Origin of the sequence: Wolbachia endosymbiont of Laodelphax striatellus (assembly GCF_007115015.1) — a bacterium.
Classification (GTDB): Bacteria; Pseudomonadota; Alphaproteobacteria; order Rickettsiales; family Anaplasmataceae; genus Wolbachia.
This window is the reverse complement of sequence record NZ_MUIX01000002.1, coordinates 21090-136432: the sequence shown is the minus strand read 5'-3', so window position 1 is coordinate 136432 and position 115343 is coordinate 21090. Positions and strand designations below refer to the sequence as shown.

Sequence of the window (115343 nt, the reverse complement as noted above, 5' to 3'; positions counted from 1 at the left end):
CCTTGTCAAAGACGTTTATTTTAGAATAAAACAGCTACTTTTATGCTTGCCACCTCAGTGCACTTACTTGCAGTCAAATTTCTGGATTCCAGTGTCAAGTACTGCAGAAATTGATTTACTCTACTGTCATGCAGTTTAACTTCAAAAGTAAGCTATTTGCTGAGATGACAGGAGGTAATGCAAGAAATCTAATGAAGCTATTCGTTCAACTGGTGTTATTTATTTCGTTATTTATTCCTTATTCCACAAAAGCTGTTTTATATGTTGATATAAAAAAAAGCAATATTGGTAATATTGATCTTGTTGTATCTAAATGTGCATGCAAGACAGAAGTGGAAAGTGAGCTAAGTGAAAGCATCACAAAAGTAATTGAAACAAATCTATCTAATTGTGGCTTATTTAATGTGAAACGTGACGCGAAAGTTGAGTCTTGGAAAAGCGATACTGTAGTCACAGTAAGTTTAAGTGAAGTATCAAACAGAAATTTAGAGCTATCTTTTCGTTTATCTGACAGCTTTACAAACAGAGAATTGCTTACTCAGTCGGTTGTTTTTCTAGCAAAAGACTGGAGGAAAATTAGTCATCTTGTTTCAGATCTGATACATGATAGATTGATTGGTGAGAAAGGGCATTTCAATACAAAAATTACATATATCGCTGAAGAAAAAGATAGCAATTACAAATCCGTCCGTAAAATTGCTGTGATGAATCAAGATGGAAGTAATATAAAGTACTTAACAAATGGTGAGAAATTTGTGTCAACACCAAGATTTTCACCAAATGGAAAGGGTATTGTTTATATCTCATACACAAATGGTAAAAGTTATATAATATTAAAAAATTTAAAAGATAACACTGAATCAATAATCAGCGCATTTGAAGGAGTTATTTCTGCACCAAGATTTTCTCCTGATGGTAAATCTCTTTTTATTTCCCACTCATTGAGTGGTGAAACAAATATATTATCTCTAGACTTAAACAGTAAACGAACAAAAAAAATTACTAAAGGTTCAGCTATAAGTACTTCTCCCTCTTTGTCTCCAGATCAAAAGTACATGGTTTTTAGTTCTGATATAAGTGGAAGTCAGCAACTATATATCATAGATTTCACTAAAAAAAGCAAAAAACCCAAGAGAATTAGTTTTGGAAATGGAAGATATGCTACACCTGTTTGGTCGCCAAAAGGAGATCTGATAGCTTTTACAAAAATTCAGTCAGGAAAATTTTACATAGGAGTTATGAAGCCAGATGGCAAAGAAGAGCGCTTGCTTTCAGAGGGACATAAAATTGAATCTCCGGCATGGCTACCAAACGGCAGAGAAATTATCTTCACTAACGCAGAATCACCAAGCAACTCTAAATTATATTTGGTAGATTTAGTAAAGAAAAATCAAAAAATGGTTTTTACTCCAACGAATGCTTCTTTACCAGATTGGTCTTATTTTTGAAAGTAGATCTATAAAATCGTTATAAATCTTGCTTTATCTTAATCGTTTATAACCTTCGGTACTACGAAATACCCATGCTCCGATTTTGTATTGGATAATATTTCTTCTTTAATGTTTTGAGAATTTATAATATCATCGCGTACATGAATATCCTTATCTATAGTTCCATAACGCATAGGAGAAACACCTTCAGTATTAACTTTCAACAAAGTATCATGTATCCAATCCAGCATTGTCAGTTCTTTTGAGTAGTATTGAATCTCATCATCGGATAACTTAATCCTCACAAGCTGTGCAGTTTTAAGCATTTCTTCTTTAGTAATTGTTATTTTTCTCTTATTTGCAAATTCTATTAACGAAGTGATAAGATCTTCTGTTGATCTAGCTGGCACTTTTACCTCCTTGCATAAAGCAAATTAAAATATTTGCAATTGAAACAACCTCTATCTTATCATTTTTTTCGAATTTGTGAAATATGGTGTCCGTAATTACTAATTTATCCAAAGAAGAGGAAGAGATTTTTTCAACTGCATTTCCTGAAAGTATGCCATGTGTAATGCATGAAACTACAGACTTTGCTCCTCGGTTTTTTAAAGCAAGAGCTGCATTACATAATGTTCCGCCAGAGTCAACTATATCATCAACAATGACGCAATTTTTGTTTGCAACTTCTCCGATTACATTCATTACCTCAGATGTACCTGCTTTTTCTCTATATTTATCTACTACAACAATATCATTATCTAACTTGTGTTTTTCCTCTAAAATCTTTGCAAAAGCACGAGCTCTGCCAATTGCTCCAACATCAGGCGCAACTATTGCCAAGTTTTCCTTATATATAGAGTTAACAAATACTTCAAAACAGCTTAGATTAGTAACTGATATATCAAAAAAACCTTCAATTTGACTTGAATGCAAATCAATAGCAGCAACGCTATTTGCACCTGCAGTTTGAATAAGATTTGCAACTAATTTAGCACTTAAAGCAGATTGCATATTATTGTTTTTAATAACCCTATCCTGCCTACTGTATCCATAATAAGGAATAATAGCCGTTATTCTCTTGGCTCCTGACCTCTTTGCTGCATCAATTGTAAGAAGAAGCTCCATAAGGTTATCATTTACAGGAGAAGAAAGAGATTGTACTACGTATACTTCTTGATTATGTAGATCATTTGCTACTTCTACATTTACCTCACCATCGGCAAATTTTGACGCCTGAGTAGAAAATAGCTGAGCATTTAGCCCACTTGCTATTAAATCTCCTAATTGTTTACTAGCGCTACCTATTATTACCTTCATATATACCAATTAAGTTTTGAAAATTATACAGAAACCATGGAATGATTAAAACTTTATTCTTGCCGTCAAGTAGCTCATAGAAAAGAAAAAGTTACTCGAAACATTTCACTAATTTCCTTATCATGATATGTATAACAATGTTACAAAAAATAATATCATAGAATTCAATAGGATAATTCCTAGAAAACCCCTACATACTAAAAAAAGCAAAATGCTGTTAAAATGAGCTTAAGAATAAATAGCAAACATCTAACATAACAATTCTATTTGTAAATCAGGTGAGACTTATCCTATAGAAAGCTTTCGAACTACGCAAGCGTATCTTTTGCTTTTAGTATTTCTTTAAACCTGCTGCAAAAGAGTAGGAATGGTTATAAAATAGGGAGGTATAGCAAGAGAATAGAGAGGGAAGATGAGCTTAAACTACCATAATCTAAAAGAACATCCGAGAAATTTTCGAGATGTAACAGGTTTGAAAATAGAAGAATTCGAAAAGATTGTAGAAAAAGTGCGCCCAGAATGGGAAAAAGTTCAAGAACAGAAGAAATGCCATGGAAGAACGTCAAGATTGCCTGTATTGGAAGATAAAATACTCTGTATAATTCTATAGACCTGCTGCAAAAGAGGAGATATTTAAAGAGAGATGTAGCAAGAGGGAATGAGCTTAAATTATCAAATCAACGTTATTCTACTTTACCTCACTAGCATTTTCCTTACTTGAGCCTTACTATTACTCACAAATATAAACGTTCGTTACATAGCTCTTAATATGTCTAAAGAGACGAAATTTCCCGAATTATTTATAATGAACCCTTACGATCACATTCTGGGGACGTACATCAGAAAACTTTTATATTATTAGTTTTGTAGTAAAATTATATGAGTACATCGTATCTATTAAATCAGAAGCTTTATGGATTACAGATTGAGAGCTTATTTGTTTGGGGTTATCTGGTTTATACTTAGCTTACTTAGTAGTGTAGCTAATGATACTATATCAAAATATCTAAGTTTACATCTTCAGAGTTTTGAAATAATTTTTTTCCGCTTTCTGTTTACCACTATTACCCTTGTACCTTTTATGTTTTACTATGGAATAGAAACTTTTAAAACAAGTCAAATATCTACTCAAATAACCAGGGGTGGGTTGTTGTTTTGTGGAATGACCTTATGGACTTACGGGTTGACTGTTTTCCCCATAGTAACTGCAACGATTATAAGTTTTTCTATACCATTATTTGTTATACTTCTTGCAATCCCTTTGCTAAACGAAAATATAATTTGGCAAAGATGGATAGTAACTGTTATTGGCTTTGTTGGTATTGCTATTACTACCAAAGCTCATAGTGAAGATTTTAATCCTAAAATTCTTATTTTTATTGTATCTGCATTGATCTTTGCTATATTGGATATACTTAATAAGAAACTTGTAACAAAAGAGTCAGTAATAAGTATGTTATTTTATTCAGCTCTAACGACAACTATTTTTTCTACTCCACCTTTGTTATTTTGTTGGCATGTGCCTTCCTTGTTGGAATTAGTATTACTGCTGATTTTGGGAATTAATTCAAATCTAATTTTGCTCTTTATGTTAAAAGCTTTTACTCTTACTGATGCTACTGCACTTGCACCGTATAGATACATAGAGCTAATAATTTCTGCAATAGTAACATACGTTATATTTAATGAATTACCTGATAAAAGTGCTTTATATGGTACTTTGATATTAATACCTTCAACCTTATTTATAGCTTATTCGGAAGGTAAGGCAATTAAGAAAAATAGTGTAACAACAAAAGTTTATAATTGTTAATGGTATTTATTTTAGATGCTAAGCTATATTTTTAAGGTAATGCACATAACTATTATAGGAGTAGGGTATGTAGGATTAGTATCTGGTACAATGTTATCGGAGCAGGGCCATAAAGTTGATTGCATTGACATAAATACTGAGAAGATTGAACTTTTGAAATCAGGGAAAATTCCTCTATATGAACCTGGATTAGCAGATTATTTAGAGAATAATATAAAGTCACAAAGGATAAGATTTTTTGATTCGTATTCTCAAATAAATCCCAATACAGAAGTAGTATTTATAACTGTAGATACTCCATCAGACTCCCTAGGAAATGCAAATTTAAAGAATGTATATAATGCAGTAAGTGAAGTTTCTGAAAGAGTTAATCAAGATTGCTTAATAGTGATAAAGTCAACTGTTCCTCCTGGTACTGCAGAAAATATACATAATTATTTATCTAATAAGGGCTATAACTTTGATTTAGGAGTTAATCCAGAGTTTCTCAAGCAAGGCTCTGCAGTATCAGATTTTTTATACCCAGATAGGATAATAATAGGAGTAAAAACTAAGCTAGCTAGAGCAAAACTAGAAGTTATATATAGATCATTTATAGATAAGAATATTCCGTTAATAGTCACTGATACAGTTACTGCTGAAATGATTAAATATGCTTCTAATGCTTTTCTAGCAACAAAGGTTGCTTTTATCAATGAGATGGCAGGTTTATGTGAGCTATTAGGAGCAGACATTGACCTTTTAGCTAACAGTATGGGAATGGACCATAGAATAGGTAAGGAATTTCTCAAAGCTGGTCCAGGATTTGGAGGATCATGTTTTCCTAAAGATTTGTCAGCTTTAATAAGGCTTGCTGAAGACCACAATGTTAAGCTACAAATTTTAAATTCAGTTAAGGAATCTAACTATAATCATATAACAAACATTGCTAAAAAGGTAGAATATGTATTAAATGGAGTCCAAAATAAAAAAATAGCGATATGGGGGCTAACTTTTAAGTCTGGTACTGATGATGTAAGAAATAGCCCAGCTATAGATATTGCAAAATTGTTAGTGAATAACAAGGCTAAAATTACTGCATATGACCCAATGGGGATAGATAATGCTAGGCAAGTTCTAAAGGATATAGAGTACGCGGATAATGCTATAGGGGCTGCAAGGGACGCGGAAGCCTTGTTATTGTTAACGGAGTGGAAAGAATTTAAAAATCAAGATTTTGCAAGTTTAAAGAGTATTATGGCTGCACCTAATGTTTTTGATTTCCGTAATTTATTAGATAGCGAGCTATTACTAAGATATGGTTACCATGTTTATTCCTTGGGTAAAAAATCTATCTACAAAGTTTAACTGTTAAGAATTTTTTTTTACACCGCTTTACTTATTTTTTTTAGATCTTTGCTTGATAGTATGGAAAAGCAAACGAGTGCAACAACAGAGCAAATGGAAAAAAATGAAAACATAATACTGTTACCACAGTGCTTAACAAGCACTCCTAAGAGCACGCATGAAAATATTGAACTTGCAATATACCCAAATAATCCTGTTAAGCTTACAATTGCACATACATTATTTTGTGGAGCAATTTCTACAGCTATAACACCTGTCAGTACTTGCACTCCAAATATAAAGAATCCTGACAAGATTGCACCAAGGTTCATAAGAATTATATTTTGACCAAAGTTCATTGCAATAAAAGTGAGTGCTATACCCAACATATAAAGTGATGCCAGCAAGCTTCTATTTTGAAAGAAGTACATATCACTAATTCTTCCTGTGATTAAAGTTCCAAGGATTCCACCTAAATCATATACGCCTGTTATTAGTGAGGATTGTACAAGAGAAATTTGTAATTTATCCTTTAAAATTATAGGAAACCAAAAGAAGATTCCCATTTTTATAATATAAGCACAAAAAGTAGCACAACATAGAAACCATATAGAACTTTTCACTTTGATACCTATCTGAGATTTTTGCACCTTATAATAGGTAGTAAAGTTGGCGCTTTCTTTGTAATATGCTTTTAATATTATATAAATTCCAAAAAGTAAGCATAAGAAACCAGAGTACAAAAATGCACTTTTTGCATCATATATTTTAATTATACTTGGTAATACAATTAAAGTAATACAAGAACCAAGTTGCTGAGATGCGCTCATAACTCCCCATGATGATGCAATTGAAGAGATGCTAGAGTTTGTAACCATAAACTTGGTAATAGCTGGCCAACCTAACCCTTGTGTCCAAGCTAATAATATTAATGTTAACAGTAATAAAGTTAGATTATTATATGATAAAGTTATACCAATGGTTAATAATCCAGTTGCAATATTGCATAGCCCAAACATAAATAATGGATTATTTTTGGAGTCCATGATTATTCCATTAACAAATTTTGATACTCCATAAAAAAAAGAAAAGCAGGCAAAAAAATAGCTTAATTTTACATGGTCAGTATCTATTAACAGTGGCAGAGCAATTGGTATACTTTGTCTTGATAAATAAAGCAGCATATATCCACAGAAGAATAGTAAATATTGAAAGAAGACAAAGTTCACACCTATTCCCAAATAGCTCTATGCAGATGCTAGCATAATACTATATTGGTATAATATTGTTTGACAAGAAGTTTGCAAACAATTAGTGCAGAAAATTACTTACTTAGTATCTTTCTTATAGCAGATACAGTAGCATTAATATCTTCATAGCTTATATCTCTATGTGTTATAGCTCTGATTTTACCTCTTATGTTAGCCATTCTAATTCCATAATTTGTCATTAGTACGTTTATTAATTCTTGAGTAGATATACAATTAGTACGTAATGAAAAATACGCTATATTAGTTTTATACAGGTCGATATCAATTATAACTTGATCTATGGAGTCTAGGCCTTCTATAAGGTGCTGCATTTTTTTATGATCTTCTTCTAAAGAATTTACATTATTACGTAGAGCATATAAACATGCAGCTGAAATAATGCCAGCTTGGTGCATACCTCCGCCAATTTGAAACTTATAGTACCAAGCTTTTTCAATAAACTCTTCACTTCCAAGCAATACTGCGCCCATTGGAGCACCTAATCCTTTACTAAAATCAATGAATACCGAATCAAAATAACTTGCATACTCCTTTGGAGATATTTTAGTATGAGCACAAGCGTTGAACAGTCTTGCTCCATCTAAATGAGTGAATACGTCATTCTCTTTGCAGAGACTTGAGATCTCTTGAATATATTCTAAAGGCCACACAGCTCCACCACCAAAATTTGTCGTTTGTTCGATAGAAACAAGCCCAACTCTCGGAATATTTCTTAAACTAGGACGAGTAATAAACTCAACAATTTGTTCTCCAGTAAATATTCCTCTCGTACCTTTGATGGGCAAAGGAGTGGCATGTGCCTGGGCTGCGATCAAGCCAGATTGTACTATGAGCGGATGTGAAGTTTCATCAAGCAGCAAGTAATCACCAGGTCTTTGAATGTGTACTTTATAAGCAATTACATTGGACATCGTTCCTGAAATCAAAAAGATTCCTGCAGGTTTACCTAATATTTTACATGCGGTTGCCACTAATTCGTTCACAGTTGGATCTTCACATGCAGCTTCGTTTCCAACTTTTGCTTTAGCCATCGCTTCCCTCATTTTAGCTGAAGGGTCAGTGTTTGAATCGCTAAAGAAATCTATTTTTACTCTCATATTAAATTTAACACAACCTCCTTTATAATTTCAGCAGCTTTCATGATGTCTGTTTCCTTTGTGCCAAGATGGGTAACTGCTCTTATATGAGACTCGAGCCAAGGAAAAAGCAATAAACCATAAGCTTGGCACTTACTTAAGAAAACCTCATTAGTTACATTTAGTGCTTTTATACTAAAGCTTACTATATTAGTTTCTGGATAAGGTAGTACCAGTTTTATGTGTGGAATTTCCTTAATCTTGTCTGCAAACAGTTTGGCGAGTTTATTGTCTTCTTTAAGCCTAGAAATATTGTTCTGTAGTACATACTTTGCTGCATTAGCACAATACCCTATCTGATGATAACCACTACCTAGCCAAACCTGTAGCTTTTTAGCCCTTTCAATTATCTCTCTTTTACCCATAAGCATTGAACCAAAAGGAGCTCCAAGTCCTTTGGTAAAAGAAAAGCTCATTGTATCCACATATTTAGCATAATCTGCTAAAGCAATATTTGTTTCGACATGAGCATTAAATATTCTTGCACCGTCTAAATGAAGATTTACATTGTGAGCTTTTAAAAAGTGATATAACTCGACTTGTTTTTCAAAAGGATAAATTTTACCATTAAACCCGTTTATACTATTTTCTATAGAAACAAGACTCACCTGAGCAAAAATTTTGTACCTTGGCTTAGAATTAATAGCATATTCTACTTCAGCAACATCTAAGATTCCGCTATTATTTCTAATACAATTAAATACGATATTATTTACTTTTGCATTGCCTGCGCTATCGAAAAAATTAACGTGATAATTATAATGAGTTATTAGTTCATCACCAGGACTTGTTTGACTGGCAATGGCTAATCTATTTGCAAGCATACCGCTGGTTACAAATAATGCTTCTTCTACTTTGAATAATTGTTTGCAATATTCTGATAAGTCATTACAGCTTTTGTCTTCACCATAAGCAAAATCTCCAACAGTTGCATTACTTATTGCATGTATAACGTTGGAGCTCTGCAGAGTTGTAGTGTCACTTCTCAGATCAATAATTTTTTCCATCTTATTTCTTGCCATTCAAACAACCAATTTGAGCATTCCAAAGTTCCTTGTAAAGACCTTGCTTAGAAACTAATTCAGCGTGTTTACCATCTTGGACAATTTTTCCTTTGTTAAATACTAGAATTCGGTCCATGTGTAAAAGTGTAGAAATACGGTGTGCTATAGTAATCGTAGTTTTATTTTGCATCAGTTTAAATAAACTCATTTGAATTGTTTTTTCTGTTATAGAATCTAACTGACTAGTTGGTTCATCAAGAAATAATATTGGAGCGTTTTTTAAAAATGCCCTTGCTATTATTATTCTTTGTCTTTCTCCTCCAGATAGTTTGATGCCTTTTTCTCCGACTGTAGTTCCATATTGATCTGGTAGAGTCATAATGAAATCGTGAATACCAGCCAGCTTTGCAGCTCTCATTATTTCTTCGATAGTAGATTGAAGTCTACCATATATGATGTTTGCTAAAATAGTATCATGAAATAACAATGGGTCTTGAGGTATTACAGATATTTGTTGCCTCAAAGAACTCTGTGTAACTTCTGATACTATTTGATTATCAATCTCTATATTACCTTTTTTAACATCAAATAGCCTTAGGATTAAGTTTATAAAAGTAGATTTACCACCTCCAGAATAACCAACTAGACCTACCTTTTCGCAAGGATTAATGGTAACTGAGAAATCTTGAAATAATGGCTCCTGACCTTCATAAGAAAAAGAAACATTGTTAAACGTTATTCTTCCACTTAATAAATTTAATTCTTTAGCATTTTCCTTATCTTGAATTTCTGGTACGGTATTCAAGATTGGCAATGCATCTGAAACTTTGCCGAAATGAGTAGAAAATTGGGTAAGATTTCTAGTTAGATGGTTAAGAAACTCTATAATCGATATATTAATTCCAAGTACAAGAACAATATCTCCTATTGCGATTTTGTTCAATTGATAATCATGAATTAAAAAATACAAGTTTACTGCTTGGAGTATATCGAATGAATAGCCATATATAAACCAAAGACAAAAGTATGCCCACTGCAATTTTCTCTCTGCAATAGTTCTTTTCTTGCATATTTGAAAAAATTTGTGTCTCTCATGTGCTTGCTGAGAAAATAGCCTTACTGATATAACATTTAAAATACTATCTGCTATACTAGCTATTACTTGTGAATTTTGTTTAGAGTAATTATCAGCTAGTTCAGTAAGTACACGAAAGCTGAAAATCGAGACTAAAATAAAAATGCTTACCCAAGTGAATGTAGCGATTGCAAACTTTATGTTTACTAATGATAAGGTATAAATAGCTAAGACTAATGCTATACTGTAACCGAAAAAACAATCTATAAGCAATCTTATTAACTCTATCACACTATCCATTAAGCTACTGACCTTATGTACTAAGCTTCCAGATAAATTGTTCTGATAATAGGAATGGTCTTGTTGGAGTAGCCTACAAAAAGATATATCAGCTATTTTTTGACGCATTAAGGTAAACATTCGAATGTCAACAAAATAGCCATAGAATCTAAAAGCAGTAGTGATAAGTAATGCCATGCCAAGATAAGCGCTTACAGGTAATAAAAGATTTTCAATTACATTACCTTCCTGATATTTTACAGCTGTATCTAGAATATTTTTTACTAAATACTTTCTAAAAGACAAATCAACAGCTACCACCAGAGCAACTAAAGACATTATAAGTACATTAAGCTTGAATTTAGATACTATATTCAAGATGAACATCAATACACATTTGAAGCTATCAACTCTACTTCTGTTCATTTACAATGCTAGCTCCACTACTTTAACTTTTTTATTGAGAAATACAAGTAGTGAAAACCATAAATTTTTGTATATTTTTCCTGAGATGTCTCCAGCATCATGTAGTGCTGATGCTTGATTTAGAATAAGCAGCTTATATAAATCTCGCTTAGCCTCAGTAGTGTCGATCTCAGAAATATTTGTAGTTGTATCTGTAATAAAGGCTAACCAGCTCTTGATAAGTTCTTCCATGTTTTTTGCTTTTATACTTTCCTGGTAGCCAAACAATGACAAGCATTCTCTCAGTATAGATTCTGTTAACTCACCACAATTGAGTATACCAAAAACTGAAGGCTGAGGTTTTGGCACATAGGGAAGGTCTTGATCTTTTATAATCCACCTTGTTACATAAGCAAATCTATCTTTAGCATCTGTATTCTTATCACTACCATGCCATAACCGTGAATCAAAAACTATCGCATCTCCTGCTGAAATAGGTAGTGACTTAATTTTGTAATTTTCCCGATTACTTGAGTACTGATCAAAAAAATATGGGTACCAAAAATCAACTAAAGGCTGTATTTCCCATTTATGACTGTTTTCTATAATTTGCAGTGCACCTGAAGTTTCACTTACATTATTCAAAGCTAACCAAACAGAAAAGTGGTAAGGATCATTGAAACTATAGGAGATGTCTTGATGGAAGGGAACTGCATCTATTAAATCAGCAGTTTTACATATAACATTTGATTTTTTCTGCAGTATCTGACACTGAAGTGACTTTTCAAGGTAATTTTTAATAATTTTATCTAATGCTTGAGAGATAATTCTAGTTACTCGAGATGACGTGCCCCATCTGCCGGTACAGTTTAAGTAGTCAGAAGTTGAAACACTTAGTTCTTGGGATAGCTTTGATATCTTATTTGTTATATCACTTAAAGACTGAGTTATTAGCTCTAAAGGAACCAGATTTTTGATAATAAAAAAACCATTTTTTTGTAATGTTTCCATGTGATTAACACCTGACATCAATAACTGATAAGTAATCTGTTAAAGGTAAAACAGCAAAAATTTTGAATCCTTTTACTTGTTTGAGTATTTTTTCCCAATCGTTTAATGTTCTTAGTTTACCTCCTGTTTCAACCATGACATTAATATCTACAGAGCCTCCAGTTGGAGAGCGGTAATCTAAAATAGTTTCTATCAATAAAATACGAGATATTCCTTTGACCAATTTTAAATAAGACAATACTTTATCATCATCATAGTGCTGTAGAAAGCGGCAAAAGACACCTAATTCATAATTTGTAACTGATAGTTCTTCCTGAGTTATAAGTTTGACTTTTAAATTTTCTACTAACTGTCTTGGTACTTTATGTTCGTTATATAGGCCTATAGAACCTTTATTGTGTATATCAGAATAAGCAAGAAATAAAGAGTGTACACCAAATAGCAATATATTCTTAGCACCATCTATATTAATCCTAGAATTAAACTCTTTAGTATCAAATCTAGAATATCCTAGCAATGCTTGGTAAAACGCTATTTTCTTATCTTCTGATGCTTCTCTTTCCTTAAAAGATTCAAATGAAGAGATTGACTCCTGTTTTAGTATATCAGCAATCTTTAACCAATTCTTTTCAGCGGCAACTCTTGCCCACATTGTTGCTGCTTTTGGCAAAAATGGTATTTCCTTAAAACACTTACCTTTTGATGATAGTTTCCATAAGTCCTCGTCCTTATCGTAATCAACAAACCCTATTTCCCACAACGCCCTTAACAGCCTTTCTAGATTTGGTACGATAATGTTTAACTTTTTAGATAAAACTGGCATAGTTGCAGGTAAAATATTTAACAAATCAAGTTCAATAGCAATGCTTGTTAGGTAAGTTTTCCAAAAGGCTGAAAGTTCTGCAGAAATCCTATGCACTTGAGATTCTTTACCTAAATCAAAAATACTAAACTTTACATTTCCGGTAATATCGATTTGTCCTAACAGACCTTCAAAAGTTTCAACTTTTGCCATCCCATTATAGAATGCTTCTACCATTTTAAATCTCTGCTGGTAAACAGGATCACCATTAATATCTATATGAAACCAACCATGTTGATCTTCTGCAATAGAATACCCTTTATGAAAAACATTAAGTTTTTTATACCATTTATTATGTACTAACTTTCCATGATGATTAATATGTGTAGCTTTACCATCCTTATAGACTACAGCGATACCATCCTTAAAATCTCCAACATAATCATATTCCTCCTGATAAATCCTGTTGCCATTTAAATTAATATGAAAACATTTATCATGTCTTCTAACTACACAAGCATCTTCCTGATAATTTCCAATCCATTGATAAGACTGTTTGTATACTCTACATCCAAATGAATCAATATGGTAACACCCTGTATCATCTTCTACGGCTGCTCTATTAAAGTAGAATCCAAAAGTTTTTAGAAATCTATTATGATAAACTGCTTCTCCTCTTACATTGATATGATAAGCACCTGTCTGATCATAAACCGGTGCAAGACCGGGCTCATGAAATTTACCAACCTTTATAAACCTATTTTCATACAAAGGATTTCCTAGTAATTCGTGAAAGCTCTCACACGGTGAAATTTTAATAGATCTAAGATTATCTTTGATTAATTGATCAAAGGTTTTCTCATGTTGCATGTTTTGCATAATTTGTAATTTAAATAATTCTTTTGTAAGCTTAGGTACTCACTACTCTGCCATATTTCCTCGAGTTTAACCTCATTAACATTACCAAAATTTCCTAATGTCTTACGGAGTTCATCTGGAGCACAGCAAGGACTAAACTTTCCTTCATTGTTTATCCATGCTTCTTTACCTAAAAATGGGCATTGACCACCTGGAGCCAAATCCTTAATACCTTCTTGAGAAAGAATTGTAAAATTTTCTAATTTTATCTTTTTACCATTTGGTAATAGCATATTATCTCTAAGCTCATATAACCTTCTCACCTCTGTATTCCATCTACTAATTGCTAACTCATCTCTTCTCATAGATAGATCCTTAATTTCCTCAAAATGTGCCCAAAGATGATGTCCTTTAACTCTATCTATGCCGTTTTTTATGGCCATCTTAACTATGTCATAGAGTTCATGTAAATTACTTTCCAAAAATGTTAATTGTAAAGTAACGGTACACCTTTCACCTGTGTCGCTAAAGTATTTATCTCTAACTTCAAGGAAAGTTTTTAAGTTTTCTGTCACTACTTCCCATTTTGAACCTTTCATGATTCTTTCATGAGTTTCTTTAGTTGCCCCATTCCAGGAAATCTTAACATCAGATAAAATTGGTACCAATAGTTCAGCCCATTTTCTAGCTCCTTTAATGGGAAAAGAACCATTGGTTGTGAGGTTAAGCTTAAGGCCGAACTCATGGCACAAATTGATTATTTCATCAAAGCTTTTATACATTAAAGGCTCACCCATAGTAGAAGGAATGATTTCCCTTAAAGGTGTACCAGCTGCTTCTTTAATTACTTTTCTGATAGTTTCTATTGATAGTATCTTAGGTTTTATTCCTTTAGCTTTCTTCTCTTCTTTAACTTTACTGTATGGTGAAAAACATTCGCACATTATACAAGAAAAATTGCAGTAATCTGGATTAGTATCAAAAGTAATTCTCCAAGGACCGGGTTTAACAGCTACTGATTTGCCTTTCTTTTTAATAGCATTACGGTAAATCTTGTTAAGTTTTTCAGTATGCTCACTTATAGAAGGTATATTTCCATTTTTAGTATAAGGATAGCCTTTTTGGGTAAGTTTACTATATAACTCCTGATCTGTAGATAGGATTTGCATTTTTTCTGATAAACTACTTGCATCTCTGTGCTTAAACAACAGTCCATCTCTTACATATTCTGCCATGCCACCATAATCGGCTGTTATAACTGGTATTCTAAGTTGCTGTGCTTCATGTATTACTAACGGTGAATTTTCACCCCAAATTGAAGGAACGACTATTGCATCAACTTTATTAAATACGTCAGTAACTATATTCTTGTTATCATAACTTCCCATCCATTCTATTCTTTCTTTAACAATAGGTAAAAATTGATCGGTAATCGCTTTTAAAGCGTTAGTTTCTTCTCTTTCTGCTCCCCAAATTCTAAGTTTTGCTTTAGATGATAAGTGAGAAAAAGCTTTCAATAATAGATCAACACCTTTCTCGGAAGTATGAGTACCAATATAACCGAAAATAAACTCTTTTTCTTGTGCTCTATTTCTATTCTTAAGACGATTGAGATCAAAACCATAATCAAGATAAGAAATTTTGTTTATCGGAACATTAAAATCCTGAGTAAATTTATCCATCAAGAATTTCGATGGGGAAATAAAGTAATCTATATAGTCTATTATTTTCCTTGTGTGCTTCATTCTAGTTGCAACCCATTGTTCCCAATAATTTATGTCTGAATTCAGGAATTCTTCATCTCCTGTAAAATATCCCTTGTAACATTGGGTTGCACATTTTTGATCCTTTTGTCCATCACAAAGCTGCAATAAATCTTCAGAATTACGTTGAATAAACCTTCCTCTTGGACACATTAACCAAAAGTCATGTAGCGTAAAAATTGTAGGTATATTTTCTTTAAAAGCAATTTCTGGTAAAGTAATTGATAGATGATTAAGATGACCAAAATGTATAAGATCTGGCTGAAAGTTATCTATTATTCTTTTAAATTTTATATTTACTTCTTCATTGATAAATTTATAACGATATTTAGCTGTAGGTATATTAATTAAATGCAGTAAAATCCGGGAATCACTACGATCTAGAACTGTAGTGTAATAAAAATCAGGTAAAAAGCTATTTTCATACCTAGTAAATACTTGTACCTCATTGTTATTTGCTAGTTCATGAGCAAGAGTTTGGCTATAAACCTCTGAACCAGCACTATAATAAGGAGGGTAACCATGAATAACTTTTAATATTTTCATATATTACCATATCTATATTGTTAGGATATTCTTGTGTATTGTTTTGTAGACTTTTTATAAATTTACTTAATCCTACTTCTAATGAATGTTTTGGAGACCAACCAAGTAGCTCTTTAGCTCTAGTAAAATCACCATGAAACTTAGTTACATCAAAATTTCTTGGAGGATAAAAATCAATTCTAGAATCACTTTTTGTGACTTTTAATATTGTTTTTGCTAAGTTTTCTAAAGTACATGGGCTATTAGTAGTAAGATGAATAGCAGGAAGAGAAGATTTTTCGCTTTGTAAATATTGAACAGTTAAGCATATACCCTCTATAACATCATCCAAATAGGTAAAATCAAAAACACATTCTTTACCTTCTATTTTAATTGGATCACCTCTTAATGCATTAATACAGAGTGCAGGAATTACTCTACTGTTATGATCTAGTAAACCACCGTATACATTTGAAAAGCGTAATATTGCTACATTAAAATCTTTTGAACTTGTTATTTGTTCCTCAATCAATGCTTTACCTTTGGCATAATTATTTATTGGATCGATACTAGCAGATTCTGTAACTGGCAGTTCCTTCTGCTCTCCATAGACTTCTCTACTACTTGCATATATAAACCACGGTTTATTTGGAAGTGACTTACATAACCCTAAAAACTGCATTGTACCATCAACATTAATTTTTCTACACAGTTCAGGATAAAGTTCACCATGTATAACTCGAGAAATTGCAGCCAGATGAATAATTCCTGTACACTGAGCAAGTAGTGGTACTATATCTTCTGAAAAAAAACTGAGTGGATTGTTGTGAAACCTAATATCACAGCTTATTACTTCATGGCCCTGGTTTTCTAACTTTTTCACCAAGGTTGACCCTATCAAACCTGCAGCACCTGTTATTAATATCCCCATGTATACCCTCTCACTACAACTAGGAAAATTTGTCGTACCAATTATCTTACAAGTAAGAATCAAAAGGTATTATAAAACCAGTATAAAACAAATGTCAACTTAAATTAATGAATAAGAAAATGTAGTTATGAAAGAAAAGTTGGCCGCCTTTTTTTTTGAAAATAGTGTTCGGCTTTAATCAAATCCTCTTTATTATTTACTCCCATTGCTTCTCTTTCATCAGAAACTACATAACCTACACTCAAGTTATTGGTTGCTGCAATGGGCACTATATCATTAAGACAATATTCATTGGTCGAATTATTAAATTTTATTTCTTTTACTAAGGTAAAGAGATCTTTAGCATATGAAACCATTATTCCAGAGTTTGCAAGAAGCATTTTATCTCCATTTTTTAGGATTTTTTGAACATTTCCGTAATTATCAATTACTAATCTTCCATATTGTTCATCTTGACTATTGAATCCAAGAAGAACTAAATTATTATACTTTAAACAATCAGTCATTTTCATAACTGTATCGCTAGATATAAAAGGAGTGTCTCCATACTGTATTAAAACTATGTCTTGATCAGATAACTCCTCCAGATTTTCTAGAGCAATTTTAACTGCAGTGCCAGTGCCTGTAATATCTTCTTGAATTATTAGTTTTATATTGTATTGATCGATTATACTTTTTAGAGTATCAAAGTTTTCTAAATCTTTTAGAAGGGAGTTGTTAACAACAATTGATAAGCTTTTTAGACTCAGCGATTTTGCATTAGAAATTATATGTTCTAAAAGAGTAAGATTTCCCACTTGGTGCAACGCTTTTGAATATTCAGAATTCATTCTACTGCTCTTTCCTGCTGCTAATATTATCAAAATTTTACTCATACATAACTCAGGAATTGATTAGGTAGTAAGTTAATTTATAATTAGTAAGATGTAAAGTCCACTGTAATTTTTATATATTTTCTAGATCTTGGCACCCTCATTAGAGTTTCATTTAAGAGAGCTATAACTTTAAACTCTTTACTCTATTTTCTACGCTGACATCTTGTAAACTCTGATCTGGACTTTTTAATATTTCTAATAATCTACTTGCAAGGTTTGAGTGTTTATTGATTACTGCAACCTGGACTAATGACTTGTCTTGATCATTACGAGCATTTGTTACAGCTACGCGCTCATCGGGTTTTATTGCTCTCAGCTTACTGATAATTTCAACATTACCATTTTTTGCATTTTCAAATAGCTCTTCTACTAATTTCAATAGGTTAGTAATATTCTGGTCTCGAGAAAGATCAAGTGGTGCTTTACCTTCTTTATTCTTGATGTTATAAATTGCACCATGTTTCAACAAAGATTTTACAGCTTCGAAAAAGCTATTTTCAGTAGCAACATGCAACGATGTAGTGCCTTTAACTATTGTTTTAGCATTAATAAAATCACTCAATTTATTGTGGCTTACACGTTGTAACAAAGCTTCAATAATTTCTTTATGACCTTTGGAAGCAGCAGTGTGTAATGGTGTATTACCCTTGTTAGTAACTTTAGTAGCATCAGCTCCATTTGCTAGCAAGATATTTACAACTTTTATGTGCCCATTATTAACAGCATAATGTAATGGCGTTCTTCCATCCACGTTCTTCGAATCAATGATTGCTCCATCTCTAATGGAACTCTCAATTCCTAAATAATTATTATCTTCTATAGCCTTAAATAACTTCTCAACCAATTTTAGTAATTTTATTACTTCTGGGTTTCCTCTTCTTTCCGCAAAGTGTAATGGTAAAACATATCTACCTCCTTCAGCTCTAGCATTAAAGTATGCTCCGCTCATAAGTAGAGACCTAACTATATCTAAATTACCAATTTGTGCCCCTAAGTGTAAAGGCGTAGCATTTTTATCCATTTTTGCATTAACATCCGCTCCATTTATAATAAGAGTTTTAACTACCTTAGGATGACCATATTGAGCTGCAAGATGTAGGGCTGTGCCTTTATTTTGATTTTCTTTTACATTTACATCAGCACCATGTTTCAATAGAACGGTTGCTATCTGATCATAACCTTTTTCTGCTGCAAAATGTAAAGGAGTCCAATTTGTGTGATCTAAAGCATTAATATCTGCTTCCTTTTCTAAGAGCAATTCAACCACCTCTAAATGATCATGGTCTACTGCAAAGTGTAGAGGTGTAGTACTTTTAACTGTTTTAGCATTAATGTCTGCTCCTTTATCAAGCAAAGATTTAGCAACTTCTAAATTACCATCATATGCTGCACAATGTAGAGGAGTCCAACTTCTGTTATCTAGAGCATTAATATCTGCTCCATTTTCAATCAAGAAATTCATTATTTCCAAGCGATTATGTTCTGCTGCCAAATGTAGAGCTCTTCTACCATCATCCATCTTTGCATTTATATTTGCTCCTTTTGCAATTAAGCTCTCTACTATTTTTAAAGAAAAACCATTATATGCTGCATTATGTAAAGGAGTCCAATTCTGATCATCCACGGTGTTAATGTTTGCTCCATTTTTAATTAAAAAATCACTCACCTCGAAATGACTTTGCTGAATTGCTAGATGCAAAGGTGTAAAACCTTCGTTTTTTTTAGCATTAACATTGGCTTTTTTCTCTATTAGTAGCTTCACTACTTCTAAGTGACCATTCTGAGATCCTATATGTAAAGCTGTGGAATTATCGTGGTCCTTAGCATTAACATCAATTCCCCTTACGAGAAGAAGAGACTTAACTACTCCAAAGTGATTACGTTCTGCTGCTAAATGTAGAGGTGTAAGATTCTCATAATCCTTAGCATTAACATTAGATTTTGCTTTTAGTAAAATGTCTACTAACTCTAAAAAGCCATTTTGAGACGCTAAATGTAGAGGTGTAATCTTATCATCTGTTTTTGCATTAACGTTTGCTCCCGCTTCAAGCAGAACTTTAACTATATCTAACCTACCAGTTTGTGTTCCCAGATGTAAGGGTGTAATGTTTGCATCAACTTTATGATTACCTATGCCTGAAGATCCAGCGTTAATATTAGACCCTTGTGAAATAAGAGCTTTAACTACTTCGAGGTTACCATTTTGTACTGCAGAATGCAAAGGTCTTGCTCGATCATTATTTACAGCATTAACATCTAATCCCTTTTCAATAAAAACATTTACTATATCTAGATGACCATTCTCTGCTGCTAGGTGTAAAGGTGTATTAAGTTTATCTGTTTTAGTACTAAGATCTGCTCCATTTGCAATCAAGGTGTTGACTATATCTAAATATCCTTGCTGGGATGCAAAACTTAAAGGTGTAAAGCCTAGAATGGTCTTATGGTTTACATCTGCTCCATGAGCAATAAGAAAGTTAACCATCTCTAAGCGATTTTTTGCAATTGAAAAATACAGTGGCGTAAAGCCATCGTACTTAATCTCTGAATTAATATCTAAACCTTCTCCTAATAAAGTGTTGACTAAATCCAACTGACCATTTCCTGCTGCTAAATGTAGTGGTGTAAGACTAAGATGTTTCTGAATTTCATAATTTTCATTTAAAAACTCTACAAAAAATTGCAGCTGATCCAGATTATTAGATATTCTATTAGTAAACATAAAGGCCTCGCATGAAGAATTTATGTAAAATATAGTATCTACAAGTTTTTAAGCAAGATAAATCTTCTTCTTAAAAAAGATACTGTAATCCAATCTGTATGCTTATAACTTCTTCATTTGATCATGAGTAGATCAGGTGTCTCAGCTGCAATAGAGACACCTGCCTTAAGTAGCTACGTCAATTTTCTCTGTTTTTGCCCCTTTTTTTTCTGATGAAGATGTCTTCATTCTTCTCAGTAGCCAATATTCTTTTTAAAGAATAATCGTTACGTGCACCAAGGAACTTAGAAAGAACAATAGGAAATCCACTTAAAAAGCATTAATAATTATACATAATTCTAATGATCTTCATGAAAGGGCTTAGAATAGAATTTAATAGACAATCTGATTTTAATTGATATTAAACTGATCAGACTGAGAGTTGAAAATATGGCAATAATTCTTTTAGACACAAAAACTATAAATCGTATAGCAGCGGGAGAGGTAATAGAAAGGCCAGCGAGTGTAGTAAAGGAATTAGTAGAAAATGCAATAGATGCTGGAAGTTCAGAGATAGAGATCAAAATAGAAAGTGGTGGACGTAACCTTATAACTGTGACAGATGATGGAAATGGAATAGAAAAGGACGACTTAGAACTAGCATTTATGAGGCATGCCACTTCAAAATTAAGCGATAGTGAGTTAATAGAAATCAAGCACCTTGGGTTTAGGGGAGAAGCTTTACCTTCAATTGCAGCAGTAAGCAGAATGAAATTATCGTCTAAGGCAAGTGGAGCAAAGGAAGCATGGTCTATAAGGTATGAGGGAGGAGAAAAAATAAGAGAGATTACCCCTTGTTCTTTGTTGCAAGGTACATATATTGAAGTTCGTGACTTATTTTTTGCTACACCAAATAGACTAAAGTTTCTAAAAACCGAAAGGGCAGAAACACAAAGTATTGTTGATATTGTGAATAACTTAGCGATGATTAATTATAGTATTGGGTTTACTCTCACTTCTGGTAATAAAAAGCTCTTAAAATATGTTAAGCAAACTTCGCTGTTCAACAGATTATGTGAAATAGAAGAAGAATTTCAAAGCAATTCACTGGAAGTTAAAGAGGAAGAAGAAGGCATCAAACTTAAGGGACACATCTGTAAACCTAATGTCAATCGTGGCAACTCAACTCAGATTTATACGTTTGTTAATGGAAGGCCAATAAAAGACAATCTACTTGTTGGTGCAATTAGATATGCGTATCACGATTTTATTCCAAACAATAGGTATCCTTTTGCAGTGTTGCATTTAGAAATACCATATGACCAAGTAGATGTAAATGTGCATCCAAATAAATCGGAAGTAAGATTTCAGAATAAAAGGCTAATATATGAAATAGTGAGAAGAGGGATAATAAAAACACTATCAACGAGATTTGCAGCGGGTGATCAAGGTATTGAAGAGGAGCTAATTTTTAATGATAGTAAAAGCCAAGAGCAGGTTGATAGTCAAGAGAAAAAAGATCAAAAAGAGTTTTATGAAAAGAGACCAAGTCTTTTAGAAAATCGTCTAATGAAAGAATTCAATGCACCAGATGAAAGAAGGCAAAGCTTACCAGAAACTTTTAAGTATGGAGAATCCCCAGCCCAAAAGGGAACGATGGTTTTAGAAAGGAAGCAAATTGATTTGGTAGAGGATCATCCCCTAGGATATGCACGTTGTCAGGTCCACAATACTTACATTATTGCTGAGGCTGGAGATAGGCTGATTATAGTAGATCAACATGCAGCCTATGAGAGGTTGATATACGAGTGCTTAACAAGCATAAAAAGACAAAAACTTCTCATTCCTGAAATAGTTGAAATTAAAAACCAAGCTGGAATGGAGATGGTTAAAACTTATAAAGATAAGCTTTTTGAAATGGGTTTTGGTATTGAAATAGAATCAGAAGATAAAATAATGGTGAAAGAAATACCTTCAATCTTGGGAACAATAGATATAAAAGAGATGCTAGTTGATATAGTAGATAAGTTAACGGAAATGGAAGATACGTTGTCAATAGAGGATAAGGTGAATAAAATATCAGCCACAATCGCTTGCCATGGAGCAGGAAGAAAAATGAAATTGGAAGAGATGAATGAGATACTAAGACAAATTGAGAAAACTCCATATTCTGGTCATGAAAGACCAACGTATATAGAAATGAAACTAAGTGATATAGAAAAATTGTTTGAAAGGAGATGAGTTCAGTTTGTCAAAAAGGTTCCCAATTAAGTATACGTAACAGCTCTTCTGGTTATGGAGTATAAAATGTGAAAAAAGAGAATAAATGCTCTAATTTTTTAGATTACAAAGTAATAGGACAGGAAGTAAGAAATCATAGATTAGCAAAGGGATATACTCAAAAAGATTTAGCAAAAAAAATCGGAACAACATATCAGGTAATACTGCTATATGAAAAAGGAACGCGCAGAATTTCAATTAAGAAGTTATATGAATTAGCAGAAGCATTATCAACAACTGCTAGAGATCTAGCTTGCGTACAAGAAGTATCAAATGAGGGAAGGTATGAGGAAGAGGAGGTACTGAATCTAGTAAGAAGACATAAAGAGATTAAGGATCAAGAATTACGCGAAACGTTTTATTTATTAACTAAATTCATCCGTATTAGTGAGGAAGAAAGTGGAAAGGCGGTAAAAATAGAAGTAGCAAAGGGTTTGGTTAAGGAAGGAGTTTCTGCTCATGTTATCTCTCGAACAACTAACCTATCTATTGGTGAGTATGAGGAGAACAAAATTTCGGTTCCATACAAAGTAGGGCAAAGGATAAAAGAGTGGAGATTGATACGAGGATATACACAAAAAGATTTAGCGAATAAAGTTGGTATAACAAATCAAGGATATACGAGTATGAACAAGGGAGAGCTAGTGTTTCACTTGAAATGTTAGATGAAATAGCAAAGATGCTATTAATTAATATTACAGATCTGCTTCCAGAAACAAGAGAAAATGAGAATAGTGAAGTGGAACTATCAAGGTTAATAGAAGAATACAAAAAGATTAAAAGCCAAGAATTACGTCATGTACTCATAAAATCTCTGTTTGAAAGCATACAAGTTTGCAAAGAGAAAGTGAAGAGAGTAGAAAAGATGAAAATTGCAAAGAATTTAGTTAAGGAAGGAATTTCTATCAATATTATTTTAAAAACAGTGGGCATCTCTTTAGACGAAATTCAACAAATTTAAAATAAAAAATCAGTATCTATTAATATCTTTACTTTTTGATGAAAAAATAAGTAAAAAAGATTGAAAAATTGATTTGACTTCACTCAAAAGCTATGGCCTTATGCCAATGCTGACAAAAAACAGCAGTAAATATATAAAAACATTTTGTTATTAGTGAAGGGTAATTTTTATGAATAATAAGAAAGATCGTAGAGAAGAAATAGAATTCAGAGCATTAGAAAGCAACGGTAAAGCACTACTTGATCGTGAAGTAATAGAAACGTTTCTAAGTGCAGTGCATGACAGGGAAGAAGCTCGAATTATTGCTAGAAAGCTAATAGATAATTTTGGAATAGGAGGAGTTTTAGGCCAGGAAATAGATGACTTGAAAACTATAGAAGGGATAACTGACTCTACAGTAGCAGTAATTTTATGCCTAAAGGAAGCTGCAAAGAGAGTACCAAGAGAAGAGTTAAAGAAAGGACCTGTAATGGATAACTTGGAAACCATAGTAAAATATTTGAGGGTGAGTATTGGTTATTCAGAGGAGGAAAAGATGAAAATAATATATTTTGATCAAAAGTGCCGTTTAAAGGGGGAAGAAGTGTTCACTGGTACAGTGGATAAGGTACCTTTTTACATAAGAGAAGTAACAAGAAAGGCATTAATAAGAAAAGCGACGTCAATAATAATATCGCATAACCACCCAGAAGGAAGGTTAAAGCCATCTGATGAGGATGAAGCTGTAACTAAAGACTTGGCTAAAGCTTGTCAGACTATAGGGATTAGGTTGCTGGATCACATTATCATCACAAGTGTTGGGTATTTTAGCTTTAAAGAGCAAGGACTGTTATAAAGCAGATGTTTGAAGATTTTCATGAGTTGTTTAACTACTTGAATGAAGAAAGTATTTGCAATCACATTAATCATTGCTTATAATTAATGAGAAAGTATATATTGAATTAATAATAAAGTAATAAAGTAGGTTATAGACTTAGTAAAGTATATTTAATAGCGGAGGCTAATATGGTTAATAAAATAATTGTACCTTTTGATGATCAAGAAGGAGGTACTTACGAGTTAAACATTGATCTTGATAGATTATCAAAAGGTGAGGTGTTAAATGCTATTGTAGGAATAGGTCGTACTAACACCTTTGTAAGCAAAATTAATAAGGCTAAAAAGCCTGAAGAAATAGCACCTTTCCCTGGTAGAGAAGTTCGCGAAAACAAAATCAACTATGGGAAAGGATTTGACTATGTTTATGGCACAAAACCTGTAAGTGATCAAGAAGATAAAAATCCATTTGCTTCAGCTTTGAAAAAAATAAAGCCAAGTGCAGAAAAGTTGAGCTGGTTTAAGAGTGCTGTGGTAAGAGCAAAAAGTCCAAATGAACTGCACAAGGTTGTAGACGAAGCACTAGCTGCTGGAGCAAGGCTAAATGCATGTAATGATGGAGAGTGGAGCCTCGCGGAATATGTGATACTGGGCACACATTTTCATAAATTTGATAAGGCTGATCGTAAAAAGCTAATACGTAAATTAATGCTAAACGGTGCAGAGTTTCATGATACTTTATTGGAGAATAAATTGATAGGTGAAATCTATAATGAGCTACAACCAGAAGTTCAGCCACATATAGATGAGAGACTAGAAGAACTAGAGAAAGCTGGCGAAAGTGCTGTGCAAGAAGGAGAATTAATAGATGTTGAAATAGATAATACAACATCGTATATAGAATTTTCTGGGGATAGCAAGGTAGAGGTAGCCAAAATACTGGAAGCAAAAAGAGAGCTAGGAAGTAATATTTTAAAAATTGGCAATGATGCAGTTGAGGTTAAAAGTGAGAAGGGAGGTATAAGAAACTATATCGATATGTCAGATGGAAGCTCTATTATATTAGAATTTCCTACAAGCATTGGTAAGCTAGATATTATATTGTACCACGATGTAAAAAAATATGATCAAGTACAAGTCAGAGTAGAAAATAAGGAAATGTGGTCTAAATTACAAGAAAGAGGCGAAGAAATAGGAAAAAATTGTCTTTTTGCTGGAGTAAAACTTAAAGAAGCAGTAGAAAAGGGAAGTTTTATGAGATGTGGCATATGGAATAGCAAGCAGCTTATGAAGGAGGTTGATAGCCCAAGTGAAAAATTGTCTTCATGGGTAGATAAAGTACGTGAAAATAGTAAAGAAACTTGTAGGGGGCTTTAATTCATTTATTTTAAGGTTCCAGAGTCTAGTGTGCCGTAGAGACACAAGGAATGTTCAAGTAAGAGCAAACTAAGTGCAAAAGCTACGCAATAGATGGGGGTGGGCCCCTCGGAGCCGGCTTACAAGAGCAGGCTTCAAACAACCATAAGCTGCTTTGGTAAAAAGCTAAGGTAGTGAGCGTTATGGAAAAGGCGCAAATATGCGTCATGTGTAAAATAGAGAGATGAATGAAAATGAACCACTGATAAAGTGTCGAAAGGAATTGGATGATGTCAAAACCAGGGGTTAGACTTAACCTGGGATAAATCTATCGGGAGCTTGTTTACTGGATAGATGGCGTCCGGCATAGAGGTGGCATGAATCTATTTTGGGCTATTGCGTGGAACTGCGGGAACCTGTCGTTTCGATGATAAGGGAGAAATCCAAGGAGCTGATCTCTGAGGATGAGAGTACCGATGCGGAAAACAGGGGCGGATCAGCTCGTAGTAGTGAAGAAGTTTCTGTAATGGAAATGGAGCGAAGGAGCTGAGTTATTTAGTTTTAGTTATTTATCAACCGAAAGGGAGGAGTTAATGAATAAAACAAAGTCTTGTGATATACCAAAGAAACTTATTTGGAGAGCTTATAAACAAGTATCGAAAAATAGAGGTGCTGCTGGTGTAGATGGGGTTTCGATAACAAAGTTTGAGGAAAATCTAAAAGATAATCTATACAAACTATGGAATCGTATGTCATCCGGAAGTTATTTTCCAGAGCCTGTAAAAGCTGTAGCAATACCGAAAGATATGGGAGGAGGACAAAGAATTTTATGTGTTCCTTCAGTATCAGATAGGATAGCGCAAACAGCAGCAACAATGTATCTCGAACCGTTAGTGGAGCCAAAATTCCATGAGGATTCATATGGTTATAGATCGAATAAATCAGCATTGGATGCGGTAGATACAGCGCGTAAGAGATGCTGGAAGTACGATTGGGTGGTAGACCTTGATATATCAGGGTTCTTCGACAATCTGGATCACGAATTAGTTTTGCAAGCTATCAAGAAACACACAGACTGCAAATGGGTCATACTATATGTTGAAAGGTGGATGAAATCCCCTATACAACTTGCAGATGGCAGTAAAGTAGTTAGGGATAAAGGAGTTCCGCAAGGAGGTTCAGTTAGCCCAATCATCTCTAATATATTCATGCATCATGTGTTTGATATATGGATGAAAAAGAACTATCCGACGGTACCATTTGAGAGATATGTGGACGATGCGATAGTGCACTGCAGAACAGAGAAACAGACAGGATTTGTGAAAGTAATGATCGAAGAGAGATTGGCTGAGTATAGGTTGAAATTACATCCTAAAAAGACACAGATAGTGTACTGTAAGGATGACAATAGGAGAGATGAATTTCCTAAACAAAGTTTTGATTTTCTGGGTTACACATTCAGACCCAGGTTAGCAAGAAATAAAATAGGGAAGCATTTTGTTTCATTTCTCCCAGCAATTAGCAACAAGGCCAAGAAAAAGATTACTACAACCATAAGATCATGGAAAATGCTACGAAATACGCATATAACATTAGAGGAGATATCAGGAAAAGTAAATCCAATAGTCAGAGGCTGGTATCAGTACTATGGCAAATTTTACAGAACTGAGGTCTACAAATCTCTAAAGAATGTAGAGCGGCATCTAGAAAAGTGGGTCAAAAGGAAATATAAGAGACTCAGGAGTCACGGAAGACTAGCAAGACAATTTCTAGGAAAGGTGAGAGATAGGTCTCCAAATATTTTCTATCATTGGACACTAGGTTTAGGGTCAAAAAGGCTAAATAATGGGAGCTGTATAAGCTGAGAGGTTTATGTACAGTTCTGCGAGAGACTGGTAGGGGAAGTTCCACTGGTCTACTCTCCCCATTATATCTGGAGCCTTTGAGCTATAGTAGAAAATATTATATGTATGGTTCTTTGTATGGAAAAAAGTCTAGACTGTGAGGTAGGGCAAAAAGTAAAAAATTGGAGGTTAGAGAGAGGGTATACTCAGAAGGATTTAGCGGAGAAGGTTGGTGTAAAGTACTGGGCAATACTGCAATATGAAAAAGGGAGTCGTAAAATTCCAATTAAGAAATTATATGCTATAGCAGAAGCATTATCAGTAAATGTTAAAGGTCTAGTTTGTGGAGAGACGCTACCAAATGAAAAAAGATATTTTGAAGATGAAGAAATATTAAATTTAGTAAAGGGTTATAAAGATAAAGAATTAAGCGAGGTATTTTATTTATTAACCAAATTTATTCGTTTGAGTGAGGAAAGAAGCAGAAAAGCGGTAAAAATAGAAGTAGCAAGGGGTTTGATGAAAGTAGGAGTTTCTGCTCATGTTATCTCTCGAACAACTAACTTATCTATTGGTGAGTATGAGGAGAACAAAATTCCGGTTCCATACAAAGTAGGGCAAAGGATAAAAGAGTGGAGATTGATACGAGGATATACACAAAAAGATTTAGCGAATAAAGTTGGCATAACAAATCAAGGAATATACGAATATGAACAAGGGAGAGCTGCTGTCTCACTTGAAATGTTAGATGAAATAGCAAAGGTATTATCAATCAGTATCATAGATCTACTTCCCGAATCAGATGAGGATAGTGAAGCGGAAGAAAAGCTATCAAAGTTGATAGAAGAATACAAAAAGATTGAGAGTCGGGAATTACGCGATATGCTAATCAAGTCTTTATTTGAAGGTATACATGTTTATAGAGAAAAGGTCAGAGAGGAAAAGAAGATTGAAGTTGCAAGGAATTTAGTGAAAGAAGGAATTTCTGTTGATATTATCTTGCAAACGACAGGCTTATCAAATTATATGATTGAGAAATTTTTGTGATTTCATAAAAACTTAGCCAATAGTGGATTTTTTTGTGATAGAATATATGTTTGCTTCTGTAGGAAAAACAGCTTTTAGAGGATTTATCTATGATAATTCAGAGCATATTGAGCTACGAGCTGGGGAAAAAAATAGAAGGTTGTAGGATAGTACAAGGGTATACTCAGGCAAAATTAGCAAGCAAAATTGGTTTAACACATAAGGAAATACATAACTTTGAACTAGGGTGCAAGGCTATTACAATCAAAGAATCGTATATAATAGCAGGAGCATTGTCAGTTAATGTTATAGATCTACTTCCAGGACCAACAGTACTAAGAGAAAACAGTTGGTATGAAGATGAGGATAAAGAAATAGTCTATCTAACAAAAATACATAGAGAAATTAAGGATCAGGAATTACGCAAGAAGCTGTATCCATTAGTAAGGTTTGTATATATTAGCGAGAAAATTAGCCAAGAAGAAGCAAAAATAGAAGTAGCAAAGAATCTAGTGAAAGAAGGAGTTTCAGTTGATATTATTTCCCAAGTGACTCGCTTATCTACTTACGAATATGATGATATAGAGAAAGAAATTTGTACTGATTCTATACTCTACAAAGTGGGGAAAAGGATAAAAGAGCAGAGATTAATACGGGAATACACTCAGGAGGACTTGGCAAATAAAATCGGTTCAACACCTAAAGAAATACACGACTATGAACGAGGATATACAGACATTCCAATTGAAATATTATATAAGATAGCAAAGACATTATCAGTTAACATTAAAGCTCTTGGACTAACAGAATATGAAAATGAGCCAGTTTTTGGGTTTATAGGTAAATGCGAAAAAATTGAGGATCAAGAATTACTGGATACGGTAGCTAGATCTTTATCTGAAGGAATGCAAACTGGTAAAGAAAAGGTTAAAAAAGCAGAGAAAATCAAGATTGCAAAAGATCTAGTTAAGGAAGGTGTTGCTATTGATATTATTGTGCGAGCAAGTGGCCTAACTGCTGATGAGTTGGGTGAGTGTGAAAATTGAATGTGTTTAAGATATAAGTAAAGTTAGTTAATGATTTAACCAGCAGAATTTGCTAACCAACTTTTTTGGCTCAGTTGAATTTTGCTTGGTATAAATTAAGATATGAAATCGCAAAGTTTATCTATTAATTTCTGGTTGTCCTCTATCATTGCATTTGCCTCTTGCTGAAGAGATTTGATATTTTTGAGTGTAATATTGTCCATCTCAGTCGATGCTACTTTCAATTGCGATTGTATTCTTATATATTTATCGTCTATTACTTGTTCTAGTTGATAATCAACGCAATCCAATCCAGAGGCAAACATCACATTCAGTAGTGGCTTGATCCACCCTATTTTGCCAAATTTCCTTGAGTTAGCATACTTTATACTTCTATCTGTTCCACCAGTGCCTATTGATAGCAGTATAATCTCATCATTTGGAAATAACCTCTTACCACTTGCATATGCACAAGCCGCTGGATTATTTGCAAACACTCCACCATCTATCAATACTCTCTCTGTTTGGCTAATTTTCAGACGTTTTGGTGTGAAGTACGTTGGAGCAGCTGTTGTAGCTCTGAGTGCATCTTTCAACTTAATGTTTTTTTCTTTCCAACTTTTGAAGAAAAATTCACAACTATTGTGAATGTCATAACTGGTGAGTAGTAGATTACTCGCAACATCGGCCATAGTACTTTCACCAAAGTATTTGTTGAGAATAAATTCCATATTTCTATATGAGTACTGAGAACCACTCAGCCAAGAAGCAATTGATTTTCTCCAAAATGATGATTGAAAGATATATGCTCCATACTCTTGATAAAGTTCAACCAAATCATTGGCAGAGTATTGAAGTTTATTGCTTTTACAAAGTCCAGCAACAATAATCCCACCGGTTGAGGTTCCTGCCATTAAATCAAAAATCTGGGAAATTGGCTTTTTTGTCCTAGATTCAATTTCTGCTAGAATAATGGCAGGTATTATCCCTCTAATGCCACCTCCATCAACGGATAAAATGTATTTTACCACTGTGAAATTTATTTGTGTTTTTGCTCAAGCTCATTAACTTCTTCAATGAGGTTTTTTACCCGCTCCTCAAGGCGATAAACTGTTTCCATTAGTTCGTGATTTCGTTCTATAAATTGATCATGAATTTGTACTTTTAAATCAAGCTTAGCGAGCCACCAAATTGTTGCTATGGTCTGTATTACTATCGTTACTATTACTGTGATTGGGATTTTTTGCTTTTTCATGTGAAGATATTAACTTGTTATGGATAGTTTTAGAAGTTTATATACAGATTATAGAAAACTTACAGCTTTAGTGATTTCTTTCTATTGATTTGTATCGATCCTCTGCTTCTGCAAGTAGCTTAATGATTTCATCATAAGGTTTGTCCTTATTATGCCGTGATCTTAATACAGCAATTTTCCTTGGTGTTTTTCCATCTGTATCTCTAATGGTAGGGTCTGAACCTTTGTCTAATAAAAATCTAATTATCTCCAATTTGCCTTCATATGTAGCTGCATGTAAAGGTGTCCATCTTTCATATTTCGTAGCATTTATATCAACTCCTTTTTCTACTAGGAATTTTACAACCTCTGCACATCCCTCTTCTGCAGCATAATGTAGTGCTGTTAATTTAGGGATCTGCACATTAATATCTAATAGATTTTCTACTAAGAATTTTACAGTCTCTAAGTTACAATTTTGAGAAGCAATGCGTAATATCGTTTTATAATTATCTGCAGCCTTTGCCTTCATGTAGGAATAGGTAGCAATAATACATACTATTACTGTTATAAGCCACCAAAAATGCAGCTTGTTTTTTGTATCTTGACCCAATTTATCCATATTCAACATCTTTTTAATATTAAATAGATCATTTACTCATTTTTTATTAACATTACTTACTCAAAGATGCTGACAACATAGTAAGGTAACCTGAGCTATTTAAAGTATGCTCCGCTCTATTAACTATCCATTCACCATCTACCGCTTGGTTAAAGTCTATAAGATTAAGTTTAGCTTCTGCAAAAATTTGAGGATTACCAGGCATAGTTATATCTAAAGCTTCATTGTTACGCTTCAATTGTTTCAACTTGGCATTTGCTGCACTCAGCGCTGACTCTGCATTAGAGTAAAGTTCCAGCATAATATAACTTGGCTCGCTACTACCAACTGTTTCTTTAATAGTTTCGCCCTTTTCATAGCTATGCCACTTTGCCACTACTGAATTATACTTATCACGTACGGTAAAATGTACTTTCCAGTTAATTGTATCTTGAGGTCTAATAGTCGTTGTTCCTAAAGCTTTTCCTGTGGCTGATTTTGCCATATTCTTTGAAATAAACAATATATACCCACCAGCTAATTTTGCCATTGCTTCACGCTCTGTTGCGATCTTTGTTAACAGACTTATATCACTTTCATCTGCCTGATTAATATGGGGTATCAATACACTCTTAAATTCCTTAGCGACTTTGTATCCATATCCATGTTTTTGGGCTATTTCTTTTACTAAGTTTTCTATGGTAATTTGGCGCCATTCTTTTGATACTTTTGCCTTCAAAGATATTCTTAAATTTGTTGCATGAGCTTTGATTAGTAGAGTCTTAGGTGGACCCTGTATAGTCACTTCGTTGACTGTATATATACCCATTGGAAAGATTCCAAATTCCTTATAACCTAGTGCTATGTTCAATTCATTCGGAATATCTATGTCTTCATCCCTGTAATTAACACACACTTCAACTACATCATCTATTATTCCTGATTCATCTGTAAGGTGCAATGATATAACTCTATCTTTAATTGATTCACATTTATCTATTATAAAATCTGGCTGCATTTATTCCCAGACCTTTAATTTTGACTTTTGTACTATTTTCTTAATAGTAGGAAGCTTTATCTTTAATCCTGCAGGCAAAAAGCTTCCGTATTCTGCCAAACCTAAGTTCTCTGCTAGTACTAATTCCACTACTCCATCAGTAAATCCGTAATGTTTCCAGCAAATCAGATCTAACATCTCATTTTCTTTACTCACATAGTATACAGTCATCTATAGCTTTTTAAACTCAAACTAAATTCAACTTTTCTTGGTAGTCCATTAGGTAAAAAATACATCTGCTTTTCTTCTAACCTAGTAATTACGAATTGTCCTAAAATATTACCTAAACTATCTACTAAAATATGTGGTTTTTCAGCTTCTTTCACACTCTTTAATTGATTTAGCCCGTTGAGATTATGCAGATAAATCATTCCTTCTAAATCTATATTTTCTACACCTTGACCGATATTTTGTAATAGTGGCATATTTTCAATACACTCAATCGTGCTCCAACGATTTTCTTTGCTATACTTTAAACTTGTGGGAGCAAATTTATAAGGGCCAAGAGACAACATTTTAATAACGAGTCTATGGTATCAAATAAACATCACGTGACTTTTCTCTTATCCTTTTTATTACTTCATCTGCAAGACTATGAACATCTTGATTTGGCTCTGCTTTAATGCTGATAGTATAATTATTAGTGATGTTCTGAGTTTTATTTTGTTCTTTATTTTCAAACTTACTCCTTGCAAATATCTTATCGCTCTCTGTCTCCTCAATAAGGCTTTTGACTCTGAAGCTATTTTTATTTCTCTTTGAAAATTCTTTAATTATACTGTTACCTAGCACAGGATTTCCACTGTTGAGAATATTACTCTTTATGGTAGTATGGACTGCTTTTATTTCAGTTTTTCTTTTTTCAAATTCTTTCAGTGGGCTATTTTCCAATACTTTTCCAAATACACTTTCCCCTATCCATGAAAAAGCTTTTCCTATAGGTTCAATGAGTGATTTCCACAAGCTAGAGAAAAAGTCTTTCACCTTTTGCCAGTTAGCTATAACAAGAGCTGCACCAGCAACAAGACTTGCTATTAAAAATCCAATCGGGTTACTCATTACAGCAAGTGTTACTGCTCTTAGTCCTGTTATTACTGCAGGAAAAACTGTAGCTGATAAAAATGAAAATGTTGCAATTATTTTTGCTCTTAAACCGAGAACTGTACTTGCTAAAAAAGTAAACCCATAACCTAAGCCCACTACTAAGATTTTCAAACTTATTAAAGCTGCTATAGTTCCTATGATTGCTGTAGTTAAGGTTGGATATTTTTCTGCAAATAAGGCTATGCTCCTAGTTTTTTCTTGTAAAAATTCAGCTATAAATTTTAAAGTAGGCAGCATCACCGAGCCCAGGTTCATACCAACTTCAGCTATTGCATTTCGAAGGAGTCTTAATTTATTGGCTGTAGTGTCTGCACGATTTTTTGAATTCTTTTTGCAGAGAGCTTCCATACTTTTCTGTATTAGCCAATAACTTTATTGCATCCTCATACTTATTAAAACTTCCAGCTAATAATGCAATATCATCTTGATATTCCTGACCGAAAAGTTTCATAAGGATTGTAGAACGTTCCTGGTTATCCATTTTCTTTAGAGTTTGAAAAAAATAGAGTAATGCTTCTTCGCCGTTTTCGCTTATTCTTTGTACTATTTCTTCTGCAGTTATTCCCATTTGCTCTAATGCTGCTTTAAAATCCCCTCCTTGTTCTTCAGCAGTCTGAAGTTTACTAAGTAGAGCATTTATAGCAGTTGCAGCTTTTTCAGGTGTTTTACCTAAGCTAATGAAAGCATTTGCTAAACTACTTGTTTTCTCGATATCCAAACCAAACTGCTTTGCAGTACCACCAACTATTGCTAGAGTTTCAACCATATCTCTTGCTTTAGCAGCAGTGTTATCTGATAAGTGGTTGATCACATTACCAACATGTTCCATTTTACTAACATCAATGCCATAAACGTTAGAGAGTTTAGCTATAGAATCACCTGCTTGCTCTGCAGACATATCAAATGCTGTAGACATTTTTGCCACTGTTTCTGTAAACATAAAAAGATCTTCTTTCTTGATACCAAGTTGACCACCACTTGCAGCTATTTGTGCCAGTTCTGCGGCTGATAATGGTATAGTGCGTGACATCTCTTTTAACTTCTTTGCAAATTTAGTTGCTTCATCCGTTCCTTTTTTAAAATCTACCACTTTTGTAACATCAGCCATAGCACTTTCAAAGTCAATCGCAACTTTAACTGGAGCTGCAAGCGTTAGCCCTAGCCCAATAGTCTCTATAATTTGTGACTTAAAATGTGCTTTGCTTGCTAAAAAACTTTGGTGACTACGTATTGCAGACCCAAGCTTACCATACTTACCTTTTAGCACTTCAATAGAAGAACCAAGTTTATATTGATCACTTACTAATGACTTAATATTTCTTCCACTTTTCCTTACTTCTTCATTAAATGAATGCAAAGCATCTCTCTTTTTCAAATATGCTTCTTTTGCTTTTGTTGCAGAAAACTTAGCTTTATCAAATTCAGCTTTTAAAGTTTTGCTCGGTTTCTCTATTGCTTTCATTTGTTTAGCTAAAGATTTTACTTGATCTTCAAAGCCCTTCCACGACCTCCTGCTAGTCAAAACATCACTACCCAACTGCTTAAATTTTGATACTGATTTTAAAGATGAGTCAAGCTTTCTTATGTTCTCACCAAGATGAGTAAGTTGACTACTACTGCCCTTTATTACAGTATTAAAACTGCCATCAAGTACTGCACCTATTTTTATCGATAATACTGACATTTGAACTCCCTAGCTAATTTGCTCCATAAAATAAATTCACTAATCTCCATATCAAGTATTTGTTCAACTCCGCCTCCTACAACAGAGCTGAACATTAATACTTCTGACCTCAAGTTCTTTGAATAACTGGTGAAAAAAAATCCTTGAGCACCTCTTGTACTTTAACATAATCAGCAATATCTAACTCCTCAATTGATTCTTTTGCCACTGATGTTAAGTTCGCTGTCAGAGTGACTTCTTTACTTAGATCACTACCATTTAAGCGTTCAATTGCAAGATAATCTCTAACTTTTGGACGTCTAACGGTAAGTTCTGAGACAGAAATTCCATCAACTGTAATTGGGTTATTAAGTGTTATAGCTTGCATGTTCCTCCTTAAAAATTAATTAAATAAAAGTCTGCTTGGCTTTTACATAACTAATTTTTTTTACTATAGTTTTTGTGTTTGATTAACGACCCTTTATACTAAATTTCTCAATATAAAAATGATAATAGGGTTTATTTTTCCTCAACTTGGATTAATTCTTGAACTTCATCGACAGAAAGACCTGTACACTTGACAATAGTGCTAATATCAACATTATTAGTCAACATCGCTTTTGCAACTTCAATCTTTCCTTCAATCTTTCCTTCAATCTTTCCTTCAATCTTTCCTTCTTTTTTGGCATCATCAAGTTTTTGAGCAAGAGCAGCCTGCTCATCACGAATACGCTTGACCTCTTGTTCGTAGGCTATAAATTCTTTTTCTGACCAGTTGAACCTATTTAGCTCTTCATAAGCTTTTTTGATTATTACGTCACTTCCTATTATCCTTTCCAGCTCTTCTTCACCTGTTTCGTCAGCGTACTTAAAAAAATATACCCACTTCTCAACTATATTTGAAAGCTGATCTTCTTTAGTTTTGGGAAATTTAGGCAATTCAATAAATACAAAGTAAAAATCTTTTAGATCATGTTCATTAGTATCTTCATCGCGAATAGTGTGCTTTGATCTATACTCAGACTTATCAGGAAACAGTATACAATCTGCTATAGCAATAAAAATAATTTCCTTAAGATCATGGTATTGATCACCCTTGTCAGCTTGTCTTGAATAGGCTTTAGCAGCATAGTACTGAGCTCGTTTTTCAAAGCCTTTGGTTTTAGCGACCTGCATCTCAATTATCCATTGCACTCCTGTTGAATCTCTACATAGCACGTCAACAATACTTTGCTTTTTAGAGGCAATCTCAGGATCTTGAATAGTACTTAAGAACTCTATATCCTGTATTGCATTTTTGCCAGTAAAATTCAAAATATCATTGAGGAAGTGAATGAGGATGTCTTTATTCTTTTCTGTACCAAAGATACGACGAAATGCTATATCATTTTTAGGATCGAGAAATTTAGATAAAGCCATAGCAAAAATGCCTAAAAAACGTTAATAATTATACAGTATTATTAGTAATTTTTCAATAAAAAAGTGGTTGTATAAAAAGGCATCCATCTATTCCATTAAATCCCTAAAATCGTTTGCAGCAAGGCCATTTGATCAACACCATTTATCTTTCTCATCATATTTTCAGCATCGATTTCTATCAGCTCATTGCCACTTATCGTAAGTTTATAGTAATGGGCAGCTACCGTGCATTTGAGAGTGGCTTTTTCAGCAGGTTTCCAGCTACCAAAATCAAATTCCTTGAATATGCCCCTAAGGTTGATAATTACTCCTTCAATATCATTGTTTCCGCTGCCTTGTAATCCTCCTCTTAGCGTCAAAGATACCGAATTTCCATTTATCAACCCAAATAGCCGAAAGAGCTCTGTATCGTATTCAGAAAAAGTGAAATCTGCTTCAAGTTTCTCCATCCCCATATCTATATTTACTGGAATATCCATACCACCAGCTCTATATTCCTCAGTTTTAATGGTGAGCTTCGGCAAGGTTATCTCATCTATTTTTCCTGCATAACCACGACCATCTACGAATACATTAAAATTCTTTAAAATCTTCGGTAACATCTCTTTCTCCCATTTTTATAATATTGTACCACTCACAAGATGTGACCTGAAAGTAATCTGTTCTGCTGGATATGGCGGTGTAAACTCAAAATCAAAAAACACTTTTCCACTTGCAATGTTTGCCGGCGTATTGAGTTCTGGTGTTGCATAACATTTTCCGCTGATAATTGCCCCCTGTGCTTTCAGATGCGCAAGATAAGAATTCACCCCCTCAATTACATCATCTATATAAGTTTTGGTAATATTGCGATCAACTGCCCATAGATGAGCTCGAAGTAAACTATCATTGATTAAATCTGCAGTACGCCTCACTGACAGAAAAGCCCATTTCGAATCATTTGAACATGTTCTATTTCCCCAAAGCCTATAGCCATTTTGATGAATTATCGTTGTTACTTCATTTTCATTTAAGTGGTTTGCTCTACAATTTGTATTACCGAGCGTAAAATCAATAGGCCTGCTTGTTCCAACAATACCGTTTATTTCTTTATTTGAAGGTGAGTGCCAGAATCCTTGTTCGCTATCTACTTTCGCTATTAAACCAGCTACAAACGGGCTTGCTGGCAAAATTTCTTCTTCAATAAGTACCTTAACCCAAGGATCAATAATATAAACTCTTGAGCTACCTACACTTTTTCTCCACTTGATTGCTTCTTCATCATTAGTATTTGGTCCATCTGCAACAATAATTGCTCTTAATTTTTCTGCTATAGGAATTAATGCTGAAACCACTGAATTTTTGCCATCTTCTGGTAGTTGGTGAGTAAATTGAGGTGCAATTAATATTCTTGGAGCAATATGAACTATGCTTTCACTACTGAGGAATGCCTCTATCCCTTGATACTCTCCAGTCTCTTTATCAACACCGCCAATTATATTTTGGATAGTTTCACTTTCTTTGAGCTTTGAATCGCTGTTTTCACTTTCTTTAACTCGAATAACTACTACTGTTGCACCAATTTGGGAAAATACTCCATTTACTGCTGAAAAAAGAGTCCCCTTTTTGCCAAGTTTTACCGCTTCTTTTAAGCTTCCTGCAATTAACACTGGTTTATTTAGCGGAAATTTTTGCTCATCGGCTTCAGGTGCAGTACCAATTACACCTATCACTGATGATTTAGCTGTACGCACTGATCTTGTCCCTGAGGTAACCTCAATAACATTTACCCCATGTAAAAATTGTTCTGTCATAGCTATTATAAACTTTCTAAAGAATTCTTCACTTGCTTTTTAAAATTGTTAAGAAAACTCTTTGATTTTCTTTTGATTACTACTTTTTAAGATTTAGTATATTTATTAAAATAAAGACAAAAACTAGAAAATATAGAAAACTACGCATTTTGTAATAAGTCTTCTTGAATATTCTTTTCACTTCGTTTAATACTCTTTTGTTAAATAGTAACTTTTTTTACCAATAAAAATTCTTTGGTGCCTATGGCTTGTTTTTAAGCTCTAATATCTTACGTAGTGAAAGATACAAGTATTTTGGTTTCAACTTATATATTTTTTTAATGCCAAAGTTTATATGTTGCATCTAACCCTGGACATTGCCAAGCTCTTAGCGTCCTCTCTACGTCCACCTCAAGCCCTGTAGTTAAAAAATTGCTGCGAAAATTGTATATTCCCCACTGTATAAATTGACCATAGATTGTGCTATACGCATGCTCACTTGCAAAGAACTCAGGTGTCTCACCAACTCTTTCACCTTCTGAGTGAAGATTGGATGACGTATAAAGTAACACTGTAACGGTTTTTCCTGCTGGAATGATTATGTTACCTAATCCAATAAATTCAGAACTGCTAATTTCATGCTGATAAATACGTGTCCAAGTAATTCTCGAAATCTCTGACTTCCTTGTATTAGTTCTATCAGGTGTACCTATAAATAATCCTGCTCCCCCATAATTAACTTCATCTTTATACCACATTGCAGATCCAACAAAGTTTATAGTTTTACTTATATCTACATTGCTTGTGTTTTTTACGAATATTACTCCCAGTGCAGCATAAGGGTATTTCAGCATATTGAATTGCTCAGAAAATCCATCATACATGAATCTTGGGTATGATTCTCCATAGATAAATGTACCTTTGCTTCCCTCTAAAAAGCACAATTGTCTTGGCAGATAAAAACTAACATAGCTTGTATCATATGTGTGAGTACCTGCTAGTAGTTGTAACATATAGTCTGTTTTTGTTATATCACTACTCCACTGACCAAGCTCAGTTGTAAAAGTTCCGTGACCAAAGTAATTATTTTTTCTACTTAGTACACCAAATAAAAAAGGTAATGCTCCAGGTTCAATCATGTGACGATTTCTTACTTCTTTCATGATCGATGAACCGCTTGGCACATCATTAACAGTACGGAAGTTATTCACTAAACCTTTTAGACCATCTTTATGATCATTGCCAACACTGTTTATTGCTGCAATATTGGCATTCTTTCTCGTATCAAGTAGCGATAAATTTGTTGTTCCTTTTTCATCAATTCTCTTTAATAACTGCTTCTCTGATTCAGAGATCACTGCTAAAGAACTAGCTTTTTTATTATCCAGATCAGTTAAGTGTTTTCTTGCACTATCAAGAAGTTCTTTTAGCTTACGATCTGTCATTTGTACAATTTCAGAGACCGCACTTTTGTCGACTATTGATTCCAATGCTTTAGCAAGATATGCAAGCTGATCTGGAGTACTATTTACCGCTAAATCCTTAAGTCTTTTTTGTAGTGTATCAATTATCCCTTTTACTTCAGTCATCTGTACAACGTTGGCAATAGCTTTTTTATCTGCTATCAATTCCAGAGATTTTGCAAGATATGCAAGTTGATCAGGTGTGCTGGTTGCTGCTAAATCCTTTATCCTTTGGTATATTGCTTCTTTCATTCCCAAAAATTCAAAAAAGTTTCAAATCTAAATCGTTTAAAATTATTTTTTAGTTGATTATGTTTATCTTCTCTTTCGGTAATATCTTCATCTATTTTTTCTATAGCTCTTCGAATACGTACTACATCTTCCACTGCAATGTTTTCTGGATGTGGTAGTGTATATCCTCGTTTGCTTTGGTTATTTGGCATTGATTCAAGTAATAATCACTCGCAAATTTTTGACTTTAGGACGATAAATAACCGTTCCACTTAAAACCAATTTTATCCTTGTCTCATTGCCATTAAAGTTTGATAGCACATGAGTTCTCTCCACCCAATTTTCTCCAATTGGTTTTCCTGATGTTAAATTTACTAATTGCCATTTTTCTCCNCGAGTGTTATTGCTCTTAGTCCTGTTACTACTGCAGGAAAAACTGTAGCTGATAAAAATGAAAATACTCCAAGTAGGTTTGCTTTCAGACTAAAAATCGTACTTCCTAGCAATGTAAATCCGTATCCTAGTCCTACTGCTACAATTTTTAAACTTATCAAGGATGCTACAGTACCCATGATCGCCGTGGTTAAAGTTGGATATTTTTCTGCAAACTCTGCTATATATCTAGTTTTTTCTTGTAAAAATTCAGCTATAGATTTTAAAGTAGGCAACATCACTGAGCCCAGGTTCATACCAACTTCAGCTATTGCATTTCGAAGAAGTCGTAATTTATTAGCTGTAGTGTCTGCACGATTTTTGAATTCTTCTTGTAGAGAGCTCTTGTACTTTTCTGTATTAGCCAATAACTTTATTGCATCCTCATACTTATTAAAACTTCCAGCTAATAATGCAATATCATCTTGATATTCCTGACCGAAAAGTTTCATAAGGATTGTAGAACGTTCCTGGTTATCCATTTTCTTTAGAGTTTGAAAAAAATAGAGTAATGCTTCTTCGCCGTTTTCGCTTATTCTTTGTACTATTTCTTCTGCAGTTATTCCCATTTGCTCTAATGCTGCTTTAAAATCCCCTCCTTGTTCTTCAGCAGTCTGAAGTTTACTAAGTAGAGCATTTATAGCAGTTGCAGCTTTTTCAGGTGTTTTACCTAAGCTAATGAAAGCATTTGCTAAACTACTTGTTTTCTCGATATCCAAACCAAACTGCTTTGCAGTACCACCAACTATTGCTAGAGTTTCAACCATATCTCTTGCTTTAGCAGCAGTGTTATCTGATAAGTGGTTGATCACATTACCAACATGTTCCATTTTACTAACATCAATGCCATAAACGTTAGAGAGTTTAGCTATAGAATCACCTGCTTGCTCTGCAGACATATCAAATGCTGTAGACATTTTTGCCACTGTTTCTGTAAACATAAAAAGATCTTCTTTCTTGATACCAAGTTGACCACCACTTGCAGCTATTTGTGCCAGTTCTGCGGCTGATAATGGTATAGTGCGTGACATCTCTTTTAACTTCTTTGCAAATTTAGTTGCTTCATCCGTTCCTTTTTTAAAATCTACCACTTTTGTAACATCAGCCATAGCACTTTCAAAGTCAATCGCAACTTTAACTGGAGCTGCAAGCGTTAGCCCTAGCCCAATAGTCTCTATAATTTGTGACTTAAAATGTGCTTTGCTTGCTAAAAAACTTTGGTGACTACGTATTGCAGACCCAAGCTTACCATACTTACCTTTTAGCACTTCAATAGAAGAACCAAGTTTATATTGATCACTTACTAATGACTTAATATTTCTTCCACTTTTCCTTACTTCTTCATTAAATGAATGCAAAGCATCTCTCTTTTTCAAATATGCTTCTTTTGCTTTTGTTGCAGAAAACTTAGCTTTATCAAATTCAGCTTTTAAAGTTTTGCTCGGTTTCTCTATTGCTTTCATTTGTTTAGCTAAAGATTTTACTTGATCTTCAAAGCCCTTCCACGACCTCCTGCTAGTCAAAACATCACTACCCAACTGCTTAAATTTTGATACTGATTTTAAAGATGAGTCAAGCTTTCTTATGTTCTCACCAAGATGAGTAAGTTGACTACTACTGCCCTTTATTACAGTATTAAAACTGCCATCAAGTACTGCACCTATTTTTATCGATAATACTGACATTTGAACTCCCTAGCTAATTTGCTCCATAAAATAAATTCACTAATCTCCATATCAAGTATTTGTTCAACTCCGCCTCCTACAACAGAGCTGAACATTAATACTTCTGACCTCAAGTTCTTTGAATAACTGGTGAAAAAAAATCCTTGAGCACCTCTTGTACTTTAACATAATCAGCAATATCTAACTCCTCAATTGATTCTTTTGCCACTGATGTTAAGTTCGCTGTCAGAGTGACTTCTTTACTTAGATCACTACCATTTAAGCGTTCAATTGCAAGATAATCTCTAACTTTTGGACGTCTAACGGTAAGTTCTGAGACAGAAATTCCATCAACTGTAATTGGGTTATTAAGTGTTATAGCTTGCATGTTCCTCCTTAAAAATTAATTAAATAAAAGTCTGCTTGGCTTTTACATAACTAATTTTTTTTACTATAGTTTTTGTGTTTGATTAACGACCCTTTATACTAAATTTCTCAATATAAAAATGATAATAGGGTTTATTTTTCCTCAACTTGGATTAATTCTTGAACTTCATCGACAGAAAGACCTGTACACTTGACAATAGTGCTAATATCAACATTATTAGTCAACATCGCTTTTGCAACTTCAATCTTTCCTTCAATCTTTCCTTCAATCTTTCCTTCAATCTTTCCTTCTTTTTTGGCATCATCAAGTTTTTGAGCAAGAGCAGCCTGCTCATCACGAATACGCTTGACCTCTTGTTCGTAGGCTATAAATTCTTTTTCTGACCAGTTGAACCTATTTAGCTCTTCATAAGCTTTTTTGATTATTACGTCACTTCCTATTATCCTTTCCAGCTCTTCTTCACCTGTTTCGTCAGCGTACTTAAAAAAATATACCCACTTCTCAACTATATTTGAAAGCTGATCTTCTTTAGTTTTGGGAAATTTAGGCAATTCAATAAATACAAAGTAAAAATCTTTTAGATCATGTTCATTAGTATCTTCATCGCGAATAGTGTGCTTTGATCTATACTCAGACTTATCAGGAAACAGTATACAATCTGCTATAGCAATAAAAATAATTTCCTTAAGATCATGGTATTGATCACCCTTGTCAGCTTGTCTTGAATAGGCTTTAGCAGCATAGTACTGAGCTCGTTTTTCAAAGCCTTTGGTTTTAGCGACCTGCATCTCAATTATCCATTGCACTCCTGTTGAATCTCTACATAGCACGTCAACAATACTTTGCTTTTTAGAGGCAATCTCAGGATCTTGAATAGTACTTAAGAACTCTATATCCTGTATTGCATTTTTGCCAGTAAAATTCAAAATATCATTGAGGAAGTGAATGAGGATGTCTTTATTCTTTTCTGTACCAAAGATACGACGAAATGCTATATCATTTTTAGGATCGAGAAATTTAGATAAAGCCATAGCAAAAATGCCTAAAAAACGTTAATAATTATACAGTATTATTAGTAATTTTTCAATAAAAAAGTGGTTGTATAAAAAGGCATCCATCTATTCCATTAAATCCCTAAAATCGTTTGCAGCAAGGCCATTTGATCAACACCATTTATCTTTCTCATCATATTTTCAGCATCGATTTCTATCAGCTCATTGCCACTTATCGTAAGTTTATAGTAATGGGCAGCTACCGTGCATTTGAGAGTGGCTTTTTCAGCAGGTTTCCAGCTACCAAAATCAAATTCCTTGAATATGCCCCTAAGGTTGATAATTACTCCTTCAATATCATTGTTTCCGCTGCCTTGTAATCCTCCTCTTAGCGTCAAAGATACCGAATTTCCATTTATCAACCCAAATAGCCGAAAGAGCTCTGTATCGTATTCAGAAAAAGTGAAATCTGCTTCAAGTTTCTCCATCCCCATATCTATATTTACTGGAATATCCATACCACCAGCTCTATATTCCTCAGTTTTAATGGTGAGCTTCGGCAAGGTTATCTCATCTATTTTTCCTGCATAACCACGACCATCTACGAATACATTAAAATTCTTTAAAATCTTCGGTAACATCTCTTTCTCCCATTTTTATAATATTGTACCACTCACAAGATGTGACCTGAAAGTAATCTGTTCTGCTGGATATGGCGGTGTAAACTCAAAATCAAAAAACACTTTTCCACTTGCAATGTTTGCCGGCGTATTGAGTTCTGGTGTTGCATAACATTTTCCGCTGATAATTGCCCCCTGTGCTTTCAGATGCGCAAGATAAGAATTCACCCCCTCAATTACATCATCTATATAAGTTTTGGTAATATTGCGATCAACTGCCCATAGATGAGCTCGAAGTAAACTATCATTGATTAAATCTGCAGTACGCCTCACTGACAGAAAAGCCCATTTCGAATCATTTGAACATGTTCTATTTCCCCAAAGCCTATAGCCATTTTGATGAATTATCGTTGTTACTTCATTTTCATTTAAGTGGTTTGCTCTACAATTTGTATTACCGAGCGTAAAATCAATAGGCCTGCTTGTTCCAACAATACCGTTTATTTCTTTATTTGAAGGTGAGTGCCAGAATCCTTGTTCGCTATCTACTTTCGCTATTAAACCAGCTACAAACGGGCTTGCTGGCAAAATTTCTTCTTCAATAAGTACCTTAACCCAAGGATCAATAATATAAACTCTTGAGCTACCTACACTTTTTCTCCACTTGATTGCTTCTTCATCATTAGTATTTGGTCCATCTGCAACAATAATTGCTCTTAATTTTTCTGCTATAGGAATTAATGCTGAAACCACTGAATTTTTGCCATCTTCTGGTAGTTGGTGAGTAAATTGAGGTGCAATTAATATTCTTGGAGCAATATGAACTATGCTTTCACTACTGAGGAATGCCTCTATCCCTTGATACTCTCCAGTCTCTTTATCAACACCGCCAATTATATTTTGGATAGTTTCACTTTCTTTGAGCTTTGAATCGCTGTTTTCACTTTCTTTAACTCGAATAACTACTACTGTTGCACCAATTTGGGAAAATACTCCATTTACTGCTGAAAAAAGAGTCCCCTTTTTGCCAAGTTTTACCGCTTCTTTTAAGCTTCCTGCAATTAACACTGGTTTATTTAGCGGAAATTTTTGCTCATCGGCTTCAGGTGCAGTACCAATTACACCTATCACTGATGATTTAGCTGTACGCACTGATCTTGTCCCTGAGGTAACCTCAATAACATTTACCCCATGTAAAAATTGTTCTGTCATAGCTATTATAAACTTTCTAAAGAATTCTTCACTTGCTTTTTAAAATTGTTAAGAAAACTCTTTGATTTTCTTTTGATTACTACTTTTTAAGATTTAGTATATTTATTAAAATAAAGACAAAAACTAGAAAATATAGAAAACTACGCATTTTGTAATAAGTCTTCTTGAATATTCTTTTCACTTCGTTTAATACTCTTTTGTTAAATAGTAACTTTTTTTACCAATAAAAATTCTTTGGTGCCTATGGCTTGTTTTTAAGCTCTAATATCTTACGTAGTGAAAGATACAAGTATTTTGGTTTCAACTTATATATTTTTTTAATGCCAAAGTTTATATGTTGCATCTAACCCTGGACATTGCCAAGCTCTTAGCGTCCTCTCTACGTCCACCTCAAGCCCTGTAGTTAAAAAATTGCTGCGAAAATTGTATATTCCCCACTGTATAAATTGACCATAGATTGTGCTATACGCATGCTCACTTGCAAAGAACTCAGGTGTCTCACCAACTCTTTCACCTTCTGAGTGAAGATTGGATGACGTATAAAGTAACACTGTAACGGTTTTTCCTGCTGGAATGATTATGTTACCTAATCCAATAAATTCAGAACTGCTAATTTCATGCTGATAAATACGTGTCCAAGTAATTCTCGAAATCTCTGACTTCCTTGTATTAGTTCTATCAGGTGTACCTATAAATAATCCTGCTCCCCCATAATTAACTTCATCTTTATACCACATTGCAGATCCAACAAAGTTTATAGTTTTACTTATATCTACATTGCTTGTGTTTTTTACGAATATTACTCCCAGTGCAGCATAAGGGTATTTCAGCATATTGAATTGCTCAGAAAATCCATCATACATGAATCTTGGGTATGATTCTCCATAGATAAATGTACCTTTGCTTCCCTCTAAAAAGCACAATTGTCTTGGCAGATAAAAACTAACATAGCTTGTATCATATGTGTGAGTACCTGCTAGTAGTTGTAACATATAGTCTGTTTTTGTTATATCACTACTCCACTGACCAAGCTCAGTTGTAAAAGTTCCGTGACCAAAGTAATTATTTTTTCTACTTAGTACACCAAATAAAAAAGGTAATGCTCCAGGTTCAATCATGTGACGATTTCTTACTTCTTTCATGATCGATGAACCGCTTGGCACATCATTAACAGTACGGAAGTTATTCACTAAACCTTTTAGACCATCTTTATGATCATTGCCAACACTGTTTATTGCTGCAATATTGGCATTCTTTCTCGTATCAAGTAGCGATAAATTTGTTGTTCCTTTTTCATCAATTCTCTTTAATAACTGCTTCTCTGATTCAGAGATCACTGCTAAAGAACTAGCTTTTTTATTATCCAGATCAGTTAAGTGTTTTCTTGCACTATCAAGAAGTTCTTTTAGCTTACGATCTGTCATTTGTACAATTTCAGAGACCGCACTTTTGTCGACTATTGATTCCAATGCTTTAGCAAGATATGCAAGCTGATCTGGAGTACTATTTACCGCTAAATCCTTAAGTCTTTTTTGTAGTGTATCAATTATCCCTTTTACTTCAGTCATCTGTACAACGTTGGCAATAGCTTTTTTATCTGCTATCAATTCCAGAGATTTTGCAAGATATGCAAGTTGATCAGGTGTGCTGGTTGCTGCTAAATCCTTTATCCTTTGGTATATTGCTTCTTTCATTCCCAAAAATTCAAAAAAGTTTCAAATCTAAATCGTTTAAAATTATTTTTTAGTTGATTATGTTTATCTTCTCTTTCGGTAATATCTTCATCTATTTTTTCTATAGCTCTTCGAATACGTACTACATCTTCCACTGCAATGTTTTCTGGATGTGGTAGTGTATATCCTCGTTTGCTTTGGTTATTTGGCATTGATTCAAGTAATAATCACTCGCAAATTTTTGACTTTAGGACGATAAATAACCGTTCCACTTAAAACCAATTTTATCCTTGTCTCATTGCCATTAAAGTTTGATAGCACATGAGTTCTCTCCACCCAATTTTCNCGAGTGTTATTGCTCTTAGTCCTGTTACTACTGCAGGAAAAACTGTAGCTGATAAAAATGAAAATACTCCAAGTAGGTTTGCTTTCAGACTAAAAATCGTACTTCCTAGCAATGTAAATCCGTATCCTAGTCCTACTGCTACAATTTTTAAACTTATCAAGGATGCTACAGTACCCATGATCGCCGTGGTTAAAGTTGGATATTTTTCTGCAAACTCTGCTATATATCTAGTTTTTTCTTGTAAAAATTCAGCTATAGATTTTAAAGTAGGCAACATCACTGAGCCCAGGTTCATACCAACTTCAGCTATTGCATTTCGAAGAAGTCGTAATTTATTAGCTGTAGTGTCTGCACGATTTTTGAATTCTTCTTGTAGAGAGCTCTTGTACTTTTCTGTATTAGCCAATAACTTTATTGCATCCTCATACTTATTAAAACTTCCAGCTAATAATGCAATATCATCTTGATATTCCTGACCGAAAAGTTTCATAAGGATTGTAGAACGTTCCTGGTTATCCATTTTCTTTAGAGTTTGAAAAAAATAGAGTAATGCTTCTTCGCCGTTTTCGCTTATTCTTTGTACTATTTCTTCTGCAGTTATTCCCATTTGCTCTAATGCTGCTTTAAAATCCCCTCCTTGTTCTTCAGCAGTCTGAAGTTTACTAAGTAGAGCATTTATAGCAGTTGCAGCTTTTTCAGGTGTTTTACCTAAGCTAATGAAAGCATTTGCTAAACTACTTGTTTTCTCGATATCCAAACCAAACTGCTTTGCAGTACCACCAACTATTGCTAGAGTTTCAACCATATCTCTTGCTTTAGCAGCAGTGTTATCTGATAAGTGGTTGATCACATTACCAACATGTTCCATTTTACTAACATCAATGCCATAAACGTTAGAGAGTTTAGCTATAGAATCACCTGCTTGCTCTGCAGACATATCAAATGCTGTAGACATTTTTGCCACTGTTTCTGTAAACATAAAAAGATCTTCTTTCTTGATACCAAGTTGACCACCACTTGCAGCTATTTGTGCCAGTTCTGCGGCTGATAATGGTATAGTGCGTGACATCTCTTTTAACTTCTTTGCAAATTTAGTTGCTTCATCCGTTCCTTTTTTAAAATCTACCACTTTTGTAACATCAGCCATAGCACTTTCAAAGTCAATCGCAACTTTAACTGGAGCTGCAAGCGTTAGCCCTAGCCCAATAGTCTCTATAATTTGTGACTTAAAATGTGCTTTGCTTGCTAAAAAACTTTGGTGACTACGTATTGCAGACCCAAGCTTACCATACTTACCTTTTAGCACTTCAATAGAAGAACCAAGTTTATATTGATCACTTACTAATGACTTAATATTTCTTCCACTTTTTCTTACTTCTTCATTAAATGAATGTAAAGCATCTCTCTTTTTCAAATATGCTTCTTTTGCTTTTGTTGCAGAAAACTTAGCTTTATCAAATTCAGCTTTTAAAGTTTTGCTCGGTTTCTCTATTGCTTTCATTTGTTTAGCTAAAGATTTTACTTGATCTTCAAAGCCCTTCCACGACCTCCTGCTAGTCAAAACATCACTACCCAACTGCTTAAATTTTGATACTGATTTTAAAGATGAGTCAAGCTTTCTTATGTTCTCACCAAGATGAGTAAGTTGACTACTACTGCCCTTTATTACAGTATTAAAACTGCCATCAAGTACTGCACCTATTTTTATCGATAATACTGACATTTGAACTCCCTAGCTAATTTGCTCCATAAAATAAATTCACTAATCTCCATATCAAGTATTTGTTCAACTCCGCCTCCTACAACAGAGCTGAACATTAATACTTCTGACCTCAAGTTCTTTGAATAACTGGTGAAAAAAAATCCTTGAGCACCTCTTGTACTTTAACATAATCAGCAATATCTAACTCCTCAATTGATTCTTTTGCCACTGATGTTAAGTTCGCTGTCAGAGTGACTTCTTTACTTAGATCACTACCATTTAAGCGTTCAATTGCAAGATAATCTCTAACTTTTGGACGTCTAACGGTAAGTTCTGAGACAGAAATTCCATCAACTGTAATTGGGTTATTAAGTGTTATAGCTTGCATGTTCCTCCTTAAAAATTAATTAAATAAAAGTCTGCTTGGCTTTTACATAACTAATTTTTTTTACTATAGTTTTTGTGTTTGATTAACGACCCTTTATACTAAATTTCTCAATATAAAAATGATAATAGGGTTTATTTTTCCTCAACTTGGATTAATTCTTGAACTTCATCGACAGAAAGACCTGTACACTTGACAATAGTGCTAATATCAACATTATTAGTCAACATCGCTTTTGCAACTTCAATCTTTCCTTCAATCTTTCCTTCAATCTTTCCTTCAATCTTTCCTTCTTTTTTGGCATCATCAAGTTTTTGAGCAAGAGCAGCCTGCTCATCACGAATACGCTTGACCTCTTGTTCGTAGGCTATAAATTCTTTTTCTGACCAGTTGAACCTATTTAGCTCTTCATAAGCTTTTTTGATTATTACGTCACTTCCTATTATCCTTTCCAGCTCTTCTTCACCTGTTTCGTCAGCGTACTTAAAAAAATATACCCACTTCTCAACTATATTTGAAAGCTGATCTTCTTTAGTTTTGGGAAATTTAGGCAATTCAATAAATACAAAGTAAAAATCTTTTAGATCATGTTCATTAGTATCTTCATCGCGAATAGTGTGCTTTGATCTATACTCAGACTTATCAGGAAACAGTATACAATCTGCTATAGCAATAAAAATAATTTCCTTAAGATCATGGTATTGATCACCCTTGTCAGCTTGTCTTGAATAGGCTTTAGCAGCATAGTACTGAGCTCGTTTTTCAAAGCCTTTGGTTTTAGCGACCTGCATCTCAATTATCCATTGCACTCCTGTTGAATCTCTACATAGCACGTCAACAATACTTTGCTTTTTAGAGGCAATCTCAGGATCTTGAATAGTACTTAAGAACTCTATATCCTGTATTGCATTTTTGCCAGTAAAATTCAAAATATCATTGAGGAAGTGAATGAGGATGTCTTTATTCTTTTCTGTACCAAAGATACGACGAAATGCTATATCATTTTTAGGATCGAGAAATTTAGATAAAGCCATAGCAAAAATGCCTAAAAAACGTTAATAATTATACAGTATTATTAGTAATTTTTCAATAAAAAAGTGGTTGTATAAAAAGGCATCCATCTATTCCATTAAATCCCTAAAATCGTTTGCAGCAAGGCCATTTGATCAACACCATTTATCTTTCTCATCATATTTTCAGCATCGATTTCTATCAGCTCATTGCCACTTATCGTAAGTTTATAGTAATGGGCAGCTACCGTGCATTTGAGAGTGGCTTTTTCAGCAGGTTTCCAGCTACCAAAATCAAATTCCTTGAATATGCCCCTAAGGTTGATAATTACTCCTTCAATATCATTGTTTCCGCTGCCTTGTAATCCTCCTCTTAGCGTCAAAGATACCGAATTTCCATTTATCAACCCAAATAGCCGAAAGAGCTCTGTATCGTATTCAGAAAAAGTGAAATCTGCTTCAAGTTTCTCCATCCCCATATCTATATTTACTGGAATATCCATACCACCAGCTCTATATTCCTCAGTTTTAATGGTGAGCTTCGGCAAGGTTATCTCATCTATTTTTCCTGCATAACCCCGACCATCTACGAATACATTAAAATTCTTTAAAATCTTCGGTAACATCTCTTTCTCCCATTTTTATAATATTGTACCACTCACAAGATGTGACCTGAAAGTAATCTGTTCTGCTGGATATGGCGGTGTAAACTCAAAATCAAAAAACACTTTTCCACTTGCAATGTTTGCCGGCGTATTGAGTTCTGGTGTTGCATAACATTTTCCGCTGATAATTGCCCCCTGTGCTTTCAGATGCGCAAGATAAGAATTCACCCCCTCAATTACATCATCTATATAAGTTTTGGTAATATTGCGATCAACTGCCCATAGATGAGCTCGAAGTAAACTATCATTGATTAAATCTGCAGTACGCCTCACTGACAGAAAAGCCCATTTCGAATCGTTTGAACATGTTCTATTTCCCCAAAGCCTATAGCCGTTTTGATGAATTATCGTTGTTACTTCATTTTCATTTAAGTGGTTTGCTCTGCAATTTGTATTACCGAGCGTAAAATCAATAGGCCTGCTTGTTCCAACAATACCGTTTATTTCTTTATTTGAAGGTGAGTGCCAGAATCCTTGTTCGCTATCTACTTTCGCTATTAAACCAGCTACAAACGGGCTTGCTGGCAAAATTTCTTCTTCAATAAGTACCTTAACCCAAGGATCAATAATATAAACTCTTGAGCTACCTACACTTTTTCTCCACTTGATTGCTTCTTCATCATTAGTATTTGGTCCATCTGCAACAATAATTGCTCTTAATTTTTCTGCTATAGGAATTAATGCTGAAACCACTGAATTTTTGCCATCTTCTGGTAGTTGGTGAGTAAATTGAGGTGCAATTAATATTCTTGGAGCAATATGAACTATGCTTTCACTACTGAGGAATGCCTCTATCCCTTGATACTCTCCAGTCTCTTTATCAACACCGCCAATTATATTTTGGATAGTTTCACTTTCTTTGAGCTTTGAATCGCTGTTTTCACTTTCTTTAACTCGAATAACTACTACTGTTGCACCAATTTGGGAAAATACTCCATTTACTGCTGAAAAAAGAGTCCCCTTTTTGCCAAGTTTTACCGCTTCTTTTAAGCTTCCTGCAATTAACACTGGTTTATTTAGCGGAAATTTTTGCTCATCGGCTTCAGGTGCAGTACCAATTACACCTATCACTGATGATTTAGCTGTACGCACTGATCTTGTCCCTGAGGTAACCTCAATAACATTTACCCCATGTAAAAATTGTTCTGTCATAGCTATTATAAACTTTCTAAAGAATTCTTCACTTGCTTTTTAAAATTGTTAAGAAAACTCTTTGATTTTCTTTTGATTACTACTTTTTAAGATTTAGTATATTTATTAAAATAAAGACAAAAACTAGAAAATATAGAAAACTACGCATTTTGTAATAAGTCTTCTTGAATATTCTTTTCACTTCGTTTAATACTCTTTTGTTAAATAGTAACTTTTTTTACCAATAAAAATTCTTTGGTGCCTATGGCTTGTTTTTAAGCTCTAATATCTTACGTAGTGAAAGATACAAGTATTTTGGTTTCAACTTATATATTTTTTTAATGCCAAAGTTTATATGTTGCATCTAACCCTGGACATTGCCAAGCTCTTAGCGTCCTCTCTACGTCCACCTCAAGCCCTGTAGTTAAAAAATTGCTGCGAAAATTGTATATTCCCCACTGTATAAATTGACCATAGATTGTGCTATACGCATGCTCACTTGCAAAGAACTCAGGTGTCTCACCAACTCTTTCACCTTCTGAGTGAAGATTGGATGACGTATAAAGTAACACTGTAACGGTTTTTCCTGCTGGAATGATTATGTTACCTAATCCAATAAATTCAGAACTGCTAATTTCATGCTGATAAATACGTGTCCAAGTAATTCTCGAAATCTCTGACTTCCTTGTATTAGTTCTATCAGGTGTACCTATAAATAATCCTGCTCCCCCATAATTAACTTCATCTTTATACCACATTGCAGATCCAACAAAGTTTATAGTTTTACTTATATCTACATTGCTTGTGTTTTTTACGAATATTACTCCCAGTGCAGCATAAGGGTATTTCAGCATATTGAATTGCTCAGAAAATCCATCATACATGAATCTTGGGTATGATTCTCCATAGATAAATGTACCTTTGCTTCCCTCTAAAAAGCACAATTGTCTTGGCAGATAAAAACTAACATAGCTTGTATCATATGTGTGAGTACCTGCTAGTAGTTGTAACATATAGTCTGTTTTTGTTATATCACTACTCCACTGACCAAGCTCAGTTGTAAAAGTTCCGTGACCAAAGTAATTATTTTTTCTACTTAGTACACCAAATAAAAAAGGTAATGCTCCAGGTTCAATCATGTGACGATTTCTTACTTCTTTCATGATCGATGAACCGCTTGGCACATCATTAACAGTACGGAAGTTATTCACTAAACCTTTTAGACCATCTTTATGATCATTGCCAACACTGTTTATTGCTGCAATATTGGCATTCTTTCTCGTATCAAGTAGCGATAAATTTGTTGTTCCTTTTTCATCAATTCTCTTTAATAACTGCTTCTCTGATTCAGAGATCACTGCTAAAGAACTAGCTTTTTTATTATCCAGATCAGTTAAGTGTTTTCTTGCACTATCAAGAAGTTCTTTTAGCTTACGATCTGTCATTTGTACAATTTCAGAGACCGCACTTTTGTCGACTATTGATTCCAATGCTTTAGCAAGATATGCAAGCTGATCTGGAGTACTATTTACCGCTAAATCCTTAAGTCTTTTTTGTAGTGTATCAATTATCCCTTTTACTTCAGTCATCTGTACAACGTTGGCAATAGCTTTTTTATCTGCTATCAATTCCAGAGATTTTGCAAGATATGCAAGTTGATCAGGTGTGCTGGTTGCTGCTAAATCCTTTATCCTTTGGTATATTGCTTCTTTCATTCCCAAAAATTCAAAAAAGTTTCAAATCTAAATCGTTTAAAATTATTTTTTAGTTGATTATGTTTATCTTCTCTTTCGGTAATATCTTCATCTATTTTTTCTATAGCTCTTCGAATACGTACTACATCTTCCACTGCAATGTTTTCTGGATGTGGTAGTGTATATCCTCGTTTGCTTTGGTTATTTGGCATTGATTCAAGTAATAATCACTCGCAAATTTTTGACTTTAGGACGATAAATAACCGTTCCACTTAAAACCAATTTTATCCTTGTCTCATTGCCATTAAAGTTTGATAGCACATGAGTTCTCTCCACCCAATTTTCTCCAATTGGTTTTCCTGATGTTAAATTTACTAATTGCCATTTTTCTCCCCCTTTAGCGCTTTGTTCCACATATGATTTTACATCTGCAGTGCCAGGTATTAATGCATCATACGTTATGGTAACCTTAGTATTGGATCCTGCGGTAATGCTCCTAGTTACATAATCTCCAGACTCTGAAAGATTACCCATAACTAACTGTAACCCAGGATAAAGAACTGGACTTTTTTCTTGCCCTCCTTTTAGGCTTGCTTTTACCGTTAGCTCTCCAGATAATCTTTCACGCAATGCAAGTGGCAAATTATCAGACAGAAAGTTTTCTCTTCCCTCTTCGTCTGTTAAAATAAATTCTACATTGGTATCAAATGCTACTTTTTCAACATTTGTTAAAACTATTAAATCTGATACGTTATTCGCATTGACTTTGCCAAGATTAAAAAGGTGAAAAAGTTCGCTAAATTTTGCAGCTAGTAATCGAAACGTTAAATCTAAATTTTGATGTGGTGTCCACGTACTTGCATTGCTTGATGAGAGTAATACTCCTACTTGATATGGTTGACTTGTTACCCACCTACTATTTACTGCATCATATTTGCCAAGTTCTGCTATTTTTACTGCAGTATCTGCATCATCAGTGAGTAGCACTATTGCATACTCTTGTCCTGCATGGCAAAACACTGGTGACCAAGTAATACGTGTTGCTGTACCATCTACCTTTATATCTTTTGGCTCAATATAGCTTTCAGCGATAACAGTTTGTGAGGGCATTCCCACTGCTGTTTCTCTAGTCTGAACAACAACACGTTTTTTGCCTTTATTTATAAACCATAGCTCCACACCTCCTATGTGCCTACTTTCATTTAGCGTAAATGTTTGCGCTAATGGATCAACTCGTCTTGCTGCGATAACTCTTCTTCTTTCTTCTATGGTAATAGTTTTTTTACCAGTATAAGTTGTCTCTCCATAGCTTCCTTTATCCCCATAAAACTGTACTAATTTAGTACCTGCTGGAATGTTTGCTGGGATTTTTATCTTTCCCTTTAATTTTCCTTGGTTGTTAGCTGTTAACATCTTTTTTATGCTGTAGGTTGAATGCTCATACCGTCAAATTTTATCTCCTTAAGCCTCTCATTTGGCTCAAAACCTTCAATTTCAAAATCTTGTACCGCTTCTCTCATAAATTCAGCTTCATACGAAGTACTTGACAGCAGCTCTGTTGTTTCTTTAACATTAAATACTCTCGTTACTGGACTTTTCCAATTCGTGGTAACCTCTGTCCAGTGATCTATATTTTTATTTAGAGTAATTTGTGCCGGGACTGGATCAAAAGCTTGATATGGATTGATCTTTTCTCCTTTGGTCTGTAAAAGCTGCTCCAGTACCGGTTCAAGTTCATACGGCAACAAATAAGTTTTTTCTCCTCCATCAATATCAGCAATCGTTACATCTATTGGTAAAATTAATTCCTTGTTTACTATCGCTGCAGACTGCGAAATTCCTTGATCACGCATATCATCATCGAAGAACGAATCAACAAATACTCCTTTTTTGGTGGTAGGTTCTCTTGAATTTGCATCACTGCGTAGACGTTCCTCTGCAACCAGCGCATAAAGATCATTTATTCCTTTTTTCATTGCTTCAAGCTCATTCATCGGTACAGCATGAATAGCATTATTCACTATTTTTACCCCTTCTCCGTTTTTCCATGTTTGGTGAATGTAGCAGAGCAGAAGTTGTCCACTAGGCGCTCTAGGCATTGATGGTCGCCAAGGGTGAGCTATACCTTTTATTCTCCTTACCACCCCTTTGCTATCGATAGTAATTAAATCAAAACGGGGCATTTTCCAAGTGTAATCAATCAGAACCAAGCTGTTATCAACTGCACCTTTTACTTTACACCCCTCTTCACTTATATCTTCAGGGCTTACGTGGGTACGGCAACGATAGGTTATTTGATAACTACTTCCAGGAGCTGGTTCTTTGCCTGGTAATGACCAATCAACATTTCCTGCGTTTAATTTATAATCTACACTATTTTCATAAATTACATTGCCTTGTTTAGCTTGAATAATCTCAAGTACTGCAGAGTCAGGTATTGGATCAATGGCTCCTGAATATGAACCATGAGTAATGGTAATAGTTTTTTGAATAGTGATATCTACTTTTTTAATTTCACTTATTGGGAAATCATTAACTTTAAGCTCCATTACCCTTTGGCTATTTGGCTGAAAAGTATGTGGTTCTGATTCAACTGATTTTATATCTGGATCTTCATCAAAAGAAATGCGAATACTGTGAGGTAACTCAATCTCATAGCCATCAACATGAGCTTTGCCCTCATTAATCACAAATATTTTTTTTCCTCCTTCTCCCTCTTCCTTTTGCAGGAACATTACTTCAAGACCATTTACGACGTAGGAACCATTTGCCTCTTTGTCATAACGAGCAAGAGCGGTAGTTACTATATTTGCTTGTGGTGGCGGTGAATGTTCTATTAATACTCCATTTTCAATGTTATAGATTGGATAAAACTCTCCTTCAGAAAAACGTGGAGAAAGACCTTCTGCTTGATAACCCCAAATGGTGGAAATTTTAAGCCTTGCAGCTCCTACTTCCTGATAGTTTCTTGTACCAATAGCAGGATCACGAAGGTTTTCATCCTCAAGTTCTGTAATCGTAGATTCTACATAATAAACACCTATGCGAACTGTGGTACTCAGTGGAATAACAAATTCTTCTTTTTCGACTTTTCTAACTGCACCGCGCAGATAGATTTTTCCTGATTCAAGCGTAACTTTACCAGTTTCTCTATCTATAATACAATTGCTTCCTGTTATAACATCGCCATCACGAAATATTGCATCGCCTATGCCTTTAAGCTTAGAGAGAGCATATTCTTGCGTCTCATTTAATTCTGCTGACTGTAGACCTCTTCCAGCAAGAAACAAGCTTTTTTCGTATTCTTTGTCAGGATTAAAGCGGTTATAATAACTATTTAAGGTCATTTTGTTTCAAAAAGTTACAACGAATGAAAAAGTTTCCCGAGTTGCTGCAGTTCTAATAAGTGGTACAGTGTGTTCTAAAACTAACAAAATTCCAGGATCTTCTACATCTTTTGGCTCAAAATATCTCTGTCCAGGAGGTGCTTTCTTCTTTACCTGTGTACCAACCATAACCCCGAGTTCCCTGATAACTTGATTTGCTGCATCCGTGAAATCGAAAGTGAATTTGAGAAAAAGATTATTGGTTGGTACATTCGATGGTTTAAACCTTCCAGAAGGAGTTATAAGTTCGCCGTTTTCATCACCTGTGCAGAATAGCACTTCATCTGCAGTACGTCTGCCAAGTTCATTCAAGAGCTTTATAGAATTTATAGGTTCAGGTGGTGTGCTTTGAATGTACTCTATGGTAACTTTATCACTTGCTGGAATAGAGCTGTTTTCCGTACGTTTTATTATACCACTACTGCTCTCAACTATATAGTCAATACTGGATTGATACACTGTTTGTCCTGTAAAAACCCTTACATCTTTAATAGTGTGGTAATCTAGAGCTATTTCACCCTCAATAAAAACTTTTTCGACCTGATGGCTACTTTCCCAGCTCGTATCACCACTGCCCCAGGCAAGATGTAGAGATTGCTCTTTTATACTTGCTGCTATTGCTGCTCTTCCTGACTGTGTAAGAATTGACATTTGAAAATTTGACTCCTGTATATATATTCACCAAAATTACAAAAACTGTTCAGTTTTTTTAGGAAAATTCTTCTTTTTTTCATAATAAATTTTTGTTGACTAATCTTTAATCTATTTTAGACATAATATATTTACTTTTAGATATATGATAGCTAGTGAGGAGTTTTGGGAAAGCAGTTTAGAAATGCCAGTATCCTTTTTGCTTAAGGACTTTCAAAATCCAAGTTTACGTGAAAGTTGGCTTGATTCTCTTTCTGGTAGACAATTAAGTGTGATCTTTAACCATTACTTTCAGAATAAACAAAACAGGCAATTATTTAAAGACTACGAAAAATGCGATGATATTTCAACTCAACAAAAACGCAAGATGCTTATTAAAATTTCTGAATCTCTGTTTGATTATTATTTAGTCAATCGTTTTAGTCGTACAAAATCAGAAACAACTATAGCTGAAGTAGCACAGTCTGTATTAGGCCAAGATCTTCTGAAGTCATTTCTGCTACAAAATAACAAATATGACAAAAAGTCCTTGTTGTTCACTCTCTTTATAACTAATCGTAACTTACTAAAACAAATTTTCTGCTTTAATCAAGTACAGAAAAAAGGGTTTTTACCTTTCATATTAAAAAATCCTCCAAGACAAAAGTCCACTTCATTTAAGGATTTTTTATCAGAAAGTACAATACAGCAAATATTAAAACAGCATGATCTATTTGAAAATGATAGTTTTGAAAGTCAGTTTCAAGAACTCTTTTACTACCAAAATAGTATTTACTTATTTATACGACGTGCTAGTAAAGATGAGGATTTATTAATCAGTTCAAATAAGGTAATACACGGTTATAAACCTAGTAGAATTATTATTGACTTTGCTTTAAATGCTAACCAAGTAAACTTATCTATTCAAAGTTTTGATCAAGGATTAAAAATAGCAAATAGAATAGTAAGCTGTTATTTTCAGCGAGAATGTTCATTTACTAACATGCGCCACCAAAATACAACAGCACAAGTGAGGACTTTTTTGAATGACTGTGTAAAACAACATGTACCTGATATTCACCTATTTGAATTGAAATTTGGTCCATCTAAATCTAAAACTAATCTTACGTTAAACACAGATAATATTGAAGAGTGGTTGCAGAAAATAGAGCCTTCGGTTGGTAGTGTACTGCATGATGTTTCACTTGTTCAGCATATCAAAGTATTGTTCAAAAGTAAAAAAGTTACTTTATCCTTTCAGACAGACACGCAATACGCAAATTATATAGAAATTGATTACTCAGAATATGTTCTCAATAGAAAAGAACGAGATGATTTTAAGTCTTTAATTAGAGATAGCTATGGAATTACCGTTTTGTCGAGAACACTCTCAAGATATTGATACTATGTTAATAAATAGGTCCTGGGTAAATCCTAACGAGAACTATATAAAGGCTGCAGAGCATCTCAGTCAGCTTGATTTTGTTAAACTTGAGAAGTATTATTTCGTTGTTTGCGCTAATGATTTAGATCTTGATTTTCCAAATATACAAAATCCTTATTGCAAAAACGAGGTTATCATTCCTCATGGTTTTGATGAAGATTGTGATGATCTAGCTTGCGAGGATTGTGGTCGTGATATTTTTCCTGATACTTATAAAAAACAGCGTTATCTTGTGCTTTCAATAAAACTTAATACGGAAAAAATTATAAGTTGGTTTGAAAAACTATTAATAGGACTCATATGGGAAAAGGCGGCAAATGGGATATATCATATAAGCTTTAAAAGTAAAATAGTAAGCATTATAATACCAATTTTATGTACTGATAAGTCATATTTAACTGTAGATAGGTTAAGAGCTAATGTTGCTGTTCTTATAACTTTTGGAAAGGTAGACCTAAAAACATTGTTAACCCTATACACTGTTCCCATGGCCGATTTAATTTGTGAACAAAAAACTCTAAATCAAATACTAAGCGAAGCAGTTGAAAAAGGAGTACCAGAATTATTACCTAACGTTTCTTTTCAAGCATTTCCTTGTATTCCACTACAAAAAACAGTTCATCAGGAGAAAAAAATATTAAGGTTGAAAATTATAGATAATACTATTTATGTTAATGACGTTGAAATTATAGGCAAACAAGCAACTTCAAGCATCCGCATCTTTAGAGTATTACTTAAACAATTTTTGCGTGACTTGGAAGAAGCTAAAGAATATAAATTTCTTAGTATCATTCAAATAGCAGATAGTTTAGGTATTGAAGACCCAGAACAGCAGGTGCGCAGACCTCTTAACAGAATGCAAAAAACAATAGCAGAAAAGCTAGCTAGCACCTTGGGACTAAATATAAGACGAGATGATGTGATACAAGCATGTAACTGGTCAGGCTACCGGCTTAATCCATCTACCATTAACTTAAGTGCTAGCTAAGCTCCTTAGTCAATGTTGGACAGAAAACGCAGAAGGATACTTCTCTAAAATATACAGATACAATTCTTCAGCGCTTTTTTTGTCACCTGCAATGAAAGTAAAAAATTCAACTACGTCTCCTTTAATTTTGGCTACAATCTCCTGCTCTTTCTCCTGTTGTCTCAACTATTATTTTATCTCCACGTGAATCTCCAATGTAAAACTCACCGCCAGGTAGTAAATGGAGTTTCAATTCTATCAATTACTAACGCTTTTATTTCTTCTAGAGATCTATTCATAAAAGGTGCCCTTCAATAATTTATGATAAAAAAATGATTCTTTTATTCGCTTAGAATGGAATCCAGTCATCCTTCTGAGTTTCATTCGGAGTAATGATCGTATCAATTCTGTTCCTGTCTCCGTACCTATTATCGGCCTCAATTCCCACTTTTGCCATAAACTCTAGTCCATTTAAATCTGCAATGGAGTTGATTTTTCTAGCAACAACTGCTTTTTCTGAAGTGTCATGTGGATGAATGTTCCGTGCTGACTCCAAAATACTTCTAAGCATAGAACGACCCATTTCTCCCCAAGTATCTTCTCCTTCAACGCTTGCTTTGCCACTTTTAATACCAATTACTTGATAAATCTTACGTTTTGTATATGGACCTTCAGTGACCGTAAATTCAGCGTTTAAATAGATGCTGCCAGTAGTATAGCTTTTAGTGAACCAAATTTCATAACCTCCAGGCTTAATAGCCATTTTGACTTTTACCGTTGTACCTTTAGGTATTAAATTACTTTGCGACTTTGCAGTGTTAAAATCAGTTAAATCTTGTAACATATATTATCTCCTATAAAAATTAACTATTCCATTTATCCACAAGTTGCCAATGGCCATTTAGTTTATCGACAAGCTTACTTGGCACACGTTCACCATTACGCAACTCAAATACTATTTGACGGACAGTGCTTCCTTCATCTTGACTGAACATCACCATTCCTGTAGTGTAGAAGCCCCTTAAGGACCCAGCACCGCTTAAACCTTGAAATGGATCTTCTTCTAACATTTTTTTGGATAATTTTTTTGTATGATGAGTAAGTACTACGCTGGCATCTGGATTAATAACATTTCTCAGTTTTTCAAGTGTTTTTTGCAAGAAGAATAGCATAGCGCTGTTGTCATTTTCGTTGCCATATTCACTTGAGTTAAAGATATTACGAAGAGGTAGGGTCGAGAACTGGCGCGCCTCTTTAGGGCTTGGTGGCTGATCCATTATTTTCATGTTGGGCCTCAATCCAAAATTCCCATGTTTACGTTTCCAGCTCCCGCCTCGTCAAACGCAGCATGCAGTTTTCCCGCACTACGCTTTCCTAGCAGATTCTTACCAAAGTTTATAACATCTTGTACTGGGGCTGCTTTCGGAACGTAATATCTTAATCTATAGTCTTTATATAGACCTAGTGTTTCGTATATCCATTCGCTACTCCACCTCTCCCAGCCAAATCCTTTTGCTTTTCTANGACCTCTTCCAGCAAGAAACAAGCTTTTTTCGTATTCTTTGTCAGGATTAAAGCGGTTATAATAACTATTTAAGGTCATTTTGTTTCAAAAAGTTACAACGAATGAAAAAGTTTCCCGAGTTGCTGCAGTTCTAATAAGTGGTACAGTGTGTTCTAAAACTAACAAAATTCCAGGATCTTCTACATCTTTTGGCTCAAAATATCTCTGTCCAGGAGGTGCTTTCTTCTTTACCTGTGTACCAACCATAACCCCGAGTTCCCTGATAACTTGATTTGCTGCATCCGTGAAATCGAAAGTGAATTTGAGAAAAAGATTATTGGTTGGTACATTCGATGGTTTAAACCTTCCAGAAGGAGTTATAAGTTCGCCGTTTTCATCACCTGTGCAGAATAGCACTTCATCTGCAGTACGTCTGCCAAGTTCATTCAAGAGCTTTATAGAATTTATAGGTTCAGGTGGTGTGCTTTGAATGTACTCTATGGTAACTTTATCACTTGCTGGAATAGAGCTGTTTTCCGTACGTTTTATTATACCACTACTGCTCTCAACTATATAGTCAATACTGGATTGATACACTGTTTGTCCTGTAAAAACCCTTACATCTTTAATAGTGTGGTAATCTAGAGCTATTTCACCCTCAATAAAAACTTTTTCGACCTGATGGCTACTTTCCCAGCTCGTATCACCACTGCCCCAGGCAAGATGTAGAGATTGCTCTTTTATACTTGCTGCTATTGCTGCTCTTCCTGACTGTGTGAGAATTGACATTTGAAAGTTTGACCCCTGTATTATATATATACACGGTTGCTCAACAATTCGTCCAAATAATGTAAAAAAAGTTTAAATAATTTTAAGGCAGCTTTTGAAAATCAACTAAATCATAGAAAATAAATCCTATATTTGAGCAAGATTTTTGAAAATCAGCCAGCCTTTCCCATTAGCTTTTACATTTTCAAATTTCAGCAATTCACTTTCAATTTTCATATAAGCAGTCTGTCTTATTTAATTTTAGAGAAGTCTTATTTGATCTATTAATAAAATAATTATTGTCTTATTTTATTTTTCATAATAGATAAACTATTCTTATTTAAATTCTGCAGAGTCTCGAAAGAAGAATTAGTAATAAATCTTTGATTATTCGAGGTTTTTATGAAATCTAAAAATTCTTTTTCAGGCATTGATCCAATAATTGTTAAATATATAAAGTACTATGCTAGCTGTCTTAATCATACTAACTGCTTTATTGATAAGAGTCTTGAAGATATAGAGCTGGAACTTTTTTGTGAGGTTTGGCCTTGCCTTAGTCTGTATGATAAAACAAGAAGTAGCTTTAATACTTTTGTTGCTAATTTAACTAGACGTCGTGCTCGTAACCTCTTGCGTAACCAACTATGCACTAAACGTCAGATTAACTTTGGTATTGATGATAACATACCAGATTCTAAATATCTTGAAGATGATATAATGGTATACATTGACGTAAAAAATATAATCTCAAAATTACCGAAATCTCATAGAAAAATATGTGAGCTGCTTAAGGTTTCTACTATTACTGAAGCTTCAAAAACAACAGGTATACCAAAAACAACTGTCTACAACATTTTAAAGCAGATACGGGATAAATTTTCATCTTTAAAATGAGATCTTCTCGAACTTTTTTTATAAGTTTTGGACGAATTACATAGGTCACCGTGTATATATCTAGGTAGTTAAACCAGGAGAAAAATGAAAATAATTGGTAGAAATGAACGACTGAAGATGCAAACAGGAACGAAAATTGTGATCTTTGGTCCTTATGGAATTGGCAAAACTAGTTTACTTAAAACTCTTGATGAATCAACAACACTTTGCCTTGATTTTGAAGCAGGACTTCTAGCTGTACAAGACTGGAAAGGAGATTCAATCAATATGCGCACTTGGAATGAGGCCAGAGACATTGCTTGTCTTATTGGTGGTCCTAATCCTGCGCTGAAATCTGATCAAGCGTATAGTCAAAAACACTATGAGCATGTCTGTAGCAAGCACAAAGATCTTCTTTCTGAAGTTTCTAAATACCAATGCATCTTTGTAGATAGTATAACCGTTGCTTCACGTTTATGTCTATTATGGTCAAGAATGCAACCTGAGTGTTTTTCTGATAGATCGGGAAAAGAAGACAAAAGAGCTGCTTATGGATTACTTGCTCAAGAGATGATGGCTTGGCTCAATCAGTTTCAACATATCAGAGATAAAGACATCATCATAGTTGGCACATTAGGTCAATATCTAGATGACTGCAATCGTCCAACTTGGCTACCTCAATGTGAAGGAGCTAAAACTGCTAGTGAGATTCCAGGTATTGTTGATGAGGTGATCAGCATGGTTGGAATTAAGAAAGATAATGGCACAGAAGTACGTTCATTTATCTGTCAGACTATTAATACTTGGGGATACCCAGCTAAAGATCGAAGTGGCTGTCTGAGTATGGTTGAAGAACCACATTTGGGTAAATTACTTGCGAAAATTAAAGCCAAAACTTTGGCTCCTATTGCTTAATTAAAAATTGGAGAATAATTATTATGGAACAAAGCTTTTTCAATATCGGTCAAAAAATCCCTTTCTTCAGCGTAAAGGAGTATTTAAGTGATCAAACGCCAATACCAGAAGATATCATCTGTCCTAGAATTTTAACGAAAAGAGGTTTATTGGTACTGGGTGGCCCACCTAAAATCGGCAAAAGTGACTTTTTGATCTCTTGGCTTGTTCATATGGCTGCTGGTAGATCATTTCTTGGTATGACACCAAGGGAGAGTAGACCAGTGGAACTTCCCCTACCAGTCTCTCGCAGAACTGTACATAAACCTCTCAGCTTATACAGCTCCCATTATTTAGCCTTTTTGACCCTAAACCTAGTGTCCAATGATAGAAAATATTTGGAGACCTATCTCTCACCTTTCCTAGAAATTGTCTTGCTAGTCTTCCGTGACTCCTGAGTCTCTTATATTTCCTTTTGACCCACTTTTCTAGATGCCGCTCTACATTCTTTAGAGATTTGTAGACCTCAGTTCTGTAAAATTTGCCATAGTACTGATACCAGCCTCTGACTATTGGATTTACTTTTCCTGATATCTCCTCTAATGTTATATGCGTATTTCGTAGCATTTTCCATGATCTTATGGTTGTAGTAATCTTTTTCTTGGCCTTGTTGCTAATTGCTGGGAGAAATGAAACAAAATGCTTCCCTATTTTATTTCTTGCTAACCTGGGTCTGAATGTGTAACCCAGAAAATCAAAACTTTGTTTAGGAAATTCATCTCTCCTATTGTCATCCTTACAGTACACTATCTGTGTCTTTTTAGGATGTAATTTCAACCTATACTCAGCCAATCTCTCTTCGATCATTACTTTCACAAATCCTGTCTGTTTCTCTGTTCTGCAGTGCACTATCGCATCGTCCACATATCTCTCAAATGGTACCGTCGGATAGTTCTTTTTCATCCATATATCAAACACATGATGCATGAATATATTAGAGATGATTGGGCTAACTGAACCTCCTTGCGGAACTCCTTTATCCCTAACTACTTTACTGCCATCTGCAAGTTGTATAGGGGATTTCATCCACCTTTCAACATATAGTATGACCCATTTGCAGTCTGTGTGTTTCTTGATAGCTTGCAAAACTAATTCGTGATCCAGATTGTCGAAGAACCCTGATATATCAAGGTCTACCACCCAATCGTACTTCCAGCATCTCTTACGCGCTGTATCTACCGCATCCAATGCTGATTTATTCGATCTATAACCATATGAATCCTCATGGAATTTTGGCTCCACTAACGGTTCGAGATACATTGTTGCTGCTGTTTGCGCTATCCTATCTGATACTGAAGGAACACATAAAATTCTTTGTCCTCCTCCCATATCTTTCGGTATTGCTACAGCTTTTACAGGCTCTGGAAAATAACTTCCGGATGACATACGATTCCATAGTTTGTATAGATTATCTTTTAGATTTTCCTCAAACTTTGTTATCGAAACCCCATCTACACCAGCAGCACCTCTATTTTTCGATACTTGTTTATAAGCTCTCCAAATAAGTTTCTTTGGTATATCACAAGACTTTGTTTTATTCATTAACTCCTCCCTTTCGGTTGATAAATAACTAAAACTAAATAACTCAGCTCCTTCGCTCCATTTCCATTACAGAAACTTCTTCACTACTACGAGCTGATCCGCCCCTGTTTTCCGCATCGGTACTCTCATCCTCAGAGATCAGCTCCTTGGATTTCTCCCTTATCATCGAAACGACAGGTTCCCGCAGTTCCACGCAATAGCCCAAAATAGATTCATGCCACCTCTATGCCGGACGCCATCTATCCAGTAAACAAGCTCCCGATAGATTTATCCCAGGTTAAGTCTAACCCCTGGTTTTGACATCATCCAATTCCTTTCGACACTTTATCAGTGGTTCATTTTCATTCATCTCTCTATTTTACACATGACGCATATTTGCGCCTTTTCCATAACGCTCACTACCTTAGCTTTTTACCAAAGCAGCTTATGGTTGTTTGAAGCCTGCTCTTGTAAGCCGGCTCCGAGGGGCCCACCCCCATCTATTGCGTAGCTTTTGCACTTAGTTTGCTCTTACTTGAACATTCCTTGTGTCTCTACGGCACACTAGACCTTTGAAAATTTTCTACATGCAAACTGAAATTGAATATGAATATATGAAAGAACGTTTGCAACAACTTCAACTTGATAATGAACTTTTGGATGTGGCTGCTAACAACTTAATCATTACGCCAAAAGTGCACTTATCATTTAATCATGATGAAATAAGTGGAATCAAGGAAATTGTAAATGAACGCTTTAAACCTGATGTTTTGGCCATAGATCCATTGCGTAACATCTTTAGCAGTGAGTATGGAAATGAAAATGACAATAGTGCTATGTTGTTCTTTCTGCAAAAGACTCTTGAAAAGCTACGCAGTGCTGTCAATCCAGATGCTTGTATTGTACTCACTCATCATACAAAAAAATTATCAAAAAAGATGCTGGAAGAAGATCCATTTCAGGGTTTGAGCGGAGCTGGGTCTTTAAGAGGTTTCTACAGTACTGGGATGGTAATGTTTGCTTATGACGAAGAAAGTACTGTACGTCAGATAGTATTTGAGCTTCGCAATGGTGAACGCGTGCCAAACAAACTTGTCGATAAGATAAATGGTCATTGGGAGCTTGTAGACCAATGGAGTTGATTCTTTTTTTTACTTAAATTATAGGAGACAATATGTTATCAGATTTTTTAACTGATTTTAATAACGCGAAACTGCAAAGCAGTTTAATACCGAAAGGTATAATAGTCAAGGTAAAAATGGCAATAAAGCCTGGAGGTTATGAAAATTGGTTCACTAAAAGCTATGCTACCGGCAGCATCTATTTAAACGCTGAATTTATTGTCACTGAAGGTCCATATGCAAAACGCAAGATTTTTCAAGTAATTGGTATTAAAAGTGGCAAAGCAAGCGTTGAAGGAGAAGACATCTGGGGAGAATCTGGACGTTCTATGCTTAGAAGTATTTTAGAGTCAGCACGGAACATTCATTCAAATGACACTTCAGAAAAAGCAGTTATTGCTAGAAAAGTCAACTCTATAGCTGATTTTAACGGGGTAGAGTTTACTGCAAAAGTTGGTATTGAAGCTGATAGATATGGAGAAAAAAACAAGATTGCCACTGTTATTACTCCAGAACAATCTGAAGTTGATTGGTTGCCATTTTGAAGTACGACGAAGAGAAGCTCTGGATTGCTGTAATTGAGAGAGCTATCAAAGATGCAGCAGGAAAAAATCTAGAGCTAAAGAAAGAAGCAATTAAATGGTTTGATTCAGAGTCTTTTGAAACTGTTTGTGAGCTAGCTAATCTCAGCTCTAAACGTATGAAAAGTATGTATGGGGGTTTTATGCAGAGAAAGGAAATAAAAGGATTATTGATTGATAATATTAAGAAGTGTGTACCTTACCTAATTCCAAACGGTCATTTTTATCGAGAGAGGACTTATGTTGGTAATTGTGATGAGGATACGATTACAGTTAAAATAGTGGGTAAAGAAGCTGGAAATTGGCGTAATTTTAGGACTTTAGTTAAAGGTGATATAAATTCCGCTAAGAAGTGGTTAAATACTAAAGAAAACACAACAGAACATAAAATTACATCGTTTTCAGCAAGGCATTACTTGAATGATAAATCACCAATGCCAAAAGATATAATAGGCCCAAGAATTTTAACTCCAGGAGGTCTTTTGGTTATAGGTGGAACTCCAAAAATCGGAAAAAGTAATTTTCTTCTTTCCATGTTAGTACATTTAGCTGCTGGAGTATCATTTCTTGGTATGAAGCCTGCAAAGCCACTTAAGATATTCTATCTACAGAATGAAATGGAATATGATTACATAAGAGAACGCTTACAGAAGCTAAGAATCAGCAAGAAAACCCTTGATGCAGGAACAGAAAACTTAGTTATTACTAAAAAAGTACAATTAACTTTGAATGTGGAAAAAATAAAAGAAATTATGTCGGAAAATCTCGATGTAAAAACAGTTGATCTTATAGTAATAGACTCTCTTTTTGATTATAGAAGTATGATCTCTTTTCTGCAAAATGGTATTGATGAACTACGCTCTATAACTAATCCTACGGCTGGAGTAATAGCTACACATTACACCAAAAAAGTGTCAACAACCACGTTAAAAAAGAATCCATTTCAAGCATTGAGTGGTGCTAATGTTTTAAGAAGTTTATATACATCTGGAGTAATGATATTTAGGCCAGAAAGGAATACTCTGCAATTGATGTACGAACTTAAAAACGGCAAACCAATACCAACAAAATTCATAAACATGGTTAACGGACGCTGGATAGCTACAGCTTAACCAAATTTCTAAACTTTAAATATATTGGAGATTTGATGGTTATTTATTGTGATTTTAATACTGTAGATTCAAAAAAAAATGGAAGCTATAAATTATCAGAAAAGAAAGAACAGCTAAAAGCTCAGCTTCTGTTGAATATCAGATCATGCCTTTCTTATCTATTACCAAGAGGGATTTTTCGTGGTGATAAGTTTTATGTAGGCAATGTACAAGGTGATAAAGGCAAGAGTCTAGTAGTAGAATTAAGTGGCAATGAAGCTGGCTTATGGCATGATTTTGCAACAGGAGAAGGTGGTGACATTATCGACCTTTGGGCGGGAGTAAATAGAAAAAGTACAAGAATAGAGTTTCCTGAAGTAATGGCTTCTATAGCTGAATGGTTTGGAAAAAAACATACTAGGAAATATAAAAATCTAGAACAATTTTTAACATGCAGTTGGAACTACTACGATGAAAACAATCAAGTTATTGTCATAGTCAACCGTTATGATCTTCCCGGAGGAAAAGAATATCGTCCTTTTGATGTAAAACGATCTAAGTTTGCTGCACCAGAAATAAGGCCTCTATACAACATCCCAGGAATTTTAAAGTCTGATAAAGTTGTTCTGGTTGAAGGAGAAAAATGTGCTGAAGTTCTAATAGAAAAAGGAATAACAGCAACAACAATAATGTCTGGAGCAAATGCACTTATTGAGAAAACAGATTGGACTCCACTTAAAGGTAAAAATATTATTATTTGGCCAGATAATGATGAACCAGGTAAAAAGTATGCTGAAAATGCTAAAAAAAAGCTTTTAGAGATCGGAGTTGCATCACTTGTTGTTCTTAATATTCCACAAAATAAACCGAAAGGCTGGGATGCTGCTGATTGTGTATTAGAAGGAATGAACGTTGAAGAATTTGTTCTTAACAATAAAAGCCCTAGAAAGTCAAAAACAATTGATACTACAGCTTGGACTAACACTGCTCCAGAGAGAAAATGGATTATTAAGGATTGGCTCCCTGTGGGAAGTGTTACAGCTCTTTACGGTGACGGTGGTGTTGGAAAATCTCTTCTTGCTCAACAATTAATGACTGCTGCTGGTATTGGTAAATCTTGGCTTGGTATAGATATTCAGCAGATGAGAACATATGGTGTGTTTTGTGAAGATGAGGAGGAAGAACTTTGGCGCAGGCAATGTGCAATACATAAACTTTATCAATTGGATATGGAATCTTCTGATTTTCATGACAATGTTTGCTTGTCATCTCGAGTATGGAAAAATAATATACTTATGGTTTTTAATAACAAAGATGTAGGCCAATTGACCCATTACTTTCAGGAGTTACTTGAAGATATTGAATTGTTTCAGCCAAAGCTAGTGATTTTGGATACAGCAGCAGATCTATTCGGAGGTAATGAAAATAATCGTTCCCATGTAAGACAATTTATTCAAAACTGTTGTGGTCGTATAGCAGAAGCAATAAAAGGGGCTGTTTTGTTGTGTGCTCATCCTTCTGATTCAGGGATAGTACGTAAAACAGGTACAGGAGGTTCAACAGCGTGGAATAATTCTGTTCGATCTAGATGGTATTTGTCAAAACCAGAAAAGGCTTGTACTTGCCCTAATGATCGTGTTCTTTGCCGCATGAAATCTAATTATTCTGCATCTGAACAAGATAAAATTTCATTGTATTGGCACAACGGGTCATTTATGCAACATGATGTAACCTTTGATTCGGGAAGAATAGTAAGAGATAATTATAATCGAAAACTTGATTTGGAACGCTCAAGAAGACATGACATTATTTTAGAGTTAATTGCTAATGAAGCATATAAAGGTGAAACTTACACTGCAGCACACTTTGCTAAGTATTTTGAGGGAAAACTAGGCCTTGGAAGTGAACGTAGCATCCGTGAAAGGATTAGCCATCTTGCAGCTCTTGGCTATATAAAGTTCTTTAAGGAAGCTCTTGGATATAAAGTATCAAGCACTAAATCAAAGTACGGCTATTTATGTGTTAAAGACATGGAGTTAAAAATTTCTGAAAATCAACATGTACTGATAAAGCCAGATTATTATCTTTCACCAAATAACGGAGTAACTTTACCAGTTGAAAATCCAGACGTTTGGGTTATACATAATTCTATAAAACAAGATGGCAAAATAGTATAGTAAGTTGGCAAGACGGTAAGTTGGCAGACTTAAGAATTCGCCATCTTGCCAACTTAAAATTGATAAAAATACGAGAAAATCAATAGCTTAAAGAAATAGTAAGATGGCAAGATGGCAAAAAGTTGCCAACTAGGTAGCATGGGTAAAGTCCTCCTATATAGAGGGTTTAGGGAAGTTGGCAAGATGGCAAAAATCTATATATATATATAAATATATACTATGCTATTATACATAGTATATATCAGTTAAGAGAAGAACTTAACATTTTTTGAGATCCTTTCATAATTTTGCTTTGTCTATGGAGTTGCAACCTGTAATAAAAATATAAAGTGATTCGATATTGATGCTACGACCTTTTGGAAAAATTAAAATATTCGCAAAAAACTCGATAGTATTCAAATTGCTGATGTTTAGTTGCTTTATTTACACCCTGAGAAGAGATGGTTTCTTAAAAAAAGGCTAAAAAATACGTTTTTAAGCTAGGTGTAATTTTTAGGATGGGTTTTATCTAAGCTTATAACAGACCTTAAAGCTCAAATAAAAGCTATTCTTTAATCACCGTAGAAGAAAGAAAATCTTTCAAAAAAACTGTTAACGCAAAGTAGAGACGAATATTTAAGTTTTGGGTTTTATGTCTCCATATTGATGGGCAAAACTAGAGCTGTACCTTTTAACGTTTATACTCTGACTTTAAAAAATAGTGCCTTTTACCCTAAATTTTTATTTATTAAAAAACTGTAGTTGCAAAGAAAATTTTTGAAGTCTAGAGAACAAGTGGCTAGTAAATTTTTGAAAGGTTATTTTTGCAACAGCTAACTCTTGTTACTTCTACCATAAGGACGGTGACAAAATGTGTGCGCCAAGAAGTGCGTAAGGAACAGTTGGTGAAAATCCAACACGGGTAAAGCTTAGCCAGCAGCCTGGAACAAACCATTATGCTGCGTAAGGTAACGAGCGTAGTAAAGCTAATGGAATGGACAACATAGGGTGCAACGAAAGTGAAGGTATTGAGTCCCGTAATTCACGCGTCATGGGGGCCGACACTTTACATTTGGTGGAAGGCAGCATGGGTAATAACGCTAAGGCAAGGTATTACTCACCCCGTCGGGATCGAAGGCCGCGTCATGTGTTGAGAGGGACCTTACGTGAACTTGGGAGATCCTTTGTATTCCTGTAAGGGTACTCTGGAACAAGTCAATAAAGGCGAGGACTGGAGGAAGATGCAAAGGAAGTCGGACTAACTGATAGTACTCGGAGTGTGGGAAAGCCACATACAAGGGGAAGCGGTTAGCAATATAGTGACTGGTATAGGGATTGCTATACCAATACAACAGAGATTGGAGGAGTATGCAAGGAAAACTAAACCAGATAGCAGTAAGGGCTAAGCAAGATAAGCGAGTAAAATTTACATCGCTAGTTCATTTGATTAATGAAGAGAATCTTGCAGAGTGTTACAAGGAACTAAAACGCAACAAGGCTTGTGGTATAGATCGTGTGACAGTGGAAGCTTATGGAGAAAATCTAGAAGAGAAACTTAAAACACTAGTGGATAGTATGAAGAGAAAACAATATCAACCGCAACCAGTGAAAAGGGTATACATACCCAAAGCCGGGAGCAAAGAGAAGCGCGGCCTCGGAATACCATCAACTGAAGATAAGTTGGTACAGGTAATGCTAAAGAAGATATTAGAAAATATTTATGAAGCAAACTTTATGGACAGCTCGTATGGATTTCGACCAGGAAGAAATTGTCATCAGGCGATAAACGCTCTAGATAAAGCAGTTATGCACAAACCAATTAACTATATTGTAGAAGTGGATATCAAGAAGTTCTTTGATAATGTTCAACATAAATGGCTAATGAATTGTCTAAGGGAACGAATAGCTGACCCAAATTTATTGTGGTTAATAAAACGATTTCTAAAGGCAGGAATAGTCGAAGTTGGATGTTATAAAGCAACCGATCAAGGCACACCACAAGGTGGTATAGTAAGTCCTGTATTAGCTAATATATACTTACACTATGTGCTGGACTTATGGTTTGAAAAGAAATTTAAGCCAAAAGCCAGAGGATATATACAGCTAATAAGGTTTTGCGACGATTTTGTAGTTGGCTGCGAGAGGGAAGAAGACACAAAAGAATTTCTAGAATTACTGAAACAAAGACTAAGTAAATTTGGGTTGGAAATAGCTGAAAATAAAACAAAAATAGTAAAGTTTGGTAAGAAAGAATGGTATCAAGCAGAAAGAGAGAAACGTAGGACGGCTAGCTTCAACTTTCTAGGATTTACACATTATTGTGGAAAAAGTCGTAATGGTAAACTTATGATGAAGCAGAAAACTTCAAAAATAAGCCTAGCCAGAAAGATTAAAGAAATCAAAGAGTGGTTGAAGATGGTACGAAGTCGTATCTGTCTCAAAGATTGGTGGCAGAAACTTAAAGCCAAAGTAACAGGACACTATAGCTACTTCGGAGTTAGCGGAAATTATCGGTGTTTGATTCAATTCTATCGACCGATAACAAAGCTAGCATTTAAGTGGATAAACCGACGTAGTCACAAGAAAAGTATGGATTGGGAACAGTTTACATACTATTTAAAAATAAATCCACTACCAAAGCCAAAGATATATGCTTCTTTGTACACAGGAGCACTAGTGTGAACGCTGTATTGTGGAGCCGTGTGCGGGAAATCCGCAAGCACGGTTCTTTTGGGGGGACTATGATTAAGAGACCAAATCGCTGGTTTTCAAGGTCATAAGTCTCTACCAGACCCCCACCCTTTAAAGCTCTTGAAGAGGTCATTACAACACTACCTATAATTTAGATAGAGAAAGGGCCATCTTTTTTTAATTAACGCTTGTAAACCCCTTAAAAACCCGAATACAAGGCATCGTAAAAGATTCTATTAGTGTAAACAAACCCATGGTTGAGTTTAACATCATTTTTATTCATTGTAAAGGAAAGTTTTTAAGAACCTGTTCATAATCTTTTGAGGGTAAAAGCAAATTTGCAGGCTAATATTGAGTTTTTGCTTATCACAATCTTCTACATTTTTCCAACCAAGCAAAAGAGCTTTCAGAAAGCCATCTTTTCAGCAGTGCAGTAAAAAAATGTAACTCACCTTATGAATGTAATCCATTATGAGAGATAAATAAGCTAGAGTTTTAACCTCATGCTGCATAATTGTAACCTGAAAGCTGAGCATAAACTTTTGCAAGTAACTGAGCATCAATTAGCGCCCCGTGTGATGTTCTATCATTCAGCGATATATCAAAACGCTTGCATAACTCATTTAAAGATGCAGGTGACTTTGGAAACTTTTTTCTCGCAAGTGGTAATGTATCTAACACTCTGTTTGAAGAGATTAATTTGGCATTCAGTTTACCAAGTTCCATATTAAGGAATTCTACATCGAACTTAGCATTGTGAATTACCAAAATATCATTAGATATGAATTTAAGGAATTCAGGTGCAATCTCTGAAAATAATGGTTTATCTTTTAAGAATTCTTCACTGATGCCGTGAACCTTAAATGCCCCTTTGTCTATATGCCGTTCTGGATTGATGTACCAGTGGGATACTTTGCCTGTTGGAATACGGTTCCACACATCCTATTTCAATAATACGGTGACCGAACTTAACACTAAGACCAGTAGTTTCAGTATCAAGCACTATTTCACGTTGCTTAGAAAGTGCTACAGTTAGAGTAGTTTTTACCGCTTTTTTTCTTCTGGCTAACAATTTTTGTATAGCACCTTCAGATTTTACTTCGCCCTCTACTCCAGAGCATATAGGTACTTTGGTGTTTTGTCTTGTCACGTTTCTAAGGATAACTACTTCATCATCTAAAAATTTTTTACCATTGCCCTCTACATAAAGTGAAGTAAGATTTTTGAGTGCTATATCTCCTCCATAGTGATGGCGCCATACTCCAACAATGTTATTGTTTTCTACATTTAATGAAGTAAGTTTTGTGAAGCGTTTGCTGCCAATTAAAAATGCAAAACCTCTGTCTCCAATATTATTATTACTTATTTCAAGCGAAGTGAGATTTATTAGATTGCCTAAACCTATGTATCCTGCACCTTGAAAACCAAGTTTATTATTCCTTAGAGTAAGCGAAGTAAGGTGTGTAAGTTTAGTTAACTCTTTTACATCTTTACTATCAATCTCTACATTTATTAAATTAAGCTCGTTAATGCCTTTTTTATTCTGTAGAAAATTTGCTAGTTCTCTTACATCAATTTTAGCATTTATATCTGATATTGTTAAAACTTTATCATGTACATATTCACTAAAGTTCACCTTACCCTCTATTACAACTATGTGAATATTTTAGCTGGCATTTTAGTAAATGTAAATTCTAGACTGGCTTTTTTACTACAGATGTTTGAATTTATAGATTATTGACATTTGTGCTCTTTTTTACTTTCAATCGATAATTAGCGTTAGCAGCACTCAAAGAAAGTATAAAAGGATTGAGACGATAACCATGTTCCTTGCAAGAATATCCTGGCCAGCCAATGTTTTCAATAACGTCGTTACAATCTGTACTAAGCTCTTTGGATAAAATTTCTTTTATTGCTTTAATCATTCTATTTAGTGGCCTTCTAATCTTATACTCTAAATTGTGAATTTCTGAATTAAAACCCAAACTCTCTCCTAGTTGATTGATATTAAGGAACTTATATTTTTCTGCTGGCAATCCGCTTTTGAAATCCTGCCAAAACTGAGCTAATAACACATGCATAATATCAAGACGTGCTACTGAATGCCTACTGATAATTTGGATGTTATTTATGTAGATTGAGTTATTTATAATATGCAAATGCAGTACCTTAGGCTGAGATAGCTCAGTGGATGGAACGAGCGACATTTACTAACTTATTATGTTTAATAAACTTATTGTAGTATATTTTCAATAAAAAAGTAGAATTTTTTGGACGAATTTTGAAGTTACCGTGTATATATATTATGTACACACTACAACTTACCTCTAATTTCTAGTAATGTCAATCCTAACACTGGACCTCGGCAAACAAACAGGCTGGGCAATTCTAACAGATGGAGTAATTGAAAGTGGAAGCAAAAGTTTTCATGGTAGCCGGTTTAGCGGAGGTGGAATGCACTTCTTAAAATTTCGTAGCTGGCTAAATGAAATGAAGGAAAAGTTCTCAAACATTGAAGCAGTGTATTTTGAGGAAGTAAGAAGACATTTAGGAACTGATGCAGCGCATTGCTACGGTGGTTTTCTTGCAGTTCTCTCTGCTTGGTGTGAAGAACATCATGTGCCCTACCAAGGTGTTAATGTTAAAACTATCAAACGCTTTATAACAGGCAAAGGTAATGCAAGTAAGAGTGAAGTTATTGAAGCTGTAAAGAAAAAAGGGGTTTCACCTAGAGATGATAATGAGGGGGATGCTTTGGCATTAATGTTCTACGTTATGAATCTTAGTAAAGATTTTAACACATTAAAAATACCGTAAAAGTGGGTCCTTTCGGCCATACTGGCGGGTTTGGTGGGTTCGACCTCAGGCCTTCTTTAGCGTCAGAGATATTTTGAATATTAACTTTTTAATTATTAAGATATGAATTTAGCAATCCACTACTATCCTGTTGAAAACCTCGTCGAATATAAGCGTAATCCTCGTAAAAATGATGATGTAGTCAACAGAATGTGTGCTTCAATCAGGGAATTCGGCTTTCGTATACCAATAGTTGCAAAAAGTGATGGTACTGTGGTTGATGGTCATTTAAGACTTAAAGCAGCAAGAAAACTTGGTATGGAGAGTATTCCAGTGGTCTTAAGTGATAATTTAAATGAACCACAAACCAAAGCTTTTCGATTACTGGCAAATCAATCAGCTAATTGGGCAAAGTGGGATGATGAGCTTTTGAAAGTAGAAATTCAAGAGTTAGAAGATTTACAGTTTGATCTTAAAATGACTGGATTTGAATTAGAAAAAGTTCAACATTTCCTTGATGATTTAGATAGTGAAAAAGAAGATCTTTCTGACTTAGCTATTGATGACAAAAAAGTAACAAAACCAGGTGATCTATGGATTTTAGGTGATCATCGAATCTATTGTGGTGATAGCTCTGTAGTTGAATCATATAAAGCGCTGTTAGATGATAAAATGGCAGACATTACTGTTTGTGATCCTCCATATAACGTTGATTATGGTAGCAGTCAAGAAAGAGAAGATAAAAAAATATTAAATGATAATCAAGGTGAAAAGTATGAGCTTTTTCTTTACGACATCTGTTCCAATATTTTAGCATATACGAAGGGAGCAATTTACATCTGCATATCATCATCAGAGTTTTCAACGTTACAAAAAGTATTTGAGGAAGCAGGAGGAAAATGGTCGACATTTATCATTTGGGCAAAGAATCACTTTACGCTAGGCAGGTCTGATTATCAAAGACAATACGAAGCAATGCTCTATGGATGGAAAAGCGGCAATAAACGTGAGTGGCATGGAGGAAGAAATCAAAGTGATCTGTGGTTTTATGATAAGCCAACACACAATACACTACATCCAACGATGAAGCCAGTAGAGCTAATGGAGAGAGCAATAGTTAATAGCAGTAGACCAGGAGACATAGTACTTGATCCATTTAGCGGTTCTGGCAGCACACTGATTGCATGTGAGAGAACAGGAAGAATTTGTAGGACAATAGAGCTAGATTCAAAATTTGTAGATGTAACGATAAAACGTTGGCAAGTGTACACAGGTAGGGAGGCAATTCTTTCTGGTACTGGTAAAACTTTTTCAAAGATTCAAGAAGAAAATTCGTAGAAAAAAGGTAAATAAAGAGAGAGAGGAGAAAAAAAGTGAAAATCACACAAACAGAATGGGCAAGAGAGATAGGAGTATCAAAGCAATATGTCTGTTATTTAGTAAAGAAAGGAATAGTTGAGTTGGAGGATGGTTTGATCGACCGAGAACAAGCAAATGAAGCGGTGGCAGCAATAAGAGATCCGAGTCAGCCATTGAGGAGGAAAAATCCAGAAAGTACAAGTAACCTCTCCACAATGTTGCTAAAAACTAGAATAAAAAATGAAATGGAACGTGGTAAACTGCTTGAGGCAAAGGCAAAAGCTGAGATTGGTGAACTTGTAGCAGTAGAGGAAGTAAAGCGCGAAGCATTTAATGTAGCAAGAGTTGTCCGTAATAATTTACTTAATATTCCAAATAGAGTTTCAGCACTACTTGCATCACTGAGTGACACTGAAAAGATTCATATGGCGCTAACTGAAGAGATCACGAACTCATTACAAGAATTATCTAACGCTAAATTTTAATAATGTCTGCTAACTTAAGTTTGGAATTAATAAAGTGTCTCATTAATCAACCTGGATTAGATGTTAATGTTAGAGGATTAAATGGAAAGACACCACTACATTGCGCTATAGAGTTTGATGAGTTAAGTATGGTAGATCTGCTGCTTACAAAAAAGAATATCAATCCTTTCGTAGAAGATAATGATGGTAAAACATCTCTTGATTACGCCAAAGAAGGGAAAAAAGCAGAAATATTACAAGCGCTAATTAATAACAAATACGGATCAGAGGAAGATAGCTTACTTCACTTAGCTGCAATGATAGGTGAAGTTAATGCGGTTAGATATTTGATAGGAAAAGGTGTTGACGTTAATGTACGAAATGCTCTGCATCATACGCCATTACATCTAGCAGCAGGCATAGGACATGCAGAAGTTGTAAAGATTTTGATAAGAGAAGGAAAAGCTGAAATAGATGTCTTTGATGCACGAAATCAGACACCAATGCACTATGCAGTTAATAATAAAAAGTTGGAGATAGTAAAGTTACTGCTGAAGCTAGGAGCAGATGTAAATAGTGCACGCATGGGACAAAACTCAATGAAATTGTCACCTGTTCATATAGCTGTAAGTAATGCTAATTATGATGAAAGAGATTTGTGTCTTGATATTCTCAAATGCTTAATAAAGGAGCCTAATGCTCAAGTAAATTTGCAAGACTACGAAAATAAAACACCACTACATTACGCTGAAAGACTTAAAACAATAGAAGTTTTACTAACCCGAGAAGATATAGACCCTCTGGTAAAAGACGATAGCGGTAGAACACCATTTGACTACGCTAAACCTGAGATAAAGAAGGCTTTGATGAGCAACAAATATGGATCTGAAAAAAATAGTTTATTACATTTAGCTGCAAAAAGAGGAGAAATTGAGCTTGTAGAGTCCATTTTAAAAGAAGAAATTGATATTGATATTTCAAACAATAAAAGTCTATCACCGATTTACCTTGCTGCAGAAAAAGGACATTTACATGTAGTAAAATTACTACTGGAAAAAGGAGCAAACTATACACCTGTTCTGCACTCAGCAATCAAGTCAAATAATTTAGAATTGTTAAAAACTTTATTTAAAGAAAAGAGTATCAAATTACCAGATGAGATAGGCAGATCTGTACCAATTTATTATAGGTGTATAGAGCATAGAGATGCAAAAGTAAGAAAATACAATAATGTGATCTGTATTTTTACCTCAGTAAGTGCAGTAGCAATAGCGGTATATATAGGGTTAACAGCAACAACAATAAGTAGTGCAATCATTTTTGCAACAATAACAGGAATACTTGCACTTATTATAGCAATAATGATAAGTGAGATGAGCAAAAGATATATAGAAAACGAATTTCAGAAAAAGATGTTTATGGAACTGGAGGAATGTAGTTCTACTGTTAATGATGTTGAGNGAATCTATTGTGGTGATAGCTCTGTAGTTGAATCATATAAAGCGCTGTTAGATGATAAAATGGCAGACATTACTGTTTGTGATCCTCCATATAACGTTGATTATGGTAGCAGTCAAGAAAGAGAAGATAAAAAAATATTAAATGATAATCAAGGTGAAAAGTATGAGCTTTTTCTTTACGACATCTGTTCCAATATTTTAGCATATACGAAGGGAGCAATTTACATCTGCATATCATCATCAGAGTTTTCAACGTTACAAAAAGTATTTGAGGAAGCAGGAGGAAAATGGTCGACATTTATCATTTGGGCAAAGAATCACTTTACGCTAGGCAGGTCTGATTATCAAAGACAATACGAAGCAATGCTCTATGGATGGAAAAGCGGCAATAAACGTGAGTGGCATGGAGGAAGAAATCAAAGTGATCTGTGGTTTTATGATAAGCCAACACACAATACACTACATCCAACGATGAAGCCAGTAGAGCTAATGGAGAGAGCAATAGTTAATAGCAGTAGACCAGGAGACATAGTACTTGATCCATTTAGCGGTTCTGGCAGCACACTGATTGCATGTGAGAGAACAGGAAGAATTTGTAGGACAATAGAGCTAGATTCAAAATTTGTAGATGTAACGATAAAACGTTGGCAAGTGTACACAGGTAGGGAGGCAATTCTTTCTGGTACTGGTAAAACTTTTTCAAAGATTCAAGAAGAAAATTCGTAGAAAAAAGGTAAATAAAGAGAGAGAGGAGAAAAAAAGTGAAAATCACACAAACAGAATGGGCAAGAGAGATAGGAGTATCAAAGCAGTATGTCTGTTATTTAGTAAAAAAAGGAATAGTTGAGTTGGAGGATGGTTTGATCAATAGAGAACAAGCAAATGAAGCAGTAGCGGCAATAAGAGATCCAAGTCAGCCACTGAGGAGGAAAAATCCAGAAAACGAAAATACAAGTAACCTTTCCACAATGTTGCTAAAAACGCGAATAAAAAATGAAATGGAACGAGGTAAACTACTTGAGGCAAAGGCAAAAGCTGAGATTGGTGAACTTGTAGCAGTAGAGGAAGTAAAGCGCGATGCATTTAACGTAGCAAGAGTTGTCCGTAATAATCTGCTTAATATTCCAAATAGAGTTTCAGCACTGCTTGCATCACTGAGTGACACTGAAAAGATTCATATGGCGCTAACCGAAGAGATTACAAACTCATTACAAGAATTATCTAATACTAAATTTCAAATATAAAAAAGATTTTGAATATAAAATGGCTGATAACTTAAGTTTGGAGTTAATAAAGTGCCTCATCAATCAACCTGGATTAGATGTTAATGTCAGAGGATTAAATGGAAAGACACCACTACATTGTGCTATAGAATTTGATGAATTAAGCATGGTAGATTTGTTACTCACGAAGAAGAACATTAATCCTTTTGTGGAAGATAATGAAGGTAAAACATCTCTTGATTACGCCAAAGAAGGGAAAAAAGCAGAAATATTACAAGCGCTAATTAATAACAAATACGGATCAGAACAAGATAACTTACTTCATTTAGCTGCAATGATAGGTGAAGTTAATGCAGTTAGATATTTGATAGGAAAAGGTGTTGACGTTAATGTACGAAATGCTCTGCATCATACGCCATTACATCTAGCAGCAGGAATAGGACATGCAGAAGTTGTAAAGATTTTGATAAGAGAAGGAAACGCTGAAATAGATGTCTTTGATGTACGAAATCAGACACCGATGCACTATGCAGTTAACAACAAAAAATTGGAGATAGTAAAGTTATTACTGGAGCTAGGAGCAGATGTAAATAGCGCACGTGTAGGACAAAATTCGATGAAATTATCACCAGTGCATATAGCTGTAAGTAACACTAATTACGATGAAAGAGATTTATGTCTCGATATTCTCAAATGCTTAATAAAGGAGCCTAATGCTCAAGTCAATTTGCAGGACTACGAAAATAAAACACCACTACATTATGCTGAAAGACTGAAAACAATAGAAGTTTTACTAACGCGAGAAGATATAGACCCTCTGGTAAAAGATGATAGCGGCAAGACACCATTTGATTACGCTGAAAATAGACCTGAGATCAAGAAGGCTTTGATGAACAATAAGTACGGTTCTGAAAAGAATAGTCTATTGCATTTAGCCGCACAAAAAGGAGTTGTAGATGCAATCTTAAAGGAAGAAATTGATATTGATATCTTAAATAACAAAGGTCACTCTCCAATTTACCTTGCTGCGGAAAAAGGGCATTTACATGTAGTGAAGTTATTGCTGAAAAAAGGAGCAAATTATACACCTGTTCTGCATTTAGCAATCAAATCAAACAATTTAGAGTTACTTAAAGTTTTATTTACTGAAAAAAATGGTGCATTGCTCTGCAGAGATACCGTTATTAATTTTCCAACCCTTCATAATAAATATATAGCACAGAGAGAAATAGCAGTATAAAAGGATGTAAAAAACATAATAATATTATCTGCATCTGTATTACAGTTAGCGCAGTAGCAATGGCAGCATATATAGGTTTAACCAGCAACAACAATAAGCAGTGCAATCATTTTTGCAAACAACAACAGGGTATATTTGCGCTTATTATAGCACTAATGATAAGTGAGATGAGCAAAAGATATATAGAAAACGAATTTCAGAAAAAGATGTTTATGGAACTGGAGGAATGTAGTTCTACTGTTAATGATGTTGAGATAGAACCAGCAATAAGTAGGGTTAAGGTATGATCTATGCTACATCTTTTTCTGAAGGTTTAAGACCAGATCCGCAGCTTAAAGTATCAGAGTGGGCGAATGAGTATCGAGTTTTAGCGCCAACTGCAGCATCAGAGCCAGGAAAATGGAGAACGGAAAGAACTCCTTATTTAAAAGAAATCATGGATTCACTATCTCCATCTTCACCAGCGGAGAAAATAGTATTCATGAAAGGAGCACAAATTGGAGGAACAGAAGCTGGTAATAACTGGATTGGCTATATCATAGATCAGACACCAGGTCCAATGCTGGTAGTACAGCCAACAGTTGAAATGGGAAAGCGTTGGTCGAAGGGAAGATTTGCACCGTTAATAGAGAGTACGCCATGTTTAAAAAGTAAAGTAAAAGACCCAAGATCAAGAGATTCAGGGAATACTGTGCAAAGTAAGGAATTTCCAGGTGGAATAGTAGTAATAACTGGAGCAAATAGCAGTGTAGGACTTCGTTCTATGCCAGTAAAATATCTCTTTCTTGATGAGATAGATGCATATCCAGGAGATTCAGGAGGTGAAGGAGATCCAGTACTGCTCAGTATTGCACGAACTAATACCTTTGCAAGGCGAAAGATTTTTTTAGTATCAACACCAACGATTCATGGAATAAGCAGAATTGAGAAAGAATTTGAAGCAACAGATAAGAGATATTTTTTTGTACCATGTCCGCATTGTAATTATTATCAAATATTAAAATGGGCACAAATAAAATGGGAAGATAAAAATCCAAATACAGCACACTATATATGTATAGAATGTGGTGAAAAGATAGAAAATCATCAAAAGACAGAGATGCTTGAGCGTGGAGAATGGAGGCCTACTAATAGAGTAAAAGGTGAGAGAAAAGGATTTCATCTTTCAAGTCTTTATAGCCCAGTTGGGTGGTATAGTTGGCAACAAGCAGTAGAAGATTTTCTTCATGCAAAGGAAAGTGAACAATTACTAAAAGTATGGATAAATACCACTTTAGGAGAAACTTGGGTAGATAAAGGAGAAGTACCAGACTGGAAGCAATTATTTAACAGGAGAGAATTTTTTCCCATAGGCACAGTACCAAAAGGCGAAGTAGTTCTCACAGCAGGTGTTGATGTCCAAAAAGACCGGTTAGAAGTAGAAGTTGTAGCATGGGGAAAAAGCCGTGAAAGTTGGTCAATAGACTATCGAGTATTTGAAGGAGATACAGGAGGAGGAGAAGTATGGGGAAAACTCTCTGAGCTCTTAAATCATCATTTTATCGGTGAAAATGGGCTTGAATACATGATAAGCATGATGGCGGTTGATGCTGGATATGCAACGCAAGAAGTGTATAATTGGGTAAGGAGTCATCAAGGATCTGGAAGAGTAATGGCAGTGAAAGGTGTAAATAAAGCACTAGTACCACTTAGCAGCCCAAGTAGAGTAGATATAACAGTTGGTGGTCAAAAGCTAAAGAGAGGAATAAAGCTATGGCCAGTTGGAGTATCGATATTAAAGTCAGAGCTTTTTCAATTACTTAATGTTTTAAAAGAAGGTGAAGAAGCTCCAGCAGGATATTGTCATTTTCCGGAGTATGCACCTGAATATTTTAAGCAGCTAACGGCAGAGCAATTAGTCAGTAAAGTAGTGAAAGGATATACCAAACAAGAGTGGCAAAAGGTAAGAGAGAGAAATGAAGTACTAGATTGCCGAATTTACGCAAGAGCAGCATCTATTGCGCTTGGTATTGATAGATGGCCAGAGAGTAAATGGAATAGTTTGAGTGGAAAAATGGAAAGCAAAAAGCCTAAAAAAGTAAGACAGAGTAAGTGGCTTGGTAATCAAAATGTACAGTGAAGAATATTTAACTCAAGTTGAGAAAGCAATTCAAAAACTGCAAAGCGGAGAAAGAGTTGTCTCAATTGCATATGGTGACCATGTTGTGCGGTACGGGGAAGTTCAAATAAAGGATTTATTGAATTTAAGACAACGAATTAAGGCTGAGTTAAAAGTTGCAGGCATGAGGCCAAAGAGGAAAATTGTTTTTTCAACGAGTAAAGGAATTTTATAAATGCTGCTAAAAACCTTCAAGCAATTATTTAACAAACCAAAGATAAAAAGCTCAGCGTGGGATGCAGCAGGCTCAGGAAGAAGATTTTTTCACTGTCAACCAGAGTTAGGAAGTATAAACAATTTGCTGTCTCAAAACCTTGAAACTTTACGTAGTAGATCACGTGATATGGTGAGAAAAAATCCTTACGCTGCAAATATAATTGATACGATAGTAAGTAACTCTATTGGAACAGGAATAAAACCGCAATCAAAAGCAAGAGATGGAGAATTTCGAAAGAAAGTACAAGAATTATGGCTAAAATGGACAGATGAAGCAGACAGTAGCGGAGTAAGTGATTTTTATGGATTACAAGCTCTGGTATGTAGGAGCATGATAGAAGGTGGAGAGTGTTTTGTACGCCTCCGAAATCGTAAACTCGAAGATGGATTTTCTGTACCATTGCAACTTCAAGTATTGGAATCAGAGCATTTAGATAACAAAAGCAATCAGACTCTTGCGAACGGCAATATTATTCGTAGTGGTATTGAATTTAACCGACTTGGTCAAAGAGAAGCTTATTACCTATTTAGAGAGCACCCAGGTGAAGGTTCGTTTGGAGAATCAGTTAGAGTACCGGCAAATGATGTTTTACATATCTATAAACCTTTAAGACCTGGGCAAATCAGAGGGGAGCCTTGGCTTTCTAATATACTGCTGAAACTTTATGAGCTTGATCAATACGATGATGCAGAATTAGTGAGAAAAAAGACAGCAGCGATGTTTGCAGGGTTTATTACAAGACTTGATCCAGAAGCAAATATCATGGGAGAAAGTGAAAGTAATGAGCAAGGAGTAGCACTATCTGGACTGGAACCTGGAACAATGCAGCTTTTAGACCCAGGAGAAGACATAAAATTTTCAGAGCCGTCTGATGTTGGGGGAAGTTATGAAGCATTTATGAGACAGCAACTGAGGGCAATAGCGATTGGTACAGGAATAACATATGAGCAGCTAACAGGAGATTTAACCGGTGTTAATTATTCATCCATTCGAGCAGGGCTGATAGAGTTTCGCAGAAGGTGCGCAATGTTACAGCATAACGTGATAGTGTTCCAGTTTTGTAGACCTATTTGGAATAGATGGCTAGAATTAGCAGTACTTTGTGGAGAACTCAGTGTAGATGAAAAAGTAGTAAAAGCAGCGAAAGAAGAAGTGAAATGGATACCACAGGGATTTGATTGGGTGGATCCACTGAAAGACCAGCAAGCACAGCAAATGGCAGTAAGAAATGGATTTAAGAGTAGGTCAGAAGTAGTGTCAGAAATGGGTTACGATGTAGAAGAAATTGACCAAGAAATAGCAGAAGATCAAAAGCGTGCTAATTCTTTTGGACTTTGTTTCGATTCTGACGTTAACCATAAAGTAGAATAAGGAAAGGAAGGTGATGTGGATAAATAAGCCAATAATGGTAGAGAGAAGAAGCTTTGAACTACTATCATTATATAACAGCAAACAACCTATCTTTAAGAACTCAAAGTATTTTCATATAAACCCAAAAGGAATAGCAATAATACGTATTTATGGAGTTTTGACTAAAAAAACAGAAGCTTTTGATCATATTTTAGACATGACTTCGTATGAAAATATTCATGAAGAGATAGAGAGTGCTTTAGAAGATAAAAGCATAGAGACGATTCTACTTGATATAGACAGTCCGGGAGGAGAAGTAAATGGAGTATTTGACTTAGCTGATTTTATCTATAGTGCAAGAGGAAAAAAGAGGATAATAGCGATAGCAAATGATGATGCNTGACCATTTACAGCTAATGAGAAACAAACACGCAATAACATTAGAGCATTTGCGAATGGGAGCGCTGAAAGGAATAATTTTAGATGCTGACGGGTCAGAATTATTAAATCTGTACAACGAATTTGAAATCACACCAAAAGTAGTAAATTTTGCACTGGGAACAGCGACAACTGATGTAAAACGTAAGTGTCTGGAAGTACTCCGGCACATAGAAGATAATCTAAGTGGTGAATATATGACAGGAATTCATGCCTTGGTAAGCCCTGAGTTTTTCGATGCATTAACTTCTCACGTTAAAGTAAAAGAAGCATATGAAAGATGGCAAGAAGGAGCAGCGCTAAGGAATGATATGAGATCAGGATTTACGTTCTGTGGAATAACATTTGAGGAATATAGAGGGCAAGCAACAGATCCTGAAGGAACCGTGAGAAGATTTATTGAGAAAGATACGGGGCACTGTTTTCCACTAGGAACAGCAAGCACATTTACAACGTATTTTGCACCAGCAGACTTTAATGAGACAGTAAATACTCTTGGACAGCCACTCTATGCAAAACAAGAGCCAAGGAGGTTTGATAGAGGGACCGATTTACATACACAGTCAAATCCTTTGCCAATGTGCCACAGGCCTGGAGTGCTAGTAAAAATTAGTTCTAGCTGATGAATATAGGAAAACTATTGAAAGATTGTTTTGAGCATTTAGGAGTGGAAGCCATATACTGTAATAAAAATAAGGAGGCGATTCGAAAAATAAAAGTGCTAATTAAACGTCCTGAGACTACGTACTCTCTAGGTGCAGATGGAGCATTAACTCAGCAAATTGCCTCAATAGAGATATGCAGTGAGGACGTTACTTCCTTTAGCATAGGTAATTATATCAAGATTGAAAAAAGATTCTACAAGATTTTTGAACTACCATTGAAAGATTCTTCGGGTAAGATATTGAAAATTGAGGCAATAGAAAGTGTTTGATATAAAAACTAATAACAATATTAATGAAATAATCTCGAATATTGAAAGAAAAGAGCAGAAAATAAGACTGGCAGCTATAAAAGCGCTGAACAAAACAGCAATATGGCTAAAATCAAAAGCAGCTAAGGAAATCAGTGAGGAAAAGAGAATAAAATTAAGTTTGATAAGAAAGAGATTAAGAATTTTTAAGGCGAAAACTAGCAGATCAAAATACAAAAAACAAGAAGAGGATCGAAAGTAGGAAAGCATGAGTTTATAGGAGGATTTGCAGCAGTTATGCCAAAAGGAAATAGCGGTATTTTTAAGCGTGAAGGAAGAACAGCCCTGCCAATAAAGGAAATTAAGTTGCCACTAGAACCTGAGGCTTCAAGGATAATAGGAAATCTTGTTAATTATGAGGTTGAGGAAGTATTTACAAAATTTTTTGAACGTGAATTGAGCTATAAAGGATGAATTTGAAAGATTTACATGATAAAATTTGTACCACGCTGAAGAGAGAAATACCAGCAATTCAAACTTGTGAAATTTATCCATCGGTAAGAAAAGAATTATTAGCGCCAGCGGTATTTGTAGAACTTAGCAGTCTTGAAAAAGGAAGTGATCCAGGTACAGGTGAACTAGCTCTGAGGGTAAGATTTGAGGCACGAATAGTGATTGATAGCACAATAGAAAATGCACCTATTATTGTTAGATCATTAGCTAGCGAAGTTGCAAAAGTAGTAAATAAAAATACTTGGAACGTGAAAAATGTTTCACCAGGAGAATTTATATCAGGAGGAGGAGATGATTTTAGGCCAGAATTAGATGCATATCTCGTGTGGATGGTTGAATGGGTGCATACAATACACGTAGGGCGATCTATTTGGAAAGAAGGAAAATTTATGCCACACAAAATAGAAATCGGTGAAATAAATGTTAGAAAATAATTTTGCAATTTCGGAACTACAGAGGAAAATGGCCAACATTGTTCGTATAGGAGTTGTAAAAGAAATAGATTATGAAAAAGCAAAAGTAAGAGTTAAAATAGGAGAATTTTTAACAGATTATTTACCATGGGATAGAGATTGGTCTCCGCCAGATATCGATGAACAAGTTGTGGTATTTTCTCCTCTTGGTGAACTATCATTAGGAGTGGTGTTAGCAGGAATATATCAGGAAAAATACTCTGCACCAGAGAATAAAAAAGAAATAAATAGTGTGAAGTTTCAGGATGGAACAAGACTGTTATATGATAAAGAGAAGCATCATTTGGAGATTGAAGTAATGGACAAAGTAACACTGAAAGCTGGGGAATCAAGTATAGAAATGACAAAAAGTGGAATAAAATTGAAGGCAGATAAAATAAACCTTAATTGATGAATAAATCGGTTGTACGAGTGGGAGATTATTGTGGAGAAGTAACACCGCATTTTTGCATTAGTGGGAGTAACAATGTTTTTGTAAATGGTAGGCCAATGTGCAGACAAGGAGACAATTTTAGTGAAGGAAGAGCATTAACTGAAGGATCAAAAACAGTGTTTGCAAATGGGTTTGGAGCGGGAAGAGTAGGAGATATAGTTTCATGTGGTTTTAAAGTAATAAAAGGCAGTGAAAGCGTATTTGCAAAATAGAAATGAAGGGTATGGATGCTAAAACAGGAAAAGCGTTAGAAGGAATAGAGCACTTAAAGCAATCGATAATTGATATATTAACCACTCCAGTAAACAGTAGAATAATTGTAAGTTAAAAATATGATATAAAGGAGATAAGAGGGAAGATAACTCCACTCACTATAGGAATGGAGTTATCACGGGCGTGTGCGACCGCTAGAATAATGGCTATACAACCGTGCTCATCAAGGTACACTAGCCCTATCTCTCGATACGTTTGAATAGTTGTGTGGGACATACATATGCACCCGTTTACAATCTTAAATTAACTAAAACTAATCGAGGTTATTATGATTACATCTTATCAAAATTTTATTGGCATTGATATCGGAAAATTTAAAAATGTTGCTGCAGTTCACAACCAAAAGAACACTATCAAGTTTGATAATAATGCTGCTGGTTGGCAACAATTGTTTCAAAATTTTTCAAATATTCTACCTAATTCTTTTGTAACTTTGGAAAATACAGGAAAATATGAGCTTGGCTTAGCACACTTTCTGGTTGATAAGAATGTTGCTGTACATCGAGCTAATACTCGCAAAGTAAAAAGCTTTACCTTATCTCATGGAATTTTAGCAAAGTCTGATCAATCAGATGCAAGAGCCCTTGCTCAATATGGATTTGAGCGTTATAGTACTCTATCTCTATTTGTGCCTATGTCAAAAGAACAAACAGCCTTAGCTGCACTTTGTCAACGTCGTGATGACCTTACACAAATAAGAGCTCAAGAGAAATGTAGACTGAAAGCACCTGAAAACGACTATATAAAAGAAAGTTGCCAAAAAACTATTGACTTTTTTAACAGTCAAATAGATGAGCTTAATGATGCCATACAAAAAATTATCGATGAGAATCCAGAGTTAAAAAAGCGCCAAAAAATCATAAGAACAGTACCAGGAATAGGTAAAAAGTTATCACAAGATTTTGTATGCTTGATGCCAGAACTTGGCTACTTAAGCAGGCAAGAAGTTGCTAGTCTTGCTGGAGTTGCCCCGCATCCAAAAGAAAGTGGTAAAGCTATTGGTTATCGCAGAATAAGTGGTGGCAGAAGGAACGTTCGTGAAAAGCTTTTTACATCTGCGATGGCTGCTTCAAGGACTAAATCTGCACTTGGTGCTTTTTATTCTGCTCTCATTGGTAGAGGTAAAAAGAAGATGGTAGTCATAACAGCTCTAATGCGCAAAATTATAGTGATTGCTAATGCAAGGCTTAAAGAAGCAATTAACGCAAATTTTTAAAATCTGCATAAGAAAATAGGTTAATGAATATGCGCGCCACACAAATTTAAAGCACATATTCATTAATCATAAGATCTAAGCAGTGGTAGTTGTTTGATATAAATTTCTTTCTGTAATGAACTAGGGTTTTTATTGCCAAAAATACGTTTTTCAATTGAATAAGAATACAAAACTATAAATAAGAGTTGTAATAAGACTAAATTCAAAAAATTTTAAAAAACATAGTTGATGAGNTTACGTTCTGTGGCATAACGTTTGAGGAATATAGAGGACAAGCAACTGACCCTGAAGGGACGGTAAGAAGATTTATTGAGAAAGATACAGGGCACTGTTTTCCACTAGGAACAGCAAGCACATTTACAACATATTTTGCACCAGCAGATTTTAATGAGACAGTAAATACTCTTGGACAGCCACTCTATGCAAAACAAGAGCCAAGAAGATTTGATAGAGGAACTGATTTGCATAGGCAGTCGAATCCATTGCCAATGTGCCATCGTCCGGCCGTTTTGGTAAAAATTAGTTCTAGTTGATGAATATAGGAAAATTATTGGAAGATTGTTTTGAGCATTTAGGAGTGGAAGCCACATATTGTAATAAAAATAAGGAGGGCATTCGTAAAATAAAAGTGCTAATTAAATGTCCTGAGACTACGTACTCTTTAGGTGCAGGTGGAGAATTAACTCAGCAAATTGCTTCTATAGAAATACGTGATCAGGACGTTACTTCCTTTAGCATAGGTGATTATATCAAGATTGAAAAAAGGTTCTACAAGATTTTTGAACAACCATTGAAAGATTCTTCAGGTAAAATATTAAAAATTAAGGCAATAGAAAGTGTTTGATATTAAAACTGGTAACAATATTAATGAAATAATCTCCAATATTGACAGAAAAGAGCAGAAAATAAAACTGGCAGCTATAAAAGCGCTGAACAAAACAGCAATATGGCTAAAATCAAAAGTAGCTAAGGAAATCAGTGAGGAAAAGAGAATAAAACTAAGTTTGATAAGAAAGAGATTAAGAATTTTTAAGGCGAAAACTAGCAGATTAGAAGTGTCAATTAGAGCAAATCTCTATGACATTAGAGCATCGACAATTGGCAAAATACAAAAAACAAGAAGAGGATCGAAAGTAGGAAAGCATGAGTTTATAGGAGGATTTGCAGCAGTTATGCCAAAAGGAAATAGCGGTATTTTTAAACGTGAAGGAAGAGCAGCATTACCAATAAAGGAAGTTAAGTTGCCACTCGAACCTGAGGCTTCAAGGATAATAGGAAATCTTGTTAATTATGAGGTTGAGGAAGTATTTACAAAATTTTTTGAACGTGAATTAAGTTATATTACAGAAAGTGTATGAATTTCAAAGATTTGCATAACGCAATCTGCACTACGCTGAAGAGAGAAATACCAGCAATTCAAACTTGTGAAATTTATCCATCGATAAGAAAAGAATTATTAGCGCCAGCGTTATTTGTAGAGCTTGTGAGTTTAGAATCGGGAAAAGATCCAGGAACAGAAGAATTAGCACTGAAAGCAAGATTTGAAGCACGAATTGTGATTGATAGCACAATAGAAAATGCAGCTATTATTGTCAGAACATTAGCTGCTGAGGTTGCGAAAGTAGTAAATAAAAATACTTGGAACGTGAAAAATGTTTCACCAGGAGAATTTATATCAGGAGGAGGAGATGATTTTAGGCCAGAATTAGATGCATATCTCGTGTGGATGGTTGAATGGGTGCATACAATACACGTAGGGCGATCTATTTGGAAAGAAGGAAAATTTATGCCACACAAAATAGAAATCGGTGAAATAAATGTTAGAAAATAATTTTGCAATTTCGGAACTACAGAGGAAAATGGCCAACATTGTTCGTATAGGAGTTGTAAAAGAAATAGATTATGAAAAAGCAAAAGTAAGAGTTAAAATAGGAGAATTTTTAACAGATTATTTACCATGGATAACGAGCAAAGCAGGAAAAGATAGAGATTGGTCTCCACCAGATATCGGTGAACAGGTTATGATATTTTCTCCTCTTGGCGAATTATCGTTAGGAGTGGTGTTAGGAGGGATATACCAGGAAAAATACCCTGCATCAGAGAATAAAAAAGAGGTGAGTAGCTTAACATTTCAAGATGGAACAAAGTTGTCATACGATAAAGATAAACATCATTTAGAGATTGAAGTAGTAGATAAAATAACACTGAAAGCTGGAGAATCGAGTATAGAAATGACAAAAAGTGGAATAAAATTGAAGGCAGATAAAATAAACCTTAATTGATGAATAAATCGGTTGTGCGAGTAGGAGATCATTGTGCAGAAGCAACACCACATTTTTGCATTAGCGGCAGTAATAATGTTTTTGTGAATGGTAAACCAGTTTGCCGAAAAGGAGATAATTTTACAGAAAGTAGAGTATTAACTGAAGGGTCAAAAACAGTGTTTACAAATGGGTATGGTATAGGAAGAGTTGGAGATTCAATATCTTGTGGTTCTAAAGTAATGAGTGGTAGTAATAATGTTTTTTCAGGATAAAAATAAACCATCTGTTATACTTACAAAAAGTAAGGTTATGAACATGGATATAACTACTAGCCTATTAGGAGACGTTAGTAATTTAATAGATAGAGCAAAGAATCATCTTTCTGTTCAATTCAACTCTACTCTAGTATTGCTAAACTGGCAAATTGGCTCCAGAATTGACCAAGATATTCTAAAGCACAAACGCGCAGATTATGGGAAGCAAATCATCTCCCAACTTGCAAAAGAACTTCAGATTAAATATGGACGTGGGTTTGATAGAGCGTCATTATTTCGTATGGTGCAATTTTCTAAATTCTTTCCTGATCAAGAGATTGTCGCGACACTGTCACAACAATTGAGTTGGTCACATTTTGTAGAAATTATTGCAATTTCTGATGAGCTGAAGCGTAATTATTATATAGAAATGTGTCGTATTGAAAGGTGGAGTGTTAGGGCACTACGTAGTAAAATCGATACTATGTTGTATGAACGTACAGCACTAGCAAAAAAACCTGAAGATTTCATAAGAAGGAGTATAAAAAATTTACGTGAAGAAAATATGTTAGCACCAGAATTCATTTTTCATGACCCATACTTCCTTAGCTTCATGGAATTGCCATCAAGTTATAGTGAGACTGATCTAGAAAATACAATCTTGGATGAATTGACAAAATTTTTACAAGAGTTTGGGAGTGATTTTTGTTTTGTAACACGTCAAAAAAGGATGAGTACTAAAACAACTGACAGGTATTTGGACCTGCTATTTTTTCACAGAGGATTAAAACGCCTTATAGCAATAGAGCTAAAAATAGGCCGTTTTGAACCAGCTTATAAAGGACAGATGGAATGGTATTTAAATTGGTTAGATAAAAATGAACGAAAAGCAGGTGAAGAAAAACCGTTAGGGATTATTTTATGTGCTGATAAGGATCAAGAGGATATAGAATATCTTGAACTCGAAGGCTCTAATATTCATGTTGCACAGTATTTAACACAGCTTCCTTCTAAAGAAATTCTTGAAAAGAAGTTGAGAAAGGCTATTTCTATAGCACGTGAAAAACATGCAAGTATTAAGTCAGAGCCATGAAAAATATATGAGAGGAATGGATGCTAAAACAGGAAAGACGTTAGAAGGAATAGAGCACTTAAAGCAGTCGATAATTGATATACTGACCACTCCTATTAACAGTAGAATAATTGTAAGTTAAAAATATGATATAAAGGAGATAAGAGGGAAGATAACTCCACTCACTATAGGAATGGAGTTATCACGGGCGTGTGCGACCGCTAGAATAATGGCTATACAACCGTGCTCATCAAGGTACACTAGCCCTATCTCTCGATACGTTTGAATAGTTGTGTGGGACATACATATGCACCCGTTTACAATCTTAAATTAACTAAAACTAATCGAGGTTATTATGATTACATCTTATCAAAATTTTATTGGCATTGATATCGGAAAATTTAAAAATGTTGCTGCAGTTCACAACCAAAAGAACACTATCAAGTTTGATAATAATGCTGCTGGTTGGCAACAATTGTTTCAAAATTTTTCAAATATTCTACCTAATTCTTTTGTAACTTTGGAAAATACAGGAAAATATGAGCTTGGCTTAGCACACTTTCTGGTTGATAAGAATGTTGCTGTACATCGAGCTAATACTCGCAAAGTAAAAAGCTTTACCTTATCTCATGGAATTTTAGCAAAGTCTGATCAATCAGATGCAAGAGCCCTTGCTCAATATGGATTTGAGCGTTATAGTACTCTATCTCTATTTGTGCCTATGTCAAAAGAACAAACAGCCTTAGCTGCACTTTGTCAACGTCGTGATGACCTTACACAAATAAGAGCTCAAGAGAAATGTAGACTGAAAGCACCTGAAAACGACTATATAAAAGAAAGTTGCCAAAAAACTATTGACTTTTTTAACAGTCAAATAGATGAGCTTAATGATGCCATACAAAAAATTATCGATGAGAATCCAGAGTTAAAAAAGCGCCAAAAAATCATAAGAACAGTACCAGGAATAGGTAAAAAGTTATCACAAGATTTTGTATGCTTGATGCCAGAACTTGGCTACTTAAGCAGGCAAGAAGTTGCTAGTCTTGCTGGAGTTGCCCCGCATCCAAAAGAAAGTGGTAAAGCTATTGGTTATCGCAGAATAAGTGGTGGCAGAAGGAACGTTCGTGAAAAGCTTTTTACATCTGCGATGGCTGCTTCAAGGACTAAATCTGCACTTGGTGCTTTTTATTCTGCTCTCATTGGTAGAGGTAAAAAGAAGATGGTAGTCATAACAGCTCTAATGCGCAAAATTATAGTGATTGCTAATGCAAGGCTTAAAGAAGCAATTAACGCAAATTTTTAAAATCTGCATAAGAAAATAGGTTAATGAATATGCGCGCCACACAAATTTAAAGCACATATTCATTAATCATAAGATCTAAGCAGTGGTAGTTGTTTGATATAAATTTCTTTCTGTAATGAACTAGGGTTTTTATTGCCAAAAATACGTTTTTCAATTGAATAAGAATACAAAACTATAAATAAGAGTTGTAATAAGACTAAATTCAAAAAATTTTAAAAAACATAGTTGATGAGGGAGAGATTATGGTTCAAGACTATTTGAATTAGTAGATAAAGCCAATAGATAGGGGATTTAACTTTGGAAATCTATTCAGCAGTAGCAGAAGCTTTAGGGAAAATGGGAAAAGAGGGTTTAAACTGGAAAAAGTAAAAATGAAAGAAGTAAAGGAGGGAAAGGTAATACTTGACCTAGAAGGATTATACTTACCAAGCGGGAAAAACATTCATTTTGATGAAATTGTAGTTTAAAGATGCAGCAGCTAAATATTGTAGAAAAGCCAAATTTCGAGGAAATATTTTCAAGAATGAAAGAAGAGTTAGTCCGTAGAGATGAAACCTTTTCAGGATTAGTAGAATCGGATCCAGCAATGAAAGTTCTGGAGGTAGCAGCATGGCGAGAACTTTTACTCAGACAAAGGATAAACGAAGCTGTAAAGGGTAATTTACTTAAATTTGCAACGGGAGAAGATCTTGATAACTTAGCTGAATTTTATGGAGTAGAGAGAGAAAAAGAAGAAGAGGATGAAAGATTTAGAAAGAGGGTAAAAGCAAAAATAGCAGGTTGGTCAACAGGAGGAAGTAAGGAATATTATAAATATCATGCACTGTCAGCAGATAGTAGAGTAAAAGATGCATTAGTAGAATCACCTATACCAGGAAAAGTACAAATTTCAATCTTATCAACACAATTATCCACAACTGGCATAGTGTCAGAAGAGCTACTAGAAATTGTAAAAAAGCAGGTTACTAGAGATGATATAAGGGTTTTAACCGATACAGTAACAGTAATTGGTTGCAATATTATGGAAATAGATATTCACAGTAGAATGAGCATAAGTCCTGTAATATCGAAGGAAGAAATCAAGAAGCAGTTTATTAAGAAGTTTGAATTAGCAAAAAGATTAGGGTGGAGTGTAACAAGATCATGGATAATAGCGAATCTATTTGTAGAGGGTGTAGAGAATGTAGAATTAATAGAACCAAAAGAGGATGTTGTGGTTCTGGGAAATGAATGTGCAAATTTGCGAAATTTAAAGATTGAGTTGAATTAATGTTACTGCCACCAAATGCAACAAAACAGGAAAAAGCGCTAGTAGATGCGATAGATTATAAAGTAGATCCAAGCTGTATAAGAGGGTTTAAATTTAGATTAGAAGAAAGAATATTACCTTGGCTAATTGAGGAATATGAATTGGGGGAAATTCTACGTTGGATAAGGGATAAAAGAAAAGCCGTAGTAGAAGGAGTAAAATTTCAAAGACTGAGAGGAACACCAGCATCACTCAAAATAGCACTCAAATGGGCAAATATAGAAGATATTACAATTATCGAAGAACCACCTGGCAAGCACTTTTTTGAATTACAGATAGGAATAAAAGATGTTCCAAATAACTTTTTTGTAGATGCAGTAGTAGAGCTTGCAAAACTATCATTACCAGCAAGATCAAGGCTAATGAGGATTTTCAATGATCACTACAACGTTGATAGGTTTATTTTAGATGAAAGTTTTTTTGGAAATTTGTTATCGGATTACTCAGGTATAAAGGTTGAAAAGGATGGACCAGTGTTATCATTTGGAAGAGTAAATTTTTTCAGGTCTAGTGGTCCAGTTATTAGGATTATAGAAAACTATCTACGCGATCATTATGAACGGGCTTTAAACAATGATATATATCGCCTAGATGTAGCAATCCTTGGAGAAACCGAGCCTCACACAAGGGATTATAAAGGCATCTATGAAAGAGATCATTTGTGGTACAACTTAAAAGCGCTATATCCGCTACCACAGAGCTTATTACCGGCAATTAAGTTTGCGAAAGCGCAAGTTATATTATCGGACAGTTGGAACTTAGGAGAAACAAATGCGTGCTTTCCGGTTGGTAGCATAGAAGAAGAAGGAAATAAATTTGTATTGGGAAACGATAAACTTTCAGGGCAACATTGGAATCTAAAACACAAGCCAATTTTAGAAAGATTTAGCGTTACTCACAACTATAAAGTAGAAAATTATACAGATCAGAAGGTCAGAAAATATGTTTTAGCAGAACACAACGTTTACTATAAAAATGATTTGGATTCAGAGCAAAAAGACTCAATACACGAATTAGAAAAGCACATTTTAGTATTTTACCTGGGAGTACTGAAGTGGCATGAACATCGACATTTGCACAGAAGTTGGAAAGATAGTCAAGTGATATGTGTAATAAGTTAAATACTTATATTTAGATACTCATATATTATATTAATAATAGGTAAAAATGTATGAAATAAAAAGAAAAAGACTTGCTTTCTCATGCTAAAAAGGACATGACTTGAATAGCAGCAGGTAAACATAAGAAATTTGTCTGGCGCTAGAAAAGCTAATTTTGTGAGGTATGAAATGAGTTTTAGCAAGTTTTTTAAAGAAGTATCAAGTAACGGTATTAATAAAAGAAATGAAGAAGGAGAGACGATATTGCATCAAGCAGTAGAAATCTCCAATTACAAAACAGTGAGGTTCTTAATAAAGAAAGGAGCAGAGGTTAATGCAAGAGATAAAAATGGTTATACACCTCTACACTGTGCAGTATTCGCAAAGAGTTTAGAAAATGTAAAAGTGCTGCTAAGGGAAGGAGCGGAAGTAAATGCCACTCAATATGTCAGTGGATGTACGCCACTGCACTCTGCGTGCAAAATAGGAGGAGTTGAAATAATAAAAGAGCTAGTAAAGGCCGGAGCTGAAGTTAATCAACTGAATAAGTATGGTGCAACACCAATGTATTACATCTGGGAAAGTGAAAAGTATCGTCTATGTGATAGCAAAGAAAGTGAAAAGGCGAGCAAATTTTTGAGAGAAAAAGGAGGAGTAACAAAAAGTAGAGAACTGACGTGCTATGGAATAGAGAGGTTAGTAGGAGAAATAGCAGATATGTTGAATGGAAGCTATATGCCGGAGTTAAAAATAATAGAGATAGGAGAAATAAGGAAGAGAGACAAATCACTAATCAAGGAAGAATGTGAAAATTTAGCAAGCAAAATAATGAGCCAAGTAAGTGAAATGATAGATGAGGTAGCGAAAAGGAATACTTAAAAGAGGGATTTAAATTTAAAGAAAAGGTGGGGTGGATTATGTTAAAGCTTGGCAAATTTAATAAATCAGCAAAAGAATTATTAGAGAACTCATATAAAAATATTTATGCAAGAGACAGAACAGCTCTGCATTATGCAGTAGACGCAAAAATAGTGAGGTTATTAGTTGAAAAAGGAGCGAATGTGAATGCAGCAGATGTAGAAGGACACACAGCACTGCACCTAGCGGTAACGGAGAAACGTCTAGAAATCGTGAGAGAATTAATAAAATCAGGAGCAGAAGTAAATGCTGAGGAATATGGAAATAAATGCATACCTCTACACCTTGCGTGCATGGTAGGTGAAAAAGAAATAGTCGAGGAGCTAGTGAAAGCTGGAGGAGAAATAGAGCAAGAGGATGAATGTGGGATGACAGCAATAGATTATGCGAAAAACAGCAAAGAGATCACTGAAATATTGAAGAAAGAAATAGACAGAATTGAAAAGTTATTTATGAGAGGCTGAAAACATGGAGGAAGAAATAGAAAAGAAAGTAATGAATTTAGAGAAAAAAGCGTTGGTAGAGTTGAGGAGAATATGGAAGAAGGTATTTGGGGAAGAGGCGCCTAGGTATTCAAAGAAATATCTGATACCAAGATTAGCTTATAGAATGCAGGAAAAAGCATATGGAGAAATGTCAAGAAAAGGAGCAAAAAGACTAGAGTACTGGCAGATCGGCTAGAGAAGGGAAAAAGAATAAGTAGTGACAAACTTCCAGTAGCAGGAACAGAGCTAATATTAGAGAGAGGGGAAGAAACGCATGCGGTAATGGTAACAGACAAGGGTTTAATCTACAAAGAAGAGTTTTATACATCATTGTCAGCAGTGGCAGGAAAAATAATGGGAATGAGCTACAACGGACCTTTATTATTTGGGATGCGTGATAAAAATGAAAATTGAAGAGAATAAAATGCTAAAAGAAGTAAGGTGTGCAATATATACAAGAAAATCAAATGAGGATGGACTAGAACAAAAGTTTAATAGTCTTGATGCGCAACGAATAGCATGTGAAAAGTACATAAAGAGCAGAGAGGGTTGGGTAATATTGGCAAAAAGGTACGATGATGGAGGTTTCTCAGGAAAAAACTTAGAAAGACCAGCGATAAAGGAATTATTTGAAGATGTAAAGGCAGGAGAAGTAGATTGTGTAGTAGTATATACATTAGACAGACTATCAAGAGAAACAAAAGACAGCATCGAAGTAACGTCATTTTTTAGAAGGCATAGAGTAAATTTTGTAGCAGTAACGCAGATATTTGACAATAATACGCCAATGGGAAAATTTGTACAAACGGTATTGTCAGGAGCAGCACAACTAGAAAGAGAAATGATCGTAGAAAGGGTAAAAAATAAAATAGCAACATCAAAGGAGCAGGGATTGTGGATGGGGGGAACTTTGCCGCTTGGATATGATGTAAAAGATAAAGAATTAATAATAAATGAAAAAGAAGCGAAAATAGTAGGGCACATATTTGAAAGATATTTGGAGCTAAAATCAATGGCAGAACTGGCAAGGGAGTTAAATAGTCAAGGATACCGGACAAAATCAGATATCTTTAAAAAAGCGACGGTAAGGAGAATAATAACAAATCCAATATATATGGGAAAAATACGGCATTATGAGAAAGAGTATGAAGGAAAACATGAAGCAATAATAGAAGAGGAAAGGTGGAAAAAAGCACAAGAATTAATAAAGAATCAGCCATATAGAAAAGCAAAATATGAGGAAGCGCTACTTAAGGGAATAATTAAGTGCAAGAGCTGTGAAGTAAACATGACGCTGACCTATGCAAAAAAGGAAAATAAAAGGTACCGATATTATATATGTAATAATCGTTTAGGAGGAAAAGGGTGTGCATCAATGAGTCGAAATATAGTAGCAGGAGAAGTAGAAAAAGAAGTGATGAAGAAAGCTGAACAGCTATATGAAAAATGGGGAAAAAAAGCGGAAGAGTGGAGGAATTTAAGCTTTGGAAAGCAGAAAGAAGTAGTGAAGAAATTAATAAAGGGAGTGATGGTAAAAGAAGATGAAATAGAAGTGTGTTTAGAGAATAAGGTGGAATTTATAGCAATAAAGAAGAAGGGAAATAAATGCACAGTAATTGAGCCAGAAGGTAAAACAAACAATGCGTTACTCAAAGCAGTGGTAAGAGCCCATTCCTGGAAACGGCAACTAGAAGAGGGAAAGTATAGAAGTGTTAAAGAGCTGAGTGCCAAAATTAATATAGGTACAAGACGTATACAGCAAATTTTAAGGTTAAATTATTTAGCACCAAAGATTAAAGAAGACATAGTAAATGGGAGACATCCAAGGGGTTTGAAATTAGCTGATTTAAGAGAAATACCGATGTTATGGAGTGAGCAAATGGAGAAGTTTTACGGCTCAGCGTTGTAACGTTTATAAAAATAACAATATGAAAACATCGAAAAAAGTATGTGCCAGAAAATTAAAAAAGGTTATTGCAAAAGAAGCTGCTACAAAGAGCCATGCCAAAAGATATTGAGATTGATATAGAAAAGTAAGTCAATGTTACAGAATCAATTATGCGAAAAATATCAATATAAATGATGAATGTTTTAACATATCGGATGCAACAGTGATAGAAAATGTATCCAATTTTAGCTGCATATTTTAATAGTAAACCTGGAGTGTAAAAGGCAGCTCAGCCAATTGTATGTTCCATATCCTCATTTTGTAGCCAGCTTAAAAACAATATAAAAGAGTATTCTTAGAAAACATTGGTACAACTTCCTTAATCTATAAATTATAGTAGTTTATATTTAAATAATAATCTTCAACTTTTATGGCAAACTAGCAATTTTTCCCCTAGAATCAGAAGCCCTTCTTAGCTCTTCACGTTTTGCCCATTTCTTGTCAGACTCGCTTATTACTTCAGGACGCATTAACCCACCGGATCTAGCAAAAACACCTCGATCTATAGCTTCAATAACCGATAAACCTCCCAATAAGCAATTTTGCCCTGTTTCTTCATAACTTTCTATTTCCTCAAGTAGAAGCTTATCTTTATCACTCACCTCTACTTTTATCCAATTTTTATTTGTCTCATGGGGATATAACCTAACCTTTAATTCTCCCAAACTAGTGTAGAAAGTTAATACTATATCGCTGCCTTCCGTAAGATCTGTGTAATTCCTTATGCCATCTTCAGTTTTAATTTCTACTTCACTATTACCGATCTTTACTATATTTCTTCCACACTTTACATCTCCATCGGTTAGACCTAAATCCCTTGTTCCATCTGTTATCTTTATAATATCTATTTTACTATCTTTAGAATATTCTAAGTAAAAAACGGAATTGTCTACTCTTGCATCTTTTAGCTCGCTAGTGGTTGCACTTTTTGCGATTTCAATAAATTTATGAGAATTGCTAATATAATCTCTATAAGCTTTTTTTAGGTTAGTTTTATGCTCTTTAAATTCTGATGTCAGTGTGTTAGCATCAACTGTATTACCAAACACTGCCCCTTTTGATACTAATTGACATATTATACTACTAGCAACTTTAGGATTTTTTTCCAACTCACTGATTTTTTTCATCACATAATCGGTAAAAGTGTACTCATTACCTGAAAAGAAATCTTGTGAAAGAGAATAGTTTAATCGTACACCAGACTTTATAGCATCGTTTACAATCTTTTCAAGTTCAGCCATATTTTGAGCTTGAAACACCTTATCAGAAAACTTATTTAACTTTTCCTTCTGATTTGAAGTTAAATTGACGAGTAATGTACTGGCCTGTCCTTTCTTTTGCTGACGATAAATAATATTTTTATCATAATCTAATGCTCCTGCTTCTAGAAATATTTTTCTTAACTCTTGAGCAAGATCTTCATTATCCCAAGCAAAACGATCAACATACGAAAACACTTTTGATTCACCCATTCCTTGCCGAATATTTAGCACTACTTTTAGGTCTGAATCTCTTTTATGCTTACTTAAAAACTCCTTTAAATTTTTAGTACAGTCTGAATCTAGTACAAGTAAGTCATACAATTCCTTATTCATCTTTTTCTGTTTATCAGTTAAAAATAATTCTTCAATATCATAGCAGAGGTTATTAGTTGCTATTCGTTGTGGAGTTTTGCCCTTTCTACTTGTTATATTAGGTTTAGCTCCTTTCAAAAGAAGAGAGTTTGCATTATCGTAATGACCTTTAGCAGCAGCAAGGTATAGTGGTGTTTTTCCTTTATTATCTTGTATGTTAGGATCTGCACCTGCTCCTAAGAGTAAATCTATAGCCTGATTTCCTGTGCGACGAAATCCACCAATATTTGCTCCTGCAATCGCATGCAATACTGTTGATTGAGATTCTCCTCTTCTTAGGTTAAGAATTACTTTTAAATCTTTATTGTTTTTATTATCATGTAAAAATTCTTCAAGGGGCTCAGTATTATCAAATGAACCACAGTTAGAAGCTAAACATTTCAGAGCACTAAGTAACTTTTTGTTTAAAATTTTTTGACTTGGCGTAAGATCATGGTCCAGAGCAAACCAAACACAAATTTGCTCGCTTAGTCCAAGTTTGCTATCTATTAAAGAAGGTAGTTCATTATGATTTCTAACTGATGGTAAATCTCCTGAGTACCACATATCATTCATCAGCTCATTTAATAAATGCTCTTTAGATGATAGATGTTCTATAATGGATTCATATTCAAAATCAGATGGTTCTGGTTTGGGTTTTAGTAGATTGATGATAGATTTTATCCCAGTATATTCACCCATACTTATCCCTCTAATGCTAAGATACATAATACGTTATATGCGATATGTAACATTAAGTCAATAACCATAATCTTTTTACTACTTATGTAGTTAAGCTTTTGTTAAGTTTTTATGGTGAGTAACAATGGAGTATATAGAGAGGTTAAAAGTTGCTTATGACTCGAAATTTTAGCCAGTTTTACTATAGACCAAGAAAATTGAGAAGCACTAGCGATATTTAATATATAGGAATATGATGCTTTAAAGGAGTGCAAAAACTGCTGAAGCTTATACAGTAACCTGCGGAGCCACTTCAGCAGAATAAACAAAGACATGCCAGTATTAGTAGAGAATTATTTATAAGTCAACTAACTTTTTCAAAAAATATTTTAGTGAAGATACCATGCTAGCTAGTGTTATAAAGAATTGAATTATTGACTCTTCCTAAGATTGCAAAAAGGGTCGTATATTTGTGAGAACAAGTTGCGTAAAAATAGGATTGTAAAAATAGAAGATTTAAATTATTTCCATAAGCTTAAGCAAAATAGTTCATATGTACATTTAGCAAAAGTAAGCCAATATAGCTAGTTTTAGCGCATAATAGAATCACCATATAAAAAAGTTCGTATGTATCATTTGGTAGACCAACGCATCCCAAAAGGAACAGTTCTCACAGTTGCTGGTTTTGGTTATTGGAAGTGGATGTATTGTTTTAGTGTCCCCCTTCGGGGATTGTCTCGCCTTGAGGCGAAGGACAAGTTACAATAGTCGCGTATGCGACGTTATGGTTATAATGCACACTCTAAGTACGATATGAAAGTACACTTGGTATGGATTCCCAAATATCGCAAAAGGGTGCTAATAGGCCAAATTGCTATTAGAGTTAGGGAGCTGCTAAGGCAGGTTACTATGGAAAATGAGATCCAAATTATCTCAGGCAAAGTTGCAGTAGATCATATTCATATGTTTATATCATATAAACCACAGCAAAGTGTTAGTAAAATTGTACAACTTTTGAAAGGAACAAGTTCAAGGTTGCTTATGCAAGATTTTGTAAGTCTAAGGAAGCAATTTTGGGGCAGGCACCTTTGGGCACGTGGATATTTAGCCGTAAGTTCTGGTACAATCACAGACGAGGTTATACAAGAGTACATATCTATCCAGGAAGGCGAGCCACTTCATGACAATGATCAATTTCAAATTGATTGAAATTTAACCCTTCACCTTGTAGGTGATGGTTGTTGAGTTTTTAGTGATATGTAAAGTTGAATTAGTACTTAAAAATAGAAAGAGTACATTGCAGTAAAAAAAACAGAAGTGTTTCTGCAAGCACTGGCTTTAGTTTAAAAAAAAAATACTAAAACATGCAAAAAAGTTCTTGTTTTGCTAGATCTCTTTAGCTATAGTGAAGTTTAACATAATAAATACATCAGGTGTTGAGTCAAATGCATTGTGTTATGTACATCATTCAGAAAGCAATCCTGGCTTTTTTAAGGATATATATAGTTTAGCAAGAAAGCAAAAGAAAAGCACACTGTAATCAAAGTTGCTTAGGATTACCGTAAGGTTTCTACAGCAAACTGGTTTGGCACCACAGCTGCATAAGAATCAAATATTGAAACCAATCTTTAGAAAAGAGGTTTACGGCAAAATAATCAAAGTATGAATATTAAAATATAGGGGGCTTTATGTTAGGTAAAGAAAATACAAAGGAGCAAGTAGCAGATGATCAATCTGAGTCAATAAGAGAGCAAAAAAAAGATACACTACCATCTAGTAGTCAGCAAACATTACGGTTACCGGAAGGTTTTACAGTAGGGAAAGCTGTTGATATGGGAGATTGTTTCTTTCACGCAGTTGCACAAGGACTTAAACATCTTAAACCTGATATGAGCTTTACTGTGAAGTCTTTGAGGGAAGTTTGTAGGAAGCGCGCTTTAGATAAGCCAGAAATAAAAGAGAAAATTATAACAGATGCTAAACGTTGTGTCGATGACAAAAGCAAACCTAGCCCTAAAGTTAGTGATGATGAATTGTGGAAGGCTTATTTGTTTCGCGTAGTATACACTGCTCAAGATATGGAGAAAATCAAGAGTAAGGACTCAGGTTTATATGAAAAATTAACTGACTCGAAATATGGAAAAACGTTAAATGTTCCTGTATGGGGTAGACCTGAAATTGAGGGAAGGATGATTTGTAGTGAATATGATGTTAATCTGCATGTTATTGAAAATCTTCCCGTGTGTGGATGGTCAGATCAGCTTGTTGATGGACTAGCATCTAGATCTATAGGTTACGTAGATTTTAGTGAAGAAAATACTATACACATAATAAACAAAACAGGTATTCATTTTGAGCCAATCTTAAGAGGGACAGAACAGCAAATATCATCTCATTATTATGACACCATAGCTAGTGAAAAAAAATTGGACAGTGAGTCTGTTTACCTTCAACAAAATTCCGGAGTAGAAATGAAGGATGTGATAGACAATCAAATGGACTGTGAATACTATAAAGAACCTAGCCATGGTGTAGAAGTGTTGCCTGCTGATTCAATTGACGATGAAGACAGATTATCTGATGAAGACCTTCAATACAAACAAAGTCAAGAGAGTTCAATAAGTTCTAGGGTGGCAGATTCTTCATCTATAAGAATAGGAACGGCTAATGGTGTAGATCTTGATTATGAGATAGTGAAAAGAGTAACTTATTTTGTTGAGACTTTTGTTAAAGAATTTAAGGAAGAAGTACATAAACGTTCTAAGGAGGCAAAACCAGATTCAAAAATAGAAAAAAGAGGCAAAACATTAGATTATCTTGACTTAGCTCAAAAGAGCTTTATTTCACCAAGTAGTACGCGATTAGTTACTGATAAAATAAGTGAAATTCTATCGTTATGTAGTGCACAACAACATAAAATAGAAGTGAAAAGGTTTATTGCAAAAATTGCGCCTTTCAGAGAGAACATAAGAGAGGTTTTAGTAGAGGCTAGCTTGGAAATTTTTCAAAAATTTGGGGACCAATTCATGAGGGTTGTAGATGTCGGCCAACCTTCTTGGGAGAGGGGAATTGAGAAATTAGCAATGGACGCTACATCTAGAGCAATACATTACATTTCAAATATTGATAAAAAAGAAGACCTTCCTGTTAATCTTATAACTAAAGGTATTATTTTAGGTCAATCAAAAAGTCCCACTATTATTAGGGACATATTGCAAAATTATGGACATAAAGTGCAAGATGAGAAAAGTGGTGAAACTTGGTCAACTTCAGATTTATTTAGAAATATAGGAATAAAAAAAGCGAGTGGTAATCATATCCAATATTTTACAATGAAAAAAAATAATTGTGCTGAAAAGTACGGCTATCGATTTCCCTTAAAGTGGGAATCAGAAGGGTGGAGCAATATATATGAGTATCAACAAAATACCATACTTAGAAAAGAAGAATATAAGTCTATTTTCAATGAAAGAGAAAAAGAGGAATTATTTGGTAATATATTAAGAGGGATGAATGGAAAAGATCCTTTAGAACAAGATGAAAATATATCTCAATATTCCTTTAATTTTAGTAGTGAAGAAAACTTCTTCTACGTTGAAAGAGAAGGGATGTATGAAGAATTAGCCAGTCATTTGTATGGTCAAAGTAAAGAAGAAAAAACGTCACGAATGCTTGTAATTAATGGGGATCCTGGAGTAGGAAAAAGCACACTTGCTAGAAGATATGGATTGTATGAACGGTTTCGTCATGTTGATGTATGGATTATATGGATAGATGCTTCATCAAATACCAATATTTCAGAAAATTTTCGTCAAATAGCTAAAGAATTAAAGATTCCTACACTAGGACAAGAAATTAAATCTATTGTCAAGAATATATATAAGTTTGTACTAGATAAAAAAATTTTATTTATTTTTGATGATGCCAGCAGTTATAAGCAGATTGTACAATTTTTACCGTCCTATTTTCCTGAGGTGTTTTCCAATAGAGAAAGGCCTTTTATTATAATTACTTCTTGTAACAAGAATTGGACAGTAAAGACGGAAGAAGAACAGAAAGGAAAAAAAGGGAAGATAATACAGATAAGTAAAATAGAATTGGATGCCTTGCAAAAAGCAGAAATCTATCAATCTACTCTAAAGTCCTTGAGAAAGAGACTATCGAATATAAATATACAAGAGACGAAAGATTTAGCAGAAGCTTTGAATTGTATTCCATCAGCTATGAAGCAAGCATTAGCATATATCAAAAATTTGAATGCGTCCACTAAAATGCAAGGAAAAACGGTTATTAGTAAATATCTGAAGTGTTTTAATAAAATGATGCAAGAATCCACTGATTATTTGGTAGTACCAAATGTCAATAAAGAATTATCTATAGCTTTAGAGATTAACTTAAATGAAATAAAAAAAAAGGATATTGGGCAGAAAGCGTATGATATTTTGTCATTCATGGCTTACTTGAATCCTAATCAAATTGATGTAGAAAAATTTTTTCTTTGGGGTAAATCAGAAAAAAATAAGCAACGAGTTTTAAGTGCTCTTGATCTACTTTGTAAGTTTTCAATTATTGAATTTAAAGGACCAATAGGAAAAATTGATAAAGAAATACAAGCAGTGATAAGATCAAAGCACAAACAAAAGGGAACAGAAGAGAAATTTTTAGAAAAAATAATACTGTTATTGGAATGTAATTATATTACAGATGTAGGTCACATTGTATCTGTTTGGAATTATATAAGTAAATATAATAAATTAGTTAATAAATTTATTAACTCTAATTATATTGGGTATAATATATTACATTTGCTAGTCATATATGGTAATAAAGAAGTTATTAATCTTATATTAGAGAAAATAGATTCAAGTCAATTAAGTAATATTATTAATGTCAATGATAAATATAAAAATACTCCTCTCGAATACGCTGCTATGTATGGCCACTTAAAGTTAGTTGAATACTTTATAGAAAAAGAGGAAGGTTTGAAGGGTGATTATACCATTTTATACTGGGCTGCTGCATGTGCTCAATTAGAAATAATTAAGTATTTATTTACTAATAATAAAAATTATGATATTAATAAAACTAATAAAGAAGGTGATACTGCTTTAGATTGTGCTATTAAAAATAGTGAAATAGATAATGCTAGATACTTTGATGTTGTCAAATACCTTGTAAAGCAAGGTGCTGATATAAATAAGCAAAACGAAAATGATGATACTCCTTTGCACTTAGCTGCTGAAAATGATAGCTTAAATATTGTCAAATACCTTGTAGAGCAAGGTGCTGATATAGATAAGCGAAACGAAGATGATGATACTCCTTTGCACTTGGCTGCTGGAAATGATAGCTTAAATATTGTTGAGTACCTTGTAGAGCAAGGTGCTGATATAAATAAGCAAAACGAAGATGGTAATACTCCTTTGCACTTGGCTATTAAAAATAATCATTTAGATAGTGTTATATGCTTAGTATCAAAAGGTGCTGATGTAAATCTACAGAACAAAAAAGGTATGAGTGTTTTGCACTTGGCTGCTCAAAAGGGTCACTTAAATAGTGTTATGTACTCTGTAATGCAAGGGGCTGATGTAAATCTACAGGATAACGGCGGTAATACTCCTTTGCACTTGGCTGCTAAACTTGGTCATTCACATATTGCTTATTACCTTATGAGGTACGGGGCTAATGTAAATCTACAGAACAAAAAAGGTATGAGTCCTGTAGACTATGATGTTATGAATAACCACTCAGAGAGTGCTTACTACCTTTATAATTTCGGAGCTACTATAAATCCAAGATACAGGAATCTTGTTTACTGTCCTGCTGATGTCAATAACTACTCATATAATCTTGAACCGCAACTTAATTTTCCGCACTTAGGAATACAATTACATAAAAATCAACAGGAGACATCAGCGTGTTTAAGTGTATCTAAAAAAATAAAATTAGAAAATGTAAGTAGAACGTCTGAGGAAAATGCATCAAATACACAACTGATTCAAGGTACTCAGAATACCCTACCATTTAACACGAAAGAATCGCTATTTAAGCTGAAGCGTAAACTAGATTATTGTAATAAGGCTATGCAAGAGGAAGAAATTAATAGTCAATTAGAAAACAGCTACTCACAGCAGTTGGTTAATAATATACAGATGTAAATCAGTATAAATCATAAGGTACCTATATCTTTACTTAACAGTGGTACTGTAGAACTGTATGGTCCCAGAGTGTGATGTGGGGATTTAGTGTAAACAAATCAGGAGCACTGTAAACATATAAATTCAAAAGGTGTAAGACCATTGACAGTTTTGAGTCTTTGTATGATTCATAGAGGTTATTACAGCAAAAATGTAAGATAAAATAAAAACTTTAAGTTGTATACTAGACACAACTTAATCTGACAAATTAGCTGTAATACTCTCTGTGAGCGACACAAAAATAATACGACAGTGGATAAGCAATTACAAAATGTCATTTACTCCTTAAGTTGTTTAATTTCATCTACTGAAAGGCCAGTGATTTCAGCAATAACATCAATAGAGACACCGGCCTTGAGTGAGTTTTTGGCTACGGCTATTTTAGTCTGTTTTTCGCCTTCTTCCTTACCTTCAGCTCTACCTTTTTGATGGCCGATGAGGATACCTTCTTGTCTACCTTCATGTTTAGCATCATCGAGTTTTTGTTCCAAGATAGCAGCTTCTTTCTGTAAATCCATTACCCTTTCTTCATAAGCTACAAGATCTTTCTCATTCCAATGAAATTTATCTAACTCGTCATACGCTAACTTTATTATCGGTGACTTTTCTGCTATTTTTCTTAAATCTTCATCAGTTGTTTCTTCTGCATACTTAAAGAAAAAGCACCACCTCTCAACAGTAGTTTCCAACTGCTCTACTTTACTTTTTGTAAATTTAGGTAGTTCAATAAAGACAAATTGAAAATCTTTTAAATAATGTCCGTTAGTTTTTATATCGCGTATATTATGAGTGGAAATATAATAAACATCTGAAGGAAAAAGAGTACTATTAGAAATAGCAATAAAGAAAACAGTCTTAAAATCGATGTAATTGCCAGACTGTCTTGAGTAGGCTTTAGCAGCATAAAGTTGAGCACGTTTCTCAAAGCCTTTATCACGAGCGAGTTGCATTTCTGCAATATATCTATTTCCGAGAGAATCCTTACAGAGGACATCAACGATACTTTGTTTATCAGAAGCAATCTCAGGATTCATAATAGTGCTAAGGAACTCAACATCTTGAATAGCATTGACTCCAGTAAAGCCTAAGATATCATTTAGAAAGTGGATAAGGATATTCTTATTTTTTTCAGTACCAAAAATTTTCTTAAAGGTCAGGTCCAGTTTTGGATCGAGAAACTTAGAAAGAGCCATGGGAAAGTAAGATAAAAAGCATTAATAATTATACACAATTGTGAGGAAATGTTCAATCTTTTTATTGCTTTAAATGTGTTAATGAAAAAACGTCTGTCAGAGATCACCTGAGAATTGCATTTAAGGCTTTAGATTAGATTTTATCATCTTTTTATAACTGCCTTATAAAACACCTTAAAACCCTAGCAAATGAATTGATGCGCTATGAAGAGTTTAAAAATATTTATTTTCAGTGTGAGAGATTAACCTCCTAATAAAAATACGAGCCCAAAAGCTCAATTACGATTTACCTAATATCGAGAGGACAGGTTTTTCAATCTCTCACACCTTAGAACCTGTTCATAATCTTTCGAGGAGCAAAGCAGTAAAAGCCAGAACGATCATTTGTAAGATGGTGTTGAGTTTACGCTCGCAATTTTTCCATAACCTTCTACATTTTTCCAACCAAGCAAAATAGCGTTCCACAACCCATCTTTTGGGCAATACGAAAAACCTGTGCAATTTACTTCACCTCAACAGTTGCACCAATAGTATCTTTTATTTGAGTTGCAAAATTTTCTCCAGTGTAGCCAGCATCAACTAGTATATTTTTAACTTCAGAGAGTTTTGCTTTAGCATTTTTAACCATTTTTACAGCACTGCTACTATCAGCTGCTCCTGCCGTTGTTATATGAATTGCGTGTGGGAGACCTTGTGTATCAACTGCGATATGACGCTTTATACCTGAAATCTTTTTACCTGCATCATAGCCTTTACTTTCAGCGGTATCTGTATTTTTAACACTTTGAGCATCAATTATACAGAAACTGGTTTTCTCTTTCCTACCATTGTTCTTTCTAACTAATTTTTTTAAAACACTCTCCAAAATACTTTCTTTATCTTCCCATTTTTTAAAGTAGTCGTAACAACTTCTCCATTTTGGAAACTCTTGTGCTCCACTGGCAACAGCTTTTGAGGACGTACAGCACTCCACAAGATACATCATACAAATCAAGTCTTCTTGGCTTTGTTTTTTTCTACAAGATTCTAGATCTGGTAAAATTATCTTGAATTTTTCACGACTTATGTCACTTGGGTATACACTTCTCATATATCTAACTTATATAAATTATCTCCTACTTTATTCCTTCTTTGATATCATGTGCATTTTCTTAAATGTTGTTATATTGGAAGATTTTCCTTAATTTAACTTTTATGGTCAAAAAGAGGAAAATCTTCTCCCCTTACCTTATACTTTACTAATGCACTCCGGTGTTTTCTGCTCTGCTTTCTTTTTGGGTTTCTTAAAAAGCTTTTTCCATAAAGATGGTTTTTTTGCTTCACTATTTATTGGATCCACATTATCAATTTTCATTACAGTTGTTGGCAATAGTTGTAGATTTTTTGATTTTGGAGGTTGATCTTCTTCTAAATCAGAGGCATAACCAGAGGAATGCCCGCTATTCTCGCCTTTTTTTATATCAGTAAACTTTATGGATGGCAAAATATACTCTAAAATCATACTACGAATGAAGTCATGATTATTCTGGCTTTCTACCTGATTTTTCTCTTCTTGCTGTTTCTCTACTCTTGCAACATACTCTTCTTGCGTTTTGAGCTCAGTACTATCTTTTATTTCCACATTCGATAGATGCTGACTGTTTTTTCTCCTCTTCTCTAGAAATTTTTTCAATTCCTCCTGTAAACCTTCATTGTTGTCCTGAGGTTTAGTAAAAGAGGAATTTTTTGATGAACCACTATCAAGAAGTTTTTTACTAATAGCGCTATCTTTTTGTAGCTTCCAATTATTCAAACCTTCAGTTGGTAAAGGAGGAGGTGGTGGTACACTCACACCTTGATTTGGAAAAGGTGGAGGAGCTAGTATAAATGGTGTGCTAGAGGAAGTAGTAGTTGATGGCATAGATTTTTGTGCCTCTATAAGTTTTTTTCCTTCTTTTTTTTTGCTTGATTGAATATCTTGATTATCATCACTCCAACCAGATTCACTTCCAGAATGCTCGCTTTCACTATTTGAGAATGCAACACATTGCCTCATGCTATTCATCTTTTCACGCATAATAGCTGCAGGAGTACCTTCATCCCTACTCTGCTTCTTTCTCTCCTCTAATTTGCTATCGACTCTTATAGCATATTCTTCTTGTGTTTTGAGTTCAGTATTCAATAGAGGATCACTTTTTTTTCTCCTCTTCTCTAGAAATTTTTTCAATTCCTCCTGTAAACCTTCATTGTTGTCCTGAGGTTTAGTAAAAGAGGAATTTTTTGATGAACCACTATCAAGAAGTTTTTTACTAATAGCGCTATCTTTTTGTAGCTTCCAATTATTCAAACCTTCAGTTGGTAAAGGAGGAGGTGGTGGTACACTCACACCTTGATTTGGAAAAGGTGGAGGAGCTGGTACACTAACTTGTGGTACTTGAAGAGCAGACATCTTTTCCGGTGCTTTTGTGCTAATGTCATTATTAGTAATAGAGTTCAAAGTAGGCAAAGATGATGTGCTAGTATCATTACCATGTGGTTTCTCTTCAAGAATATTACACGCATTTTTATTATTTATTGCAAAAATAGCTGATTTGACAAGGTATACTGTTGAACTTAATGCAATTATTGCAGATACAGAAGCAATTGCCACAAAAAGCAGTGGTATCGTAGTAGCATTCAAAATTGCTAAACTTACAGGGTAAATAAATACTCCAGTTGTAAGTGCAGATGTACATAGCAAGAAAGTGGCAATAGAGTACTTTAATGGAGACGAAGCTTTAGAAGTGCTCATTTTTAACCTCATATATTAATAATGCTAATGATAGTATTGTTAGCAGCTTATATCAACTAAAATTATGTATTGAACTTACAGCACGTAGCTTTGATATAGAAGTTTGAGTAACGTTATGATAGTAATTTATATAATTCTATGTGCAATCTTTATAGCCATTTTAGACAGTAGACTCTTAATTAGGGGATATTTCTAACTTATAGAAGGTTTTCATAAATGTTAAAGTGAATAATTATGTTTTTTTCTTAAGTTGCAAAATTTCAGAATGAGAGAGACCGGTAATTTGAGCTATAACATCAATAGAGACACCGGCCTTGAGTGAGTTTTTTGCAACTTCGATTTTTTCTGCTTTTCTTCCTTCCTCCCTACCTTTTTCACGGCCAATTTGGATGCCTTCTTGTCTACCTTTTTGAGTAGTATCATCGAGTTTTTGAGCAAGAACGGCCTGTTCATCACGAATACGCTTGATCTCTTGTTCATAGGCAATAAATTCTTTTTCTGACCAGTTGAACCTATTTAGTTCTTCATATGCTCTTTTAATTATTAGATCGCTACCTATTATTTTTTCCAGCTCTTCTTCACTAGTCTCATCTGCATATTTGAAGAAGTAAACCCATTTCTCGACTATACTTGAAAGCTGATCTTCTTTGGTTTTGGGAAATTTAGGCAATTCAATAAATACAAAATAAAAATCTTTTAGATCATGTTCATTAGTATCTTCATCGCGAATAGTGTGCTTTGATTTATACTCGGACTTATCAGGAAATAAAATACAATCTGCTATAGCAATAAAGATAATTTCCTTAAGGTTATGGTATTGATCACCTTTATCTGCTTGTCTTGAATAGGCTTTAGCAGCGTAATATTGGGCACGTTTTTCAAAGCCCTTAGTTTTAGCGACCAGGTCAGGTAAGGAAGCAGTATTACTACTACTCCCTCCCTTAGAAACGCAGCATGCAGGTTTCCCCACACTACGCTTGAGCCCCTTATCTAAGTTCTTCTTTTCTAGAACCGGCTTGTCCTTCATGATTCCTCAGGAAACATCATTCTTAATGGTGACACCAACAGTAGAGAACCTTCTCTTGAAAAGGAGCTTGCTAACATTCTTGTTCGTTTCACTCTCTCATCAAAATACTTTTTCCATTTTAAGTCAAGGGGATTTGCATCCGCTCTGATTTTAACATGTCGTCTGATAGGTATATCAATCAGCTTAAGCAGTCTTAAATACCGTATCTCTTTTGGTTTGTTCTTGCATATGGGTGCAGCAAAAACCCATTGGCGTTGACCCATTACTTTGAAGTAACGATTCTTTATCCAACGTAATCCTTTACGAGGATGTCTTTTCTTTGCCCATTTCCATAAACTATGCCAAATTTCATTGTCGATCTTTCTAAACGCTTTTTTAGCACACACATGGTGATAGTAATTTCCCCATCCTCTCAGTAGAGAGTTGAGTGACTTAATTACTATAGCCTGAGTGTTCGCTATATTTGCTTTTATCAATGTACGTGCTTTATTAAGAAGTCTTTTAATACTTTCTTTCGAAGGTTTAATAATTAACTTCTTATTATATCTACGTACATTACAACCAAGAAAGTCAAACCCTGTTGTAATAGATGTAATCTTTGTCTTCTCTTCTGACAGAATTAAACCTCGCTCATGAAGAAAGGATGATACTAAAGGCTTAACTTCCTTTTCCAGTACTTCATGTGTGAAACCTGAAATAATAAGG

At 34.5% G+C, this 115343-nt stretch carries 99 protein-coding genes and 16 pseudogenes; 58 read left to right on the top strand and 57 right to left on the bottom strand.

Annotated elements, in window-relative coordinates; all coding sequences use genetic code 11:
- Window positions 1–191: 191 nt before the first annotated feature.
- A complete protein-coding gene (locus tag BVG17_RS08415) occupies window positions 192–1448 on the top strand; it encodes a Tol-Pal system protein TolB (protein WP_026092717.1) in 1257 nt (418 codons plus the stop codon).
- 38 nt (window positions 1449–1486) lie between these two features.
- Here BVG17_RS08415 and gatC read toward each other — a convergent pair whose 3' ends face one another.
- Window positions 1487–1840, bottom strand: coding sequence for an Asp-tRNA(Asn)/Glu-tRNA(Gln) amidotransferase subunit GatC (gene gatC / locus BVG17_RS08410; protein WP_063630615.1), 354 nt, complete (start codon window positions 1838–1840; stop codon window positions 1487–1489).
- On the bottom strand, window positions 1830–2750 hold the full coding sequence (locus BVG17_RS08405; RefSeq protein WP_063630616.1) for a ribose-phosphate diphosphokinase: 921 nt from the start codon (window positions 2748–2750) through the stop codon (window positions 1830–1832). The genes gatC and BVG17_RS08405 overlap by 11 nt, the downstream gene beginning before the upstream one ends.
- 412 nt (window positions 2751–3162) lie before the next feature.
- On the opposite strand from BVG17_RS08405, the gene BVG17_RS08400 reads away from it, so the two are divergent.
- From BVG17_RS08400 to BVG17_RS08390, 3 genes are all read left to right on the top strand, one after another.
- On the top strand, window positions 3163–3360 hold the full coding sequence (locus tag BVG17_RS08400; RefSeq protein ID WP_063630617.1) for a hypothetical protein: 198 nt from the start codon (window positions 3163–3165) through the stop codon (window positions 3358–3360).
- Between the two features lie 303 nt (window positions 3361–3663).
- Entirely contained in the window at window positions 3664–4563 is a 900-nt protein-coding gene (locus BVG17_RS08395; protein ID WP_143688976.1) for a DMT family transporter, read from the top strand.
- Window positions 4564–4602: 39 nt separating this feature from the next.
- Window positions 4603–5910 (top strand): UDP-glucose dehydrogenase family protein, encoded by a 1308-nt coding sequence (locus BVG17_RS08390; protein ID WP_063630627.1) that lies wholly within the window; start codon window positions 4603–4605, stop codon window positions 5908–5910.
- A 17-nt stretch (window positions 5911–5927) separates the two neighbouring features.
- Here BVG17_RS08390 and BVG17_RS08385 read toward each other — a convergent pair whose 3' ends face one another.
- From BVG17_RS08385 to BVG17_RS08340, 10 genes are all read right to left on the bottom strand, one after another.
- Window positions 5928–7073, bottom strand: coding sequence for an MFS transporter (locus tag BVG17_RS08385; protein ID WP_063630619.1), 1146 nt, complete (start codon window positions 7071–7073; stop codon window positions 5928–5930).
- A 140-nt stretch (window positions 7074–7213) separates the two neighbouring features.
- Entirely contained in the window at window positions 7214–8257 is a 1044-nt protein-coding gene (locus tag BVG17_RS08380; protein ID WP_063630620.1) for a threonine aldolase family protein, read from the bottom strand.
- A complete protein-coding gene (locus BVG17_RS08375) occupies window positions 8254–9303 on the bottom strand; it encodes a threonine aldolase family protein (protein WP_063630628.1) in 1050 nt (349 codons plus the stop codon). The genes BVG17_RS08380 and BVG17_RS08375 overlap by 4 nt, the downstream gene beginning before the upstream one ends.
- Before the next feature lies 1 nt (window position 9304).
- The gene (locus BVG17_RS08370) at window positions 9305–11080 is read right to left on the bottom strand and encodes an ABC transporter ATP-binding protein (RefSeq protein ID WP_063630621.1); all 1776 of its coding nucleotides are present in this window, start codon (window positions 11078–11080) and stop codon (window positions 9305–9307) included.
- Entirely contained in the window at window positions 11081–12070 is a 990-nt protein-coding gene (locus tag BVG17_RS08365) for a phytanoyl-CoA dioxygenase family protein (protein ID WP_063630629.1), read from the bottom strand. It abuts the gene before it with no gap.
- A gap of 4 nt (window positions 12071–12074) precedes the next feature.
- Complete coding sequence (locus tag BVG17_RS08360) at window positions 12075–13751, bottom strand: WG repeat-containing protein (RefSeq protein WP_063630622.1); 1677 nt, start codon at window positions 13749–13751, stop codon at window positions 12075–12077.
- Entirely contained in the window at window positions 13712–16039 is a 2328-nt protein-coding gene (locus tag BVG17_RS08355; protein WP_063630623.1) for a glycosyltransferase, read from the bottom strand. Before BVG17_RS08355 ends, BVG17_RS08360 begins: the two co-directional genes overlap by 40 nt.
- Window positions 15996–16949 (bottom strand): NAD-dependent epimerase/dehydratase family protein, encoded by a 954-nt coding sequence (locus tag BVG17_RS08350; protein WP_063630624.1) that lies wholly within the window; start codon window positions 16947–16949, stop codon window positions 15996–15998. Before BVG17_RS08350 ends, BVG17_RS08355 begins: the two co-directional genes overlap by 44 nt.
- A 125-nt stretch (window positions 16950–17074) precedes the next feature.
- Entirely contained in the window at window positions 17075–17824 is a 750-nt protein-coding gene (locus BVG17_RS08345; RefSeq protein ID WP_063630625.1) for an NTP transferase domain-containing protein, read from the bottom strand.
- Between the two features lie 121 nt (window positions 17825–17945).
- Window positions 17946–20546 carry an ankyrin repeat domain-containing protein gene (locus BVG17_RS08340; protein ID WP_063630626.1) on the bottom strand — a complete coding sequence of 867 codons (2601 nt, stop codon included), beginning with the start codon at window positions 20544–20546 and terminating at the stop codon, window positions 17946–17948.
- 429 nt (window positions 20547–20975) lie between these two features.
- On the opposite strand from BVG17_RS08340, the gene mutL reads away from it, so the two are divergent.
- From mutL to wmk (BVG17_RS08305), 8 genes and pseudogenes are all read left to right on the top strand, one after another.
- On the top strand, window positions 20976–22766 hold the full coding sequence (gene mutL / locus BVG17_RS08335) for a DNA mismatch repair endonuclease MutL (RefSeq protein WP_143688975.1): 1791 nt from the start codon (window positions 20976–20978) through the stop codon (window positions 22764–22766).
- A gap of 68 nt (window positions 22767–22834) precedes the next feature.
- A pseudogene (gene wmk, locus BVG17_RS08330) lies at window positions 22835–23766 on the top strand (WO male-killing family protein Wmk).
- A gap of 169 nt (window positions 23767–23935) precedes the next feature.
- Entirely contained in the window at window positions 23936–24601 is a 666-nt protein-coding gene (locus tag BVG17_RS08325; RefSeq protein WP_143688756.1) for a JAB domain-containing protein, read from the top strand.
- Between the two features lie 170 nt (window positions 24602–24771).
- The gene (locus BVG17_RS08320) at window positions 24772–25959 is read left to right on the top strand and encodes a hypothetical protein (RefSeq protein ID WP_177429438.1); all 1188 of its coding nucleotides are present in this window, start codon (window positions 24772–24774) and stop codon (window positions 25957–25959) included.
- A gap of 406 nt (window positions 25960–26365) precedes the next feature.
- Entirely contained in the window at window positions 26366–26488 is a 123-nt protein-coding gene (locus BVG17_RS10110) for a hypothetical protein (protein WP_255446080.1), read from the top strand.
- Window positions 26489–26531: 43 nt separating this feature from the next.
- Complete coding sequence (ltrA, locus tag BVG17_RS08315; RefSeq protein WP_143688811.1) at window positions 26532–27803, top strand: group II intron reverse transcriptase/maturase; 1272 nt, start codon at window positions 26532–26534, stop codon at window positions 27801–27803.
- Window positions 27804–27920: 117 nt separating this feature from the next.
- Window positions 27921–28829: a WO male-killing family protein Wmk gene (gene wmk / locus BVG17_RS08310; protein WP_006013992.1), complete on the top strand. Its 909-nt coding sequence runs from the start codon at window positions 27921–27923 to the stop codon at window positions 28827–28829.
- A gap of 89 nt (window positions 28830–28918) precedes the next feature.
- A complete protein-coding gene (wmk, locus tag BVG17_RS08305; protein WP_143688974.1) occupies window positions 28919–29854 on the top strand; it encodes a WO male-killing family protein Wmk in 936 nt (311 codons plus the stop codon).
- A gap of 95 nt (window positions 29855–29949) precedes the next feature.
- On the opposite strand, the gene BVG17_RS08300 is transcribed toward wmk (BVG17_RS08305), so the two are convergent.
- From BVG17_RS08300 to BVG17_RS08155, 30 genes and pseudogenes are all read right to left on the bottom strand, one after another.
- Window positions 29950–30864, bottom strand: a complete 915-nt coding sequence (locus tag BVG17_RS08300; RefSeq protein WP_143688973.1) for a patatin-like phospholipase family protein — start codon at window positions 30862–30864, stop codon at window positions 29950–29952.
- A gap of 8 nt (window positions 30865–30872) precedes the next feature.
- The gene (locus BVG17_RS08295; protein ID WP_006015629.1) at window positions 30873–31088 is read right to left on the bottom strand and encodes a hypothetical protein; all 216 of its coding nucleotides are present in this window, start codon (window positions 31086–31088) and stop codon (window positions 30873–30875) included.
- Window positions 31089–31155: 67 nt separating this feature from the next.
- A complete protein-coding gene (locus BVG17_RS08290) occupies window positions 31156–31689 on the bottom strand; it encodes an ankyrin repeat domain-containing protein (protein WP_006015625.1) in 534 nt (177 codons plus the stop codon).
- Window positions 31690–31741: 52 nt separating this feature from the next.
- The gene (locus tag BVG17_RS08285) at window positions 31742–32686 is read right to left on the bottom strand and encodes a contractile injection system protein, VgrG/Pvc8 family (protein WP_006015622.1); all 945 of its coding nucleotides are present in this window, start codon (window positions 32684–32686) and stop codon (window positions 31742–31744) included.
- A complete protein-coding gene (locus BVG17_RS08280) occupies window positions 32687–32896 on the bottom strand; it encodes a tail protein X (RefSeq protein WP_006015620.1) in 210 nt (69 codons plus the stop codon).
- Complete coding sequence (locus BVG17_RS08275) at window positions 32893–33240, bottom strand: phage tail protein (RefSeq protein ID WP_039950887.1); 348 nt, start codon at window positions 33238–33240, stop codon at window positions 32893–32895. The genes BVG17_RS08280 and BVG17_RS08275 overlap by 4 nt, the downstream gene beginning before the upstream one ends.
- Window positions 33198–35513 (bottom strand): annotated as a pseudogene (locus BVG17_RS10440) (phage tail tape measure protein). Before BVG17_RS10440 ends, BVG17_RS08275 begins: the two are co-directional and overlap by 43 nt.
- Window positions 35514–35622: 109 nt before the next feature.
- Window positions 35623–35880 (bottom strand): phage tail assembly protein, encoded by a 258-nt coding sequence (locus BVG17_RS08265; protein ID WP_006015605.1) that lies wholly within the window; start codon window positions 35878–35880, stop codon window positions 35623–35625.
- Between the two features lie 131 nt (window positions 35881–36011).
- On the bottom strand, window positions 36012–36911 hold the full coding sequence (locus tag BVG17_RS08260; protein ID WP_063631161.1) for an Rpn family recombination-promoting nuclease/putative transposase: 900 nt from the start codon (window positions 36909–36911) through the stop codon (window positions 36012–36014).
- Window positions 36912–37006: 95 nt separating this feature from the next.
- Window positions 37007–37513, bottom strand: coding sequence for a phage major tail tube protein (locus BVG17_RS08255; RefSeq protein ID WP_006015599.1), 507 nt, complete (start codon window positions 37511–37513; stop codon window positions 37007–37009).
- 15 nt (window positions 37514–37528) lie between these two features.
- Window positions 37529–38704, bottom strand: coding sequence for a phage tail sheath subtilisin-like domain-containing protein (locus BVG17_RS08250; protein ID WP_010405438.1), 1176 nt, complete (start codon window positions 38702–38704; stop codon window positions 37529–37531).
- 317 nt (window positions 38705–39021) lie between these two features.
- Window positions 39022–40398: a hypothetical protein gene (locus BVG17_RS08245; RefSeq protein WP_143688972.1), complete on the bottom strand. Its 1377-nt coding sequence runs from the start codon at window positions 40396–40398 to the stop codon at window positions 39022–39024.
- A complete protein-coding gene (locus BVG17_RS08240; RefSeq protein WP_006015580.1) occupies window positions 40395–40589 on the bottom strand; it encodes a hypothetical protein in 195 nt (64 codons plus the stop codon). The genes BVG17_RS08245 and BVG17_RS08240 overlap by 4 nt, the downstream gene beginning before the upstream one ends.
- 182 nt (window positions 40590–40771) lie before the next feature.
- Window positions 40772–42494, bottom strand: a 1723-nt coding sequence (locus BVG17_RS10560) for a phage tail tape measure protein (RefSeq protein ID WP_143688990.1), incomplete at its 3' end; no start/stop codon positions are given.
- A 109-nt stretch (window positions 42495–42603) separates the two neighbouring features.
- Window positions 42604–42861, bottom strand: a complete 258-nt coding sequence (locus tag BVG17_RS10555; protein ID WP_006015605.1) for a phage tail assembly protein — start codon at window positions 42859–42861, stop codon at window positions 42604–42606.
- 131 nt (window positions 42862–42992) lie between these two features.
- Entirely contained in the window at window positions 42993–43892 is a 900-nt protein-coding gene (locus tag BVG17_RS10550) for an Rpn family recombination-promoting nuclease/putative transposase (protein WP_063631161.1), read from the bottom strand.
- A 95-nt stretch (window positions 43893–43987) separates the two neighbouring features.
- A complete protein-coding gene (locus BVG17_RS10545) occupies window positions 43988–44494 on the bottom strand; it encodes a phage major tail tube protein (protein ID WP_006015599.1) in 507 nt (168 codons plus the stop codon).
- 15 nt (window positions 44495–44509) lie between these two features.
- Window positions 44510–45685: a phage tail sheath subtilisin-like domain-containing protein gene (locus BVG17_RS10540; RefSeq protein WP_010405438.1), complete on the bottom strand. Its 1176-nt coding sequence runs from the start codon at window positions 45683–45685 to the stop codon at window positions 44510–44512.
- Window positions 45686–46002: 317 nt separating this feature from the next.
- Window positions 46003–47379, bottom strand: coding sequence for a hypothetical protein (locus BVG17_RS10535; protein WP_143688972.1), 1377 nt, complete (start codon window positions 47377–47379; stop codon window positions 46003–46005).
- Window positions 47376–47570, bottom strand: a complete 195-nt coding sequence (locus BVG17_RS10530; protein ID WP_006015580.1) for a hypothetical protein — start codon at window positions 47568–47570, stop codon at window positions 47376–47378. The genes BVG17_RS10535 and BVG17_RS10530 overlap by 4 nt, the downstream gene beginning before the upstream one ends.
- 134 nt (window positions 47571–47704) lie before the next feature.
- A partial coding sequence (locus BVG17_RS08200; RefSeq protein ID WP_143688990.1) for a phage tail tape measure protein occupies window positions 47705–49427 on the bottom strand: 1723 nt, incomplete at its 3' end.
- 109 nt (window positions 49428–49536) lie between these two features.
- Window positions 49537–49794 carry a phage tail assembly protein gene (locus tag BVG17_RS08195; RefSeq protein ID WP_006015605.1) on the bottom strand — a complete coding sequence of 86 codons (258 nt, stop codon included), beginning with the start codon at window positions 49792–49794 and terminating at the stop codon, window positions 49537–49539.
- A gap of 131 nt (window positions 49795–49925) precedes the next feature.
- On the bottom strand, window positions 49926–50825 hold the full coding sequence (locus BVG17_RS08190) for an Rpn family recombination-promoting nuclease/putative transposase (protein ID WP_063631161.1): 900 nt from the start codon (window positions 50823–50825) through the stop codon (window positions 49926–49928).
- A 95-nt stretch (window positions 50826–50920) separates the two neighbouring features.
- Window positions 50921–51427 (bottom strand): phage major tail tube protein, encoded by a 507-nt coding sequence (locus BVG17_RS08185; RefSeq protein WP_006015599.1) that lies wholly within the window; start codon window positions 51425–51427, stop codon window positions 50921–50923.
- Between the two features lie 15 nt (window positions 51428–51442).
- Window positions 51443–52618, bottom strand: coding sequence for a phage tail sheath subtilisin-like domain-containing protein (locus tag BVG17_RS08180; protein ID WP_010405438.1), 1176 nt, complete (start codon window positions 52616–52618; stop codon window positions 51443–51445).
- A 317-nt stretch (window positions 52619–52935) separates the two neighbouring features.
- Window positions 52936–54312: a hypothetical protein gene (locus BVG17_RS08175; RefSeq protein WP_143688972.1), complete on the bottom strand. Its 1377-nt coding sequence runs from the start codon at window positions 54310–54312 to the stop codon at window positions 52936–52938.
- Window positions 54309–54503, bottom strand: a complete 195-nt coding sequence (locus BVG17_RS08170) for a hypothetical protein (RefSeq protein WP_006015580.1) — start codon at window positions 54501–54503, stop codon at window positions 54309–54311. Before BVG17_RS08170 ends, BVG17_RS08175 begins: the two co-directional genes overlap by 4 nt.
- A 4-nt stretch (window positions 54504–54507) precedes the next feature.
- Window positions 54508–55704: a hypothetical protein gene (locus tag BVG17_RS08165; protein WP_006015576.1), complete on the bottom strand. Its 1197-nt coding sequence runs from the start codon at window positions 55702–55704 to the stop codon at window positions 54508–54510.
- Between the two features lie 5 nt (window positions 55705–55709).
- Window positions 55710–57638: a DUF4815 domain-containing protein gene (locus BVG17_RS08160; RefSeq protein ID WP_010405443.1), complete on the bottom strand. Its 1929-nt coding sequence runs from the start codon at window positions 57636–57638 to the stop codon at window positions 55710–55712.
- A gap of 6 nt (window positions 57639–57644) precedes the next feature.
- Complete coding sequence (locus tag BVG17_RS08155; RefSeq protein WP_010405444.1) at window positions 57645–58328, bottom strand: hypothetical protein; 684 nt, start codon at window positions 58326–58328, stop codon at window positions 57645–57647.
- Between the two features lie 145 nt (window positions 58329–58473).
- On the opposite strand from BVG17_RS08155, the gene BVG17_RS08150 reads away from it, so the two are divergent.
- Window positions 58474–59709, top strand: coding sequence for a hypothetical protein (locus BVG17_RS08150; protein ID WP_143688742.1), 1236 nt, complete (start codon window positions 58474–58476; stop codon window positions 59707–59709).
- Window positions 59669–60739, top strand: coding sequence for a hypothetical protein (locus BVG17_RS08145; protein WP_143688741.1), 1071 nt, complete (start codon window positions 59669–59671; stop codon window positions 60737–60739). Before BVG17_RS08150 ends, BVG17_RS08145 begins: the two co-directional genes overlap by 41 nt.
- Before the next feature lie 328 nt (window positions 60740–61067).
- Here the strand turns inward: BVG17_RS08145 and BVG17_RS08140 are convergent, their stop codons facing one another.
- The 3 genes and pseudogenes from BVG17_RS08140 to BVG17_RS08125 form a co-directional block, all read right to left on the bottom strand.
- Window positions 61068–61562, bottom strand: coding sequence for a hypothetical protein (locus BVG17_RS08140; RefSeq protein ID WP_143688740.1), 495 nt, complete (start codon window positions 61560–61562; stop codon window positions 61068–61070).
- A gap of 19 nt (window positions 61563–61581) precedes the next feature.
- Window positions 61582–61947, bottom strand: a pseudogene (locus BVG17_RS08135) (AAA family ATPase); the annotation flags it as partial.
- A gap of 380 nt (window positions 61948–62327) precedes the next feature.
- Window positions 62328–63011 (bottom strand): hypothetical protein, encoded by a 684-nt coding sequence (locus BVG17_RS08125; protein WP_010405444.1) that lies wholly within the window; start codon window positions 63009–63011, stop codon window positions 62328–62330.
- 381 nt (window positions 63012–63392) lie between these two features.
- Between BVG17_RS08125 and BVG17_RS08120 the strand changes: the two genes are divergently transcribed.
- The 3 genes and pseudogenes from BVG17_RS08120 to BVG17_RS08110 form a co-directional block, all read left to right on the top strand.
- The gene (locus BVG17_RS08120) at window positions 63393–63884 is read left to right on the top strand and encodes a sigma-70 RNA polymerase sigma factor region 4 domain-containing protein (RefSeq protein WP_143688971.1); all 492 of its coding nucleotides are present in this window, start codon (window positions 63393–63395) and stop codon (window positions 63882–63884) included.
- Between the two features lie 84 nt (window positions 63885–63968).
- Window positions 63969–64778 carry an ATP-binding protein gene (locus BVG17_RS08115; protein ID WP_143688970.1) on the top strand — a complete coding sequence of 270 codons (810 nt, stop codon included), beginning with the start codon at window positions 63969–63971 and terminating at the stop codon, window positions 64776–64778.
- Window positions 64779–64801: 23 nt separating this feature from the next.
- A pseudogene (locus BVG17_RS08110) lies at window positions 64802–65050 on the top strand (AAA family ATPase); the annotation flags it as partial.
- Window positions 65051–65087: 37 nt separating this feature from the next.
- On the opposite strand, the gene ltrA (BVG17_RS08105) reads toward BVG17_RS08110, so the two are convergent.
- Together ltrA (BVG17_RS08105) and BVG17_RS10070 are read right to left on the bottom strand one after the other, a co-directional pair.
- Window positions 65088–66359 carry a group II intron reverse transcriptase/maturase gene (gene ltrA / locus BVG17_RS08105; RefSeq protein WP_143688811.1) on the bottom strand — a complete coding sequence of 424 codons (1272 nt, stop codon included), beginning with the start codon at window positions 66357–66359 and terminating at the stop codon, window positions 65088–65090.
- Window positions 66360–66402: 43 nt separating this feature from the next.
- Window positions 66403–66525: a hypothetical protein gene (locus tag BVG17_RS10070; protein WP_255446080.1), complete on the bottom strand. Its 123-nt coding sequence runs from the start codon at window positions 66523–66525 to the stop codon at window positions 66403–66405.
- Window positions 66526–66901: 376 nt separating this feature from the next.
- Between BVG17_RS10070 and BVG17_RS08100 the strand changes: the two are divergent.
- The 5 genes and pseudogenes from BVG17_RS08100 to ltrA (BVG17_RS08075) form a co-directional block, all read left to right on the top strand.
- Window positions 66902–67480 (top strand): annotated as a pseudogene (locus tag BVG17_RS08100) (AAA family ATPase); the annotation flags it as partial.
- 32 nt (window positions 67481–67512) lie between these two features.
- Window positions 67513–68004 (top strand): hypothetical protein, encoded by a 492-nt coding sequence (locus BVG17_RS08095; protein WP_010401968.1) that lies wholly within the window; start codon window positions 67513–67515, stop codon window positions 68002–68004.
- Window positions 68001–69152: an AAA family ATPase gene (locus BVG17_RS08090; protein ID WP_143688969.1), complete on the top strand. Its 1152-nt coding sequence runs from the start codon at window positions 68001–68003 to the stop codon at window positions 69150–69152. Before BVG17_RS08095 ends, BVG17_RS08090 begins: the two co-directional genes overlap by 4 nt.
- Before the next feature lie 35 nt (window positions 69153–69187).
- Window positions 69188–71308 carry an AAA family ATPase gene (locus tag BVG17_RS08085; RefSeq protein ID WP_082246120.1) on the top strand — a complete coding sequence of 707 codons (2121 nt, stop codon included), beginning with the start codon at window positions 69188–69190 and terminating at the stop codon, window positions 71306–71308.
- Window positions 71309–72655: 1347 nt separating this feature from the next.
- Window positions 72656–73969 carry a group II intron reverse transcriptase/maturase gene (gene ltrA / locus BVG17_RS08075; RefSeq protein WP_143688734.1) on the top strand — a complete coding sequence of 438 codons (1314 nt, stop codon included), beginning with the start codon at window positions 72656–72658 and terminating at the stop codon, window positions 73967–73969.
- Window positions 73970–74347: 378 nt separating this feature from the next.
- Here ltrA (BVG17_RS08075) and BVG17_RS10400 read toward each other — a convergent pair.
- The 4 genes and pseudogenes from BVG17_RS10400 to BVG17_RS08065 form a co-directional block, all read right to left on the bottom strand.
- Window positions 74348–74428 (bottom strand): annotated as a pseudogene (locus BVG17_RS10400) (IS5/IS1182 family transposase); the annotation flags it as partial.
- Between the two features lie 69 nt (window positions 74429–74497).
- A pseudogene (gene dnaQ, locus BVG17_RS09810) lies at window positions 74498–75050 on the bottom strand (DNA polymerase III subunit epsilon); the annotation flags it as partial.
- Window positions 75051–75335: 285 nt separating this feature from the next.
- Window positions 75336–75614, bottom strand: a pseudogene (locus BVG17_RS09805) (DNA polymerase III subunit epsilon); the annotation flags it as partial.
- A 91-nt stretch (window positions 75615–75705) separates the two neighbouring features.
- Entirely contained in the window at window positions 75706–76137 is a 432-nt protein-coding gene (locus tag BVG17_RS08065) for a hypothetical protein (protein ID WP_143688968.1), read from the bottom strand.
- A 181-nt stretch (window positions 76138–76318) separates the two neighbouring features.
- Here BVG17_RS08065 and BVG17_RS08060 point away from each other — a divergent pair, with 181 nt between their 5' ends.
- The 34 genes and pseudogenes from BVG17_RS08060 to BVG17_RS07895 all read left to right on the top strand — a co-directional run bounded on the left by BVG17_RS08060 (window position 76319) and on the right by BVG17_RS07895 (window position 101118).
- Entirely contained in the window at window positions 76319–76795 is a 477-nt protein-coding gene (locus BVG17_RS08060; RefSeq protein WP_143688967.1) for a crossover junction endodeoxyribonuclease RuvC, read from the top strand.
- Between the two features lie 102 nt (window positions 76796–76897).
- Complete coding sequence (locus BVG17_RS08055; protein ID WP_143688966.1) at window positions 76898–78112, top strand: DNA modification methylase; 1215 nt, start codon at window positions 76898–76900, stop codon at window positions 78110–78112.
- Between the two features lie 35 nt (window positions 78113–78147).
- A complete protein-coding gene (locus tag BVG17_RS08050; RefSeq protein ID WP_077188538.1) occupies window positions 78148–78618 on the top strand; it encodes a hypothetical protein in 471 nt (156 codons plus the stop codon).
- Window positions 78619–78620: 2 nt separating this feature from the next.
- Window positions 78621–80057: pseudogene (locus BVG17_RS08045) on the top strand (ankyrin repeat domain-containing protein); the annotation flags it as partial.
- 1 nt (window position 80058) lies between these two features.
- The coding region (locus tag BVG17_RS08040) for a DNA-methyltransferase (RefSeq protein ID WP_143688988.1) at window positions 80059–80783 on the top strand (725 nt) is incomplete at its 5' end.
- A 35-nt stretch (window positions 80784–80818) separates the two neighbouring features.
- On the top strand, window positions 80819–81301 hold the full coding sequence (locus BVG17_RS08035) for a hypothetical protein (RefSeq protein WP_143688965.1): 483 nt from the start codon (window positions 80819–80821) through the stop codon (window positions 81299–81301).
- A gap of 19 nt (window positions 81302–81320) precedes the next feature.
- A pseudogene (locus BVG17_RS08030) lies at window positions 81321–82807 on the top strand (ankyrin repeat domain-containing protein).
- Window positions 82804–84639: a phage terminase large subunit family protein gene (locus tag BVG17_RS08025; protein ID WP_077188540.1), complete on the top strand. Its 1836-nt coding sequence runs from the start codon at window positions 82804–82806 to the stop codon at window positions 84637–84639. The pseudogene BVG17_RS08030 and the gene BVG17_RS08025 overlap by 4 nt, the downstream one beginning before the upstream one ends.
- Window positions 84629–84853, top strand: a complete 225-nt coding sequence (locus BVG17_RS08020; RefSeq protein ID WP_077188541.1) for a gpW family head-tail joining protein — start codon at window positions 84629–84631, stop codon at window positions 84851–84853. The genes BVG17_RS08025 and BVG17_RS08020 overlap by 11 nt, the downstream gene beginning before the upstream one ends.
- Window positions 84854–86266, top strand: a complete 1413-nt coding sequence (locus BVG17_RS08015) for a phage portal protein (protein WP_096617421.1) — start codon at window positions 84854–84856, stop codon at window positions 86264–86266.
- Between the two features lie 13 nt (window positions 86267–86279).
- Window positions 86280–86644 (top strand): annotated as a pseudogene (locus BVG17_RS09800) (Clp protease/crotonase-like domain-containing protein); the annotation flags it as partial.
- A 1-nt stretch (window position 86645) separates the two neighbouring features.
- Window positions 86646–87306 (top strand): major capsid protein (locus BVG17_RS08010; RefSeq protein WP_241654223.1); only part of this gene is annotated, 661 nt, incomplete at its 5' end.
- Complete coding sequence (locus BVG17_RS08005) at window positions 87306–87617, top strand: head-tail joining protein (protein ID WP_029237677.1); 312 nt, start codon at window positions 87306–87308, stop codon at window positions 87615–87617. The genes BVG17_RS08010 and BVG17_RS08005, both read left to right, overlap by 1 nt.
- Window positions 87610–88070: pseudogene (locus BVG17_RS08000) on the top strand (phage tail protein). Before BVG17_RS08005 ends, BVG17_RS08000 begins: the two are co-directional and overlap by 8 nt.
- Window positions 88067–88543: a hypothetical protein gene (locus BVG17_RS07995; protein ID WP_143688964.1), complete on the top strand. Its 477-nt coding sequence runs from the start codon at window positions 88067–88069 to the stop codon at window positions 88541–88543. Before BVG17_RS08000 ends, BVG17_RS07995 begins: the two are co-directional and overlap by 4 nt.
- On the top strand, window positions 88530–88973 hold the full coding sequence (locus tag BVG17_RS07990; protein ID WP_143688963.1) for a phage baseplate assembly protein V: 444 nt from the start codon (window positions 88530–88532) through the stop codon (window positions 88971–88973). Before BVG17_RS07995 ends, BVG17_RS07990 begins: the two co-directional genes overlap by 14 nt.
- Window positions 88973–89227 carry a PAAR domain-containing protein gene (locus BVG17_RS07985; RefSeq protein WP_143688962.1) on the top strand — a complete coding sequence of 85 codons (255 nt, stop codon included), beginning with the start codon at window positions 88973–88975 and terminating at the stop codon, window positions 89225–89227. Before BVG17_RS07990 ends, BVG17_RS07985 begins: the two co-directional genes overlap by 1 nt.
- A gap of 2 nt (window positions 89228–89229) precedes the next feature.
- Window positions 89230–89334 (top strand): annotated as a pseudogene (locus BVG17_RS07980) (GPW/gp25 family protein); the annotation flags it as partial.
- A 222-nt stretch (window positions 89335–89556) separates the two neighbouring features.
- On the top strand, window positions 89557–90504 hold the full coding sequence (locus BVG17_RS07975; protein WP_063630491.1) for an IS110 family RNA-guided transposase: 948 nt from the start codon (window positions 89557–89559) through the stop codon (window positions 90502–90504).
- A 234-nt stretch (window positions 90505–90738) separates the two neighbouring features.
- Window positions 90739–91037, top strand: a 299-nt coding sequence (locus BVG17_RS07970; RefSeq protein WP_177429440.1) for a major capsid protein, incomplete at its 5' end; no start/stop codon positions are given.
- Window positions 91037–91348, top strand: coding sequence for a head-tail joining protein (locus BVG17_RS07965; protein ID WP_143688961.1), 312 nt, complete (start codon window positions 91037–91039; stop codon window positions 91346–91348). The genes BVG17_RS07970 and BVG17_RS07965, both read left to right, overlap by 1 nt.
- On the top strand, window positions 91341–91862 hold the full coding sequence (locus BVG17_RS07960) for a phage tail protein (protein ID WP_143688960.1): 522 nt from the start codon (window positions 91341–91343) through the stop codon (window positions 91860–91862). The genes BVG17_RS07965 and BVG17_RS07960 overlap by 8 nt, the downstream gene beginning before the upstream one ends.
- Window positions 91859–92335: a hypothetical protein gene (locus BVG17_RS07955; protein ID WP_143688793.1), complete on the top strand. Its 477-nt coding sequence runs from the start codon at window positions 91859–91861 to the stop codon at window positions 92333–92335. The genes BVG17_RS07960 and BVG17_RS07955 overlap by 4 nt, the downstream gene beginning before the upstream one ends.
- Window positions 92322–92786, top strand: a complete 465-nt coding sequence (locus tag BVG17_RS07950; protein ID WP_143688792.1) for a phage baseplate assembly protein V — start codon at window positions 92322–92324, stop codon at window positions 92784–92786. The genes BVG17_RS07955 and BVG17_RS07950 overlap by 14 nt, the downstream gene beginning before the upstream one ends.
- Window positions 92786–93040 (top strand): PAAR domain-containing protein, encoded by a 255-nt coding sequence (locus BVG17_RS07945; RefSeq protein WP_063630987.1) that lies wholly within the window; start codon window positions 92786–92788, stop codon window positions 93038–93040. The genes BVG17_RS07950 and BVG17_RS07945 overlap by 1 nt, the downstream gene beginning before the upstream one ends.
- A complete protein-coding gene (locus BVG17_RS07940; protein ID WP_143688791.1) occupies window positions 93024–94115 on the top strand; it encodes a PDDEXK nuclease domain-containing protein in 1092 nt (363 codons plus the stop codon). Before BVG17_RS07945 ends, BVG17_RS07940 begins: the two co-directional genes overlap by 17 nt.
- A 7-nt stretch (window positions 94116–94122) precedes the next feature.
- Window positions 94123–94227, top strand: a pseudogene (locus BVG17_RS07935) (GPW/gp25 family protein); the annotation flags it as partial.
- Window positions 94228–94449: 222 nt separating this feature from the next.
- On the top strand, window positions 94450–95397 hold the full coding sequence (locus BVG17_RS07930; protein ID WP_063630491.1) for an IS110 family RNA-guided transposase: 948 nt from the start codon (window positions 94450–94452) through the stop codon (window positions 95395–95397).
- A 469-nt stretch (window positions 95398–95866) separates the two neighbouring features.
- Window positions 95867–96667 (top strand): baseplate assembly protein, encoded by an 801-nt coding sequence (locus BVG17_RS07920; RefSeq protein ID WP_143688959.1) that lies wholly within the window; start codon window positions 95867–95869, stop codon window positions 96665–96667.
- A complete protein-coding gene (locus BVG17_RS07915; protein WP_143688958.1) occupies window positions 96667–97827 on the top strand; it encodes a phage tail protein in 1161 nt (386 codons plus the stop codon). The genes BVG17_RS07920 and BVG17_RS07915 overlap by 1 nt, the downstream gene beginning before the upstream one ends.
- Before the next feature lie 168 nt (window positions 97828–97995).
- Window positions 97996–98685, top strand: a complete 690-nt coding sequence (locus BVG17_RS07910) for an ankyrin repeat domain-containing protein (RefSeq protein ID WP_177429437.1) — start codon at window positions 97996–97998, stop codon at window positions 98683–98685.
- A gap of 38 nt (window positions 98686–98723) precedes the next feature.
- Complete coding sequence (locus tag BVG17_RS07905; RefSeq protein WP_143688957.1) at window positions 98724–99188, top strand: ankyrin repeat domain-containing protein; 465 nt, start codon at window positions 98724–98726, stop codon at window positions 99186–99188.
- A 4-nt stretch (window positions 99189–99192) separates the two neighbouring features.
- A pseudogene (locus BVG17_RS07900) lies at window positions 99193–99623 on the top strand (DUF2924 domain-containing protein).
- 10 nt (window positions 99624–99633) lie between these two features.
- Window positions 99634–101118 (top strand): recombinase family protein, encoded by a 1485-nt coding sequence (locus BVG17_RS07895; RefSeq protein ID WP_143688986.1) that lies wholly within the window; start codon window positions 99634–99636, stop codon window positions 101116–101118.
- A gap of 407 nt (window positions 101119–101525) precedes the next feature.
- On the opposite strand, the gene BVG17_RS07890 is transcribed toward BVG17_RS07895, so the two are convergent.
- Complete coding sequence (locus tag BVG17_RS07890; protein ID WP_143688956.1) at window positions 101526–103472, bottom strand: ankyrin repeat domain-containing protein; 1947 nt, start codon at window positions 103470–103472, stop codon at window positions 101526–101528.
- A gap of 753 nt (window positions 103473–104225) precedes the next feature.
- On the opposite strand from BVG17_RS07890, the gene tnpA reads away from it, so the two are divergent.
- On the top strand, window positions 104226–104660 hold the full coding sequence (tnpA, locus tag BVG17_RS07885) for an IS200/IS605 family transposase (RefSeq protein ID WP_143688837.1): 435 nt from the start codon (window positions 104226–104228) through the stop codon (window positions 104658–104660).
- Window positions 104661–105139: 479 nt separating this feature from the next.
- Window positions 105140–109609 carry an ankyrin repeat domain-containing protein gene (locus BVG17_RS07880; protein WP_063631092.1) on the top strand — a complete coding sequence of 1490 codons (4470 nt, stop codon included), beginning with the start codon at window positions 105140–105142 and terminating at the stop codon, window positions 109607–109609.
- A gap of 317 nt (window positions 109610–109926) precedes the next feature.
- Here BVG17_RS07880 and BVG17_RS07875 read toward each other — a convergent pair whose 3' ends face one another.
- The 5 genes and pseudogenes from BVG17_RS07875 to BVG17_RS07855 form a co-directional block, all read right to left on the bottom strand.
- On the bottom strand, window positions 109927–110841 hold the full coding sequence (locus BVG17_RS07875) for an Rpn family recombination-promoting nuclease/putative transposase (RefSeq protein WP_063631093.1): 915 nt from the start codon (window positions 110839–110841) through the stop codon (window positions 109927–109929).
- A gap of 339 nt (window positions 110842–111180) precedes the next feature.
- Window positions 111181–111931 (bottom strand): annotated as a pseudogene (locus BVG17_RS07870) (IS5 family transposase).
- Window positions 111932–112069: 138 nt separating this feature from the next.
- On the bottom strand, window positions 112070–113611 hold the full coding sequence (locus BVG17_RS07865; RefSeq protein ID WP_143688955.1) for a hypothetical protein: 1542 nt from the start codon (window positions 113609–113611) through the stop codon (window positions 112070–112072).
- A gap of 232 nt (window positions 113612–113843) precedes the next feature.
- Complete coding sequence (locus BVG17_RS07860; protein WP_143688954.1) at window positions 113844–114638, bottom strand: Rpn family recombination-promoting nuclease/putative transposase; 795 nt, start codon at window positions 114636–114638, stop codon at window positions 113844–113846.
- The coding region (locus BVG17_RS07855) for a group II intron maturase-specific domain-containing protein (protein ID WP_276528479.1) at window positions 114635–115343 on the bottom strand (709 nt) is incomplete at its 5' end. The genes BVG17_RS07855 and BVG17_RS07860, both read right to left, overlap by 4 nt.

Coding starts and splice junctions, on each gene's coding strand:
- BVG17_RS10550 (WP_063631161.1), bottom strand. CDS start 43,892: ATGGCTTTATCTAAATTTCTCGATCCTAAAAATGATATAGCATTTCGT.
- ltrA (WP_143688811.1), bottom strand. CDS start 66,359: ATGAATAAAACAAAGTCTTGTGATATACCAAAGAAACTTATTTGGAGA.
- BVG17_RS08140 (WP_143688740.1), bottom strand. CDS start 61,562: ATGTTACAAGATTTAACTGATTTTAACACTGCAAAGTCGCAAAGTAAT.
- BVG17_RS08095 (WP_010401968.1), top strand. CDS start 67,513: ATGTTATCAGATTTTTTAACTGATTTTAATAACGCGAAACTGCAAAGC.
- BVG17_RS07995 (WP_143688964.1), top strand. CDS start 88,067: ATGAATTTGAAAGATTTACATGATAAAATTTGTACCACGCTGAAGAGA.
- BVG17_RS08120 (WP_143688971.1), top strand. CDS start 63,393: ATGAAATCTAAAAATTCTTTTTCAGGCATTGATCCAATAATTGTTAAA.
- BVG17_RS08285 (WP_006015622.1), bottom strand. CDS start 32,686: ATGCAGCCAGATTTTATAATAGATAAATGTGAATCAATTAAAGATAGA.
- BVG17_RS08005 (WP_029237677.1), top strand. CDS start 87,306: ATGAATATAGGAAAACTATTGAAAGATTGTTTTGAGCATTTAGGAGTG.
- tnpA (WP_143688837.1), top strand. CDS start 104,226: ATGCGACGTTATGGTTATAATGCACACTCTAAGTACGATATGAAAGTA.
- BVG17_RS07895 (WP_143688986.1), top strand. CDS start 99,634: ATGCTAAAAGAAGTAAGGTGTGCAATATATACAAGAAAATCAAATGAG.
- BVG17_RS08160 (WP_010405443.1), bottom strand. CDS start 57,638: ATGACCTTAAATAGTTATTATAACCGCTTTAATCCTGACAAAGAATAC.
- BVG17_RS07920 (WP_143688959.1), top strand. CDS start 95,867: ATGCAGCAGCTAAATATTGTAGAAAAGCCAAATTTCGAGGAAATATTT.
- BVG17_RS08280 (WP_006015620.1), bottom strand. CDS start 32,896: ATGACTGTATACTATGTGAGTAAAGAAAATGAGATGTTAGATCTGATT.
- BVG17_RS08170 (WP_006015580.1), bottom strand. CDS start 54,503: ATGCCAAATAACCAAAGCAAACGAGGATATACACTACCACATCCAGAA.
- wmk (WP_006013992.1), top strand. CDS start 27,921: ATGGAAAAAAGTCTAGACTGTGAGGTAGGGCAAAAAGTAAAAAATTGG.
- BVG17_RS08125 (WP_010405444.1), bottom strand. CDS start 63,011: ATGTCAATTCTCACACAGTCAGGAAGAGCAGCAATAGCAGCAAGTATA.
- BVG17_RS07865 (WP_143688955.1), bottom strand. CDS start 113,611: ATGAGCACTTCTAAAGCTTCGTCTCCATTAAAGTACTCTATTGCCACT.
- BVG17_RS07875 (WP_063631093.1), bottom strand. CDS start 110,841: ATGGCTCTTTCTAAGTTTCTCGATCCAAAACTGGACCTGACCTTTAAG.
- BVG17_RS10540 (WP_010405438.1), bottom strand. CDS start 45,685: ATGACAGAACAATTTTTACATGGGGTAAATGTTATTGAGGTTACCTCA.
- BVG17_RS08060 (WP_143688967.1), top strand. CDS start 76,319: ATGTCAATCCTAACACTGGACCTCGGCAAACAAACAGGCTGGGCAATT.
- BVG17_RS08360 (WP_063630622.1), bottom strand. CDS start 13,751: ATGCAAAACATGCAACATGAGAAAACCTTTGATCAATTAATCAAAGAT.
- BVG17_RS08245 (WP_143688972.1), bottom strand. CDS start 40,398: ATGAAAGAAGCAATATACCAAAGGATAAAGGATTTAGCAGCAACCAGC.
- BVG17_RS07945 (WP_063630987.1), top strand. CDS start 92,786: ATGAATAAATCGGTTGTGCGAGTAGGAGATCATTGTGCAGAAGCAACA.
- BVG17_RS10545 (WP_006015599.1), bottom strand. CDS start 44,494: ATGTTACCGAAGATTTTAAAGAATTTTAATGTATTCGTAGATGGTCGT.
- BVG17_RS07940 (WP_143688791.1), top strand. CDS start 93,024: ATGTTTTTTCAGGATAAAAATAAACCATCTGTTATACTTACAAAAAGT.
- BVG17_RS10110 (WP_255446080.1), top strand. CDS start 26,366: ATGATAAGGGAGAAATCCAAGGAGCTGATCTCTGAGGATGAGAGTACC.
- BVG17_RS08015 (WP_096617421.1), top strand. CDS start 84,854: ATGCTGCTAAAAACCTTCAAGCAATTATTTAACAAACCAAAGATAAAA.
- BVG17_RS08320 (WP_177429438.1), top strand. CDS start 24,772: ATGGTTAATAAAATAATTGTACCTTTTGATGATCAAGAAGGAGGTACT.
- BVG17_RS10555 (WP_006015605.1), bottom strand. CDS start 42,861: ATGCAAGCTATAACACTTAATAACCCAATTACAGTTGATGGAATTTCT.
- BVG17_RS08340 (WP_063630626.1), bottom strand. CDS start 20,546: ATGTTTACTAATAGAATATCTAATAATCTGGATCAGCTGCAATTTTTT.
- wmk (WP_143688974.1), top strand. CDS start 28,919: ATGATAATTCAGAGCATATTGAGCTACGAGCTGGGGAAAAAAATAGAA.
- BVG17_RS07880 (WP_063631092.1), top strand. CDS start 105,140: ATGTTAGGTAAAGAAAATACAAAGGAGCAAGTAGCAGATGATCAATCT.
- BVG17_RS08415 (WP_026092717.1), top strand. CDS start 192: ATGAAGCTATTCGTTCAACTGGTGTTATTTATTTCGTTATTTATTCCT.
- BVG17_RS08155 (WP_010405444.1), bottom strand. CDS start 58,328: ATGTCAATTCTTACACAGTCAGGAAGAGCAGCAATAGCAGCAAGTATA.
- ltrA (WP_143688734.1), top strand. CDS start 72,656: ATGCAAGGAAAACTAAACCAGATAGCAGTAAGGGCTAAGCAAGATAAG.
- BVG17_RS08390 (WP_063630627.1), top strand. CDS start 4,603: ATGCACATAACTATTATAGGAGTAGGGTATGTAGGATTAGTATCTGGT.
- mutL (WP_143688975.1), top strand. CDS start 20,976: ATGGCAATAATTCTTTTAGACACAAAAACTATAAATCGTATAGCAGCG.
- BVG17_RS07890 (WP_143688956.1), bottom strand. CDS start 103,472: ATGGGTGAATATACTGGGATAAAATCTATCATCAATCTACTAAAACCC.
- BVG17_RS07985 (WP_143688962.1), top strand. CDS start 88,973: ATGAATAAATCGGTTGTACGAGTGGGAGATTATTGTGGAGAAGTAACA.
- BVG17_RS10530 (WP_006015580.1), bottom strand. CDS start 47,570: ATGCCAAATAACCAAAGCAAACGAGGATATACACTACCACATCCAGAA.
- BVG17_RS07915 (WP_143688958.1), top strand. CDS start 96,667: ATGTTACTGCCACCAAATGCAACAAAACAGGAAAAAGCGCTAGTAGAT.
- BVG17_RS08385 (WP_063630619.1), bottom strand. CDS start 7,073: ATGCTGCTTTATTTATCAAGACAAAGTATACCAATTGCTCTGCCACTG.
- BVG17_RS08085 (WP_082246120.1), top strand. CDS start 69,188: ATGGTTATTTATTGTGATTTTAATACTGTAGATTCAAAAAAAAATGGA.
- BVG17_RS08355 (WP_063630623.1), bottom strand. CDS start 16,039: ATGAAAATATTAAAAGTTATTCATGGTTACCCTCCTTATTATAGTGCT.
- BVG17_RS08400 (WP_063630617.1), top strand. CDS start 3,163: ATGAGCTTAAACTACCATAATCTAAAAGAACATCCGAGAAATTTTCGA.
- BVG17_RS08180 (WP_010405438.1), bottom strand. CDS start 52,618: ATGACAGAACAATTTTTACATGGGGTAAATGTTATTGAGGTTACCTCA.
- BVG17_RS10070 (WP_255446080.1), bottom strand. CDS start 66,525: ATGATAAGGGAGAAATCCAAGGAGCTGATCTCTGAGGATGAGAGTACC.
- BVG17_RS08165 (WP_006015576.1), bottom strand. CDS start 55,704: ATGTTAACAGCTAACAACCAAGGAAAATTAAAGGGAAAGATAAAAATC.
- BVG17_RS07975 (WP_063630491.1), top strand. CDS start 89,557: ATGATTACATCTTATCAAAATTTTATTGGCATTGATATCGGAAAATTT.
- BVG17_RS08025 (WP_077188540.1), top strand. CDS start 82,804: ATGATCTATGCTACATCTTTTTCTGAAGGTTTAAGACCAGATCCGCAG.
- BVG17_RS08375 (WP_063630628.1), bottom strand. CDS start 9,303: ATGGAAAAAATTATTGATCTGAGAAGTGACACTACAACTCTGCAGAGC.
- BVG17_RS07950 (WP_143688792.1), top strand. CDS start 92,322: ATGTTAGAAAATAATTTTGCAATTTCGGAACTACAGAGGAAAATGGCC.
- BVG17_RS08395 (WP_143688976.1), top strand. CDS start 3,664: ATGGATTACAGATTGAGAGCTTATTTGTTTGGGGTTATCTGGTTTATA.
- BVG17_RS08185 (WP_006015599.1), bottom strand. CDS start 51,427: ATGTTACCGAAGATTTTAAAGAATTTTAATGTATTCGTAGATGGTCGG.
- BVG17_RS08295 (WP_006015629.1), bottom strand. CDS start 31,088: ATGAAAAAGCAAAAAATCCCAATCACAGTAATAGTAACGATAGTAATA.
- BVG17_RS08150 (WP_143688742.1), top strand. CDS start 58,474: ATGATAGCTAGTGAGGAGTTTTGGGAAAGCAGTTTAGAAATGCCAGTA.
- BVG17_RS08365 (WP_063630629.1), bottom strand. CDS start 12,070: ATGGAAACATTACAAAAAAATGGTTTTTTTATTATCAAAAATCTGGTT.
- BVG17_RS08275 (WP_039950887.1), bottom strand. CDS start 33,240: ATGTTGTCTCTTGGCCCTTATAAATTTGCTCCCACAAGTTTAAAGTAT.
- BVG17_RS07990 (WP_143688963.1), top strand. CDS start 88,530: ATGTTAGAAAATAATTTTGCAATTTCGGAACTACAGAGGAAAATGGCC.
- BVG17_RS07905 (WP_143688957.1), top strand. CDS start 98,724: ATGTTAAAGCTTGGCAAATTTAATAAATCAGCAAAAGAATTATTAGAG.
- BVG17_RS07955 (WP_143688793.1), top strand. CDS start 91,859: ATGAATTTCAAAGATTTGCATAACGCAATCTGCACTACGCTGAAGAGA.
- BVG17_RS08265 (WP_006015605.1), bottom strand. CDS start 35,880: ATGCAAGCTATAACACTTAATAACCCAATTACAGTTGATGGAATTTCT.
- BVG17_RS08405 (WP_063630616.1), bottom strand. CDS start 2,750: ATGAAGGTAATAATAGGTAGCGCTAGTAAACAATTAGGAGATTTAATA.
- BVG17_RS08020 (WP_077188541.1), top strand. CDS start 84,629: ATGTACAGTGAAGAATATTTAACTCAAGTTGAGAAAGCAATTCAAAAA.
- BVG17_RS08370 (WP_063630621.1), bottom strand. CDS start 11,080: ATGAACAGAAGTAGAGTTGATAGCTTCAAATGTGTATTGATGTTCATC.
- BVG17_RS08260 (WP_063631161.1), bottom strand. CDS start 36,911: ATGGCTTTATCTAAATTTCTCGATCCTAAAAATGATATAGCATTTCGT.
- BVG17_RS08325 (WP_143688756.1), top strand. CDS start 23,936: ATGAATAATAAGAAAGATCGTAGAGAAGAAATAGAATTCAGAGCATTA.
- BVG17_RS08290 (WP_006015625.1), bottom strand. CDS start 31,689: ATGGATAAATTGGGTCAAGATACAAAAAACAAGCTGCATTTTTGGTGG.
- BVG17_RS07860 (WP_143688954.1), bottom strand. CDS start 114,638: ATGAAGGACAAGCCGGTTCTAGAAAAGAAGAACTTAGATAAGGGGCTC.
- BVG17_RS07910 (WP_177429437.1), top strand. CDS start 97,996: ATGAGTTTTAGCAAGTTTTTTAAAGAAGTATCAAGTAACGGTATTAAT.
- BVG17_RS08115 (WP_143688970.1), top strand. CDS start 63,969: ATGAAAATAATTGGTAGAAATGAACGACTGAAGATGCAAACAGGAACG.
- ltrA (WP_143688811.1), top strand. CDS start 26,532: ATGAATAAAACAAAGTCTTGTGATATACCAAAGAAACTTATTTGGAGA.
- BVG17_RS10535 (WP_143688972.1), bottom strand. CDS start 47,379: ATGAAAGAAGCAATATACCAAAGGATAAAGGATTTAGCAGCAACCAGC.
- BVG17_RS08240 (WP_006015580.1), bottom strand. CDS start 40,589: ATGCCAAATAACCAAAGCAAACGAGGATATACACTACCACATCCAGAA.
- BVG17_RS08055 (WP_143688966.1), top strand. CDS start 76,898: ATGAATTTAGCAATCCACTACTATCCTGTTGAAAACCTCGTCGAATAT.
- BVG17_RS08195 (WP_006015605.1), bottom strand. CDS start 49,794: ATGCAAGCTATAACACTTAATAACCCAATTACAGTTGATGGAATTTCT.
- BVG17_RS07965 (WP_143688961.1), top strand. CDS start 91,037: ATGAATATAGGAAAATTATTGGAAGATTGTTTTGAGCATTTAGGAGTG.
- BVG17_RS08255 (WP_006015599.1), bottom strand. CDS start 37,513: ATGTTACCGAAGATTTTAAAGAATTTTAATGTATTCGTAGATGGTCGT.
- BVG17_RS08380 (WP_063630620.1), bottom strand. CDS start 8,257: ATGAGAGTAAAAATAGATTTCTTTAGCGATTCAAACACTGACCCTTCA.
- BVG17_RS08190 (WP_063631161.1), bottom strand. CDS start 50,825: ATGGCTTTATCTAAATTTCTCGATCCTAAAAATGATATAGCATTTCGT.
- BVG17_RS08250 (WP_010405438.1), bottom strand. CDS start 38,704: ATGACAGAACAATTTTTACATGGGGTAAATGTTATTGAGGTTACCTCA.
- BVG17_RS08345 (WP_063630625.1), bottom strand. CDS start 17,824: ATGAGTAAAATTTTGATAATATTAGCAGCAGGAAAGAGCAGTAGAATG.
- BVG17_RS08145 (WP_143688741.1), top strand. CDS start 59,669: ATGGAATTACCGTTTTGTCGAGAACACTCTCAAGATATTGATACTATG.
- BVG17_RS07930 (WP_063630491.1), top strand. CDS start 94,450: ATGATTACATCTTATCAAAATTTTATTGGCATTGATATCGGAAAATTT.
- BVG17_RS08175 (WP_143688972.1), bottom strand. CDS start 54,312: ATGAAAGAAGCAATATACCAAAGGATAAAGGATTTAGCAGCAACCAGC.
- BVG17_RS08350 (WP_063630624.1), bottom strand. CDS start 16,949: ATGGGGATATTAATAACAGGTGCTGCAGGTTTGATAGGGTCAACCTTG.